We start from the raw sequence: 111,113 nt of genomic DNA on the forward strand, positions 1-111,113 counted from the left end.
GCAGATGGCTGTGTGTGATGGGCTCTCCGGCTCTTCCGGTTGGTCAAAGGGTGCAAGGTAGACATTTTCCTTCGGTGCGACTCAGGGATTCCGGGTGCACTGGAGGTTCCGAAGTGGAGCAAGGGTGGCCTTGTTGCACAGTCAGGTCAAGTACATCAGTCGGCTCCGGCAGCTGGAAAGTGCGTACCGTGTTTCCCGCCTCGGGCGGCCGTCCCCACCCGTTCGCGTCGGCGCGGGTAGGGGTCATCCGAGACAGGCTCGGGGTGGGCGCCGCGCCTCCCGGTAGCCGTGCGCCCGGCCATTGCCGGCCGGGGCGACGTCATTGTCACTCGCCGCTCCGGAGCGCCAGCTGCCTTGTCCTCTGGACTTGCCGAACTGGAGATCGACGTCGCCCTGTTCACTCCGCACGACCCCACCGCCAGGTGGGACACGAGCAGCAGTACCCGGCGGCCTGGGGCGTGTTCACCCATGAAGCTGCCCACGCCGCCCACAGCCGCTGGACCGTACCCCGTACGCCAGTTGGTGATGGCCGACATGCACGGAAGGCTGTCCACCGACCGGTGGAGCGCCGCGACGGCCGCCGCGCTGGTTCTCGCCCGCCGTGACGCCGGGGTCCTGGACCCGGACGAGACGCGGGTTGTGGAGACCGTGGTCACCAGGACGCTGGTTCCTGACGTCATGCAAGCCCTCACCACCATCTGGCAGGGAGACCACGCCACCGCGGCCGACGACGGCGTGGAGATGCTGGTCCACGCGGTCACCCTGGTGCCAGGTCCTCGGCATCAACCCCGCCGCAACGGGTGCACAGCGCGGGAAGCTCGCCGAGGCGATCAGCCAGGTCACCGACCGCATCCGTGACAACGACACCGCCCAGGCCCACCTCGACGCGCAGGTCGAAGCGGCCCGCGCCAGCCGCGCCGAGGCCAGACAGCCGGCGCCGCCCACCACCACGACGCCGCCCGCACCGCCAAGACGGTCTTCGCTCCGGGAACCGGACCTCACACCCCCGTCCCGGCGGTGACCCCCGGCCGCCGCCGGCCGTCACCGGCACCCGGCTGCCCACCCCGCCGAGCACACCGCCGCAGGCCGCCTCGCACGAGCCCTGCGTCCCGCCGCCTACCGCGAACCCATCACCACCCACGAGTCCACGGCTGCCCCACCCGGACGCCTGACCATGCGTCAGGCCCTCACCCGCGACGCCCAGCACGCCGCCGGGGCCACCCCCACCGCAACACCGTGGACCCGCACCACCGCCCCTGCGCGTCGCAATCGCCCTGGACGTCTCCGGCTCCATGCGCACCGCCACCGGACCCACCGCCTCCGCCGCCTGGATGCTCGCCCGCGCCACCGCCCTCACCGACCCCCGCACCGCCGCCATCGCCTTCCGAACCACCCTCACCGCACCCGGCCGCAACCCCCGCCACGTCACCCAACTCAACGCCAGCAGGGGAGAACACCACGCCGAAGCCCTCACCGCCGGACGCTTCCTCGCCATCGCCTCCGACGGCACATACCCACCGCCGGAACGCGAACGCGCCACCACCACGGCTGCCCCGTCCTCCGGCTCGCCTTCGCCCCCAACCCACGCCCCCTCCCCGGAACCACTCTCATCCGCCTCACCACCCCCAGCATCGCCAATGCCACGACACAAGCCGTCCAACAAACAAAGCACCGCCGAACGATCACGGCTGAGCCGGAGTGGGCGTCCCAGTGCTCAAGCGAGTGCTCAGGGGAGCAGGCGCGGCCCAGGTGTGTTGTCCGGGGAGGTGGGTGACGCGGTCGGCTGGTGGTGGGTCCGATTCCGGTGCGGGGTCGGTGGTGGTTGTACCAATGGATTCATCCCTCCCATCCGGCGGAATCCAGTTGTCGATGGTCTAATCGTGACGATGCACCAGGCAGGACGGGAGAGGGGGCTCGGGATGGCCGAGGAATGGCCGTGGTTGAAGGACCGGCCCGTCTTCACCACCCATGGGGAGAAGCACGGCAACGTCACCCGCGTGCCGCACGGTGCCTCTCTCGAACCCCTGGGGCCCGCCTTCGTGCTCCTCGTCGCCGCGCTCGCCGTCAGTACGGGGCTCGCGGTAGCCGGGATCGGGCTCGTCGTCGCCGGCTTCTCGGACGGTCTGGGGCCGGTCTCGTGGTGGTGGCTCGCGCTCGGGGGCCCGGCTGCGGGTCTTGCCGTGTTCTTCCTCGCCGGTGTCTACATCCGGGGCATGGAGCTGATCATGCGCGAGCGCCCCCGCGCCCTGGTCCTGCTGACCGGGTTGTTCGGCGGCGTTGCGCTCGGTCTCGCCGCCCTGGCGGCATGGTGGACCTGGCGCGCGAGCGACCTGCGTCTCGCCCCTGAACTGATCGCGTACGACGGCTGGAATCGGGGGCAGGTCGCGAACGCCACCGTGTTCACGACCGGCGCTCTCGCGGTGGCGGCTGCCGGTGCTCTGGTGGCACCTTTCGCCGTCCGAGGCGTGCGCCGGGCTCGGCGAGATGCGGCCCGGATCCTTCGGCTTCGCGAGACGGGCGTACGGCGGATGGGCATCGTCGCCGCGCTTCCGGACCCCAAGGGCTGGGATCAGGGCGGTGACGTGCCGATCCGGTATCAGGACGACACGGGCGAGCGGACGATCCCGGTGCGCGTGAACACCTGGGCGCATCAGATCCCCGTGCCCGGCACACCTGTGGTCGTCTTCACCGATGGCACCGGCGACCTCCTCGTCGAGCTCGACCCGGACCATCCGCTCGAGTACCACCCCGACAACCGTCCGTACGAGTCCGACTCCAGCGGAGGCGGGACCTGACCGGCCCCGTCGGCGGCGGACGGAGCGTTCGCCCGTCGTTCACCTCCCTAACAGCTCGCCGTGCCAACCTGGCGACACATGGAGAGCAGCGAAGCGATGCCCTTGCCGGTGATCCTCATGATCGCCGGCTTCTTCACGGTGATCGTGATCATCGCCGTCACCGTCGCCACCGTCTCGACGCGCAGCTACCGGCCCATCGCGCAGGAGATGGCGCGCGCTGAGCGCCTCCGGCCGGGTGGACTCCGGATTCAGGGGCGCGTGACGGCCTGGGCCAGGTATCGGGGCGGCACCGAAGAGGCCCCGCGGATGCGGCTGCGCGTGCGGTTCCCGTTTCACGGGTCCACGCACCACGCTGAGTTGGTCGTGTGCATCGACCGCGCGTTCCTCGCCGGTTTCGCCCCTGGTTCGAGCATCCACCTGCTCGTCGACCCCGAGGAGCCCGACCAGGTCGCCGTCGACCGTGAGACGAGCCCCGTCGAACTGCCGCGTTCCTGGTGAGGAGAGTGCTCGCACGGGCAGACCGGCCATCGAAGCCCGAGGACGACGGCGTCTCGGCATCGGAATGGATCATGGCCGCGGTCGCCTCGCGCTGCACCCCCCGTGTCCGCCTCGGTGAGGGTGGCGGCGCACGTTGATCACCTTCCGCGATGACTTCAACTCGTCTCTCCGGACCATCGACAACGGCGGGGGCCTGGTCACGCACCGCGGTGACCGCGCCGCGCCCACCGGCACGGCCTGTCCGGCCACGCCGGACACCGCCGGCCGCGCACTGGCAGCCGCGCAGTAGCAGCCGGCGCCGTCCGTTGCCGAGGGTGCGCACTTTTCGCGGTGGGCCACCCTGCCGCTTGGGGTCTGCCCCCGCGTGGACGGCCCAGCCAGTGGCTGGGGCATCCGGCGGTGCGCGAGCCGGGTGGGTCGCCGGGTGGCGTGCTCCTGGACGTTCCGCGCCACCCTTATCGCCCTCATCGCCGTCACCGCACCCGGCCGCAACCCCCGCCACCTCCCCCAACTCAACGCCGACGGACGGGAACACCACCTCGCCGAAGCCATCCGCACCATCGCCAGAGCCGCGACCCGGGCCGTCCGAAACGCCGGACGAACGTAAGAATCCGGTCCACACGACGCAGGACGCCGGCACCAGTGCACTCGTGCAGGAAACGCACGTGACCGGGTTGCGGGAGTCGTGCCTCAGCGATCTCAGGCCCTTCCGGGCCCAGTGGAGCTGGACGGGGGATACCGGCCGGGTGGTCAGATGCGTGGGCCGAGGAACAGGCCGCCGCTCGCGTCGATGACCTGGCCGGTGATCCAGCGGGCGGCGTCGGAGGCGAGGAAGGCGACCACGTCGGCTACGTCGTCGGGGCCGCCCAGCCGGTCGAGCGCCGTCATGCCGGTGATCTGTTCGGTGAGGCCCGGCACGTCGAAGACGGCTGCGTTGGCCGCCGTCCTGGTGGCTCCGGGGGCGACCGCGTTCACCGTGATCCTGCGGGGGCCGAGCTGGCCGGCGAGGGTTCTGGTCATCGTGTCGATCGCGCCCTTGGTCATGGCGAAGGACGTCTGGGCCGGGTTGGCCATCCGGGTCGCCACCGACGAGAGCGAGATGATCCGGCCGCCCTCGCGCAGCAGTGCCAGCGCGTGCTCGATGATGAAGTACGGCGCCCGCACGTTCACCGCGAACAGGTGGTCGAACTCGGCCCGGGTCGTCGTGCCGAGCGGGCCGGCCGGTGCGGCTGCCGCGTTGTTGACCAGGATGTCGAGCGGCCGGCCGGCCAGGGCGGCCTCGACACCGGCGAACAGGGTCTCGACGTCGCCGTCCACGCCGAGTTCGGCCCGGACGGCGAGGGCGGTCCCGCCGGCGCGTTCTATCGCCTCCACTGTCGCCGCCGCCCCGTTCCCGTCCGTGCCGAAGTGCACGAGGACCAGGGCCCCTCCGGCCGCGAGCCGGGTCGCGACGGCCTGCCCGATGCCGCGCGACGCGCCCGTCACCAGTGCCGTTGTGCCCGTCAGCTCACTCATGCCGTCACCCACTCAAGTGTTAGTCACTAACAGTGCGGTAGTGTCTATCACATGAGTGAGCGACAGCCAACGCTGCGGGAACGACGGCGATCCGAGACACGGCGCCTCATCCAGGCGCACGCGGTGCGCATGTTCACCGACCGCGGCTACGACGCGGTGACGGTGGCGGACGTCGCCGAGGCCGCCGGCGTCTCGGCGATGACCGTGTACCGGCACTTCCCCACCAAGGAGGACCTCGTGCTCATCGACCAGCCCGCCCGGCTCATCGCCGAGCGGGTCGCCGCGTCGTCCGCGACCCTCCCCGTGGTGCACCGCGTCGGCGGCGCGCTCGTCGACGCGGCCACGGCCCTGACCGGCGGCTACGGCGACGGCGACGGTCCGGTGGCGAGCGAGCGGTTCCTGCTGGACTGCCTCCGGCTCATGGTCGCGACACCCGCCCTGCGGGCCCGGCACCTGGACAGCCAGTACGCCCTGCAACAGGCCATCGCCGACGCCCTCGGGGACGGCACGGCCGATCCCGATCCCGACGCCGCGTTCCGCGCTCAGGCGGCGATCAGCGCCTGCCTGGCCGCGATGCACACGGCGCTGACGCGCTGGGCCGAGGAAGACGGGCGGACTCCGCTGCCCGACCTGATCGCGCGGGCGCTCACCGCGTCGTTCGGCGACGCCGTCCCCGCCCCCGGCCGGCAGGACTGAACCGGCCGGCGCCCGCCGCCGGGACAGGGGTGCCGGCGAGCAGCGGTCATCGAGCGCCGAGACCTGCCCAGATCTGCGTCGGGTGCTGTGGAACGTGGGCGTTTGACCGAGGCGGACGGGAATCTTGACCACCCGTGCCGGCGGCAGTGCGACGCCTTTGTCCGCATCCGCTACGCGTGATGGGCTGGCGACTCGTCAGCGGTGCACAGCGTGGCCCCGGGCACCGTGGAGGTCCCGGGAGCACGCGTGCCCGCCCTACGGTTGGCAAGGAGAAGGGACACATGCGCTCAACGCTCATGCGCAGCACGCTCGTCACGGTGGCGGCCGTCTTCGCGGTCGGCGCCGGAGGTCTGGTGACGGCGGGCCCGGCGGTGGCCGCGCCGACGGCGACCGCGGCCGTGGCCGACGAGTCCGTGGTACCGCTCGAGGTGGTCAATCTGGGCCTGACCACCGACGAGGCCAAGCACGTTCAGTGCTGGCTGCGGGATCACTGGGGCTACACGGGTGCCATCGACGGGCTGCTGGGCACCGAAAGCTGGAAGGCGTTCCAGCGCAACCTGGCCGCACACTGGGGCTACACCGGTCCGATCGACGGAATCGTGGGCAGCGGCACGATCAGCGCGTTGCAGCGCGGGCTCCAGGCGAACGAGGGCTACACCGGTCCGATCGACGGGATCGCGGGCCCCGAGACCCTGGCCGCGATCAAGCGGGCCGCCGATGGCTGGACGTACTGCTGAGGTGACCCACCACCGCGCCGGGCGCTGCGCCCGCCGAGGCTCACGGCACACCAGCCGGCGGCCACGCGGGCGCAGCCGGCGCGGCGAAGGACCCTGCCCCGTGTCGCACGGATGACCGTACGTCGGTTCCGGCCGGGTTCCTGGCGGTGCGTGATCATCGCTGCATGGATGACCTGCCGCAGCACGCGCGGATCGGCTATCTGGTGTGGGCGGTCCTCTTCGCCTGCCTGTTCGCCTGGGAAGCCATCGGACTGCTGCATCCGACCGATTCCTTTCCCACCCTCAGTCAGACCCTCAAGGCGGTGATGCGCTACCAGTTCGGCCGGTGGGTGCTCTTCGCCGCCTGGCTCTGGTTCGGGTGGCACGCCTTTGTCCAGGGGTGGCACTTCCTGCTCCGTGGCCCCGTCGCCTAGGCGACGGCATGGCCGACACCCTCGCCTTCGTCACCGTCTGCGTCGTCTATGTGCTGGTGATGATCTACCTCGCGACCGGGCTGTGCATCCTCCGCCGTGCGCCGCGTGCCCGGCCCCAGCCCGTCCGGCCGCATCGGCGTGGGTGGCCCGGACTCATCCTGCAGGTCGTCAGCACCTACCTCGGTGGCTGGCTGCTGCTCATGCTGGTGATCCTCGGCTACTACGGAGGGCTCGCCCGGCACAGCCCCGGCTTCGTGCTGCACGCCATCACCGGGACGCTGCTCCTGATGGGCCTGACCCTTCCTCTTTTCCTCGCCCTGACCTGGCTCGCCACCCGGCCCGCCGCGCGGCGGCGGCGCGGGCGGCGGTCTCCGGGTGGACGGGATGCGGCCCGGCCCTGAGCGAGCGCCCACCGCCCGGTGGGCCGCACCGGGCACCCGGTCGGGGACCGCGGGGCCGCCCCGTCCCTCTCCGACGAGGTGCTGTCCCCGCCATGCCGCCCGCCGTCCTCCTGACAGCCCGAAGGCCGGGCGCAGTGCGCGCCCGGCCTGCCGGGGTGGGGCGGGTGGGACTCGAACCCACGGCCGACGGATTATGAGTCCGTTGCTCTAACCGGCTGAGCTACCGCCCCATGTACGGCGAGCCGCGCACACATGTGCGCGCCGTCTGCCGCAGCATAGCTGCTCATACGATCTCCCGCCCGGCCCGGGGGCGGTTGTACGGAGGCTAGGACAGCGCCCATGGGGTGATCGGTTCCCGGTCCGCGGGCGGTGATGCACAGGAACGCCGAAGGGCCCCTGAACGGGGCCCTTCGAGTGATGCTCCCCCGACTGGACTCGAACCAGTAACCTGCCGGTTAACAGCCGGCTGCTCTGCCAATTGAGCTACAGGGGACTGCGCCGCTCGGGTCTGCTCGCCGGTTTGCTCCGGGGGCGTTCCCTCGCTGCGGGCAATACATTAGCGCATGTGAGGCGGTGCTTCGAAATCGGTTGCCGGGGCGCCCGAAAGTACGACAGACAGTACGTACGAGGAAGGACGCATCCCATGCGCAAGCTCATCTTCGTGGCGGGCGCCGCGGTCGGTTACGTGCTCGGGGCCCGGGCCGGGCGGGAGCGGTACGACCAGATCGCGGACGCCGCACGGCGGTTCCTGGACAAGCCGGCCGTGCGCAACAGTATGGACACCGCCAACCAGACCGGCCGCCAGGCCGCCGCCGCGGCGGCGGGTGCGGTGGTGGACCGGGCCGGTGACCGGCTGCCCGACCCGGTGGTGGAGAAGCTGCGCGAGGTCCGCCGCTCCGGGCGGGCCCAGGCGCTGGAGGAGGATGTGGCCTGACCGGTACCCGCGCGGTACCCGGCCCGGCCGTACCCGTTGGCCGCCTCTTGCCCGGGGCGGGCCCCGCTCGGTAGCGTGCTGTTCGGCATCCCGGCAACTGACCGGCATGCCGAACAGTGAGCGAGCGGAGGCCGCGGTCATGGGGCGTCGCGTACCGGCGGTCAGCCGGGCGTTGGACATATTGGAACTGTTCCTGGAAGGGGACGGCACCCTCTCCGCGCCCGAGATCACCCGCAGACTCCAGCTCCCGCGCACCACCGTGCACGAGCTGGTCACCACGCTCGCGGCACGTTCCTATCTCGTCCCGGTCCCCGAGCAGCCCGGCCGCTACCGGCTCGGCGTGCGGACCTACCAGCTGGGCAGCCGCTACGCCGAGCAGCTCGACCTCGCCGCCGAGGGCCAGCAGGTGGCCCGCGCGGTGGCCGAGACCTGCGGGGAGACCGTCCACGTCGCCGTCCTGGAGGACGCCGACGTCATCTACATCGCCAAGGTCGACAGCACCCACGCCGTACGGATGGTCTCCGCCACCGGCCGCCGGCTGCCCGCGCACTGCACGGCGGTCGGCAAGATGCTGCTCGCCGCCCTGCCGCCGGCGGAGCTGGCCGCCCGGCTGCCCGCCGAGCTGACCGCCATGACCCCCAACTCCCTCACCTCGCCCGAGGCGTTGCGCGCGGAGCTGGCCCGGGTGCGGGAGCGGGGCATCGCGTACGAGCAGCGGGAGTCCAACCCGGACGTGAGCTGTGTGGCCGCCCCGGTACGGGACCGGTCCGGCCGGGTGGTGGCCGCGCTGTCCGTCTCGGTGCCGATGATCCGCTGGAGCGCGGAGCGCCAGGAGGAACTGGCGGGTCTCGCCGTCCGGGGCGCGGCCGATCTCTCGGAGCGGCTGGGCCACCACGGCGCCCGTCAGCAGTAGCAGAGCAGACATCCATCGAGGGAAAGGGTTCGCGTGGCACTCGACGTCGCGATACGCGCCAGGGCCGAGCTGGGGGAGGGGCCGACCTGGGATCCGGCGGCCGGGCGGCTGATCTGGGTGGACATCCTGGGCTCCCGCGTCCATCTCTTCGACCCGGCGACCGGCCGGCGCACCGTGCTGCCCGTCGAGCAGCACGTGGGCGCGGCCAAGCCGCGCGCCGGCGGCGGTCTGGTGCTCAACCTGCGGGACGGGATCGGCCTGTACGAGGCGGACGGCACCGGTTTCCGCTGGCTGCACCGCGAGCCGGTGCCGGGCCGGCGGGGCAATGACGCGGCGGTGGCCCCGGACGGTTCGCTGTGGGCGGGCAGCATGCGCTACGACGAGGCGCCCGGCGGCGGCTCGCTGATCCGGGTGGACACGGACGGCACCGTCCACACCGTGCTGCCGGAGGTCACCATCAGCAACGGCCTGGGCTGGAGCCCGGACGGCGCCCGCGCCTACTACGTGGACACCCCCACCCGGCGGGTGGACGTGCTGACCTTCACCGACAGCGGCGAGGTGCGCCGTGCCCCGCTGGTGGACACCAGCTCGGTGCCGGGCTCGCCGGACGGGCTGACGGTGGACGCGGACGGCTGTGTGTGGGTGGCGTTCTGGGGCGGCGGCGCGGTGCGGCGGTACACCCCGGCGGGCGAGCTGGACCGTACGGTGCGGCTGCGCGTCTCCCAGCCGACCGCCTGCGCCTTCGGCGGCGCCGGGCTGAGCGATCTGTACATCACGACCGCCGCGGTCGGCACCGACCCGGCGGTCGAGCCGCTGGCCGGTTCGGTGCTGGTACTGCCGGACGCGGGACGGGGGCTGCCGCAGCCGGCCTTCGCGGGCTGAGGGAACGGGCGGACGGGCGGACGGCGTCCGCGGGTGCGATGGTGGGTGCGGAAGCCACCGTCGTCCCCGCACCGCTCCTGGAGGTCCGCATGTCCCTGCCCACGACCGGCCGCGCCTGGCATCTGGTGGCGCGCCCCGAGGGGGAGCCCGCCCCGGAGGTCTTCGCGCTGCGCGAGGTGCCGCTGGAGGCCCCCGGGCCCGGCCGGCTGCTGGTCCGCAATCTCTATCTGTCGGTGGACCCCTATATGCGGGGCCGGATGAACGACGTGCCCTCCTACGTGCCGCCCTACGCGCTGGATCAGCCGATGGACGGCGGCGCGGTCGGCGAGGTGCTGGCGGTGGGGGAGGACGTCACCGGGTTCGCGCCGGGTGACCATGTGCTGCACGGTCTTGGCTGGCGTACGCACGCGGTGCTGGACGCCGCCCGGGCCGCCCGGGTGTCGGAGGAGGACGCGCCGCTCAGCGCCTATCTCGGGGTGCTGGGGATGACCGGGCTGACCGCGTACGCGGGCCTGGTGGACGTGGCCCGGCTGGCGGAGGGCGACACGGTGTTCGTCTCGGGCGCGGCCGGCGCGGTGGGCAGTGAGGTGGGCCAGCTGGCGCGGCTGCTGGGCGCGGGCCGGGTGATCGGCAGCGCCGGGTCGGCGGAGAAGGTGCGCTGGCTGACCGAGGAGCTGGGCTTCGACGCGGCGTTCGACTACAAGGAGCCGACGCCGGTCACCGAGCAGCTGGCCGCGGCGGCGCCGGACGGCATCGACGTCTACTTCGACAATGTGGGCGGGGAGCATCTGGAGGCGGCGATCGACGCGTTCAACGTCCATGGCCGGGCGGTGATCTGCGGGATGATCTCGCTCTACAACGCCACCGAGCCGCCGGCCGCGCCGCGCAATCTGAGCCTGGTGATCGGGAAGCGGCTGCGGATCGAGGGGATGCTGGTGGCCGACCACCAGCGGCTGCGGCCCCGGTTCGTCGAGCAGGTGAGCGGCTGGGTGCGCTCGGGTGAGCTGAAGTACGAGGAGACCGTGGTGGACGGGATCGAGAACGCGGTGGACGCGTTCCTCGGCATGCTGCGCGGCGCCAACACCGGGAAGATGCTGGTGCGGTTGTAGCGCGGGGACGGCCGGGCGGCGGTGGCCCGGGGCGGCGGCGGGTACGGCCGTACGTCCCGGGCCACCGCCGTGTGCGGTCCGGCCGCCGGCGGACCCCGTTGACGCCGGCTCCGTCCCGCCATAGATTTTCTTTTTGTTCGAAGCTGCGATCGATGTACGAAATAGCGAACATCATCGAACAACACCGTTCAGTCAGTCAGGGACCCGCATGAGTGCTCAGCAGACCGCCCGCTTCACCCTCGACCCCGCCTTCGCCGTCTCCGAGGTGGACCCGCGGCTCTTCGGCTCCTTCGTGGAGCACCTGGGACGCTGCGTCTACACCGGCATCTACGAACCCGGCCACCCGGCCGCCGACGCCGCCGGCCTGCGCACCGACGTCCTGGACCTGGTGCGGGAGCTGGGCGTCACCGCCATCCGCTACCCCGGCGGCAACTTCGTCTCCGGCTACAAGTGGGAGGACAGCGTCGGCCCCAAGGAGGACCGGCCGCGCCGTCTCGACCTGGCCTGGCGCTCCACCGAGACGAATCAGTTCGGGCTCAGCGAGTTCATCGACTTCGTCCGCAAGGTCGGCGGCACCCCGATGATGGCCGTCAACCTCGGCACCCGCGGCGTCGCCGAGGCCCTGGAACTCCAGGAGTACGCCAACCACCCCGGCGGCACCGCCCTGTCCGACCTGCGCGCCGCGCACGGCGACAAGGACCCGTTCGACATCCGGCTGTGGTGCCTGGGCAACGAGATGGACGGCCCCTGGCAGACCGGCCACAAGACGGCCGAGGAGTACGGCCGGCTCGCCGCCGAGACCGCCCGCGCCATGCGGCAGATCGACCCGGACGTCGAACTCGTCGCCTGCGGCAGCTCCAACTCCGGCATGGACACCTTCGCCGCGTGGGAAGCCACCGTGCTGGAGCACGCCTACGAGCTGGTCGACCACGTCTCCCTGCACGCCTACTACGAGGAGCGGGACGGGGACCGCGACTCGTTCCTGGCCTCCGCGGTGGACACCGAGTCCTTCATCGAGAAGATCGTCGCCACCTGCGACCACGTCGGCGCCAAGCTCAAGTCGGAGAAGCGCATCAACCTCTCCTTCGACGAGTGGAACGTCTGGTACATGAACCCGGAGGCCCCGGCCCACACCGACCCGCCGCAGGAGGACTGGGCCGAGGCGCCCCGGCTGCTGGAGAACCACTACAGCGTGGTGGACGCCGTCGTCTTCGGCTCGCTGCTCATCGCGCTGCTGCGGCACGCGGACCGGGTCAAGGTGGCCTGCCTGGCGCAGCTGGTGAACGTCATCGCCCCGATCCTCGCCGAGCCCGGCGGCCCGGCCTGGCGGCAGACCACCTTCTTCCCGTTCGCCGCCGCCTCGCGCTACGGGCGCGGCACGGTGCTGGACGTGCGGGCCGACTCGCCGACGTACGAGACCAAGCAGTTCGGCACCGTCGACCTGCTGCACACCACGGCGGTGAAGAACGACGAGACCGGCGAGGTCACGATCTTCGCGGTCAACCGCAGCCAGACCGAGGCGCTGCCGCTGGAGGCGGTGCTGCACGGCCTGGACCTGACCCGGGTCGTCGAGCACTCGGTGCTCTCCGACGCGGACCCCGAGGCCCGCAACACCCTGGACGACCCGGAGCGGGTCACCCCGCACGCCGCCACCGGCACCGCGCTGGCGGACGGCACGCTGAAGGCCACCCTGGAGCCGCTGTCCTGGAACGTCATCCGGCTCGCGTAACCGGGCCCATCCGCCGCGCGGCCCCATCCGCCGCGCGGCGCCCGCCGACCGGGACCGCCGCCGCCCGTCCATCCCGGGCGCCGGCGGTCCCGCCCATGCGCGACGGGCGCGGGGCTAACGCTGGGTGCACACCGGGCAGTCCACCTTGCGGCGTCTGCCGTCGTCGTGCACCCAGACCCACCCCTTGCCCGTGCACGCTCCACAGTCAGCCATGCTCCGTCTCCCCTCTCGTGGTGAGGATGTCCGCCACCGCGAAGGCCGGATCATCCAGCCAGACGTACTGCCGCTCCCGGGTGAGCCGCAGGCCCATCCGGTCCGGACCGGGCTCGCCCCGGTCGGTCCATACCGCGTGCACGCGCTCCGCCTCGTCCCACAGGTCGCGCGGTCCGCGCTGGATGACGCGGCCCTCGCGTACCGTCGCCCGCGACCCGGCGGCGTCCAGGACCAGCGTGCCGGTGCGGTCCTCCCACGGCAGGTCGCCGATGAGCACGTCGAACAGCAACTGGAGCCCGGGCGGCGGGTCGAGCAGCGGCGCCGGATCCCGCTCCAGGGCCCGGACCCGGTCGGGGGCCGGGGCGGTCGCGGCGGGCGGAGCCGGAGGGCGCTGGGAGCGGAGCAGCATGAACGCGCAGTCCTCGTGGAAGGTGCCCAGCGCCGTCCCGTCCCCGGCCACCACCAGCCGCAGCAGCCGCATCACGGGCGCGTACGGCAGCACGATCACCCCGCCGGGCCGGGTCTGCTCGATCCAGGCGTACGGGATCTCCCGCACCCCGGCGGTGATGTGCAGCCGGTCGAAGGGAGCGTGCTCCGGCACGCCGTGCGTTCCGTCCCCGACCACCAGCCGGGGTGGCGGCCCGGCGGCGCGCAGGGCCGCGGCGGCGGTCGCCGCCAGCGCGGGGTCTATCTCGACGGTGGTCACCCGCCCGGGGTCGCCGGTGAGGTCGGCGAGCAGGGCGGCCGTCCAGCCGGTGCCGGTGCCGACCTCCAGGATCCGGTCCCCGGGGGCGGGTGCGAGATGCCGCAGAAAGGCGGCGATGAGCAGCGGACTGGACGCGGAGCAGGTGGGCGCGAAGGCGCGTGCCGCGTTGTGCGGGGTCAGTTCGGTGGCGCCGTCGTCGAGTTGGGTGTAGATGACGGTGTCCGTGCACACGGCCCGCCACCAGCGGTCCGGATCGCGGTCCCGGTCGATCCAGTACCCGTCCCCGGCGGCCGGCTCGACCCAGGCGGCGGCCGGGATGAACGCGTGCCGGGGCACCCGGATCAGCGCGTCGGCGATCGGCGGCGGGGCGTGGGCCCGGGGCGGTTCCATGCAAGGCGCTCTACCCGGCCCAAAAGCCGTGCAAGCCGCAGGAGGGAGAGGAAGCCACAGGGCAGGCGGGAACGGGACAAAGGCATATTCAGGCCCGGACACGGGAGCGGACGGCGGGGGTGAGGCGCTCTCGCTCGTGCCGGCGGTGGCGGTGGTGCACCGCCGGGATCTGTGCGTCACCGCCCGCGTGGGGTGAGCACCGTGCGGACGTGACCATTCCGTGGCCCGATCCTCACGGAAGGTGCGCGTGGGGAGGATTGACGGTGGGACAAGCGCTTTCTAGTTTGAGGTGTACAGGTCGGCATCAGTCCCCGGAGAGAGCCCCATGCGTCGTCACAGCAAGCATCGCAGGCCCACCGGGCGCCGCAATCTGGCCGCGTTAGGGGCCGGGGCGCTGGCCGCCGGACTGCTCGTGCTGGCCGGCGGGACGGCCGTCAGCGCCGGTGAGGCCGGCGGCGGGAGCGGCCCCGGGGCCGAGCACGGCGGACAGGTCCAGGCGCCGGGTCGCTGACCGGGTCGGGGCGGGGCGGCGGTGCCGGTGCGGGACCGGGGCCGCCGCCCCTCGGCCGGGCCGCCGGGTGCGGGGCATCCTCCGCCGCTGTTCTTCTGCTCGTGGCATCGATACGGGTTTGTGTTCATCTGCCACTTCCAGAGTGCCTGCGGCAGCTACCCCCGGCGACCACAGGAGCTATCCCATGGGGCACGGACACCACCACCATCACGGCCATGCTCACGACCACGACCACCGGCACGACCACGACCCGGAGACCGGGCCGCTGCCCGCCGCCCTGGACACCGCCGTCCCGGACAGCGAACTGAGCCCCGATCAGCTCTCCCGCCGGACCATGCTGCGCCGGGCCGGTCTGCTGGGCGCCGGGGTGGCCGGCGCGAGCGTGCTGGGCTCCTCCGCCTTCCAGGCCGCCGCCGCGGCCCCCGGGACCCGCCCCACCGGCAACCACGGCAACGGGAACGGCCGCGGCAACCGCCGGATGCTGTGGCTGGCCGGCGACCACCACATCCACACCCAGTACAGCTCCGACGCCCAGTACCGGGTCGCCGACCAGGTGCGCAACGGTGCCCGCTACGGCCTGGACTGGATGGTCATCACCGACCACGGCAGCCTCAACCACTCCCGGATCGGCGTCGAGAAGGTCAACCCCGACATCAAGGCCGCGCGGGAGAGCTTCCCCGACACCCTGGTCTTCCAGGGCCTGGAGTGGAACATCCCGGCCGCCGAGCACGCCACCGTCTTCGTCCACCCCGGCAAGAACGAGGTGGACGTCCTCAAGCGGTTCGAGATCGGTTACGACGGCAGCGTCAACAACGCCTCCGCCGACACCCCCGAGAACGAGGCCCTGGCCATCTCCGGCCTCGACTTCCTCGCCGAGCAGGTGCAGCGCCGGAAGGTCAAGGACGCGCTCATGCTCGCCAACCACCCCTCCCGCAAGGGCATCGACTCCCCGCACGAGATCCGCGCCTGGCGCGACGCGCAGCCCACCATCGCGGTCGGCATGGAGGGCGCCCCCGGCCACCAGGCCGCCGGCATCGCCGAGCCGGGCGGCCCCGGCGGCGGGCGCGGCTACTACGACTCCAGCCCGGGCGCCGGCTCCTTCCCGGCCTACCCGGCCGAGAGCTACCGCACCTGGGGCGGGTTCGACTGGATGACCGCCACCGTCGGCGGCCTGTGGGACAGCCTGCTCGCCGAGGGCAAGCCCTGGTGGATCAGCGCCAACTCCGACTCCCACAGCAACTACGCCGACACCGCCACCCGCCCGGCCGACACCGACTTCGACCGCGACGGCTACCACGGCGACCCGGTCTACTCCGGCGGCCTCAACCTGAACGCCGGCGACTACTGGCCCGGCCAGTACTCCCGCACCCACGTCGGTGCCACCGGCTTCTCCTACGCCGCCGTCATGGAGGGCATCCGTGACGGCCGGGTCTGGGTGGACCACGGCGGGCTGATCTCCGGCCTCGACGCCCAGCTGCGCGGCGGCAACCGCAGCGCCACCCTCGGCGGCACCCTGCAGGTGCGGCGCGGCACCGAGGTGGAGCTGCGGCTGGAGATCGCGCTGGCGAACGGCGCCAACTGGGCGGGCTTCGTGCCCACGCTGGCCCGGGTGGACGTCATCCGGGGCGAGGTCACCGGCGAGGCGCGCGACCGCGACGGCTTCCGCGCCCCGGGTACCAAGGTCGCCAAGTCCTTCGAGGTGAACAGGTCGACCGGCTCCGTCACCCTCACCTACCGGCTGGGCAAGGTGGACCGCCCGCTGTACGTCCGGGTGCGCGGCACCGACGGCAACCGCTCGCAGGTGGGGCTGCACGGCGCGGCCACCGACCCGCACGGCCCGGCGCTGGACGTGGTGGGGGACGCCGACCCGTGGCGCGACCTGTGGTTCTACGCCAACCCGATCTGGGTGCTGCCTTCGTGACGGCCCCGCACGTCATCGGCATCGACGCCGGGCCGCACACCGCGACCCTGCGCGCCGCCGACCAGGTACTGCACCGGCTGGCGGACGTGCTCCCGCTGCCGGCCGGTGCGTTCGCCTGCACCCACCGGGTGCGTCCGCCGGGCGAGCGGCCGGGCCTCGCCCTGTCGCTCGCGGTGCCCGCCGCCGCAGCCGAGGCGATCCTTGACGGCCTCGGCACGGTGGCGGGCCCGGCGGGCCTGCGATTCGGTACGGAGGCGGGCGCGGGCGCCGCGCTGGCCGCCGCCGAGCACACCGGCCGCGACGGCGGCCGGGCGGTGTACTTCCCGGGCGGCGCGGAGCTGCCCGGCCGGCTGACGGTCGGTGAACTCCTCGCCGGCACGGCGATCGACGCCGCCGAGGTGCTGGGCGGCGCCCCGGCCGACCCGGACACGGTGCTCATCACCCGCTCGCACGTCCGCCCCGAATGGGTGGCGGGCCGGCTGCTGCTGCGGCTGATGCCCGCGCTCGGCGGTACGTACGTGCCGTTCGAGACGCCGGACCCGCATCCGTGCTGCGGCGCCGGCCACGACTGAGCCGCGGCGCCCCGCCCGGCCGGCTCCTGGGGTCGGGCGGGGCGCACCGCTCGCCGGTCAGGCGGCGCGGTGGCTGCGCGCCTGGCGGGCGCGCGCGACCGGGGCGGCCAGGGTGAACGCCGCGGTGTAGCCGTCGGCGAGGGAGCGGGTGCTGAGGCGTTCGGGGGCGAGCAGACCGTCGGCGGTGCCGCCGCCCGTGTAGACGATGTCGCGCTCCAGGGTGGTGGGGCCGTCCCCGATGTGCTCGGCGTACGGCTCCAGCGCGTACACCTCGGCCACCATCGTGTCGGGCAGGAACAGCTGCCCGGTGAAGTGGGTGGCCTCCGCCGCGAATCCGCCGCTCTCCGGCCGTGCCCCGAGGTGTACCCGGACGTGCAGGTGCGGCGCGCGCCGGTCGTACCAGCCGGGCACGATCGTGCTGAAGGCCACCCGGCCGTCGGCGTCCGTCACCCGGTAGCCGCGCAGGAACGACTGCGGGTCGGCACCGGAGCGGTCCTCGCGCTCGGCACGCACCTCGCCGCCCGGGCTGGCCTCGGTGTAGCCGGAGTAGTAGCCCCAGGCGTCGCAGTGCCAGACCTCCACGGCGGCCCCGGTGAGCGCCGTGCCGTCGCCGCTGTCACGCACCGTGAGATCGAGGCCGAGCGGCACGCCCTGCTTGCCGTCCGTGATGTCCTGGCGGTTCTGTTCTGCGGTCAGGGAGTACGGTCCGGCGGCGCGGTGCGCGGTGAGTTCGTACCAGGCGGCGGCACCGTCCGCGGCGTCCGTCGCCGGGGGAGCGGCGGGGGCGGCGGGGGTGGCGGCCATCGCGGGGCAGTGGCCGGCCAGCGCCCATCCGGCCGCGCCGGCACCGCCGATGGCCAGCACCCGACGGCGGCTGAGTCTGTTATCCGTCATGAGGATCAAGCTAGGTTCATCCCGGCGGGTTGAGCAGGCTGCCCGGCTGGCCGAACAGATGTCGCCACCGCAATGGCGCACCGGGCCGCCCGCTCCCCGTGGCGGCTAGCTCATCGGCGGCGGCATGCCCTCGCCCTCGGCGCGCTCCCGTGCCTCCTCGTCCGCCTCCCGCGCGACCGTCACCACCAGGTGGTCGCCGCGCGCGTCCGCCGTGAGGGTGTCGCCGGACGCGGCGCGCTCGCCCAGCAGCAGGGTGGCGATCCGGTTGTCCAGCTCGGTCTGGATGGTGCGGCGCAGCGGCCGGGCGCCGTACTCCGGCTGGTGGCCGCGCTCGGCCAGCAGCCGCTTGGCGGCCGGGGTGACCTCCAGCCGCATGCCCTGGGCGCGCACCCGCCGTCTGCTCCGCTCCAGCAGCAGATCCACCACCCGCTCCAGGTCCTCGTCCGCGAGCCGGTGGAAGATGATCGTCTCGTCGATGCGGTTCAGGAACTCGGGCGGGAAGCCGCGCCGCAGCTGGTCCAGCAGCTGGTCGCGGATCTCGTCCACCTCGCCGCCGTGCGAGAGGATGAGGTCGGCGCCGAGGTTGCTGGTCATGATGACCACGGTGTTGCGGAAGTTGACGGTACGGCCCTGGCCGTCGGTCAGCCGGCCGTCGTCGAGCACCTGGAGCAGCAGGTGGAAGACGTCCGGGTGCGCCTTCTCCACCTCGTCGAAGAGCAGCACCCGGTACGGCTGCCGCCGCACCTGCTCGGTGAGCCGGCCCGCCTCCTCGTAGCCGACGTAGCCGGGCGGGGCGCCCACCAGCCGGGAGATGGTGTGGCGTTCCTGGAACTCGCTCATGTCGAACCGGACCATCCGGTTCTCGTCGCCGAACAGCAGCTCCGCCAGTGCCTTGGCCAGCTCCGTCTTGCCGACGCCGGTCGGGCCGAGGAAGAGGAAGGAGCCCACCGGCCGGTCCGGGTCGCCCATGCCGGCCCGGGAGCGGCGTACCGCCTCGGACACCGCCGTGACGGCTTCCTCCTGGCCGACGATCCGCTCGTGCAGCGCGTGTTCGAGCCGCAGCAGCCGGGTGCGTTCGCTCTCGGTCAGCTGGGCGACGGGGATGCCGGTGGCGCGGGAGAGCACCTGGGCGATGTCGTCGGCCGTGACGGTCCGTACGCCGCCGCCCGCCTCGCCGTCGCCGGGTCCTTCCGCCTCGGCCTCGGCGAGGCGGCGTTTGATGTCGGCGGCGCGCTCGTAGTCCTCGACGGCGATGGCCTGGTCCTTCTCCCGGTTGAGGGAGTCGATCAGCTCGCGGCGCCGCTGCCCGTCCGCGCCGCCGCCGGGGCCGCCGCCGAGCCGGACCCGGGCGCCGGCCTGGTCGAGCAGGTCGATGGCCTTGTCGGGCAGGAAGCGGTCGGCGAGATAGCGGTCGGAGAGTTCGGCGGCGGCGGCCAGGGCCTCGTCGGTGAACCGCACCTGGTGGTGGGCCTCGTACGCGTCCCGCAGCCCCTCCAGGATCTGGACGGTCTCGGTGACGGTCGGCTCGGGGATGGTGACGGGCTGGAAGCGGCGCTCCAGCGCGGCGTCCTTCTCGATGTGCCGCCGGTACTCGTCCAGCGTGGTGGCGCCGATGACGTGCAGTTCGCCGCGGGCCAGCGCCGGTTTGAGGATGTTGGCGGCGTCCATGCTGCCCTCGCCGCCGGTGCCGGCGCCGACGACGGTGTGCACCTCGTCGATGAACAGGATGGTGGAGCGTTCGGTGGCCCGTACCTCGTCGATGACGTTCTTCAGCCGCTCCTCGAAGTCGCCCCGGTACTTCGAGCCGGCGAGCAGCGCGGTCATGTCGAGGGCGACGACGCGGTGGCCGCTGAGCGTGGCGGGGACGTCGCCGGAGACGATGCGCTGGGCCAGCCCTTCGACGATGGCGGTCTTGCCGACGCCGGGCTCGCCGATCAGCGCCGGGTTGTTCTTGGTGCGGCGGGAGAGGATCTCCACCGTCTGTTCGATCTCCTCGGCGCGCCCGACCACCGGGTCGAGCCGTCCGCTCCCGGCTTCCTCGGTGAGGTCGCGGCTGTAGAGGTCGAGGGTGGGGGTGGTGCTCTCGCGGTCGCCGGGCGGCCCGGGGCGCGGTCCTGTCCCGGCGTCGGCGGGCCGTCCGGGGCGGGCGGATTCGCGCAGCCGGCCGCTGTCCACCCGGGCGTCGGTGAGCAGCAGCCGGGCGGCGGCCGAGTCCGGGTCGTCCAGCAGCGCGCCGAGGATGTGTTCGGGGCCGATGTAGGAGACGCCGGCCGTGCGGGAGCGGGCGTGTGCGGCGATGAGGGTGCGTTTGGCGGCCGGGGTGAGGTTCAGCGGGGCGCCGGCCCGGGTGCCGGGGTGCGGCAGGGTGTCCTCGACCCGCTCGGCGAGCCGGTCGGGGTCCGCCCCGGCGGCCGTGAGCAGGCCCCGGGACGGCTCGACCTGGGTGGCGGCCCACAGCAGGTGCCCGGTGTCCAGGTCCTCGCTGCCGTCCCGGGTGGCCCGCCCGGAGGCGAGCGAGATCAGCTCGCGCGCGGCGTCGGTGAGCAGCCGCCCGATCGGCACCCGCTGGACGGCGGGGGGCGAGGCGAGCGGCGACATGCCGAAGAAGCGGTTGAGCAGATCGGAGAACGGGTCGGGTGCGGAGGGCGAGGACGACGATCCGAAGGGCACGCTCATGCTTTCCACTACAGCAAGACCCACCAACCCCCGCAATCCGGCACAAACCGGCCCGGGCTCCGGCGTTCAGCCCGCAGTGAAGGTGTGCACCGTGCTGCTGCGGTACGTCTCGCCGGGGCGCAGCACGGTGGAGGGGAACGCGGGCCGGTTCGGCGAGTCCGGGAAGTGCTGGGTCTCCAGGCACACCGCGTCGCCCTGCCGGTAGGCCCGGCCCGAGGAGCCGGTCAGCGAGCCGTCCAGGAAGTTCGCCGTGTACAGCTGGACGCCCGGTTCGGTGGTGGCCAGCTCCATGCCGCGGCCGGAGCCCGGGTCGGTGAGGGTGGCGGCGTACGCGGGGTCCGCCGTCACGCCCGCGTCCAGCACCAGGTTGTGGTCGTAGCCTTGCGCGTACCGCAGCTGCTCGTGGCCGGCCCGCAGCTCCCGGCCCAGCGGCTTGCCCGCCTGCGCGGTGAAGTCGAACGGGGTGCCGGTGACCGGCGCCAGGTCCCCGGTGGGGATGAGGGTGGGGCCGACCGGGGTGTAGCGGGCGGCGGCCAGCCGCAGCACATGGTCCTCGACGGTGCCGCTGCCCTCGCCGGCCAGGTTCCAGTAGATGTGGCTGGTGAGGTTGACGAGGGTGGGGGCGTCGGTTTCCGCCGTGTAGTCGATGCGGAAGGCCCCGCCGTCGGTGAGCGTGTAGTCCACCCGCACCGTGAGCGTGCCCGGGTAGCCCTCCTCGCCCGCCGGGGAGGTGCGGCGCAGGGTGAGCCCGGTGCCCTCGGGGCCGTCGAAGGGGGTGATGTCCCACAGCCGCCGGTCGAAGCCGGTGGTGCCGCCGTGCAGGCTGTGGCCGCCGCTGTTGACGGGCAGGGTGTACGCCTGCCCGTCCAGCGTGAACCGGCCGCCGTCGATGCGGTTGCCGTAGCGGCCGATGAGCGCGCCCAGGTACGGGGAGGCGCCCTCGGCCGCGTACGGCGCCAGGTGGTCGAAGCCGAGCGAGACGTTGGCGGCCCGCCCGTCCCGGTCCGGTACCTCCAGGGACTGGACGATGCCGCCCAGGGAGAGCACCGCGAGCCGCAGCCCGCCGCGCGCCAGCGTCCAGCGGTCGACGCCGGTGCCGTCCGGCAGGGTGCCGAACGGGGTGCGCGCGGGCGGGGCCGCGGCGATGCGGTGCTGCGTGGTACTCATGTCGCTTTCTGTTCCTTCATGTGCGGGCTCGACGCTTGTTCCACACATCGAAGCCCACCGCGGCCAGCAACACCAGCCCCTTGATGATCTGCTGCCAGTCGGGACCGATCCCGACCAGCTGCATGCCGTTGTTCAGCACACCCAGCACCAGGCCGCCGATCACCGCGCCCAGCACCGTGCCGACCCCGCCGCTCATCGACGCGCCGCCGATGAACGCCGCCGCGATCGCCTCCAGTTCGAAGAGCTGCCCGGCGCCCGGCGTACCGGCGTTCAGCCGGCCCGCGAACACACAGCCGGCCAGCGCCGCCAGCACACCCATGTTGATGAACACGGCCATGGTGACCCGCTTGTCCTTCACCCCGGACAGCTGGGCCGCCGCCCGGTTGCCGCCCAGCGCGTACACATGCCGGCCGAGCACCGCGTTGCGCATCACGTAGCCGAGCACGATCAGCAGCCCGGACAGGATCAGCAGCACCACCGGAACACCCCGGTAGCTGGCCAGGGTCAGAGTGAACGCGGCGGTGGCCGCCACGATCGCCAGGCACTTCAGCACGAACAGATTGCGCGGCAGCACCTCCAGCTCGTACTCCCGCTGCTGCTGCCGCTTGCGCCACTCCTGGAACAGCACCACCGACACCACCAGCAGCCCCAGCAACAGCGTGAGGTTGTGGTAGTTGGTGTACGGGCCGACCTCCGGCAGGTACCCCTGGCTCATCTGCTGGAAGCCGCGCGGGAACGGGCCCCGGGACTGACCGTCCAGCAGCAACTGCGTCGCGCCCCGGAACAGCAGCATCCCGGCGAGCGTCACGATGAACGACGGGATGCCGATGTACGCCACCCAGAAGCCCTGCCACGCCCCGGCCGCCGCGCCGATCAGCAGCGACAGGGTGAGCGCCACCGGCCAGGGCACCCCGTGATTGACGATCAGCACGGCTGATGCCGCCCCGGAGAACGCCGCCACCGAGCCGACCGACAGATCGATGTGACCGTTGATGATCACGATCATCATCCCGATCGCCAGGATCAGGATGTAGCCGTTCTGAAGGATGATGTTGGTGACGTTCCCCGGCATCAGCAGATCGCCGCCGGTCCAGATCTGGAACACGATCACCAGCAGCCCGAGCGCGATCAGCATGCCGTACTGCCGCATGTTGGTGCGCATCGAGCGCAGCAGCTCGGAGGCCAGCCGCGCCGGCCCCCCGGACGGGCCGCTGCCGCTGCCGCCGCCCGGCGCGGACGCCGCCTTGTCCAGCGTGGTTCCGGTCCCGCTCATCGTGCCGCCTCCCCGGCCTCGCCGCCGCCGACAGCGCTGTCATAGCCGTCACCGGTACGGGTCATCAGCCGCATCAGGGCCTCCTGGGAGGCCTGCTCGCGCTCCAGTACGCCGGTCAGCCGGCCGGCCGCCATGGTGGCGATCCGGTCGCACAGGCCGAGCAGCTCGGACAGTTCGGACGAGATCAGCACCACGGCCCGCCCCTCGGCGGCCAGTTGGCTGATCACCGTGTAGATCTCCGCCTTGGCACCCACGTCGATGCCGCGCGTCGGCTCGTCCAGGATCAGCACCTTGGGCCCGGTGTTGATCCACTGGCTCAGCACGACCTTCTGCTGATTGCCGCCGCTCAGCCGCCCCACCTGCTCGAAGACGGTGGGGGTCTTGATGTTCATCGAGGCGCGGAACCGCTCGGCCACCCGCGTCTCGGCGTGCTCGTCGACGACACCGCGCCGCGCCATCCCCGGCAGCCCCGCCAGCGAGATGTTGCGGCTGATGGTGTCGATCAGGTTCAGCCCGTACGTCTTGCGGTCCTCGGTGACGTACGCCAGACCGTGGGCCACCGCCTCCGGCACCGTACGGGTGGACACCTCCCGTCCGTCCACGGCCACCGTGCCCCGCTCGTACCGGCCCCAGGACCGGCCGAACAGGCTCATCGCCAGCTCGGTGCGCCCGGCCCCCATCAGCCCCGCGATGCCCAGGATCTCGCCGTGCCGCACCTCGAAGGAGACCGAGTCGACCGACTTGCGCCGCTCGTCGGCGGGGTGGGCCACCGTCCAGTCGCGCACCGCGAGCGCCACCTCACCGGCCCGCTCGCCGGTGTACGGCACCCGGTCCGGGTAGTAGGCGTCCAGCTCGCGGCCCACCATGCCCCGGATGATCCGGTCCTCGGTGAGCCCGCCGTCCACCGGCAGTGTCTCGATGGTGCGTCCGTCGCGCAGGATCGTGACGGAATCCGCGACCGACAGCACCTCCTTCAGCTTGTGCGAGATGAGGATCGCCGAGATGCCCTGGTCGCGCAGCTCCCGGATCAGGTCCAGCAGCTTGCGGCTGTCCTCGTCGTTGAGAGCCGCCGTCGGCTCGTCCAGGATGAGCAGCCTGACCTCCTTGGCCAGCGCCTTGGCGATCTCCACCAGTTGCTGCTTGCCCACGCCCAGCGCCGAGATCTTCGTCTGCGGGCGCTCGCCGGTCAGCCCGACCCGGCGCAGCAGCCGCTCGGTCTCGCGCAGCGTGGTGGACCAGGAGATGAAACCTCCCCTGCCCGAGGTGCGTTCATTGCCGAGGAAGATGTTCTCGGCGATGGACAGCTGCGGGATCAGCGCCAGTTCCTGGTGGATGATGACGATGCCGCGCCGCTCGCTGGCGCGGATGTCGCGGAAGGCGCAGGTCTCGCCGTCGAACTCGATGTCCCCCTCGTAGCTGCCGTGCGGGTGCACCCCGCTGAGCACCTTCATCAGGGTGGACTTGCCGGCTCCGTTCTCCCCGCAGATCGCGTGGATCTCGCCCGGCCGCACCGACATGCTGACCCCGTCCAGGGCGCGTACCCCGGGGAAGGTCTTGGTGATGTCGCGCATCCGCAGGATGTACCCGGGTGTGTCGTCCCCCGGTTCGGATGCCGTTCGCTGTGCACGTGCCATGGGTGTGTGCTCCCGTGCTCCGTGTGTGGTCTTCCCTCCGTCCGGTGGCCGCTCAGCCCAGGTCCGACTCGGCGTAGTAGCCCTCGTCGACGAGGATCTGATAGTTCTCGCCGTCCACGCTCACCGGGTCGAGCAGATAGGCGGGGACGACCTTGACACCGTTGTCATAGCTCTCGGTGTCGTTGACCTCGGCCTCGCCGCCGCTCAGCAGGGCGTCGCTCATCGCGACCGCCTGCCGGGCGAGTTCGCGGGTGTCCTTGTAGACCGTCATGGTCTGCTCGCCCGCGATGATCGACTTGATCGAGGCCAGCTCCGCGTCCTGCCCGGTGATCACCGGGTACGGCTGACTGCCGGAGCCGTAGCCCACGCTCTTGAGCGAGGACAGCACGCCGATGGAGATGCCGTCATAGGGGGAGAGCACCGCGTCCACCCGGTGGCCCGAGTAGTGCGCGGTCAGCAGGTCGTCCATCCGGCTCTGCGCCAGGCCGCCGTCCCAGCGCTGGGTGGTGATCTGGTTGAGGCTGGTCTGCCCGCTGCGCACGACCAGCTGGCCGCCGTCCAGGTAGGGCTGGAGGACGTCGAGGGCGCCCTGGAAGAAGTAGCGGGTGTTGTTGTCGTCGGAGGAGCCGGCGAACAGCTCGATGTTGAACGGGCCTTCCTCGCCGTCGGCCAGGCCCAGCGCGTTCACGATGTACTCGCCCTGGAGCCGGCCGACCCGCTCGTTGTCGAACGAGGCGTAGTACTCGACGTGTTCGCTGCCCATGAGCAGCCGGTCGTAGGAGATGACGGGGATACCGGCGTCGGCGGCCTGCTGGAGCACGTTCGTCATCGCGGTGCCGTCGATGGCGGCGATCACCAGCAGGTCGACCCGCTGGGAGATCATGTTCTCGATCTGGGAGATCTGGTTCTCGGCCCGGTTCTCGCCGTACTGGAGAACCGTGTCGTAGCCGGCTTCCTCGAACTGCCGGACCATGTTGTCGCCGTCCGCGACCCAGCGTTCGGACGACTTGGTGGGCATGGCGATCCCGATGGTGCCGCCTTCGGCCTCGGGGTCCCGGTCGCCACCGCCCCCGCCTCCCCGGTTGGCGTCCTGGCCGCAGGCGGCCAGGAGCAGGGTGAGGGCGAGGGCGGCGCCGGTGGCGGCGGTGGTGCGGCTGGCGGCTCGTGCACGAGACATGACGGGGTCACGTCCTTCCGACTCGGTGGTGCTCGGTTCCTTGTGCCGTGCGGTAGTGCGTCGTGCGAGTCGTGCAGGTGGCGCTGTTCCTGGCGGTGGTCGATGAGGGAAGTTGTTCGGTTGTGAGGGGCTGATTCTCCGTCAGCCGGCCGGCATGGGGAAGCGGTTGAGCGCACCCGGCAGCCGGGCGCCCAGCGGCGACATGGTGTCCTTGCCGGTGTCCCCGGAATCGGCGCCCAGCCGCGCCAGCAGATCGAGGGCGAGCCGGCCGCGCCGTACCCGCTCCCGCGCGGTCTCCAGGGTCAGATCGCGCAGATGCCCGCCGTACGGGTAGATGCCGGGCGCCTTGCTCAGCCCGAACTTCAGATAGATCGGCGCGCCCCGCCGGATCAGCTCGGCGATCTCGTGCATCCGCACATAACCGCCCAGATCGTCGGGCGCCTCCAGATAGAAGTCGAGCGGGACACGGCTCACCCGGCGGATCTCGGTGAGGTGATCCAGCGTCAGATCGGAGGGGATGTTGACGGAGTCCCCGCCCAGACCCTCGTGAACGGCGACGGCCGCCGGGTTCACCGGGCCGATCAGCGCGGACACCTTGAACGTGGTGTCGGCCGGCAGATCGCCGCGCTCGCGCAACCGGTGCAGCACCCACAGCACGCCCTCGTCGGCCACCAGCAGGCAGCGCACGCCGAGCGAGACGGCGCGCAGCGCGTCCTCCACACAGCCGGCCACGGCCGACTGGCCGCGCGCCCGCAGCCCGCCGCCACCCGAGGCGGTACGGGTCCCGGCCCCGATGTCCCAGGTGCCGCGCGGCCCGGTGAACAGGCACAGCTCCACCCCGGCCTGCGCCGTGGCGTCCACCATCTCGGTGATCTCGGCGTCGGTGAGCATCCACACGCCGCTGCCCTGGCTGATGCGGTGGACGGGCACGTCCAGCCGGGCGGCCTCCTTCAGCACCGTGTGCAGCGCCTCGGGGCCCTCCACCGAGGGCACCTCGGTGCGCCAGCGGCCACCGTCGGGGAAGGAGTGCGGGGAGGAGTCGGCGGGATCACCGTCCGGTATGGCGTGGCCGAGCGAGACCAGGGCGGCCTCGCCCGGACGGCGGGGAATGGCGGCGGAATCGGACACGATGCTCCTGGAGGATGTGTTCGCTATGTCGTACAGAGTTCGGGTGGCGGGGCGGACGGTCGCACGGACCTCCCGCCTCGCGGGGCCGGACCGGCCGGACAGGTCCTAGGGCGTCAGCAGCACCTTGCCCACCTCCGGGTCCCCGCTACCGACGAGCGCGACGGCTTCGCCGAAGGACTCCAGTGCGAAACGGTGGGTCACCAGCTCCGCCGGACGCAGCAGCCCGGTGGTCAGGGCGCGCACCGCCGCACTCCAGGCCGCGGGCGTCGCCCCGAACACCGAGGAGACGGTCAGCTGCGCCACCGACAGATGCACCGGATCGATGCCCACCGCCCCGGCCTCCGGCATGCCGGTGAGCACCACCCGCCCGCCGCGCCGCGCCAGCAGCGTGGCGTCCCGGGCGGTGGACGGCGCCCCGGCGGTCTCCACCACCAGGTCGTAGCGGCCGTGCAGCTGTGCCGCCGCGTCCGGGGCGGCCGTGCGGGTGGCGCCGAACCCGGTGGCCCGGGCCAGCGGGCGCGGTCGCGGGTCGACGGCCAGCAGTTCGGCGGGGGAGGAGGCGGCCAGCAGCTGGACGGCGAGCAGGCCGAGCGTGCCGGCGCCCAGCACGGCCACCCGCTCTCCCGGGCGGGGGGCGGCGACCAGTACGGCGGCGGCCACCACGGCGGCCGGCTCCAGCAGCGCGGCGGCGGTCAGATCGGCGTCGTCCGGCAGCGGGTGCAGCAGCCGGGCGGGCACCACCACATGGTCGGCGAAGGCGCCGGGCTGCGTGAACCCGGTCTCCTCGTACCCGGCGGTGCACAGGCTGGTCTGCCCGGTGCGGCACCGCTCGCACACCCCGCAGGCCCGGAAGCCCTCGGCCACCGTCTTGCGGCCGGCCAGGCCCGGGTCGACGCCCTCGCCGACCGCCTCGATCGTGCCGGACCACTCGTGGCCGGGCACGATCGGATAGCGCACATAGCCGGGCGCCCGGGTGCCGTCGTACACCTCGCGGTCGCTGGCGCAGATCCCGGCGGCGTGCACCGCCACCCGTACCTCGCCCGGTCCCGGCTCCGGCACCGGGCCGGTCACCAGCCGGTGCCGCCCCGGTTCCTCGACGAGGACGCCGCGTGTCGTGCCGCGCGTCACTTGCCCGTCCCCTCCCGCTTCTCCCAGCCCTCGGCCCACAGGTCGAACCTGGCCTGCTGCTGCGGGAACTCGGCGGCGGCGTCGGTGTCCAGCTCGACGCCCAGGCCCGGCTCCTCGGAGAGCGTGAAGTAGCCGTCGACGACCTCGGGCGCGCCCTTGACGACCTTCTTGATCTCGGCGTCCGCGAAGTCGTTGAAGTGTTCCAGGATCTTGAAGTTGGGGGTGCAGCCGGCCAGCTGGAGGCTGGCGGCGGTGAGCACCGAGCCGCCGACGTTGTGCGGGGCGATCAGCACGTAGTGGGTCTCGGCGGTGGCGGCCAGCTTGCGCATCTCGGAGATGCCGCCCAGGTGTCCGAGGTCCGGCTGGATGATGTCGGCGGCCTGCGACTCGAACAGCTCGCGGAACTCGATCCGGTCGTGGATGCGTTCACCCGTCGCGATCGGCAGCGTCGTCTTGGCGGCGACCTTGGCCAGCGCCTTCAGGTTCTCCGGCGGCACCGGCTCCTCCAGCCAGGACGGCGCGAACGCCTCCAGCTCCTTCGCCAGCCGGATGGCGGTGGCGGGGGAGAACCGGCCGTGCATCTCCAGCAGCAGTTCGCGCTCGGGCCCGATCGCGTCCCGCACCGCCTCGACCAGGGAGAGCGAGCGGACGGTCTCGGCGTGGTCCAGCTCGAAGTTGCCGGTGCCGAACGGGTCCAGCTTCAGCGCCTGGTACCCGCGCTCCACCACCTTCAGCGCCGCCGCGTGGAACGCCTCCGGGGTGCGCTCGACGGTGTACCAGCCGTTCGCGTACGCCTTGATCCGGTTGTCGGCGGCGTTCGCCCGGCCGCCCAGCAGCTGCCACACCGGCACCCCGAGCGCCTTGCCCTTGATGTCCCAGCAGGCGGTCTCCACACAGGCGATCGCCGACATGACGATCTCGCCGGCCCGCCCGTAGTCGCCGTACTTCATCCGGCGCACCAGGTCCTCGACGGCGAACGGGTCGGAGCCCTTGATGTGGTTGACCTCCGCCTCCCGGAGGTACCCGATGAGGGCGTCGGTGCGGCCCAGCATCCGGGTCTCGCCGACGCCGGTCAGTCCCTCGTCGGTGTGCACCTGCACGTATGTGAGGTTCCGCCAGGGGGTACCGACGACATGCGTACTGATTCCGGTGATGCGCACGGGGACAGCCAACCTCTCGCTTGTTCGGTATTTCGACAGCTGTTCGAAATGCTGGCGTGAACGTAATGAGCCACAAGCCCCTGTGTCAATGGTCCGGTCTACTCCATGGTGATGCGCTCGTGCGCCAGCGCCGCCAGCGCCGCCTGTCCCTGCGCGCTCGGATGGAACCAGTCCCACTTGCTCAGATCGTCCGGCGTGAACGCGTAGTCGAAGACCGCCCCGCCGTCGTACCGGCACAGCACATCCGCCGCGCACACCGACTCCAGCACCGCGTTGTACTCCACCACCCGCTCCCGCACCGAGTCCCGCCGCTCACCCGCCTCCGTGGTGACCGCCACCGGATCGGCCAGCATCGAGGGGCACACCGCCGCCACCCCCCACACCGTGCGGGCCAGCGCCGAACCGCTGCCCTCCGACCACAGCCGCAGCAGATCCGGCACGCTCGCCACATAGAGCTGGGTGTCCGGCAGCGACTCGCGGATGATCTCCACCGCCCGCTCGATGTCCGCCCGGAAGTCCTCCGTCTCGGTCATCAGCGCCACATCCGGCGCGCACGCGTCGTTCGCGCCCACCATGATCGTCACCAGCTCCGGCTCGTGCGCCGTGACCGCCCGCGCCTGGGACGGCAGATCGGACGCCTGCGCGCCCGACTCGGCCAGGTTCCAGGACTCCTCCGCCGCCAGTTGCTGGGCCAGCGACGGCACCTTCGGATCCGTCCCCGTGGCCCACGACACCTCCGGGCAGTCGGACAGCACCGAGCAGGCGTCGAACGCCCGGGTGATCGAATCCCCGATCGCCGCCACCGACGCCGGGCTGGTGTTCCACACCGGCGCGGCCGGGGCACCCCCCTCGTCGGTGGCGCTCGCGGACCCGGGATCGGAACCGTCGGGAGTCGACGTACACCCGGCCAGCAGCGCCAGCGAGGCGGTGGCGGCGAGCATCGAGGCGAGTACGGGGCGGCTGACCGGCATTCAGTTCCCTGCCCTTGGGTCATGGTGCGCTGGCACTGGGGCGGAGCCCGGCGCCACCGCCGCGCGGTAGCTTGGGTCCAGGCAGCTGGACGGCAGGTGGGATCGGGCCCGTCATCCAGCGTAAAAGACATGACCTCATGTCACACGCTGTCCATTTTGCCGAGAAATGATCTACATGGTGTTTACTGATTCGTGCGCGGTACGGGGGGTGCGGGCGCTGGTAGGAAAGACCTGGAGGACCCGATGACCACACGAGGAGTCCTGTACGTACACTCCGCGCCGCGCGCGCTGTGTCCGCACATCGAATGGGCCGTCGCCGGCGTCCTCGGCAGCCGGGTGTCCCTCGACTGGATCCGACAACCCGCGTCCCCCGGCACCTGGCGCGCCGAACTCTCCTGGCTCGGCTCCCCCGGCACCGCCTCCCAGCTCGCCTCCGCGCTGCGCGGCTGGCACCTGCTGCGCTTCGAGGTCACCGCCGACCCCTCCCAGACGGCCGAGGGCGAACGCTACAGCTGCACCCCCGAGCTGGGCATCTACCACGCGGTCACCGGCGTGCACGGCGACATCATGATCCCCGAGGACCGGCTGCGGGCGGCCACCGCGCGCGCCGCGCGCGGCGAGAGCGATCTCCAGGCCGAGATCACCCGGCTGCTCGGCAAGCCCTGGGACGACGAACTCGAACCCTTCCGGTACGCGGGCGAGGGCGCCCCCGTCCGCTGGCTCCACCAGGTGGTGTGACATGGCCCCGGTCGGTGCGGCGGGCGGTTCCCCGGCGGGCGGTGCGGCGGTCGGTTCGGTCGCGGTGCTCGGCACCGGCATCATGGGCACGGCCATGGCCCGCAACCTGTGCCGCGCCGGACTGGACGTACGGGTGTGGAACCGTACCCGCGCCAAGGCCGAACCACTGGCCGCCGACGGCGCCCGGGTCGCCGGAAATCCGGCGGATGCGGTAGCCGGCGCGGACGCCGTGCTGACCATGCTGTACGACGGACCGGCCGCCCTGGACGCGATGCGGGCGGCGGCCCCCTCCCTCGCCCCCGGCACGGTCTGGCTCCAGTCCACGACCGCCGGCACGGACCCGCTGCCGCTGCTGGAGGGCTTCGCGCGCGACCACGGCCTGCTGTTCGTGGACGCCCCCGTGCTCGGCACCCGGGGCCCGGCCGAAGCCGGCGAACTGACGGTCCTGGCCGCCGGCCCCACCACGGCCCGCGACCGGCTCGCCCCCGTCCTGGACGCGGTCGGCTCCCGCACCGTGTGGGTCGGCGAACGCCCCGGCGCCGCCACCCGGCTCAAGCTCGTCTGCAACACCTGGGTGCTCGCCGTCACCCACGGCACCGCCGAGACCCTGGCCCTGGCGGACGGACTCGGCGTCGACTTCGACCACTTCCTCGACGCCATCGCGGGGGGCGGCCTGGACCTGGGCTATCTGCGGGCCAAGTCCGCCGCGCTGCGCGGCCGGACGCTGACCCCGCCCAGCTTCGCCGTGGACACCGCCGAGAAGGACGCCCGGCTGATCGTGGCGGCCGGCGAGGCGGCGGGCGTCCGGCTGGACGCCACGGCGGCCGGCGCCGAACGCTTCCGCCGCGCCGCCGCCCAGGGCCACGCGGCCGAGGACATGGCCGCCTCCTACTTCGCCAGCTTCGAGACCCCCGACCGGTCCTGACCGGACAGGAACGGCCCGTTCCGGGCCCGGAACGGGCCCGTCGTCATCCGTTCCGGCCTTCCTCGGCGCTCCGCACCCGGGTCCGGCCGGTCTGGAGCGCCCCGTTCGTCGCCGGCCCGCACCTGTTCCGGCCCGTCCTCATCCGTCCGCACCCCGGTCCGGCCGGTCAGGAGTGAACCCGCAGGATCTCGGCGGCCAGCTGCCGCATCCGTTCCCTGGCCTCCGGCGGCCCGGTCACGGTCACCGTGGCACCGAACGCCAGCAACCGCCGCACGTCCTCCACGCTCCGGCCCCGCACCGTGATCCGCAGCCGGGCCGGGCGGCGGCCGGGGCCGTCCCCTCCCTGTTCGTCCCCCTCACTCTCCGCACCCTCGATCGTCAGCTGCCGGCCGAGGATGCGCCGGGCCCGGTCCCGCTGGTCGGCGTCGATCAGGGCGTGGATGGGATACGCGTCCGGGTTCTCCCAGCGCTCCGTCAGTTCCGCCGCCACCCCGCGCAGCGTCGCCCCGTCCCGCAGCCGCCGGGCCGCCCGCAGCGGCTCCCAGCCGGCCAGCCGCTCCAGCGCGTACAGCCGGGGCCGGCCCGCCGCGTCCGCCACCAGGTACCAGCGCCCGGCCTTCGCCAGCAGCCCGTACGGATCGACCACCCGCCAGCCGGCCTCCGCGTCCCGCGCGCTGCGGTAGCGGATGCGCAGCCGCACCCCGCGCCGTACGTCCGCCACCAGCGCGGCGGGCGGCTGCCCTTCGGCGTCCCGGAAGAACCACGGCCGGTTGTCCGTCGTGACGACCGCGCTCAGCGGCAGCGCCCCGCTGCCGGGCAGCGGCCCGATCCGCGCCCCCACCTTCCGGTGCGCGCGCCGGCTGCCGCCCGCCGCGCCCAGCTGTTCGCGTTGCGCGTCGTCCAGACCGTAGAGCGCCAGATGGTCGCGCTCCTCGGGCGTGAGCCGGGCGGTGTCGAACGGGCCGCCGGGCAGCAGCGTCACCCCGCCCCACCGGCCGCGCTGGATCAGCAGCGGGAAACCCGCGTCCTCCAGCCACCGCAGATCCCGCAGCACGGTACGGACGGACACACCGAGCTGTGCGGCCAGATCGGGGGTCGTCACGGCCTCCCGGGTCCGCAGGGCCAGCAGCAGGGAGAAGAAGCGATCGGGGGTCACGTGTCCGAGCCTCGCAGAAAACACGACGGAACCGGTCAGGTATGACCTGCATGCTCCGGTCGTTCCACCGCAACGACCCGAGGAAATGAGTGCCATGTCCGAGTCCATCAGCTTCATCGTGTACGTCACCGACGCACCCGCCTCCGCCCGCTTCTACGGGGACCTCCTGGAGAAGGAGCCCAGCTTCGTCACCCCCGGCTACATCTCCTTCGACCTCGGCCCCGGCGCCGACCTCGCCCTGTGGAGCGGACAGCTCGACGGCCAGGACCCGGCCGTCTCGCGGACCGGCGAGGTCTGCGTGTGCCTGCCCGGCGGGCCGGAGGAGATCGACCGCCGGTACGCGACGTGGACGGCGAAGGGCGTCCGGGTGGTCAGCGAGCCGCGCGACGCGGTGTTCGGGCGGACGTTCGTCGTCGCCGACCCGGACGGCAACCTGATCCGCGTCGCCCCCGTCGACTGAACCCGCCCCGGTGCCCGCCGCCCCCGGCCCCACGCCGGGGGCGGCGGCTCGGTCAGGACCGCTCGGTCAGCCTGCCCCGGCGCAGGGTCAGCACCCGGTCGGAGCGGGCGGCCAGCCGCTGCGAGTGGGTGACCACGACCACGCACCGGTCCTGCTCGTGGGCGAGCGCGCGGAAGATGTCGATCACGCCCTCGGCCGTGTCCTCGTCGAGGTTCCCGGTCGGCTCGTCGGCGAACAGGAGATCCACCTCGCACGCCACGGCGCGGGCGACGGCCACCCGCTGCTGCTGCCCGCCGGACAGCCGCAGCACATTGCGGCCGGCCGTCTCCCGGTCCAGCCCCACCTGCTCCAGCACCTCCAGGGCGCGGGCCCGGCGGCTGCCGGTGGCGGGCCTGACCCGGGTGATCTCCATGGCCGCGGTGACATTCTGGAGCGCCGTCATATAGGTGAGCAGGTTGTGCTGCTGGAAGATGGTGGCCGCGTGCCGGTTGCGGTAGCGGCCCAGGCCCAGCTCCGTCAGGTCCCGGCCGGCGAAGCGGACGGTGCCCCGGGTGGGGGAGTCCAGACCGCCGGCGAGGCTGAGCAGGGTCGTCTTGCCGCTGCCGGAGGGCCCCAGGATGCTGTAGAAGACGCCCCGTTCGAAGCTGTGGTCGATGTCCTTGAGCACGGTGGTCCCGCGACGCGGGCCCGGGTAGGTGTGGCTGACGCCGTCGAGACGGAGCAGCGGCGGTCGGGGGCCGGTGCTGGCCGGGCTGCCGGTGGTCTTGGGGGTGGTCATGGGAGTGGTCACGATCCCTTCGTGAGGATGGCGCGGGGGCTGAGGCGGGTGACGGCGGTGGCGGGGACGGCGGTGGCGAGCAGGCCGATGCCGAGGCCGACGCCGCCCACGGTGGCCAGGGCCGCCGGGTCCATGCGGACCTCGATCGCGTCGATCGGGTCGGCGTTCTCCACCGGCCGCTCGCCCGGGTCGCGTCCCTCGTCGATGCCGGTGCTGCCGGGCGGCGGCGGCTCCCACGCGGCCAGCCGGTCCCGGGCCTCGGCCGCCTCACGGCCCAGCAGCGCCTGGCCCGCGCGCTGGGTGAGATCCTCGGCGAACACGGCGCTCAGCCCGATGGCCAGGGCCGCCACCGCCACGATCTCCAGGGCCTGTTGGGCGACGACGGCCCGTTTGCGCTCCCCCAGGGCCAGCAGGACGCCGTACTCGCGGCGCCGCTGCCGCACCGCGAGCAGGGTGAGCAGGGCGAGGACGGCGGCGCCCGCGAGGGCAGTGAGCCACATCGCGACGGTCGCGGTGGTGGTGACGCTCTCCAGCGGGCCGGTCATCTGACGCAGCGCCTTGTCGTTGACCGTGAGGGCGAACCCGTCCAGAGCGTCCCCGGCGATCCGCTCCGCCTCCTCCTCGAACGCCGCCCGGTCACCGGCGTCCGCCAGGAGGAACGTCGCCCCGCCGGCCTGGACCGTGCCGTCACCGGCGCCGTTCAGCCGGGCGAAGCCGCCCACGGACGCGTACAGCAGATGAGCCGGGTTGTCGTAGAACTCCGGGTCCGGCTCGGCGGTCGGGCGCGGGTCGCGGAAGATCCCCGCCACGGTGAACTCGGCGCTGCCCCCGCCCTCGTACGCGCCGACGGTCACGGTGTCGCCGGCGGTGAGGCCGTTGCGTTCCGCCAGCCGTTCCTCGATGAGCAGCAGCCGTTCGTCCCGGTCGGCGGCGCTCAGATGCTCTCCGGACAACAGGGTGAAGTTGCCGCTGCGGAAGTCCGGGAGCAGCGCCGACTCCAGGACACCGGTGACCACCATGCCGCCGGGCACCACGTCCGCCATCCCGTTCTGCGGGCCACCGGGGACGCGCTCGACACCGTCGAGGATGCCGACGTTCCACATCGTGTAGGTGTACGAGCCGACCAGCGGCGACGCGCCGATCGCGTCCAGCACCGTACTGCTGACCTGCGGGGCGACCAGTCCGCCGCCGCCCGCGCCCAGGCTGTCGAAGTCCATCTCCAGGCGCACCTCGGCGCCCACCGCGCGTGTGGCGGCCTCCTTCGCCTTCGCGGTGGCGCCGGTGATCAGCACCCCGGCCAGCACCATCACGGAGACGACGAGGAAGGCGCCCAGGGTGATCAGGGTTCTGGCCTTGCGGGACCACAGGCTGAGCCCGGCCCGTTTGATGACGCTCATGTCGAGGGGTTCTCTCAGTCGGTGTCGAGGAGGAGGGAACGGGGGTGGAGCCGGAGGATCGCGATGCCCGGGACGGCGGTGGCGAGCACCGAGATGCCCAGCGCGATCCCGGACACGGCCACCAGGTCGGCCGTGACGACGCGTGGCACGGCGGTGAGGGAGCCCGCCGCCGCTGCCAGGGGACCGGCGGTGAACCAGCAGGCCACGGTGGCGAGCGCCACGGCCGGGAGGGCGACGGCGGCCACCTCCACGGTGTGCTGGGCGATGAGCTTCGGCTTCGGCTCGCCCAGGGACAGCAGCACCCCCAGCTCGGCGCGCCGCTCCCGGATGCGGAGCAGCACGACGAGCCCGAGGATCACCGTCCCGGCCACCGTGATCACCCGGACGGTCAGCCCGGCGAAGGCGCCCACCCGCTGGAGCGGAAGCACCTGATCCCGGTAGGCGCGGTCGTTGACGCGGACGTCGGACGGGTCCGCGCCCAGCAGCCGCCCGGCCTCGGCGTGCAGGGCCTCCGCCTGGTCCGGTGAACCGATGCGGTACACCGCCGTGACGGGTTCCGCCGTGCCCGCGCCGAGCCGTTCGGCCACGGCGACGGGCACGTACAGCTGGTTCCCGGGCAGTTCGTGCGGTGGCGTCCACACCGCCGGGTCCGGCGTCGTGTCCTGGTGGACGCCGACGACGGTGAGGGGAAGGGTGGGCCCGCCGCCGGCCGGCCGGAGGCGGATGGTGTCGCCGACCTCCAGGCCGTTGCGTTCGGCCAGCCGCCGCTCGATCACCGCGACCTCGGCGTCCGCGTCCTGCGGCGTGATGCCGCGCCCGGACCGGAGCGTGCTCGACCCGTAGGAGAACGGCAGCAGCAGCCCCGAGTCCCGTACCCCGAGCAGCGCGAACGGTGGCTCCGGCTCCGGCACCGCCGCGTCCGGCGAGGGCTCACCGGCGTCCAGCGGCTCGACGCCGGAGCCCTCGGCCCCCACCGGCAGCGACGGCGTGTACCGGTGCACCTGCGGGGCGGCGCCCAGCCGGTCCGCCAGTGCGGCGGTCAGGCCCGGGTCCCGGACCGTCACATCGACGCCGATCTCCCGCCGGGCGTCCGCCTCCTGGCGTTCGGCGGCGGCGCGCAGCACGGAGCCGCCCAGCAGCAGGGCGCAGATGACGGTGAAGAGCGCGGCCAGTGCGGCCGTACCGGCCTTCCTCGCCCACAGGCTGTGCCCGGCGCGTTTGACGAAGTTCATGGTGCAGGACCCAAGCAGGGTGCCCTTTGCAGCGGGATAAGGGCGGGCGTCCTTATCCCGCCGCAATCCCGCGCGGGGTTGGATTGCGGCATGAGGGTTCTGATCGCCGAGGACCACCGCGTACTCGCCCGCACCGTCGCCACCGGACTGCGCCGCCAGGCGATGGCGGTGGACGTCACCGGCTCGGGTGCCGAGGCCGAACGGATGTGCCTGCTCACCGCCTACGACGTGCTGATCCTCGACCGGGACCTGCCGGGCATGACCGGCGACGAGGTCTGCCGGCGGCTGCGCCGGCTCGTGGACCCGCCGCCGATCCTCCTGCTGACGGCGGCCGGCGAGCTGACCGACCGGGTGTACGGGCTCACCGCGCTCGGCGCCGACGACTATCTGGCCAAGCCGTTCGACTTCGCCGAACTCGTCGCCCGGGTCCGCGCGCTGAGCCGCCGCCCCCCGGCCGCCGCCCCCGGCGTGCTGCGCCACGCGGACATCGTGGTGGACCCGGCCCGCCACGAGGCGCGCGCGGCGGGCCGGGTGCTGGAGCTGACGCCCAAGGAGTTCGCGGTGCTGCACCGGCTCACGCAGGCCCGGGGCGCGGCCGTGCCGCACGGCGAACTGGTCCGCACCCTGTGGGACGAACACCTCGACCCCCGCACCGGCGCCGTCCGCGCCGTCGTCAGCCGGCTGCGCCGCAAACTGGGCGACGGCGGCACCATCTCGCCCGACACTGGCGACGGGTACCGGCTGTGCGGCTGATCCGGAACCGGCCGTTCCGCGCCCGGCTGGCGCTGGCCTTCGCCGGGCTGTTCCTGCTGACGGGCACCGGGCTGCTGGCCTTCGTGGTGCTGCTGGCCCGGTACGGAACGGCGGAGCAGGTCAAGGGCATCGAGGTGACCCGGGGCGATTGGGAGGACACCGGAGAGGCGACCCGGGAGGCGACCGGGGAGGCGACGGGCGAACTGCTGCCCACCGGGGTGACGCAGCCCGGCGGCGGGGACGACTTCCTGGCGATCCGTCAGCTGGATCAGACCGTCCAGGCCGTCCAGGAGACGGCGTTGCGGCAGATGGTCCTGTGGTCGGCGGTCGGGCTGCTCCTGATGGCGGTGGTGGCCGGGCTGCTCGGCTGGTGGCTGGCCGGGCGGGCGCTGCGGCCGGTGGCGGCCATGACGGAGGCGACCCGGCGCATGAGCGAGCAGAATCTGCACCAGCGGCTGGCGCTCACCGGGCCGGACGACGAACTCCACCGGCTGGCCGACACCTTCGACGGCATGCTCGACCGGCTGGAGCGGTCCTTCGAGAGCCAGCGGCGGTTCGTCGCCAACGCCTCGCACGAACTGCGCACCCCGCTGGCGGTCCAGCGCGCGAGTCTGGAGGTCGGCCTGGCCGACCCGCTGCCGGACGGTCTCGCCGAGGTGCGCGAGGACCTGCTGACCGCCAACCGGGAGGCCGAGGCGCTGATCACCGCGCTGCTGCTGCTCGCCCGCAGCGACCGGGGCACCGAGGCGACCGAACCGGTGGACCTGGCGCAGGCCGCCCGCCAGGTGACGGCCGAACTGGCGGAGCCGGCCCGGGCGGCGGGTGTGACGGTCACGGTGGACGGCCCGCCGCTGACCGTCGTCGGCGACCCGGTGCTGCTGCGGCACCTGCTGACCAACCTCGTGGACAACGCGATCCGGTACAACCGCCCCGGCGGCCGGGTCCTGGTCGCCGTGGCAGACCGCGCTCTGACCGTCACCAACACCGGACCCACGATCGCGCCCAACCGGATTCCGGACCTCTTCGAACCGTTCCGGCGTCTGGGCCAGGACCGCACCGGCACCACCGGCGCCACCGGACACGGTCTCGGCCTGTCCATCGTCCGCTCGATCGCGGCGGCGCACGGCACCCGGGCCACGGCCGAGCCCGGCCCGGGAGGCGGGCTGACCGTCACGGTCCGCTTCCCCTGAGTGGGGGCGGCACGCGGCGGACGCCCGGCCGCTACCCGGGGCGGCCGGAGAAGATCAGCCACAGCGCCCCGGCCGCCCCGGCCGCCGTGAGCAGGGTCAGCGCGGTCACCACGACGCGCAGGCCCAGCTCTTCGGCGGTGGGCCGCCGTAACTCCCCGGTGCCGTACACGGTCGGCTCCGCCGGGGCGTCGTGGTCGTAGCCGCCGACGTACCGCACCAGCCAGCCGGTGCACGGCTCGCAGGACGAGAACGGGGCGTGCCGGGCGCCGTGGATCACCGGCCCCAGCCAGATGACCGGGACGCCGTCCCGGCGGCACATCACGCACAGGCCGTTCTCCCACCAGCAGGTGAGGACGCCGGTACGGGCGAACAGCTGCGGCCCCTCCGGCAGCATCACCGCACCCGTCGCAGGGGCGGGAAGTGGCGGGTCACCTCGATGGTGTGCAGCTTGCCGAGGACGTAGGTGTTGCCGTCCTCGAAGGTGAGCTTCTTGCGGGACGGGTACACCTCCCGCAACTCCCGGATGCGGTGCGGGATACCGCCGACCGCCACCACGTCCCCGACGCGGATGTCGGTGCCGTTGACGACGATCGTGCGGATCAGGGGATCGAACACGGGCCCTCCCGGAGAGTGAAGATGAGGCTCTTGCCGTTCGCGGTCCGCTCGGTCCGCCAGTGCGCGGCGAGCAGATCGAGGAGTTCGAGACCGCGCCCCGATTCGTCCTGGACGTGCGCCTGTCGCCGCACCGGAACGGCCGGGCACCGGTCGTGCACCTCCACCTGGACGGTGCCGGCGAGCGGTGAGTGACACAGCACGTCGAACGAGTCGCCTGCGGCGTGCAGGACGGCGTTGGTGGCCAGTTCGGAGATGAGCAGTTCGACGGCGTCCCGATCCACGGTGGGGAAGGGCGCGTACGCCTCCACCGCTATCCGCCGGGCACGGCGGACGGACGCCGCGACGCAGGGGTACCGACCGACAGCCAACACGAATCCGCGCTCAAGCATGGGGAGTTCCTTCCGGCCGACCGCGCACGATCAGGGCTCACGCCCAGCGACGGTATGGTGTCGGGGCGTACACAGAAGAGTGTTGGGCATATCCGCGTGAGTATGCAAGACAGTCGCGCGGATTCACCCGTTAGGGGCCGTGGGGCCCAGGTGTGCCGCGCTAGGCTGACGCGTGGCGGGGTTCGACGAAGGCAAGGGGAGAACTGTGTCGACGAGCGTCAACACCAGCGCACTGGCGATTCAGCGGGACGTCGGCGCGGAACTGCGCCGCCTCCGTCTGGAGGCCGGCTTCGCGACGCAGACGGCAGCCGCCAAGCAGTTGAAGTGCTCGCAGAACAAGATCTCGTACGTGGAGAGCGGCAAACGCTGGCCGGACGACGCGCTGCTGAAGCGGATGCTGAAGGTGTACGGCGTCGAGGAGCCCAAGCGCACCGAGATCCTGACGACCATCCGGACGGGCAAGTCGATCGACCGGTCGTGGTGGCAGGAGCCGAAGTATCGGAGTCTGATCACCGGCGGGTTCGGACGGATCTTCCCTCTCGAAGACGCCGCCGATACGCTCTGGGTGCATTCGGGAACTTACGTGCCGGGGCTGCTCCAGACGAAGGGCTACATCGAGGCGCTGGCTGCCTTCGGTCAGAAGGATGAGAGTCGGCAACATCGCGAACTTTTCGTGGAGACACGACTGCGAAGGCAGCAGATCCTGACCCGCAGCCAGCCTGTCACGCTGCAAGCATTGTTCTTGGAGTCAGCGCTGCGCCCGGTGGTCGGAGGACCGGACATCATGCGCGGCCAGCTCCAACACCTGCGCAAGATGGCTGAGCGGCCGAATGTCAGCCTGCGAGTCATCCCTTTCTCCGCCGGAGCGGGGGCGACCGCCGGTGCGCCTTTCAACGTGTTCAGATTTCCCGGAACTCACAACAAGATCGTGGCCATCCATGAGATGCCACGCGGCGATGGTGAGGTTGCAGACCCAGCTGAGGTCAGGCGCATGCGTCGGCGTTTCAGCGACCTGGCTGAAGTGGCACTGAGTACCGCAGAGACAGTTGACCTCATGGAAGAGATTGAGAAGGCGCTATGACCCACCCGAAGTCCGAACTGTACGCAGCCCCGCTTTCCGGCGAGTGGATCAAGTCCAGCCTCAGCTCGCCGAACGCCGACGCCTGCGTCCGCCTGATGAAGATAGACGGCGGTGTCGCCGTGGACGACTCCAAGCGGCCCGACCTCGCTCCGCTCCGCTACACGCGGGCCGAGCTGGCGGCCTTCCTTCAGGCGGCCAAGGCCGGGGAGTTCGATCACCTCCTGGAGGGGTGATCCTCGGACCGCCGAGACGGCGGTGCGCAACTCCCCGACCGGGGCGCAGGCTCAGCCGGGGAGCCGGTAGACCGACACGTGGGAGGGCGACTCGGCGGTGAACTCGCCGCCCGTCCAGTCCGCGTGGCGTGACTCCAGCTCGAAGCCCGCCAGTTCGGCCATGAGGTCGAGTTCGGCCGGCCAGATGTACCGGTGCGGGCTGCGGAACAGGTGGGCTTCCCGCCCCTCCCCGAACCGGAAGTGGTGCGAGACGACGTGCTGGCGCACCGGATCGTAGGTGTCCAGGCCGATGTACCCGCTCTCCGTGTTGCACACCATGGCCTGCTGGCCCGGCGGCAGTTTCCGGAGTTCGGGCACCCACAGTTCGATGACGAACCGTCCGCCGGGTGCGAGGTGGCGGGCGGCGTTGCGGAAGCAGGTGACCTGCTCGGCCTGGGTGAGGAGGTTGGAAATGGTGTTGTCGACCAGGTAGACGAGCCGGAAGGTGCCCGGCACGGTCGTCGTGGCCATGTCGCCCACGGTGACCGGGATGGTGTCCTCGTCCACCTTGGTGCGCAGTTGCTCGATCATCGGACGGGAGAGTTCGATGCCCGTGACCGGTACCCCGCGCTGGGCGAGCGGGACGGCGACCCGTCCCGTACCGATCGCGAACTCCAGTACCGGCCCGCCGTTCGCGAGTGCGGTGAGGCGGCTCACCGTGGGGTCGATGACCTCGGGCGCGAACCTGCCGGTGCCCGGACTGTCGTAGTTGCGTGCCGTTTCCTGGTCCCAGATCTCTTCCTGTGACGGAGGCATGCGGGCCAGGATTCCGGATGCCGGCACCGGTGTCGAAGCGTTTTCCGCCCGCCGGGAACCCCGAAGTGTCCTGCGGGCGCCCCCCGACACCTCCCGGGGGCGTCCGTCAGAACCTGTTCCCGGCCCAGGGTTGTGCCGGAGGTCCTTCTCGCGGTGCAATCACCACATCGGTTGGCGACTGGAGCGTGCCGCGGCGACTCCGGGTGCTCGTGCCGTTGGGTGGTGAAAGGCTCGCATGCTGGACCCGCAGTGGGTGTTTCTCAGCGCGGTGCTCGGCCTGGCGGGGAGCGTCCGGTATGCCTTCGCGACGGTGAGGGGTACGGCGCGTCCGAATGTGGTGACGTGGGCGCTCTGGGCGGCCGTACCGCTGATCGGGTTTTCCGCGCAGCTCGACGCCGGTGTCGGTTTGCCGGCCGTTCAGACGCTGGCGGCGGGTGCCGGGCCGGTCGCGGTCGTGGCGTGTGGGCTGCTGACCCGGCACCTCCTGGTGCGGATCAGTACCTTCGACAAGGTGTGCGCGGTGGTCGCGGCCATCGCGCTCGTGGTGTGGCTGGTGCTGGACCAGGCCCCGTTGGCGGTGGTGTGCGTCGTCGTGGCCGACGCCGTCGCGGCGTTGCCGACGCTCGTGAAAGCCTGGCGCGATCCGTGTTCGGAGAATCTGCTGTTCTATGTCCTGGTCGGCATCGGTGCCGCGGTGACGCTCATGACGATCACTTCGTGGGAGCCCGAGTCCTGGGCGTTCGCGGCCTATGTGTGCGCCCTGTGCACTGTGCTCGGCGGAACGGTGTTCACCCGGCGGCGAGTTCTCCGGCGAGTTCTCCAGCGGCCGGGGCCTGGTCCCGGGCACCACGGATGAGTGTGCTGTTCAGCGGCTGATGCGCCTGGACAGGCAACGGGTGCTCAGCCGCCGAGCGGCCAGCCGTGCAGGGCCATGTCCGCCACGTGCTGCAGTTCCTCGCGGGTGGCCCCGCTCGCCGCCTGGACGGCGAGGCCGTTGGCGAAGGTCATCAGGTAGCGGGCGAGCCGTTCGGGGTCGGCTCCGGGGGGCAGGTCGCCCTCGTCGACGGCCTGCCGGAGCCGGTCGCGCAGCAGGCCGACGCCCCCGTTGCGCCAGTCGGCGAGCGTGTCCCGGGCGGTACGCCCCGTCTCCCCGGCGGCCAGAGCGCCCTGGACGCCGAGGCAGCCGGCGGGGCACCCGGGGCGGGTGGAGAGCTCGACGGCGCCGTTCAGGAAGGCGGTGGCCACACCCAGGGCGGTCGGCTCCCGCAGCGCCCGGGCCACATAGGAGGCGGGGCCCTCGGTGTAGCGGTCCAGGGCCTTGCGGAACAGCTCCTCCTTGTTGCCGAAGGCCGCGTACATGCTGGTGCGGGTGATGCCCATGGCGGCGGTGAGGTCGGTGAGGCTGGCGCCGTCGTAACCCTGCTCCCAGAAGACCCGCATGGCCGCTTCGAGCGCCGCGTCGGCGTCGAATCCGCGCGGCCGGCCGATCGGCCCCTTCGGTCGTGTCTCCCGCGTGTCCCGCGTGTCCATGCGGCCACTCTACCTCTTCCGTACCGATCGGTTCGGATGTGCTACGTTCTCTTTCGGTACCGATCGGTACCGAAATCTATGGAGGGCAGTCGCATGGGGCAGCTTGAGGGCAAGACGGCCGTGATCACCGGTGGTCACACCGGGATCGGCCTGGCCAGTGCCGTACGGCTGGCGGCCGAGGGCGCGCACGTGTTCATCATCGGGAGGCGTGAGCCCGAACTGGCCGCCGCTGTCGGGACCATCGGCGCGGCATCGGTGACGGCCGTACCGGGGGACATCACCGACCCGGCCGACCTGGACCGGCTGTACGCGGCGGTCCGCGCCCGGGGACGCGGTCTCGACGTGGTCTTCGCGAACTCGGCGGCTGCCCTGTTCGCGACGCTGGAAGACACCACCGAGGAGCAGATCGACCGGGTGCTCGGCGTCAACGTACGGGGCACGCTGCTCACCGTGCAGAAGGCGCTGCCGCTGCTCAACGACGGCGCCTCGGTGATCCTCAACGCCTCGACCGCCGCCGACAACGGTACCGAGGCGTTCGGCCTGTACGCGGCGTCCAAGGCCGCCGTCCGGTCCTTCGCCCGGACCTGGGCCAACGAACTGAAGAGCCGGGGCGTCCGGGTCAACGCCATCTCGCCGGGGCCGATCGACACGACCGGGATCACGGAACTGTTCGGAGGCGAGGAGAACGCGGCTGTCGCCCGCGCCCACCTGGCGACGGACACCGCCATCGGCCGGATGGGGCACCCGGAGGAGGTCGCCGGGGTGGTGGCCTTCCTCGCCTCCGAGCAGAGCAGCTTCATGCTCGGCGCCAATGTGTACGTGGACGGGGGCGAGAACCAGATCTGAGCCGTGGGCGGGCGGGAGACGCACGGGGAGGCGGCGGGCGGCGGGCGGCGGGTACCGGCGTGGTGGTGCGGGTGTGTCGCGACGTGTCCGGCTGGCCGTCCGGGTACCGCGCCGTGCCGGGTGGCTACGGCACGGTGCCACCGGACGCCGCGCCGGATTCGAGGAAGTCCAGCACCCGGCGCCAGGTCAGCTCGGCGGCGGCCGGGTCGTGGTCGTCGAGCTGGGCGTCGGTGTAGAAGTGGCCGGCCCCGGGATAGCGGAAGACCTCCAGGGCGACCTCCCGTTCCCGCGAGGCGCGATGGAGCGCGGCCACGCTGTCCGGCGGCACGAAGGCGTCCGGTGCGGCCGCGTGCAGTTGTACCGGCGTGCCCGGGCGTACGGACGCGGGCACCTCGGCCGGGGCGTGCAGCAGCAGCACACCGGCGGTGGCGGTGCGCTCGGGCCAGAGATCGGTGACGACGCCGGTGCCCATGGAGACGCCGGCGAGCACGGTCTCGTCCGGCAGGTTCCGCAGTGCCTGCCGGGCACGGTCGGTCACCGCTGCCCAGCCCACCCGGTCGAGCAGTGCGAACCCCTGGTCAACGGTGGTCGCGGTCTCGCCGCCGAAGAGGTCGGGCGTGACCACCTGGTGCCCGGCGCGCCGCAGTCGTTCGGCGGCGAGGCGTTCCACCGGGCGCAGGCCGAGTACGGAGTGGAACAGCGCGATGTGGGCCATCGCGCCATCCTGCCCCACGGTGATGGCTGCCGCCATGACGGGCCGTCACCGTCGCCGTTGTCCTGCGGTCCTCACGCTCGGCACGGCGGTGCCGGTGCCGGTGCACGCAGCCGGGCGAGCCGGCCGCCGTACGTCCGGTCGCCGCCGCCCGGGGCGACCCGGGAGCCGGCGGGCGAGGGCCGTGCAGAGGGCTCAGGCCGGTTCGGCCGGGACGATCCGCTTCTCGAACCAGTGGTGGGCGTACGGCTCGGTGTTGAAGGCCGGGACCTCCTCGAACCCGCAGGCGTGGTACAGCCGGATGGCTTCCGTCAGCACCTTGTTGGTGTCCAGCCGCAGCAGGTCGTACCCGTGGGCCGCCGCCCGGCGTTCCAGTTCGGCGATCAGCCGGCGGGCCAGGCCCAGGCCACGGGTGGTGGGGGAGACCCACATGCGCTTGATCTCGGCGGGCGCGCCGGACGGGAGCTTCAGCCCGGCGCAGCCGACCGGCGTCCCGTGCAGCCGGGCGACGAGGAAGACGCCGCGCGGCGGACGGAGTTCGCCCGCGTCGGGGAGGAGGCTGCGGGCGGGGTCGAAGCCGGTGTCCAGGCGTTCGCTCAGCTCGGCGAAGAAGGAGCGCAGGCAGTGCTGGGCGTCCGGGTGGTCGGGGTCCACCTCGTCGAGGGAGACGGTTCCGGCGGTCAGCAGTCGTTCGGCCTCGGCCAGGGCGGCGACCAGACGGGTGCGCTGGGCCGGGTTCAGCGGTGCGAGCAGCCCGCCCGCCACCTCGTCGCTGCGCCGGTCCAGGACCGCGCACTCGGCGCGGCCGGCGTCGGTGAGGCGGACGGTGCGCAGCCGCTTGTCCTCCGGGCGCTGCTCCACGGTGATCAGTCCGGCCTTCTCCAGGGAGCGCAGCAGCCGGCTGACGTACCCCGAGTCCAGGCCCAGGCGCTCGCGCAGCCACCGCACGTCCCGTCCGTGCTCGCCGACCTCCCACAGCAGGCGTGCCTCGCCGATGGGGCGGTCACGGCCCAGGTAGTGGTCGTGGAGTACGCCGACGCGTTCGGTGATGGTGCGGTTGAAGCGGCGTACCTGGTCGATCTGTGCGGTGTCCATATCTCTGACTTTAGTCAGAGGGTTCGGCGGGGCGGTAGGCTGCCCCCGTGGCAGAACCGCTGAAGACCTGGGTGGCGGGCAGAGAGGTGGATGTCCCGAACAGCATTCCGGACATCCGGGCCGCCCTGCCCCCGCAGCGCCGGGCCGACTTCGACACGGCCATCAACGAGGCCGGCGTGCACGAGATCCACGCCGTGATGCGGCACTGGATGCTGGAAGCCGTTCCGGACCCGGACGCCGACGCCACGATGGAGCGGCTGGCCCGGGAAGAGGCCGAGCGGCACGGCGCCGGGTGAGGCATCGCATCGCCTACGCGCCGCCGGCCGACGACGGCTTGCGCAAGATGCCGCGCCGGTCGGAGTTCGAGAGCGCCATGGCGACGACGATCGCCCGCGACCCGTACGGTCACGGTTCCACCGAGGTCGGCGGCGACCGGGACCGCCGGGACGCCACGGTGGCGGGGGCCATCGTGCGCTACGTCGTGTCAGCCACGGTCCTGACCGTCACCGTCGTCCGGCTCATCTCCCTCTGATCCCTCTGTTCCCGGCGCGGGCGGCGCGGGCAGCACGGCCAGCGCGAGCCGCCGCAGCCGCGCTGGGTCGGCCAGCACCTCGTACCCGCTGATCAGGCCGTCCCGGACGGTGAAGGTGAGCGCGAGCAGCAGGCGCCCGCGCGGGGCGATGACGGCGCCCACCTGGCCGTCGATCAGGGCGGGTTCGGCCAGGTGCGCGCGCCGGGCCAGGGCGGCCGTCCCGCGCGCCACGGCGTCCGCGCCGCGCAGCTCGCGGGCCGCGCCCGGCGGGAGGGCGGCGGCGTCCGCGCGGCGGACCACGTCGGGCGCCAGCACCCGGAGGACACCCGGCACATCACCGGCGCGCGCGGCGGTCAGGAACGCCGTGACGAGGTGACGGCGGCGGGCGAGTTCGGCCGCCGGGACGGCGGGGGTGCCGCGTACCTTGTGGCGTCCCCGGCTGGCGAGCTTCTTCGCCGTACCCGGTGTGCGGTCGATGAGCGGCGCGATCTCCTGGAACGGTACGGCGAACATGTCGTGCAGGACGAACGCCACCCGCTCGGCCGGGGTCAGGGTGTCCAGCACCGCCAGCAGGGCGTGGCTCACCGCGTCGGCGCGGACGGCGGCGTCCTCGGGCGGGTTGTGCCGGGCGGCTTCCGCCTCGATCACCTCGTCCAGGCCGACTTCGCGCCGCGCGCCGCGCGAGCGGAGGATGTCGAGGCAGATCCGGGTCACCACGGTCCGCAGCCAGCCGGGAAGGTTCTCCACCTCGGCCGGGTCCACCCGGCCCAGCCGGAACCACGCTTCCTGGACCGCGTCCTCGGCCTCCTCCCGGGAGCCGAGCAGCCGGTGGGCGAGGGCCCGCAGCCGGCCGCGCTGTGCCTCGAACCGTTGGGCCAGCCCGTCCCGTCCGTCCCGTCCGTCCTGTCCGTCCACCGGTCACCTTTCTCCGTGCGTCCCCGTCACCTCTGATGACGTATCCGGCGTGGCCGAAGTGACAGGAGAAGAGCCATGACGTCCTTGCTGCATCTGGACTCCAGCGCCGATTGTTCCGGCGGTTCGCTGAGCAGGGAGCTGACCGCGCTGTTCGCGGCGACCTGGCGGGAGCGGCACGAGGGAGGTGAGTACCGCTACCGGGATCTCGTCGCCGATCCGGTGCCGCCGCTGGACAGCGCCTACTGCGCGCTGGGGCGGCGGGTTGAGCGGCACGGCTCGGTGCCGCCGGAGCGGGTCGCGGCCCTGGCCGAAGGGGTGGCGGAGCGGGCCGCGTGGGAGCTGACCCGGCCGCTGATCGCCGAACTGCGCGCGGCGGGGACGGTGGTGATCGGGGCGCCGATGTACAACTTCACGGTCGCGGCGTCGCTGAAGGCGTGGATCGACCGGGTGACGTTCCCGGGGGCCTTCGAGGGGGCCGGGCTGCTGAACGGGAAGCGGGTGGTCGTGATCAGCACCCGCGGTGGCGGGTACGGGCCGGGGACGCCGCAGGAAGCCAACGACTTCGTGACGCCCTATCTGCGGGGGTACTTCGGCCGGCTGGGGGTGACCGGGGACGACCTCCGGTTCGTGTGCGCGGAGCTGACGCTGGCGGAACTCGCCCCGCACCTGGCATCCCTCCGCCCGGCCGCGGCCCGCTCGCGGGAGGCGGCACGGGTGGAGACCACCGCGCTGGCCGCGCTCTGACACGGCGGCGCGCCCGGGGGCGCGCCGGGAGCGCGGGGCCGGGCTGACCGGGGGGTTGCCCGGCCCCGTCCGGGTCCGGCCCGGTACCGCCCGGGCGGTACCGGGCCGGACCACGGTGGCGGCGCGGGCCGTCAGATGCCGTACGAGCGCAGCAGACGGGTGAGCTGACGGCCGGTGGCGAGCAGGGGGGCCTCGGAGCGGGTGACCTGGGCGGTGACCTCGGCGCCCTCCAGGGCGGAGATGACCGTGGTGGCCAGTTCGCGGGCGTCCTCGGGCGGGTACCCGCCGGCCAGCAGCTTGTCGTGGACCAGTCCCTCCCACTGGCTCAGCGCGTCGGCGCACGCCTGCTGGATCTCCGAGTCCGTGCCCAGGGTCTCCAGCGCCGCCGCCGTCACCGGGCAGCCGTCGATCCAGCCCGACTCCCGCAGGCCGGTGGCGAGTTCGCGGGCGCAGGCGGTGACCGCGTCCGCCGGGTGGTCCTCGGCGGCCAGTGCGCGGCGCAGCAGTTCGGCGAACTCCGCGCCGCTGTGCCGGATCGCGGCGACGGCCACCGTCTCCTTGCCGCCCGGGAAGAAGCAGGACCGGCAGGACCGGAAGGACCAGCAGACCGTCACCGTCATCGGACTCGGCCCCATGGGGCAGGCGATGGCGGGGGCCTACCTCGACCGGGGATACGCGGTCACCCTCTGGAACCGCACCGCCTCCCGCGCGGACGCGCTCGTCGCGCACGGCGCCGTCCTCGCCCCGAGCGCGGCGGCGGCGCTGGAGGCGGGCGAGCTGGTGGTGCTCAGTCTCACCGACTACGCCGCCGTGTACGCCGTCCTGGAGCCCGCCGCCGGGGCGCTGAAGGGCCGGACGATCGTCAACCTCAGCTCGGACACCCCGGAGAAGACCCGGGCCGGCGCGGAGTGGTTCGCCGGGCACGGTGCCGTACAGCTCACCGGCGGGGTCACCGTCTCCCCGGCGGGCGTCGGGCAGGAGGAATCGGTGATCCTCTACAGCGGTCCGCGCGCGGTGTTCGACCGGCACCGGGCGGCGCTCGACGTGCTCGCGGGCGTGGCCGACCACCGGGGCGAGGACCCCGGTCTCGCGGCGCTGCTGTACCAGATCAACATGGGTATTTTCTGGACCGCGATGCTGAGTTACTGGCAGGCCATCGCGCTCGCCGAGGCCAACGGGCTGAGCGCGACGGACATCCTGCCGTTCGCGACCGACACCTCCGACTCGCTGGCCGGGTTCTTCACCTTCTACGCCGGGCGGATCGACGCGGGCGACCACACGGGTGACGTGGACCGGCTCGCCATGGGCGCCGCCAGCGTCGACCACGTGCTGCACACCATGGCGGACGCCGGCGTGGACACCACGCTCCCGGCCACGGTCGCCGCGCTGTTCGAGCGCGGGATGGCGGCCGGGTACGGCGCCGACAGCTTCTCGCGGGTGATGGAGCTCATCCGGGCGAGCTGACCCGGCGCCGGTAGTGGCGGGCGGCGCGGGCGCGGTCGGCGCACGAGGGCTTGCACCACTCCTGGCGGCCGTGGCTCTTGACGAAGTAGCGGACGCAGCGCGGCGCGGTGCAGGCGCGCAGCCGCTCGCGTTCGGGGCCGGTCAGGAAGGTGATCGCGGCGCGGGCCAGCGCCGCCACCAGCCGGTCCTGAGGGGTGGCGGCCGAGGGGAGCGCGCCGGCCGCCGGGGCGCCGCCGGCCGGCCAGTGCAACTGCGGTGTGACGGGCTCCAGGGCGGCGGCGGCGTTGAGGCGGGCCAGCGCCTCGTCGTGCGGCAGCAGCCGCTGGGCGTCGGCCGGGCTCGGCGGGCCCGGGCTGACCGCGCGGGCGAACAGGGCGCGGACGGCGGCCCGCAGGCCGGTGATCCGCAGCCGCAGCCGTTCGTCCGCCCGTACCGCCCCGGTGGGCAGTCCGTGTGCCGTGGCCAGCCAGTCCGCGAGGCCGGCGACCGTGGCCAGGTCGTCGGCCACGCCGCCCGCGCCGTCGTGCCGGATGGTGCTCGCCAGGTCCAGGGCGGGCCAGCGCTCCTCCATCGCGTCCCTCTCTCCGCTCACTTGATGACTTCGGCGCGGTCAGTCTATGGTCCTCACGGTAAAACGAGAAATTACCGTGAGAAAGGACCGCGGCCGTGCTGCTGCTTGCCCAGATCAGTGATCTGCACCTGGACGGAACCGAGCGGGCCACCGAACGCGCCACCCGGGTCGTGCGGCACCTGCGCGACCTGCCCCGGCCCGTCGACGCCCTGCTGGTCACCGGCGACATCGCCGACCACGGCACGGCCGAGGAGTACGCCGAGGCGGCCCGGATCCTCCAGCTGCCGCTCCCGGTGCTGACCTGCCCGGGCAACCACGACGTCCGCGCCCCGTACGAGGCGGCGTTCGGACCGCGCAACCAGGTGCACCGCCTCCCCGGCGTCACCGTCCTCATGTGCGACGTCACGATCCCCGGCCGGGACGAGGGCCGGCTGGAGAAGGAGACCCGGGCGTGGCTTGAGGACGTCCTCGCCGACCCGGCCGACCGGGACACCCCCGCGCTCATCGCCTTCCACCAGCCGCCCGTCGCCCTCCACCACCCGCTGCCGGACGCCGGGATGCTCCAGAACCCGGACGACCTGGCCGCCGTACTCGCCGCACACCCCCGGGTCGCCGCCGTCCTCACCGGCCACGCGCACACCGCCGCCGCCTCCGTCTTCGCCGGCCGCCCGCTGCTGGTGGCGCCCGCCGTCACCTGGACGCTGCGGATGCCCTGGGAAGGCGACCGGCCCGCCGACCGCGACCAGCCACCGGCCCTCGCCTACCACCTCCTCGACGACGCCGCCCGGCTCACCACGCACTTCCGCGTCGTCCCGTGACGGGCTTCGCCCTGGCGATCCTGCCGCTGGTCATCACGCCGGGAGCCAGCCTGACGCTGCTCATCCGGCATGTCACCGAAGGCGGACGGCGGCGGGCGCTGCCCGTCGTCCTCGGCATGGCCACCGGCCTGTACACCCATGCCCTGCTCGCCGTCGCCGGGCTCTCCGCCCTCGTCATGCGCTCCGAGACGGCGTTCACCGTGGTCCGGGTGGCCGGGGCCTGCTACCTCATCGGACTCGGCGTGTGGACCTGGCGCTCCGCCGGCCGGGAGCGGAGTGCGTCCGGCCGCCGGCAGCGCTGGCGTTCCCCGTACCCGCAGACGCTGTTCGCCACGGTCCTCAACCCCAAGGCGGCCTCGGTCTACCTCACCCTGGTCCCGCAGTTCCTCACCCCGGGGCGACCGCTCGCCGGGCAGATCCTCGCCCTGGCCACCGTGCAGGCCGTCATGGTCTCGCTGTGGCTCACGGCCTGGGCCCTGCTGCTGCCCCGCACCGCCGCCCGCCCGGGCGGCGAGCGCTTCCGGCGCACGGTCGGCCGGATCGCCGGCGCGATGCTGATCGGGCTCGGCGGGTGGGGCCTGATCAGCTGGTGACGCCGGGCCGGCCCAGGTGCGGGGCAGAGCAGGAGCGGCGATGAGTTTCCGGGTCCGCTCCGGTCTGCCCTTCCATGGAGACACAGCTGGACTTGGAACCGGCCGCGCGGCAGGCAGCGGCACTGCTGGACGGGGTGCGGGAGCGGCACTTCGACGCGCCGACGCCGTGCGCCGTGTACACGGTGCGCGATCTGCTCCGGCATCTGCTGGGGCTGACGGTCGCGTTCCGGGACGCCGCGCGCAAGGACTTCGGCCCCGCGACCCGGACGGACCCGGCGGACCCGGACGCTCCCCGGCCGGAGCCGGCCGGGGACTGGCGGGGGCGGCTGCGCACCCAGCTGGACGAACTGGTGGCAGCCTGGCGCGAACCGGCGGCGTGGCGGGGCGAGACCGAGGCCGGGGGGATCACGCTCCCGGCGCCGGTGGCCGGCGCCGTGGCCCTGAACGAGGTGTTCCTGCACGGCTGGGACCTGGCGCGCGCCACCGGGCAGCCGTACCGGGCGGACGAGGCGACCGCGCGGGCCTCGCTCGCCCTGCTGGCGCAGTCGGCGGACGCGGCGGAGCGGGCGGCCACCGGCTTCGGTCCGGCCGTCCCCGTACCGCCGGACGCCCCGCTGCTGGAGCGGGCGGTGGCGTGCAGCGGGCGGCTGCCGTCCTGGAGCCCGGGCGGCCGGTGATCCCGGTGCCCGGGCCGGTGTCCGCACCCTCCGGCCGGGGGCGTACCGCGCGCCGGGGGGCACGGGCGCGGCCACCGTCTCCCGGTAACGACAAGGCCGCCCCGCCCGGGAGATCCCGGGCGGGGCGGCCTTGTCGTTACCGTGCGGCGTCGCGGCGTCGCGGCGTCCCCGAGGCGGTGCGGGTCAGACCGTGCGCATCGCCAGGACCACGTTGTGGCCGCCGAAGCCGAAGGAGTTGTTCAGCGCGGCGATCCGGCCCGCCGGCAGCTCGCGCGGCGCGCCGCGGACGATGTCCGCGTCCGCCACCTCGGGGTCGATCTCGTCCAGATTCCGGGTGCCCGGGGCCGTCCGGTGGTACAGCGCCAGGACGGTGGCCACCGTCTCCACGCCGCCCGCGCCGCCCAGCAGGTGGCCGGTCATCGACTTGGTGGCGGAGATCGCCACGTGGTCGAGGTCGTCGCCCAGCACCTTGCGCATCGCCTTGATCTCCGCCACGTCGCCCTGCGGCGTCGAGGTGGCGTGCGCGTTGACGTGGACCAGTTCCTTCGGGTCGAAGTCGGTGGTCTCCTGGAGGTGCTCCAGCGCCGCCGCGATGCCCCGGCCGGTCGGCTCGGGCTGCGCGATGTGGTGGCTGTCGGCCGACAGGCCCTGGCCGATCACCTGGCAGTAGACCCGGGCGCCGCGCCGCGCCGCGTGCTCGGCGGACTCCAGTACGACCACGCCGGAGCCCTCGCCCATCACGAAGCCGTCGCGCGCCGTGTCGTAGGGGCGGGAGGCGCCCTGCGGGTCGTCGTTGTTCTTGCTCATCGCCATCATGTTGGCGAACGCCGCGATCGGCAGCGGGTGGAGGCACGCCTCCGTACCGCCCGCGACCACCACGTCGGCGCGGCCACTGCGGATCATCTCCACCGCGTAGCCCAGCGCCTCGGAACCGGACGCGCAGGCGCTGACCGGGGCGTGCACCCCGGCCCTGGCGCCGATCTCCAGGCCGACATTGGCGGCCGGGGCGTTCGGCATGAGCATGGGCACGGTGTGCGGGGAGACCCGCCGCGCGCCCTTCTCCTTCAGTACGTCGTACTGGTCGAGCAGCGTGGTGATGCCGCCGATGCCGGAGGCCACGACCGCGCCCAGCCGCTCCGGGCTCACCTGCGACTCGTCCTCGCCGGCCTTGCCGGTGAAGCCCGCGTCCGCCCACGCCTCACGCGTCGCGATCAGCGCGAACTGCGTGGAACGGTCCAGCTTGCGGGCCAGCGGCCGGGCCAGCACCTCGGTCGGCTCGACCGCGATGCCCGCCGCGAACCGTACGGGCAGCTCGGCCGCCCACTCCTGCTCCAGGGGCCGTGCGCCGGACTTTCCGGCCAGCAGGGCTTCCCAGGTTGACGCGCTGTCGCCACCCAGCGGTGTGGTTGCGCCGATGCCGGTGACAACCACCGTTCGATTGGTCGCGTTCACGGGACTTTCCTATCCGCTCGTCAGGTTTCAGAGGTACAGGGGTACCGCGCCACCACTGGGTGGCGACATGCGTCGGTGCCGACGGTGCGGCGGTTCAGCTCTGGTGCGTGAGGATGTAGTTGGCGGCGTCGCCGACGGTCTTCAGGCCCTTGACGTCGTCGTCCGGGATCTTGACCTCGAAGCGCTCCTCGGCGGCCACGACCACCTCGACCATGGACAGCGAGTCGACGTCCAGGTCGTCGGTGAACGACTTGTCCTCAAGCACATCCTCCGCGGGGATCCCGGCGATCTCGTTCACGATCTCACCGAGACCAGCGATGATCTCTTCCTTGGTGGCAGCCATTGCCGCGCTCCTTCAGTGTGCTGCGGTGGGTACCGCATCTGGGTGATGAAACGGCCCGGCGCTCGCCGTGCCGACTCAGTTGTGCTTAGGGGAGAGTAACGACCGTCGCGGCGTACACGAGCCCCGCCCCGAAGCCGATGACGAGAGCGGTGTCCCCGCTCTTCGCCTGACCGGTCGCCAGCATCCGCTCCATGGCGAGCGGAATGGAGGCGGCCGACGTGTTTCCGGTGGTCTCCACGTCCCGGGCGATGGCGACGTGCTCGGGCAGCTTCAGGGTCTTCACCATCGAGTCGATGATGCGCATGTTGGCCTGGTGCGGGATGAACACATCCAGGTCGGCGGCGGTGATCCCGGCGGCGTCCAGCGCCTGCTGGGCCACCTTCGCCATCTCGAACACCGCCCAGCGGAAGACCGTCTGGCCCTCCTGGCGCAGCGCCGGGAACTTCACCTCGCCGCTGGAGTCCACCGGCAGGTCGGAGACGTCACCGATACGGAACCGGTCCCACGGCACGGTCTGCGCGATGACGTCCGCCTTGTCGCCCTCCGAGCCCCACACGGTGGGGCCCATGGCGGGCTCCTCGGAGGGGCCGAGGACGACCGCGCCCGCGCCGTCGCCGAACAGGAAGGCCGTGGAACGGTCCTCCTTGTCGGTCAGGTCGGACAGCCGCTCCACCCCGATGACCAGGACGTACCGGGCGCTGCCGGAGACGATCAGGCCCTTGCCGACGGCCAGGCCGTAGCCGAAGCCGGCGCAGGCGGCGGAGATGTCGAACGCGGCGGCCTGGCCCGTCCCCAGCTTGTGGGCGATCTCGGTGGCCACCGAGGGGGTCTGCATGAAGTGCGAGACGGTGGCCACCACGACGGCGCCCACCTGGTCGGCGGTGATCCCGGCGTCCGCGATGGCCTTGCCGGCCGCGTCCAGGGACATCGAGGCGACCGTCTCGTCCTCGCCGGCCCAGTGCCGGGTCACGATGCCCGAACGCGAGCGGATCCACTCGTCGGAGGAGTCGATGTGCTTGAGGATCTCCTCGTTCGGTACGACCCGGGCCGGGCGGTAGCCGCCGACCCCGAGGATGCGCGCGTGGGGCGCGCCCGTGCCGGGACTGATGGTGGCGGTCATACTCGATGACTCCTCTTCGCCGTTATTCGCTTGATTCGCCGGCACCCGCGCCGGCGCCGGCCGCGGCGAGCAGCTCGCGGGCCTGGGGCAGCTCCTCCGGGGACTTGATCGCCAGCTGGGCGACCCCCTTCAGATTGCGCTTGGCCAGCCCCGCCAGGGTCCCGCCCGGGCACAGCTCCACCAGCGCGGTCGCCTCCAGGCTACGGAAGGTGTCCATGCACAGGTCCCAGCGCACCGGGTTGGAGACCTGCGAGACCAGGCGGCTCACGATCTCCTTGCCACTGCGGACGACCTCGCCGTCGGCGTTCGACACGTACCGCACCGAGGGGTGCGGGTCGGCGGCGCCGACGTCCCGGACGGCTGCCTCCATGGCGGCCACGGCGGGCGCCATGTGCCGGGTGTGGAAGGCCCCGGCCACCTTGAGTGCGATGACCCGTGCCTTCTCGGGCTTGTCGGCGGCCAGCGCCGCCAACTGCTCCAGGGTACCGGCGGCCACGATCTGGCCGCCGCCGTTGTTGTTGGCCGGGGTCAGGCCGAGCGCGTCGAGCTTCGCCGCGACCTCCTCCGGGTCACCGCCGAGCACGGCCGACATGCCGGTCTCGGTGACCGCCGCGGCCTCGGCCATCGCCAGACCGCGCTTGCGGACCAGCGTCATGGCCTCCTCGTCGCTCAGCACCCCGGCGATGGCCGCCGCGGCCAGCTCACCGACGCTGTGGCCCGCGACGACGCCGGAATACCGGGTGTCCTCGCCGAGCAGCGCCCGGGCGGACAGCAGGGCACCGGCGACCAGCAGCGGCTGGGCCACGGCAGTGTCGCGGATCTCGTCGGCGTCGGCCTCCGTGCCGTAACGGATCAGGTCCAGGCCGATCGCGTCGGACCAGGCGGTCAGCCGGTCACCGGCGCCGGGGACGTCGAGCCAGGGGCGCAGAAAGCCGGGCGCCTGTGCGCCTTGGCCGGGAGCTACGAGTACGAACACCCTCACACTCTCTCTTGGCCAAGGGTCTCCCCGCCGGTGGGGACGGGGACGAAGAACGGCTGATCGAGTTGTGAGGACCTTACAAGGCGAGGGGGGCCGGTGCTCCACCGGGTCACACCCGCTGCTCCCCGTCGGCGAGCCGGCCGAGCATCAGGGCGATGCGCAGCGTAAAGGCCGATCGGACGTCGGACGGCGGCCACCCGGTGACGTCCGTCACACGCCGCAGACGGTAGCGGACGGTGTTGGGGTGCACAAACAGCATCCTGGCGGCACCCTCCAGGGAGCTGGCCTGCTCCAGATAGACACTCAGCGTTTCCAGCAGCGCCGCGCCCGATTGCTGGAGCGGTCTGTAGATCTCCTCCACCAGCAGGGTCCTGGCCACGGGATCACCGGCCATGGCCCGCTCGGGCAGCAGATCGTCCGCGAGGACGGGGCGCGGGGCGTCCGGCCAGGCGGCGCACGCCCGGAGCCCGGCGGCGGCGGCCTGCGCGGAACGGGTGGCGGCCCGCAGGTCCCCGACCACGGGCCCGGCCACCACCGGGCCGGAGGCGAACGGGCCGATCAGCGACTTGGCGGCGGCCAGCGGATCGTCGCTGCCGCCGGTGATCACCACCAGCCGCTTGCCGAGCACCCCGGTGAGCACCTGGAGCTTGGCGTACCGGGCGGCGCGCCGGATCGCCTCGACCGTCAGCTCGCTGTCCCCGTTGGGGGCGCTGCCGAGCAGCACCGTCACATGGTCGGGCGAGGACCAGCCGAGCGCGGCGGCCCGGGAAAGATCACCCTCATCGGCTTCCCCGGACACCACCGCGTTGACGACCAGGGATTCGAGCCGGGCGTCCCACGCGCCGCGCGCCTCGGCCGCCTGCGCGTACACCTGTGCGGTGGCGAAGGCGATCTCGCGGGCGTACACCAGCAGGGCGCTGCGCAGCGCCTCCTCCTGGCCGGGGGCGGCGATCTCGTCGACGGCGGTCTCGACGACCTCGATGGTGGTGCGGACCATCTCGACCGTCTGGCGCAGGGTGATCGCCCGGGTCAGCTCGCGCGGGGCGGTGCCGAACACATCGGTGCTGATGGCCTGCGGGGTCTCGGGGTGCCGGAACCACTCGGTGAACGCCGCGATGCCGGCCTGGGCGACCAGGCCGATCCAGGACCGGTTCTCCGGTGGCATGGCGCGGTACCAGGGGAGTTGCTGGTCCATCCGGGTGATCGCGGCAGCCGCCAGCTTCCCGGACGACTGTTCGAGGCGGCGGACGGTGGCGGCGTGCGGGTGGCTCTGATCGGCATCGGACACGGGTCCAGCCTGCCTCATCCCGCGGGTGCTCATTCCCGGCGGGGGTGTCCGGGCGGGTGGATACGGTGGCCCCATGCTTGACGAACGGGTACGGGTGCAGCGCGGGTCGGACCGGCACCGGGGCGGGGAGCCGGGGGAGGGCATCGACAGCCGGTACGCCTTCTCCTTCGGTGGTCACTACGATCCGGAAAATGTCCGGTTCGGGTCGTTGGTGGCCTGTAACGAGGAGCGGCTGGCGCCGGGCAGCGGCTTCGCCGAGCACCCGCACCGCGATGTCGAACTGATCAGCTGGGTGCTGGCCGGCGAGCTGACGCACCGGGATGCCGCCGGGCGCACCGTCACCCTGCGCCCCGGCGACCTCCAGCACCAGTCGGCGGGGGCGGGCATCCGGCACACCGAGCGCAACGCGGGCGCCGCGCCGCTGCGGTTTCTCCAGCTGTGGCTGGAGCCGGCGACGGCGGGCGGCGAGCCCCGGTACACGGTGGTGCGGTCGGTGGCGGACGGCGAGCCGTACGAGGTGCCGGCGGCGGGCGCCCGGCTGTGGGTGCGGCGCCCGGCGGCCGGGGAGCGGGTCGGGCTGCCGCCCGCGCCGCGCGTCTATCTGCACGTGGCGGCGGGCGCGGTGCGGCTGGGGGAGACGGTGCTGGCGGAGGGGGACGCGGCCCGGATCACGGACCCGGGGCGGGAGCCGCAGCCGGTGGCGGTGGCCGGGGCGGCGGGGACGGAGCTGCTGGTCTGGGAGTTCGACGGCTGACGCGGGCTGGGGGTGGGGACGGGGACGGGGCGGCGGGGGTCCGTGCGCGCGGATCAGCCGGTTGGCCGTACACCGTCACACAGGGGTAATCCGGGGGATATCAGCGGTCCGTACGGGTCGCTTACCGTCCAGCCATGGCCAGAACTTCGGAAGCTCAGGTCCATCCCGTCGACGACGTTCCGCGCCCCACCCGCCTCCTCGCCTTCGGCCTCCAGCACGTCCTCGCCATGTACGCCGGAGCGGTCGCCGTCCCCCTCATCGTCGGCGGCGCGCTCGGCCTCGGCCCGGCCGAGCTGGCGTACCTCATCACCGCCGACCTGCTGATCTGCGGCATCGCCACCCTCATCCAGTGCGTCGGCTGGTGGCGCTTCGGCGCCCGGCTGCCCATCATGCAGGGCTGCACCTTCGCCGCCGTCACCCCCATGGTGCTCATCGGGCAGGACGGCGGGCTGCCCGCCATCTACGGCTCCGTCATCGTGTGCGGGATCGCCATCATGCTGCTCGCCCCGGTCTTCGGACGGCTGCTGCGGTTCTTCCCGCCACTGGTCACCGGCACCGTCATCCTCATCATCGGCCTCAGCCTGCTGCCGGTCGCCGGGAACTGGGCCGCCGGCGGCGCCGGGGCCGACGACTTCGGCGACCCGCGCCACCTCGCCCTGGCCGGCGGCGTCCTGCTGGTGATCCTGCTCGTCCAGCGGTTCGCCCCCGGACTGCTCGGCCGCGTCGCCGTCCTGGCCGGCATCGCCGCCGGCACCGCCGTCTCCGTCCCGCTGGGCCTGACCGACTTCTCCGGCGTCGCGGACGCCGACTGGCTCGGCGTGAGCACCCCCTTCCACTTCGGGGCGCCCGAATTCCAGCTCGCCGCCATCCTGTCCATGCTGGTGGTGGGGCTGGTGTGCATGACCGAGACCACCGGCGACCTGATCGCGGTCGGCGAGCTGACCGGTCGCCGCCCCGACGCCCGCCGGCTCGCCGACGGGCTGCGCGCCGACGGCTTCTCCACCGTGCTCGGCGGCGTCTTCAACACCTTCCCCTACACGGCGTACGCGCAGAACGTCGGCCTGGTCGCGCTCACCCGGGTCCGCAGCCGCTGGGTGGTCGCCGCCGCCGGCGCGCTGCTCGTCCTGCTCGGACTGCTGCCCAAACTCGGCGCCGTCGTCGCCGCCGTCCCGGCACCCGTGCTCGGCGGGGCCGGGCTGGTGATGTTCGGATCGGTCGCCGCCAGCGGGCTGCGCACCCTCGCCACCGTCGACTTCGGCGGCGGCGCCGGCGCCCACCGGCTGACCGTCGTCGCGGTCTCGGTGGCCGTCGGCCTGCTGCCGGTCGGGGTGCCGGGCATCTACGAGCGCTTCCCGCACGGCGCGCAGACGCTCCTGGACAGCGGCATCAGCGCCGGCTGCCTCACCGCCATCGCGCTCAACCTGCTCTTCCACCACCTCCCGCGCCGGAGCGCGGTGTCACCGGACGCGCCGGATGTCCCGGAGGCGGTGTCGGACGGCGGCGCGCCGGTGCGGGGTACGGCGGACGTACGGGAGGCGGCGCGGGCGGCGGATACGGCGGATGTTCCGGCGCACGACGGGCCTCCGGCGCCGGACGTACCGGAGGCGGCGGACGCGCCGCCCCCGCCGCCCGGTGGCAGCGCGCGGGAGCCCCGCGACGCCGCCGCGCCCTGAGCGCCGGCAGTTCAGGCGCCGCGCAGCTCCGCCAGCACCGCGTCCGTGAACGGCGGCCACGCCTGGGCCGCCCACGACCCGAACGCGCGGTCCGTCAGCGCCACACACGCCGCGCCCGCGTCCGGATCGACCCACAGGAACGTGCCGGACTGCCCGAAGTGGCCGAAGGTACGCGGCGAGGAGGCGGCCCCCGTCCAGTGCGGGCTCTTGTGGTCCCGGATCGAGAAACCGAGGCCCCAGTCGTTCGGCTTCTGGTGCCCGTAGCCCGGCAGCACCCCGTTCAGCCCGGGGAAGACCACCGAGGTCGCCTCCGCCACCGTCTCCCGCGCCAGCAGCCGGGGCGCCTGCACCTCGGCGGCGAACGCGAGCAGATCGCGCACCGTCGAGACGCCGTCCTTGGCGGGCGAGCCGGCCAGCTCCGTGGCGCCCATGCCCAGCGGCTCCAGCACCGCCTCCCGCAGATACTCCGCGAACGGTATCCCCGTCGCCTTGGCGATGTGCTCGCCCAGCACCTCGAAACCGGCGTTCGAGTACAGCCGGCGGGTGCCCGGCTCCGCCATCACCCGGTGCTCGTCGAACGCCAGGCCCGAGGTGTGTGCCAGCAGATGCCGCACCGTGGAGCCGGGCGGACCGGCCGGCTCGTCCAGCTCGGTGGCGCCCTCCTCCACCGCCACCAGCGCCGCGTACGCCGCCAGCGGCTTGGTCACCGACGCCAGCGGAAACCGCTGCCCGTCCGGCCCGCGCACCCCGGCCACCCGGCCGTCCGCCAGCACCACGCCCGCCGCCGCGGCCGGCACCGGCCAGCTGTCGATGATCTCCAGACTCCGCATGCCCCCGAGCGTAACGCCCGCCGCCCCACGGCCCTCCGGGGGTGCGGGCGCCGCCGGGCGGGCCGGAAAACACCCCTTGCCTGGAGTGCGCTCCAGCTCCTTAGCGTGGACCCATGACCCTGACCCAGCCGGCACCGACCGCACCGGCACCGGCCCCGGCAGCCGACACCACCGGGGACCCGACCGGGGACGAGGACCTGTGCGCCTCCGTGGACCGCCCGCACCCGCGCCCGCACGGACGGGACCTGTACAGCATCAGCGAGGTCGCCGCCCACACCGGGCTGAGCGTCCACACCCTGCGCTGGTACGAGCGCATCGGCCTCATGCCGCACATCGGCCGCTCCCACACCGGGCAGCGCCGCTACACCAACCGCGACCTCGAATGGCTCGCCTTCGTCGGCAAGCTGCGGCTGACCGGAATGGCGGTGGCGGACATGGTGCGCTACGCCGATCTCGTACGGCAGGGGGACCACACCTATCCGGAACGCCGCGCCCTGCTGGTGGCCACCCGTGAGGATGTGCGCCGCCGCATCGCCGAACTGCACAGCACCCTCTCCGTCCTCGACTTCAAGATCGACCTCTACAGCACCGAGGAGCACCGATCATGAGCACCACCCTCGACCGGGTGCCGCTGGGCACCGGCGGCCCGCTCACCGGCGTCCAGGGCCTGGGCTGCATGGGCATGAGCGCCTTCTACGGCCCCACCGACGCCGACGCCGCCCGCGCCACCCTGGAGCGCGCCCTGGAACTCGGCGTGACGCTCTACGACACGGCTGACATGTACGGGGCGGGCGAGAACGAGAGGTTCCTGGCCCCGTTCGTCCGCGCCCACCGCGACGAGATCACCATCGCCACCAAGTTCGCCCTCCAGCAGGACCCCGCCGACCCGGCGGGCCGGATCATCCGCAACGACCCCGCCTATGTGCGCGAGGCCGTCGAGGGCAGCCTGCGGCGGCTGGACGTCGAGGTCATCGACCTCTACTACATGCACCGCCGCGACCCGGACGTCCCGCTGGAGGAATCGGTCGGCGCCATGGCCGAGCTGGTGACCCAGGGCAAGGTACGGCGCCTGGGTCTCAGCGAGGTCACCGGCGCCGAACTGCGCGCCGCGCACGCCGTGCACCCCATCGCCGCGCTCCAGTCCGAGTGGTCGCTGTTCTCCCGCGACGTGGAGCGCACCGCCGTCCCCGCCGCCGGGGAACTGGGCGTCGCGTTCGTCCCCTACTCACCGCTGGGCCGTGGCTTCCTCTCCGGCGCCTTCACCGACACCGAGACCGACCTGAGCGCCGACGACTTCCGCCGCCGCCAGCCCCGCTACAGCGGCGACAACCTCGCCGCCAACCGCGAACTCCTCAACCCCCTGCGGCGCGTCGCCGAGGCCCACGGCGCCACCATCGGGCAGATCGCCCTCGCCTGGGTGCAGCAGCAGGGCCCGCTGCGCGGCATGACGGTCATCCCCATCCCGGGCACCCGGCACGTCTCCCGGGTCGAGGAGAACACCGCCGCCACCCGCATCGTCCTCACCGACGAGGAACGGGCCGTCCTGGAGCCCCTGGCCTCCCAGGTGGCCGGTGACCGCTACGCCGACATGAACTTCACCTCGGCCGGGCGGGAGCAGCGGGAGTAAGGGCACCCGCCCGCCCGTCACCGACCGGGCGCGCCGGGGCGGTCGTGGCGCCGCGCGAGCCGCCGGAGCACCGCGTACAGCAGGCGGTACGCCAGCGACGCGGCGAGCGGCGTCACCAGCCGCCGTACGCGCCGGGAGCGCAGCAGGGACCGCGCAGCGGAGCTCACGAGTGGTACCGGCGGGCCCATCGGGGTTCCACCTCCATCCATTCCCGGCCCCAGGAGCGGTCGTGGCCGCGCTCGAAGCGTTCCCGCGCCAGATGCCGCGCCAGCAGCAGCGCCGCGCCGACTCCGCCCGCCGCCAGCAGGCCGGAGGCCGAGGACTGCACCGCCCTGGCCACCGGCCCCGGCGGCGCCTCGGTCGGGGCGCCCGAGCTGTCCAGCCACACGGTCACCTCGTCGCCGGGCTCGCCGCCCCGCTCCAGGGGCACCGTCTGCGTACGTTCTGTGCCGTCCGGCTCCTGCCAGCGTACGGTCGCGGTGGTCTCGCCGTTGCTCGGCCGCACCGCAGGGTTCGGGGCGGCCGAGCGGGCGTCGTCCACCACCACCGCCGGGGTGCTGTGCCGGGTCTGCTCCTGCCGGAGAGCGCTCTGCCAGGTGCTGGCGAACGCCAGCGTGCCCACCAGCACGGGCCCGGCCACCAGCAGCACCGACAGCACCAGCAGCACCACGGCCTCCACCACATCGCACCGCCGCCGCAGCGGGGAGCGGTGCCAGCGCCACGTCCGCCTTCTGTCCGCCATCGCAGTCGGTCCTCGGTCCTCGCATGCCGCGTGGCCCCCGTCGTGCCGCATCCGAGTACCCGGGACCGGCCGGGTAACCCTTCCGGGCGCCTCAGACCACGGCGAACGTGTACAGCGAGAACGCCGCCGCCAGCACCCCCGCCAGCGCCCGCCGCCCCGCCGGGACACCCACCCACGGCTGCTCGAAACGCCTGGTCAGCGCCCCGATACCGAGCAGCAGCACCGCGAAGAGCGGCAGCCACAGCAGCCGCAGCGCCACCCAGCCGAGCGTCGCCGGGTCGGCCGTGAGCCCCGCCACCGCCGCGCCGCCGTTCAGCGCCGCCGCCGGGATCGCGGCGGCCAGCATGGCGCTCTGGTGCCAGCACAGGATCGTCATCGCGCTCAGATTGATCACCACCACCGGCGCCCACAGCGCCGGACGCGCCAGCAGCGCCGCCAGCCGCTCCCGCACCAGCACCGCCACCCCCGACTGCGCGGCGGCCAGCGCCAGGACCAGCAGCGACGGCGGGTGGGAGTTCGTCCGCGCCTCGCCCGGCACCCCCACCATCGACGCCGGGTAGCCGAAGACGGTCAGCAGCACCGCGAACAGCACCGCCCCGCCGCCCAGCAGCAGCCACCCGGCCGCCCGCCGCGACAGCCGGCCCACGCCCCACACCAGCCCCAGCTGGTAGCCGAACAGCCAGCCCGGCAGCAGATTCAGCAGCCCCAGCCAGGACGGCATGGCCTCCGCGAACGGCCCGTACCGCAGCGCGTCCACCACCGCGACCGCCGTCAGCAGCGGCAGCGCCGACCACAGCCCGGCGCGCTCGGCGGCGCGCAGCGCGTACGGGGTGAGCGCGGTGATCACCGCGTACACGCCCACGAACCACAGCGGCTGCACCACCAGCACCGACGCCGTCCGCAGCGTGGCGCCCGGCACCCCGGCCAGCGACAGCAGCGGCAGCAGCACCGCCCACCCGGCCGCCACCCCGAGCACCGGGCGGCCCAGCCGCAGCAGCCGGCCGCGCAGCCACGCCCCGGACCCGGTGCCGCGCTCCCGGGCCCGGCGCAGCGACAGGGCCGAGGCGTAGCCGCCGACCAGGAAGAAGATGCCCAGCAGCTGGAAGAACCAGCTGGCCGGGGCCAGCGCCCCGAGCGCGGCGAGCGGGCTGGCGTTGTGCAGCGCCCCCGTCTCGTCCAGGGTGAACCCGCCGACCAGCCAGTGACCGGCCGGGACCGACAGCAGCGCGAGCGCCCGCAGCCCGTCGACGGCGCGGTCCCGGTGGGCGGGGGTGCGGGCCTCGATGGCGGTGACGGCGGCGCGGACATCAAGCGGCAGGGACATCGGAGCACTCCGGAAAGGTCGGGGCGCAGCCGACCAGCTGGTGGGCGCCCAGGATGATGGCGGAGAGGTTGTGCAGCGCGTCGGAGCCGGCGGCCGTGTAGCCGGCGTGGCCGGTCACGTCCTCGGAGGTGAACACCCGGGCCCCGTACGCGGGATCGGTGGGGTCGGTGCCGTGCCCCAGGCCCAGGAACTGGACGTTGGGCACGGCGCTGATCCAGTCGGCGGGCGCGCGCGAGGCCCACACCCGCGCCTCGGTGCCCAGGGCGGCGGCCGAGCCGGACCGGGTGCCGGGGCTGCCCACGAACACCAGGTCGCCGGCGGCGAACGCGGCCCCCGCGTCCCGTGCCGCCACCCCGCACACCACCGAGCCGTAGCTGTGGCACAGCACGGTGGGCGCGGCGGCGGTGGACGTGGTCCGTTCGAGGCCGGCCAGGAACCGGTCCAGGCGCTGCGCCCCGGCGCGCGCCAGCCGGTCGCCGGCCAGCTCCGGGCCGGCGCCCTCGGGGGTGGTGTAGCCGACCCAGGCGATGGTCGCGGCGGGGACGTCCGGCGCGTCGGCGGTCACTTGGGCGAGCAGGTCGCGGGCCCAGGTGGTGGGGGTGCGGTGGCTGTCCAGGTCGTTGTCGGTGCCCGGTACGACGACGGCGACGCGCTCGGCGGCCGGCAGGTCGCCGTACACCTCGGCGAACGTGCCCCGGCCGCGCGGGTCGAAGGACAGGAGCTGCCGGCCGGGCTCCGGCTCGGTGCCGTAAAGCGCCTCCCAGTTGCGGGCGTTGGCCGCGTACCGCAGTTCGACGGGGGCCCCGTCGAGATTGCCGACCGTGAGCGGGTGCCGGGCCGCCAGCTCCGCGCCCTGTGCCTCGCTCAGCCCGGCGAAGAACGCCGCCACCTCGGCGGGTGCCGCCGTGGCCGGATCGGGCAGCGGCACGCCCAGGCTGTCGTCCGCCCGCCAGTCCGCCGCCCCGGGCGGCGGGCCCTCGACGATCGCGGTGTGCGGACCGAAGGTCCACCCCCCGGTCGCGGTGGCGGCGGCCAGTGCCAGGACGGCGGTGGCCAGCGCCCGTGTGAGTCGGCGGCGCGGCATGACATCTCTCCCTCTTCTCCGGACGGGAGGGAGAGTGCGGGGGAGGTGTGCGTCACCGCGTCACACCGGGGAGCCATTCCCGGTGTCATACCGGGGTAGGGGGTACGGCGGTCGGTTGGTCGGGCGGGTGAGCGCGCCGGGCGGGCGGGTGTGCGCGCCGGGTGTCAGTGGTCGCCGGGGGAGACCAGGCCCGACTCGTAGGCGAAGATCACCGCCTGGGCGCGGTCGCGCAGCCCCAGCTTGCCCAGGATGCGGCTGACGTGGGTCTTCACCGTCTGCTCGGCCACGAAGAGGGAGGCGGCGATCTCCTGGTTGGACTGGCCCCTGGCCACCAGCACCAGCACCTCGGACTCGCGCGCGGTGAGGCCCTTCAGCCGCAGCGCCGGCTCCTTGCGGCGCGGACCGGACGGGCGGGCGGCGAAGTCGGCGATCAGCCGGCGGGTGACGGAGGGCGCCAGCAGCGCGTCCCCGGCGGCCACCACCCGCACCGCCGCGATCAGATCGGCCGGCGGCGCGTCCTTCAGCAGAAAGCCGCTGGCCCCGGCGCGCAGCGCCTCGTACACGTAGTCGTCGACGTCGAAGGTGGTCAGCATGAGCACCCGGGGCCGGTGCACGACGCCCGGCGGCGGGTCGAGGAGGCGGCGGGCCGCCTCAAGACCGTCCATCACCGGCATCCGGACGTCCATCAGCACCACGTCGGGGTGCGCGCGGCGGCTCAGCTCCACGCCCTCGGCGCCGTTGACGGCCTCGCCCACCACGTCGATGTCGCTCTGCGCGGCGAGCAGCGCGGCGAACCCGGCCCGTACCATCGCCTGGTCGTCGACGATCGCCACCGTGATCGCGGCGCCGGTGCTGGTCATGCGGTCTCCCCCGGGGTGGTTCCGTCCAGTGGCAGCACGGCCGCCACCCGGAAGCCGCCGTCCGCCGTCCGGCCGGTGTCAAGGGTGCCGCCGACCAGGCGGGTGCGCTCCCGCATCCCGATCAGACCATGCCCGGTGCCGTGCGCCTCCAGCGGTCTGGCGGGTGCGGACGCCGGTCCGTTGACGATCTCCACGCGCAGCGCGCCCCGGTCGGCGTCCACCGCCACCGTGACCGCCGCCTCGGCGCCCGGCGCGTGCCGGACGACGTTGGCCAGCGCCTCCTGAACGATCCGGTACGCGCTCAGCGTCACCGCCTGCGGCAGCTCGCCGTGCTCCCCGCCCACGCCGGAGACCGTCAGCCGGGCGGCCACCCCGGCGCGTACGGCCGACTCGACGAGCGCGTCCAGCTCGCCGAGCCCCGGCTGCGGCGCCAGCTGCGGGTCGCCGCCGCTGCTCTCGCTGCGCAGCACGCCCAGCAGCCGCCGCATCTCGGCCAGCGACTGCCGGGCGGTACCGGCGATCGCCGAGAACTCGGCGCGGGCCGCCTCCGGCACCCCCTCGATGCGGTACGGGGCGCTGTCGGCCTGCACGGTGATCACGGACATGTGGTGCGCGACGACATCGTGCAGTTCGCGGGCGATCCGGGCGCGCTCCTCCAGCAGCGTGCGGCGGGCGCGCTCAACCTCGGTGGTGTGCTGGGCCTCCGACCGTTCCCGGACGGCGCCGCCGAGCAGCAGCACGACCCCGGACAGCACCACGAACAGCACATTGGAACCGGGGGAGCGGCCCGGACTCAGCAGCCCGAGCAGTACGGCGGCGACCACGGTCACCAGCCACACGGCGATCGTGGTGCGGCGGGGACGGCGCAGCGCCAGCGGGAGGCACAGCAGCAGATAGCCGATGATCGCGGGGGGCGGCCAGGGCCACGCCTGGTCGCCGAGGCTGTCCGCCCAGACCAGCAGGGCGAGCGCGGTCAGGACGTTGGCGCAGAAGACGATGTACCAGGCGGCCAGCGGCCGGGCGGCGGCCAGCAGCAGCGGGGCGGCGGAGGCCGCCCCCAGCGGCCCGGCGAGGCCGCCGGGCAGCCCGTAGTCGTTGAGCAGGACGACGACGCCGGTGGGCAGCAGCGCGGCGGCGGCGGCGAACCCGAGCACGTGCGGCAGCAGCCGCACCCACGCCCGCGACGAACGCGCCAGCGGCACCTCACCGGTCTCGGGCACGGCAAGCGCCTCGGACAACAGCACACCCTGCCGCCGCACGGCGGCCCACAGCCGCCCGGCACCCGCCTCGGAGATCCCCACGCCGCACAGCGTACGACTTGCCGTCAGCGGGACCACGGACGGCGGGCGCGGTCGCCGGGGCGGAGCGCCCGGTGCGGGCCGGTCGTCGGAGGACGGCCGGGGAGCTGGGCTCGTGCCGGGCCGTTCCTTCCGGTGCGCCGGCCCGTCATCCCCGGCGTGCCGGGAGAAACGGCCCGGTCCGGAGTGGTCCGCACGCGGGAAGCGTCACAGCTCCGCCAGCAGTTCCTTCTTCTTCTCCGAGAACTCCTCGTCCGTCAGCAGCCCCGCCCCGTGCAGGTCGCCCAGGTGGCGGATGCGGTCGGCGATGTCGGCCGGGTCCGCGCGGTGGTGGTGGGCCTTCGACGGGACCCGGGCCGGTTCCGTGCTGGTGACGGCCGCCAGGACCGCCGCCGCGAGGGGGAGGGATTCGTGCACCAGGCCGTAGCCCAGGCCGAAGCACACCGCCGTCGGGTCCTGGTCCGGCTCGGTCGTCGCGGGTTCCGGTTCGCCGTCGGGGCCGGGGCGCAGCAGGCGCAGGTGGCCGCCGGCGATCTCGGGGGAGCGCCATTCGATGCCGGCCAGCTCGCTGACCTGGAAGAACTGGTCGCCGGCCTTCCACTTCGCCGAGGACGCGCCGGTCGAGAACCAGCGGAAGGACACCACGTCGCCGTCGAAGGCGACCCGTGCGTCGTACGCCTTGAACTGGAGCGGCGCCGCCGGGGCCGCCACCAGGTAGCCGTCCGCCGGCTCGGCGGCGGTCGCGGGGAGGGCTGCCCGCAGCTCGTCCGCGTAGTACTCGGCCAGCGTCTCCCGCTCGGCCGGCAGCAGCAGCCGGTACGGATCGGCGGAGGACTTCAGCTGCCCGGCCGCCGCGTCCAGGAGCGGGTCGGCGCCCGGCCGGGGCACCGCGCGCAGCACCGTCGTTCCCTTGCGCTTTCCCGGGACGAGTTCCACCGAACTCAGCGCCTCGTACGGGATACGGCGCTCGCCGAGTATCTGGAAAAGCTTCGGCGTACGTATGCCCCGTTCGAAGCGGATGAGCACGGAGTCGGTGTCGAACTCCCAGGAGGAATGAATTCCCGCCAGCACATCACCCATGCGGGTTATCGTATGCGCCCGCGCTGACGCTTTCGCCTCTCGCGCCCGAGTGTGTCGAGTGGTCGCCAGCCGGTAGCGCTACGCGCATCACGTCAGCACCGCGCAGGGGTCGGACGGCGCGCAGTACGAGACGCCCGGCGCACACCGGACATCGTCGACCGCGCCGGTCGCCACCAGCGCCAGATTCACCAGGCTCTCGGCCCCCGGCTCGAAGTAGCCGCCGTGCCCCTCCGCGTCCCCGGCGCTGAGCAGCCGGGCCCCGAACTCCGGCTCCGCCGGATCGGCGCCGTGGCCCAGCGGGCCGACCTCCAGGTGCGGCACGGAGCTGATCCAGTCGTCCTCGGCGACCATCGCCCACACCCGGGCCCCGGTGCCCAGCGCCGTGACGTCCGGGGCGCGCATCCCGGGGCTGCCCGCGACCGCGATGTCGGTGACCCGGGCCGGGAGCCGGTCGGCGGCCAGGCCGCAGACCACCGAGCCGTAGGAGTGGCACAGCAGGGCCACCGGCGCCTCGCCCGGCAGCCCGGTCAGGGTGGTCAGCAGCCGGTCAGCGCCCGCCTCGGCCCGGTCGCCGGTGAACGCGGACATCGCGATGCCGGTGGGCGCGTCGTAGTCGGCCCAGGCGATGACCGCCGTGTTCAGGTCGGGCTCCAGGTCCCGTTCCTCGCGGTAGAGGGCCTGCGCCATGCCGACCGGCGCCGTGTACTTGCCGAAGGTCTTCTGAAAGCCCAGCAGATCGCTGTCCACGCCCGGCACGATCAGCGCGACGCGGTCGGCGCTCTCCAGGTCGCCCAGCACCTCGGCCACCTTGCCCCGGCCGCTCGGGTCGAAGGCGAGGATCTGCCGATCCGGGGACGCCAGCGTCTCGAAGCGGTTGAGCCGGCGCTGCGCCTCGTGCGCCCCGGCGGGGGAGAACCCGCCGATGGCGATGCGCTCGCGTTCGGCCTCGGCGGCGTCGGCGAGCGCCACCCGGTTGGCTTCGTACCGCAGGGTGAGCGGGGCGCCGGCCAGATTGCCGACGACGAGGGGGTAGGTGAGGGCGAGGGTGTCCGCCTCGGCGTCGGTGAGGCCGGCGAAGAAGGCGGAGATCTCGGCGGCGGGCCGGTCGGGGCCGGGCAGCGGCGCGCCGTGCAGGGTGTCCCGGGACCAGGCGTCGTGTTCGCGGGTGTAGGCGCTGGGCGGCGGCGTGTCGCCCCTGGCCATCCAGCCGGCGGTGGCCAGCACGGCGAACACCACCGCCAGCGGGAGCAGTACGCGCCGGGCGGTGGCTTTCCACGGGGGGCGGTCCTGGCGGAGCGCGGCGACAGTCAGCACTATGCGCGCATCATATGAGCCCTCAGGACGCAAATCGGACAGGCCCCGCCGTGGCGTGTGACACACCTCGATGGGGCCTGACCAGCCTTTATGTGCTACTTACGCGTCGCCGCCCTCCGGTCCCGGGTCGGCGGCGGCCACGTCCAGCAGCTGGTAGCGGTCGATCGCGGTGCGCAAAACCGAACGGTTGAGCTTGCCGTCCCGCACCAGTTCGGTCAGCACCCCGAGCACGATCGAGGGCGCGTCGATGTGGAAGAACCGCCGGGCCGCGCCCCGCGTGTCGGCGAAGCCGAACCCGTCGGCGCCCAGCGACTGGTACGTGCCGGGCACCCAGCGCGCGATCTGGTCGGGGACCGCCCGCATCCAGTCGGAGACCGCGAGCACCGGCCCATGGGCGTCCCGCAGCGCGCGGGTCACGTACGGGACGCGCGGCTCCTCCTCCGGGTTCAGCAGGTGGTGTTCCTCGGCCGCCAGCGCCTCGCGCCGCAGTTCCGTCCAGGACGTCGCGGACCACACGTCCGCCCGGACGTCCCACTCCTCGGCGAGGATCCGCTGGGCCTCCACCGCCCACGGCACCGCCACGCCCGAGGCGAGGATCTGCGCCGCGACCGTGCCGCCGGTGCCCGCTCGGTAGCGGTACAGGCCCTTGAGCAGCCCTTCGGTGTCCAGCCCCGCCGGCTCGGCCGGGTGCTGGATCGGCTCGTTGTAGACCGTCAGGTAGTAGAAGACGTCCTCGGCGTCGGGGCCGTACATCCGGCGCAGCCCGTCCCGCACGATGTGGGCGATCTCGAAGCCGAACGCCGGGTCGTAGGCGACGCACGCCGGGTTGGTGGAGGCCAGCAGCTGGGAGTGGCCGTCCGCGTGCTGGGTCCCCTCGCCGGTCAGGGTCGTGCGCCCGGCGGTCGCGCCCAGGACGAAGCCACGCGCCAGCTGATCACCCATCTGCCAGAACTGATCGCCGGTGCGCTGGAAGCCGAACATCGAGTAGAAGACGTACACCGGGATCAGCGGTTCGCCGTGCGTCGCGTACGACGAACCCGCCGCGATCAGCGACGCGGTGCACCCCGCTTCCGTAATCCCGTCGTGCAGCAGCTGCCCGGTCGGCGACTCCTTGTACGACAGCAGCAGCTCCCGGTCCACCGACTCGTACATCTGCCCGAGCGGGTTGTAGATCTTCGCGGACGGGAACAGCGAGTCCATGCCGAAGGTGCGGTACTCGTCCGGGGCGATCGGCACGAACCGCTTCCCGATCTCCTTGTCCCGCATCAGGTCCTTCAACAGCCGCACGAACGCCATCGTGGTCGCGATCGACTGCTGCCCGCTGCCCTTGCGCAGCGCCCCGTACGCCTCCTCGCCCGGCAGCGTCAGCGGACGCGCCCGCACCACCCGGGTGGGCACGTAGCCGCCCAGCTCCCGGCGCCGGTCGTGCATGTACTGGATCTCCGGCGACTCGCGGCCCGGGTGGTAGTACGGCGGCAGGCCCTCCTCCAGGTCCCGGTCGGGGATCGGCAGCCGCAGCCGGTCCCGGAAGCCCTTCAGATCGGCCACCGTGAGCTTCTTCATCTGGTGGGTGGCGTTGCGGCCCTCGAAGTTCGGCCCGAGCGTCCAGCCCTTGACCGTCTGCGCCAGGATCACCGTCGGCTGCCCCCGGTGCTCCTTGGCCGCCCGGTACGCCGCGTAGATCTTGCGGTGGTCGTGCCCGCCGCGCCCCAGGTGCAGGATCTGGTCGTCCGTCATGTGCTCGACCATGGCCCGCAGCCGCTGGTCACCGCCGAAGAAGTGGTCGCGGATGTAGCCGCCGGACTCGGTGGCGTACGTCTGGAACTGCCCGTCCGGGGTGGTGTTGAGCTTGTTGACCAGCGCCCCGTCCCGGTCCTGCGCGAGCAGCGGGTCCCAGGAGCGGTCCCACACCAGCTTGATGACGTTCCAGCCCGCGCCCCGGAAGACCGACTCCAGCTCCTGGATGATCTTGCCGTTGCCGCGGACCGGCCCGTCCAGCCGCTGGAGGTTGCAGTTGATGACGAAGGTGAGGTTGTCCAGGCTCTCCCGCGCCGCGATCGTCAGCTGGCCCAGCGACTCCGGCTCGTCCATCTCGCCGTCGCCCAGGAACGCCCACACGTGCGAGCGGGAGGTGTCGGCGATGCCGCGCGCCTGGAGGTAGCGGTTCATCCGCGCCTGGTAGATCGCGCCGATCGGGCCCAGGCCCATGGAGACGGTCGGGAACTCCCAGAAGTCCGGCATCATCCGCGGGTGCGGGTAGCTGGAGAGGCCGTAGGGCGCCTTGGAACGCTCCTGCCGGAAGCCGTCCAGATGGCGCTCGCCCAGCCGGTCGAGCAGGAACGCGCGGGCGTAGATGCCGGGGGAGGCGTGGCCCTGGAAGAAGATCTGGTCGCCGCCGTCGCCGCCGTCCTTGCCCCGGAAGAAGTGGTTGAAGCCCACGTCGTAGAGGGAGGCGGAGGAGGCGAAGGTGGCGATGTGCCCGCCCACCCCGATGCCGGGGCGCTGGGCGCGCGAGACGGTGACGGCCGCGTTCCACCGGGTGGCGTTGAGGATCTTGCGTTCGATCTCCTCGTCACCGGGGAAGTACGGCTCGTCCCTGGTCGCGATCGTGTTCACGTAGTCGGTGCTGCTCATCTCCGGCACGGCGACCCGCTTCTCGCGGGCGCGTTCGATCAGCCGGAGCATGAGATAGCGAGCCCTGTCCCGGCCGCGCTCGTCGACGGCCGCGTCGAGCGAGTCGAGCCATTCCCGGGTCTCCTCGGGGTCGAAATCCGGGACCTGGCTGGGCAGGCCGCCAATGATGATCGGGTTGCGATCGGATCCGGAAGCCACGCTGTTCCTTCACGTCCTTCGCTGGGAGGTGGGGGTGGTGTGGGGAGCTGTGGGGTGTTGTGCGGGGATTTGGCGCCGCCCCCATCGTGTACCGGGCGGCGGCGGGAAATCATCTCTACCGGGCGGTATTCCTCACTCCGGTGGACACCGCCGGCATACCGCCATCCGGCCGCTCCTGAGGGCCTGACACCGGGGTGCCGCTCACTGCGCGGGCGGCGTCTGAAACTATGACGCAGATCACGCAACCATGGCCGACACGGGCCACGGGCGTCAACGACGGGCCGGGTTCACAGGCCGGGTACTTGCGCGATTCGCCCGGCCCGTGTGGACTACGGCCCAAGCCGCGCGTCATTGCGCGGACCCGACCCGTACTGACTGAGACAGGACAGGAGCAATCCGTGAGCGCGACCGCGGACCACGCGGAGACCAACCTTGCCGTGAGGCTGGGTTTCCAGCCCGACATGGTGGTCCAGGAGATCGGCTACGACGAGGACGCCGAGGAGGAACTCCGCGAGGTCATCGAGGCCACCACGGGCCAGGAACTCGTCGACGAGGACTACGACGACGTGGCCGACGCCGTGCTGCTGTGGTTCCGCGAGGACGACGGCGATCTGACCGACGCCCTGGTGGACGCCCTGTCACTCCTCGACGAGGGCGGGCAGATCGTTCTGCTGACCCCCAAGCCCGGCCGTGACGGGTACGTCGAGCCGAGCGAGATCGGGGAAGCGGCGAAGACCGCCGGACTCTCCCAGACGAAGAACGTCAACGCGGGCAAGGACTGGACGGGCAGCCGGCTGGTCAGCCCCAAGGCGGCGGGCCGGAAGTAGAGCCGCGAGCGGTCCCCGGCGCCGTCCCGGTGGCCGGGGGCCGCAACGTAGGCTGGGCGCGACAGATGCAACCGACACCGGAACGGATGTCCGCCCATGGCGATTGAGCCCGGTACCAAGGCGCCCGACTTCACCCTCAAGAACCAGCACGGCCAGTCGGTCACCCTTTCGTCCTTCCGTGGCGAGAAGAACGTCGTGCTGCTGTTCTACCCCTTCGCGTTCACCGGCGTGTGCACCGGCGAGCTGTGCGCCCTGCGCGACGAACTGCCCACGTTCGTCAACGACGACGTCCAGCTGCTGGCCGTCTCCAACGACTCCCCGTTCTCGCTGCGCGTGTTCGCCGAGCAGGAGGGCCTGGAGTACCCGCTGCTGTCCGACTTCTGGCCGCACGGCGACACCTCCCGCGCCTACGGCGTGTTCGACGAGGAGAAGGGCTGCGCGGTGCGCGGCACCTTCATCATCGACAAGGAGGGCGTGGTCCGCTGGACGGTCGTCAACGGCCTGCCGGACGCCCGGGACATCGAGAGTTACGTCACCGCCCTCAAGGCGCTGTAACCCGGATCACCGCTCAACGCGTCGTAATGACATATTGGGGGCGGTTCGTGCGCCCCCGCACGCACCGCACCCGCACCACAACGGACTGGAGGACACCGTGGGAGTCAGCCTCACCAAGGGCGGCAACGTCTCGCTCACCAAGGAGGCCCCGAACCTGACGGCGGTGACCGTGGGCCTGGGCTGGCAGGCACGCACCACCACCGGTGCCGACTTCGACCTGGACGCCTCGGCCCTGCTGACCAACTCGCTGGGCAAGGTCATCAGCGACCAGCACTTCATTTTCTTCAACAACCTCAAGAGCCCCGACGGTTCCGTCGAGCACATGGGCGACGAGCTGGTCGGCGGCGCCGGTGACCAGGGCGGCGACGAGGAGGAGATCAAGGTCGACCTGGCGAACATCGCCCCCGACGTCGACAAGATCGTCTTCCCGGTGTCGATCTACGACGCCGACTCCCGCCAGCAGAACTTCGGCCAGGTCTTCGGCGCGTACATCCGCATCGTGAACCAGGCGGACGGCCGCGAACTGGCCCGCTACGACCTGACCGAGGACGCCTCGACCGAGACCGCGATGGTCTTCGGCGAGCTGTACCGGCACGGCGGCGAGTGGAAGTTCCGGGCCATCGGCCAGGGCTACGCTTCGGGGCTGCGGGGCATCGCACTCGACTACGGCGTCAACGTCTGACCCGTGACACGACGCCGTGACGCCCGGCGTGGGAGACAGGACTTCTCGTGATACTGAAAACCTTCGGCTGGTCCTTCGGGGTCACCGCCATGGGATTGGCGGCAGCGTTCTACTTCTGGGGGTGGGAGGGCTTCGCCGTCGTCGCGATCCTCTCCGTCCTGGAAATCTCCCTCTCCTTCGACAACGCGGTGGTCAACGCCGGTGTGCTGAAGAAGATGAACGCTTTCTGGCAGCGCATCTTCCTCACCATCGGCATCCTCATCGCGGTGTTCGGCATGCGACTGGTCTTCCCAGTCGCCATCGTCAGCGTCACGGCGGGTGTCGGCCCCATCGACGCGGTCCAGCTCGCGCTGGACGACCCCGATCAGTACGAGCAGATGGTCACGGACGCCCATCCGTCCATCGCCGCCTTCGGTGGCATGTTCCTGCTGATGATCTTCCTCAACTTCATATTCCAGGAACGGGACGTCCACTGGCTGGGCCCGCTGGAGCGCCCGCTGGCCAGGCTCGGGCGGATCGACGCCTTCTCGGTCGGTGTCGCGCTGGCCGCGCTGCTGCTGACCGCGAGCACGGTCGCCACGCACGCGTACCAGCACGGCGGCACCTACAGCGACGAGTCCAGCACCGTCCTGCTCTCCGGCATCGCCGGCCTGCTCACCTACCTGGTGGTCGGCGGGCTCTCCGGCTTCTTCGAGAACAAGCTGGAGGAGGACGAGGAGCGCGAGGAGGCCAAGGCCGAGGAGGCAGCCGAGGAGGCCAGGGCGGCCGGGCAGCAGCCCACCGTCGTCGGACTCGCCGGCCGGGCCGCGTTCTTCCTCTTCCTCTACCTCGAAGTCCTCGACGCCTCCTTCTCCTTCGACGGAGTCATCGGCGCCTTCGCCATCACCAACCACATCTTCTGGATGGCACTCGGCCTGGGCATAGGGGCCATGTACGTGCGGTCGATCACCATCTACCTGGTGCGCGAAGGCACCCTGGACGACTACCGCTACCTGGAGCACGGCGCCCACTACGCCATCGGCGCGCTGGCCACCATGCTCCTGGTCAGCATCCGCTGGCACCTGCCCGAGTGGGTCACCGGCGGGGTCGGGGTCGCGCTGATCGGCCTGTCGTTCTGGTCCTCGGTACGCGCCAACCGCGCGGACGCGGCAGCACGGCGCGAGGACGATTCCTCCGATGAATCCGCCATACCCTCCGGGGTGTGAGCGGCACAGGATTGCGGAAACCTAACAGGCGGGGCGCCGCTGGGCCACGTACCCAGGGCGCCCCGCCACGTGTTGGATGCGAGGGTTGGTGGAGTAGGTCATGGCGTCCCTGTGGAGTTACCTCAAGCGCGGCCGTGAGCCCTCGCAGAAGTTCGACACGGTGGGCGGCGCGACCAGCTACGCGTACGAACTCACCAAGCGGTACCCGAACTTCTCCCTCACCCGGCGCGGCGCCGACACCGGCACCCTGCGGGTCGACCTCTCCTGGCGGATGCGCACCGACATGGGCGGCTCCAGCCACCGCAAGCTGAACGCCTGGCGGCACCCGCTGGAGCTGTTCAAACCGGCCGAGATCCAGGGACACACCCAGGGGCTCGCCAACGTCGACTTCGACCTCGGCTGCCTCTACGAACTCAAGGACGGCACCAAGGGCGTGGTGCAGCCGCTGGGCGGGCTGACCGGCGAGTTCGGCGACCCGCCGTACATCAAGCTCAGCGGCGACGACCGGTTCGGCACCGCCTCCGGCGAGCAGATGTACATCAACCTGGACAACAAGGAGGAGATCAAGCGGCTGCTGATCTTCGTCTACATCTACGACGGAGTGGCCGCCTTCTCCCGGGCCGACGTGGTCGTCACCCTCATCACCAGCGACGGCAAGCACGTCGAGATCGGCCTCATCGACCCGCCGGACCAGGCCCACTCGTGCGCCGTGGTGCTCATCGAACACGACGAGAAGGGCCACCTGGTGGCGCGCCGCCAGGTCAAGTACACCTACGGCTTCCAGTCCGAGATCGACCACCTCTTCGGCTGGGGCATGTCCTGGGCCCGGGGCCGCAAGGCCGGCCGCGCCTGACGGCCGGACGGGCGGATGGGCGGCTCCGGGGATCTGAGTATCCGTACTCATGTCCGCCGGGGCACCGCCCTGATAGCTTCCCTCTGCCGAACGGGTGATGCGGGGAGCTGACGTTGTCGAACGGCCTGGAAGTCGATCCGAGCGAGTTGCGCGGCATCTCCGTCAACTCCGGGGTGGTCGCCGCCAATCTGGATGTGCTGCTGCGGCTGCTGCGCAACGCCGAAGGCGACGGCGCCGCCCCCGGCGGCGGCCTCGACGTGGTGGCCCGGCTCCGGGAGGTCCGTACCGGCTGGGAGGAACGGCTGGCCACCGTACGCGACGAAGCCGCCGACCTCGAACACCGACTGGACGCCGCCGCGGGCGACTTCACGGCCGCCGAGGACGGGAACCGGGCCGAGCTGGCCGCCGTCGGCGCCCGGCTGGAGCGGGGAGCCGCCGCCCCGTGATCACCGTCTCGCAGCTGAACGCGGCCCGCCCCGCCGACTTCGCCTCCGAAGCCGGCAACTGGTCGCAGTTCGCCACCTGGGCCGGCACGGCGAAGGAGTTCGTCGACCAGGAGATGGCCGACCTGCTGCGCGAGCGCTCCGGCGAGACCGTCACCGCCGCCCTCGGCCGGGTCACCGTCCTCGCCGACAACTGCGAGTACGCCCGCCTCCAGTCCGGCCTGGTGGCCGCCGCCCTGGACGGACTCGCCGAAGAACTCGGCGACGCCCAGCGGCGGTTGCGCGCCGCCCTGGCGGAAGCCGCCGAACACGGCTACCCGGTGGGCGAGGACGGTTCCGTCACCTTCCCCGAGGTCCCCGGAGCCGACGGCGGCACCGGCTGGCCCGGCGGCACCGCCCACCAGGGCGGCAACGGACCCGTGGGCGACTACCTGGACTCGGTACGCGCCCTCATCGGCGGCCCGCACGCCATCACCGCGCACGGCCTCGCCCAGCGGCTCGGCCGGGCCCTGCGGCAGGCCGAGGAGATCGACGAACGGTACGCCCGTACGCTGGCCGCCCTCGTCGTCGAACCCGGCCTGCGCATCACCTCGGCGATGTGGGCCGACGCCGGCGAGGACCTGCGCACCGTGGGCGCCGCGCTCACCGGCCTGCTGTCGGCCGCCGACATCCCGGCCGGCGCGACCCCGGCCGAGAACGCCGCCTGGTGGAACGGGCTGAGCGAGCGCGAACAGGACACCTACCTCGCGCTGTTCCCCGCCGCCGTCGGCGCCCTGGACGGGCTGCCCGCGACCGTACGCGACCGCGCCAACCGGGGCGTGCTGGAGATCGAGTACGCCCGCGTCAGCACCGAACTGGCGGAGGTGCGGGCCCGGGAACCCGCCGCCGGTGACCCCGGGCACGGCGACTGGCAGCGCGAACACGACCGGCTCGCGGGCCAGGTGCGCGGCATGGAGTCCATCCAGCGGCGCCTGGAGGCCGGCGGCAGCGGCGGGCTCCCCGAAACGTTCCTGCTCGCCTTCGCCACCGAGGGCAACGGCCGCGCCGTCGTCGCCGTCGGCAACCCCGACCTGGCCGACCACACCGCCGTCTACGTGCCCGGCACCGGGGCCCGGCTGGAGAACGTGGAGGGCGACCTGGTCCGCGCCACCCGGCTGTGGCGCGAGAGCACGGTCGCCGCCATGGGCGAGAGCGTGTCCACCATCATGTGGCTCGGCTACGACGCCCCCCAGAACGCCATGCCCTTCGAACAGGGCGAGATCATCCCCTCGGCCACCTCCCGCGGCTACGCCCTGGACGCCGCCCCGGCGCTGCGCGACTTCGCCGCCGGGCTGGAAACGGCCGCCGGCGGCCCCGACGCGGGGCACACCACGGTCATCGGCCACAGCTACGGCAGCACGGTGGTCGGCGCGGCGGCCAAGGACGGCGGCGGGCTCGCCACCGACGACATCGTGGCGGTGGGCAGCCCCGGCATGCTGGTGCCGTACGCCAAGGACCTGGGCGTGGGCGACGGCCACGTGTGGTCGATGGCGGCGGGCACCCTGGACGACATCGTGCCCAACGCGGGCCGGATGTTCCTGGGCGAGAACGACGCCGGGATCGGGATCGGCCGGTACGGCATCCCGTATCTGAAGACCGACTTGGTGCCCAACGTGCCCTCCGACGAGCAGTTCGGCGCGCATATCATGGCGAACGACTCCACCGGCCACAGCGCCTACTGGGACGAGAACTCCCAGAGCCTGCGCAACCAGTCGCGGGTGATCGCCGGCCGGTACGACGACGTGGAACTGGGATGAGCGCGGCGGCGCGGTGGTGGCCGGTGACCCGGGCGGCGGCCGTCCGGGCGGCGCTCACCGCGCGGGCGGCCCTGGCGGCCCTGGCGGCTTTGACGGCACTGACAACGGGATGCGGCGCGAGCATGACGAAGGACGCGAACGAGGCGCACGGCGCGCCCGGCGACGACGGCGACGGCACCGGCGACGGCACGCACGACGGCACCGGCACCGGTACCGGCCCGGTGGCCGAGAAGCCGGTCGAGATGGCGCGGGAGGAGCTGCGGGCCCTCTCCGACCAGCTGCTGGAGCTGGCCGCTCCCGCCGACGGCGCGACGGTCACCGACCCCGGCCCCGGCGTCGATGTGTGCGCCGATGACCCGGACCGCGAGCGGCTGTTCACGCTGTACCACGCCTGGGGCGTCCACCGGCTGCCGCGCGCCGATCTGGAGCGGGCGATGGACCGGCTGCGGCAGCACCTCCCGGCCGAGGGCTGGCTCGTCACCGAGGACGGCGTCCTCAACAACGCCAACCGCTCCCCGCGCCTGCTGCTGGAGCACCCAGGACTGCACACCGCCGCCGACATCACCCTGGCCGGGCGGGGCGACGACTCCCAGCTGCGCGTCACCCTCCAGACCGCCTGCTTCAGCACCCCGGAGGGCGAGAGCCCGGCGGGGGAGTACTGAGGGCAGGGGCGCGGCGCCCGGGTCAGGGCGCCGGTGGCAGGAACTGCGGGCCCTGCGGCGGCAGGACGACATCGGGCGCGGGCGGCGCCACGGGCGCGGCACCGGCCGGCGGGTAGCCGTACCCCGGGCCGCGCCGCGGATCGGGCGGCGGGTCGGCGGACGGCTGCGGCAGGGCGGACGGTGGCGGGGCGGCGGCCGTCACCCCGAACTCGGCCGCCAGCGCGACCAGACCGCCCCGGAACCCGAGCCCGGAGGCCCGGAAGTGCCAGCCGTCGCCCGACCGGTACAGCTCGCCGCAGATCACCGCCGTCTCGCCGGGCCCCGGCTCGGGCGCGAACCGGGCCAGCGGCTCGGTGGCGAGCGCCCCGTACAGCAGCAGATGCGGGTGGCTGCGGGCCGCGTCGAACCCCCGCTCCGCCGAGGCGGCCAGCACCACCCGGCCCACCGCCGGGTCCAGCCGGGCCAGTTCCGCCTCCACCGTGTCCAGCAGCCCGTGCCCGTCCCGCTGCTTGGGCAGCCGCCGCACCAGACCGGTGGGATGGCGCGGCTGGTTGTAGAAGACGAAGTCCCCCGGTGAGCGCACCCGGCCCGTACCGCCCAGCAGCAGCGCCGACAGGTCCAGGTCCGCGCCGCCGGGACCGCGCGGCGACCAGCGCAGCACCGCCCGCACCGAGGTGACCGGCAGCCGAACGGTGGCCCCCTTGTCCAGCGCATGCGTCATGGAGAAATCCTGCCTGCCGCCACACTGGCGAAACAACGGCGCGCTTACGATGGCCGAGATCCGGTGCTGCCGACGGGGTGCCCGGGAAACATCGACCGTCCGGGGTGAAATATGCGGCATTATGGGCACCTATCGGCTGCGCAACGTCGCGTCCTGTTCCATCAGGAGCCGGCCGAATTCAGCCTCAGCTCCTCCGTGCGCACCCTCGGCATGGCCCTGGGCGCCACCCTCTACAGCCCGGCCACCCGGCCCCGGCTCGCCGCCGACATCCGCAAACAGCAGGCCGCCGGGGTGGTCTCGATGGTCCTGTGTCTTGAGGACTCCATCAGCGACGCCGAAGTTCCCGGTGCCGAGGAGAACCTGGTGCGCCAGTTCGCCAGGCTGGAACGCGAAGGCGCCGACGACCGGCTGCCGTTGCTGTTCATCCGGGTCCGCACACCCGAACAGATCACCGACCTCACCAGCCGGCTCGGCACGGCGGTACGGCTGCTGGCCGGCTTCGTCCTGCCCAAGTTCACGGCGGACGCTGGCCCCGCCTTCCTGGAGGCCCTCACCGGCGCCGAGGTGATGAGCGGCCGGCGGCTGCTCGCCATGCCCATCCTGGAATCCCCCGAACTGCTCCACCTCGAATCCCGCGCCGAGCGCCTGGCCGCCGCCGCCCGGGTCCTGGACAAGTACCGGGAGCGGATACCCGCCGTCCGGCTCGGCGTCACCGACTTCTGCTCCGCCTACGGCCTGCGCCGCACCCCGGACATGACCGCGTACGACGTGCACCTGGTCGCCTCCGTCATCGCGGACGTCGTCAACGTCTTCGGCCGTGCCGACGGCACCGGCTTCACCGTCTCCGGCCCGGTGTGGGAGTACTTCCGCGCCCAGGAGCGCATGTTCAAACCGCAGCTGCGCCGCAGCCCGTTCAGCGGGCGTGCCGAGGGGCTGCGCGCCTCGCTCATCGAGCACAACATGGACGGTCTGCTCCAGGAGATCGAACTCGACCAGGCCAACGGCCTGCTGGGCAAGACCTGCATCCACCCCTCCCACGTCGCCCCGGTGCACGCGCTGTCCGTTGTCACGCACGAGGAGTTCAGCGACGCGGCCGACATCCTGCGCACCGGGCCGCACGGCGGCGGCGTGCTGCGCTCCGCCTACACCAACAAGATGAACGAGGTGAAGCCGCACCGCGCCTGGGCGGAGCGGACGATCCGCCGCGCCGAGGTGTTCGGCGTGGCCCGGGACGGCGTCGACTTCGTCGATCTGCTGGCCGCCGGCATGGAGGGGGAACACACGGAATGAACGACACGGTCTGGAACGGCGACTGGGTGACCCGGCGGCTCGGTGTCACCCTGCGCGGCGACACGGCGCGCGAGCACCTGGGGCTCGCCGTGCGGCGCAACCCCAAGCGGGCGCACCTGCTGGTCTCCGGCATCCTCGGCAAGCATGTGCCGCAGCGGCCCGGCGTGGTGTACGGCGCGGGGTACGAACTGGGCCGCCGGGTACGGCAGGTGCTGGGCGCGGACGAGCCGGTGGCCGTGGTGCTGGGCTACGCGGAGACCGCCACCGGGCTCGGCCACTGCGTCGCCGACGGCATCGGCGGCGAGGCGGACGGCGTGACCTGTCTGCACTCCACGCGGCGGGCCGTCCCGGGGGTCGGGCAGGTGGCGTTCGAGGAGGAGCACAGCCACCACACCGGCCATCTGGTGCTGCCCGCCGATCCGGCGCTGCTGTCGGCCGACGGCGCGCTGGTGCTGGTGGACGACGAACTCTCCACCGGCCGCACCGTGCGCAACACCATCACCGCGCTGCACCGGCTGCGGCCCCGCACCCGGTACGTGGTGGCCGCGCTGGCCGATCTGCGCACCGAGGACGACCGGGCCGCGCTGGAGAAGTTCGCCGCCTCGCTGGGCGCCACGGTCGAGGTCGTCGCCCTCGCGGCGGGGGAGGTGGTCCTCCCGGCGGACGTGCTGGAACGCGGCCGGGCCCTGGTCGCCGCACTGGACGGACCGGACGCGCCGGGACCGGACGCGCCGCAGCCCGCCGCCGTACCCGCCGCGCCGGACGCCGTACCCGCCGCCGTATCCGGCCCCGCGCCCGCCCCCGGCACCGTCCACCGCGCGCCGCTGGACTGGCCCGCCGCCCTCCCCGAAGGCGGCCGGCACGGCTTCACCCCGGCCCACCGCGCCCGGCTCGACGCCGCCCTGCCCGGCCTCGCCCGGCAGCTGGCCGCCGCCCTCCCGGCCGGCGCCCGGCGCGTCCTGGTGCTCGGCACCGAGGAGTTCCTGTACGTCCCGCTGCGGCTGGCCGCCGCCCTGGAGACGGAGACCGCCGCCGGGGACGGGCCGGAGGTGCGGTTCTCCTCCACCACCCGCTCGCCCGTCCTGGCCGTCGACGACCCCGGGTACGCGATCCGCTCCCGCCTCGTCTTCCCTGCCCACGACGACCCCGCCGACGGCCCCGGACCGCGCTACGCCTACAACATCGGCGGCCCCGGTACCTGGGACGCCGTCGTCGTCATCACCGACACCCCCGCCGACCGGCCCGCCCTGCACGCGCCCGGCGGCCTCCTCGCCCGCCTCGCCGAGCGCACCCCGCACGTCGTGCTGGCCACCGTCCCGGCCGCCGCCCCGCCGCTGCGCGGACCGGCCTTCTCCTCCTACGCGCCCGAGGAGGTCGCCTGGCTGCTGAAGGACCTCACCGACGTCCCGCTGGAGGCACCCACCGAGGAGCGCGAGGAGGCCATCCAGAGCGGCGGCGCGCACTACGCCGAATCGCTCCCCGTCGAGTACCAGCCCAGCGACGCCTACCAGCGGCTCTTCCACACCGCGCTGGACGCCTCCGCCCGCCGCATCGCCGCCGCCGTCGGCACCGTCACCGAACTGGTCCTGGCCGGCCGGCCCCGCCCCGTCCTGGTCTCGCTCGCCCGCGCCGGCACCCCCGTCGGCATCCTCATGCGCCGCTGGGCCCAGCACGCCCACGGCCTCCCACTGCCGCACTACGCCGTGTCCATCGTGCGCGGCCGGGGCATCGACACCACGGCCCTGCGCTGGCTCGCCGCCCATCACGACCCGGCCGACGTGGTGTTCGTCGACGCCTGGACCGGCAAGGGCGCCATCACCCGCGAACTCGAAGCGGCCCTCGCCCCGTTCCCCGGCTTCGACCCCTCCCTCGCCGTCCTCGCCGACCCCGGCGGCTGCGTGTCCGTCTACGGCACCCGCGAGGACTTCCTCATCCCCTCCGCCTGCCTCAACTCCACCGTCTCCGGCCTCATATCCCGCACCGTGCTGCGCGCCGACCTGATCGGCCCGCACGACTTCCACGGCGCCAAGCACTACGCCGAACTCGCCCACGCCGACCAGTCCGCCCGCTTCCTCGACACCGTCGCCGCCCACTTCCCGGCGGTGGGCGCGGAGGTGGCCGCCGCCGTCCCCGCGCTGCTCGCCGCCGACCGCACCCCCACCTGGGACGGCTGGCGGGCCGTGGAACGCCTCAGCGACGCGTACGGCATCGGCGACGTCAACCTCGTCAAGCCGGGCGTCGGCGAGACCACCCGCGTCCTGCTGCGCCGCGTCCCCTGGCGCGTCCTGACCCGGCGCGGCGTCGGCGCCGACCTCGACCACATCCGGCTGCTCGCCGAGCAGCGCGGCGTCCCCGTCGAGGAGCGGGACGACCTCCCCTACAGTTGCGTCGGACTGATCCACCCCCGGTACACCAAGGGCGCCACCGGCGCCGACGGAAGGGCAGCACGTTGACCGCCTCGGCACCCGTCCTCGTCGCCAGCGACCTCGACCGGACACTCATCTACTCGGCCGCCGCCCTCGCCCTCGGGCTGCCCGACGCCAAAGCCCCGCGGCTGCTGTGCGTCGAGGTGCACGAGGGGAAGCCGCAGTCGTTCCTCACCGAGACCGCCGCCGGGATCCTCGCCGGCCTGGCCGGCTCCCCGCACGCCGTCTTCGTCCCCACCACCACCCGTACCCGCAAGCAGTACCGGCGCATCAACCTGCCCGGACCGCCCGCTCGGTACGCGATCTGCGCCAACGGCGGCCATCTCCTCGTGGACGGCGAGACCGACCGCGACTGGCACGCCTCCGTGCGGCGCACCCTCGCCGCCGAGTGCGCCCCGATGGCCGAGATCCAGGACCATCTGCGGCGCACCGCCGACCCGCGCTGGCTGCTGAAGGTGCGGGACGCGGAAGACCTGTTCACCTATCTCGTCGTCGAACGCGCCCTCCTGCCCGATACCTGGACCAAGGAACTCGCCGACTGGGCCGAGCCGCGCGGCTGGACGGTCTCCCTCCAGGGCCGCAAGCTGTACGCGGTGCCGCGTCCGCTGACCAAGTCGGCGGCGGTCGCCGAGATCGCCCGCCGCACCGGGGCCGGTACGGTCCTGGCCGCCGGCGACTCCCTGCTGGACGCCGATCTGCTGCTCGCGGCGGACCGGGGCTGGCGCCCGGGGCACGGCGAACTCGCCGACACCGGCTGGAGCGCCCCGCACATCACGGCGCTCGCGGAGCGGGGCGTCAGCTGCGGGGAGGAGATCCTGCGCGCGTTCGCGGCGCACGCGCGTCCTCACTGACCCGCGCGCGGCGGGCGGCGGCCTCGTGCCGGCGATCCTCCTCGGCGGCCTGCTCGGGGTGGCGGGCCCGCCAGTACGGGTTGTCGTGCGGCAGCCGGCCGCTGACCCGCCCGTACATGCCGAAGCACATCAGGATCAGCCCCACCACGAAGCTGAAGAGGACGTTCTGGATCCGGAACGCCAGGAAGTTGGCGCCGGTTTCCAGGACGGCCAGGTTGTAGAAGCCGCTCAGCACGAACAGCACGCCCACCGTCAGATTGAGGGAGGACGCGAAGTTGCCGCCCTTGATCATGCCGGCGAAGAGCAGCAGGCCCACCACGATGGACAGCCAGCTGAGAGCGCCGTTGCTGTTGAGGCCGGCGACCGTGTTGTCGCCGGTGGAGAAGAATCCGAGGCGCTGGATGACGCCGAACACACCGAAGACGATCAGCGCGACGCCCATCAGTCCGGCGCCGATCCGGTAGACGATGCTCAGCCGGTGATCGGTGGGCAGGTGTTCGTCGAGCCGGGCCCGCTGGAAAAGGCCCCGCAGACCGACTTCGGGTATCCGATCGCGTGAATGCGTATGGATGGCCATATCACCAGCATGGCCCCCATAACCGGACGGATCAACCGCAGCAGCCGCCCCCGCAGCAGCCTCCGCCGCCCCCGCCGCCGGCGGGCTGCGGCGCGGGCGCCGCCCCCCGGGAACCGGCGCCGCCGCCCACCGCCACCGTCGACAGCAGCTTCACGGAATCCTCGTGCCCGGCCGGGCAGCGGGCCGGATCGGCCGACTGCGCCATCGGCCGGCTCAGCTCGAACTGGTCGCCACAGCTGCGGCAGCGGTACTCATAACGCGGCATGGGCCCAGGGTAGCCGGGCCCGCCGGTCAGGGCCTCCCCTGCCGGATGTCCTCCACGACGGCCGCGACCATGCCCCGTACCGCCTCCGTCTCGGTCAGGAACAGCCAGTAGTCGGGGTTGCGGCCCCCCGCCTCCAGCGCGGCGACCGCCCGGTCCAGCCGCTCCACCGCCGCGTCCAGCGGCCCGGCGTGGCGTGGATCGGGGATCTGCCGGCCGCTCATCGCCAGCCGCTGCCCGTCCCGGATGGCGAACCGGGCCCGGTCCGCCTCCTTCGACGGGTCGAACGACACCTCGTTCAGCCGCCGCAGCCGCTCGCCGGCCGCCGACACCGCCTCGTCCGTGCGCCCCAGCAGCGTCTGCACCTCCGCGAGACGGGCCGTCGCGTCGTCCCAGCGCTGCTCGTCACGCGCCCGCCGCGCCTCGCCCAGCGCGCTCTCCGCCTGCCGCACCGAGGCCGCCGCCTGCTCGGGCACCCGCTGGAGGTCCTGCCAGCAGGCCGCGCTGAACCGGCGGCGCAGCTCGCTGAGCACCGGCTCCACCTGCCCGGCCCGGGTGGTGATCGCCTGCGCCCGGGTGCGCAGCGACGACAGCCGCTTGTCGATCCCGGCCGCCCGGCGCGGCAGCTGCTCGGCCTCGGCGGTGATCGCCTCGGCCCGCCGCCGTACGTCCTCGGCCCGCCGGACGGTCGGCTGGATGCCGTGCTGGGCCGGACCCTCGTTCAGCAGCCGCAGCTCGGGCCCGAGCGCGGCCAGCGCGGCGGCGAGCTGATCGGCGGCGAGCCGGGCCTCGCGTACCGCGTCCAGCGCGGTGGTGGCCTCCAGCAGCGCACGCTTGGCGCTCTCCACGGCCGGGGCGACCTGCCGCAGCTGGTTCTCGGCGCGCTCCAGCAGCGGGGCCAGGCTCTGCCCGAAGGTGTCCAGATCGGTCTTGGCGCGCCGCAGCTCGTCCCTGACCCGCACGAAGTCGTGCCGGGCGCGGGAGGCGGCGCCGGCGTCCAGGTTCTCGCTGTCCAGGTCGTGGACGTCGACGGTGCGGATGTACTCGTGGCTGACCTGGTCGATGCGCTCACCGAAGGCCGCGAAGTCGTGCGCCACCCGGCCCGCCTGCCGGGAGTCGTCGGCGGCGGCGGTGATCGTCTCGACGGTGATGCGCAGTTCGCGCTGGGCGGTGTCGAGTTCGTAGAACGCGGCGGCCGTCTCGTCCTGGGCGGCCTGGGCCTCGGCCCGCAGATCCTCCACCCGGCCCCGGCCCCAGCGCCGTACCCCGCCGCCGGAGAACGCCCCGGGGAGGGCGAGCGCGACGGCGGGCAGCAGCGCGAGGGGCAGCAGCGCGATCCCGGCAAGCTCCTTGGCGGTGCGCGTCGCCCTCACTGTGCACTCTCCCCACTCCACGACTGGTGGTCATTCTTTCACCAGGAGCCGGGCGGGAACATGGCCAGGTCAGTCGGAGCCGTAGACGGAGATGCCACCGTTGCGGGTGCTGACCGAGATCAGCGCCTCGGCCGCCGCGTCCTGCGGGACATCCACGTCGACGGTCCCGTTGCCGGTGTCGGTGTCGACGCGGTACGCGCCGTCGGCGGGGACGGTCAGCCGGACGCCGCCGTTGCGCGAGGTGACCTCGACCCGCTCGGGGACGGTGGCCAGGCCCAGGGTGACACCGCCGTTGTGGGTGTCGGCGCTGACCCGGGGGGTGTCGAGACCGGTGGCGGTGATCTTGCCGTTGTGCGAGGAGAGCCGCAGCTCGCCGGTGCCGCTGTCTTCGACGGTGATGTTCCCGTTGTGCGAGGACAGATCGAGCGGGGCGGTGAACCCGGCCGCCTCGATGTGCCCGTTGGTGCCGCGCACGGTGACGGCGAGGTCGGCCGGCACCACGATCTCGTGCGGGGCGTCGCAGGAGGTGATGAACCCCGAACACACCACCCGCAGGGTGAGGGTGTCGCCGGCCATCTCCCACCCGATGTCGGTACTGCCGAACACCTTCCCGGCGGTGAACCACCGGGTCACCGAGATCTCCCCGTCCAGCCCAGGATCCGGCACCAGCGTGACGTCGGCGCCGCCGGACTCGACGGTGAGGGTGTCGCCGGTGACCCCGAAGGTGGCCTGCTCGGCCGCCCCGTCATGCGTCTGCGTGGAACACCCGCTCAGCCCGGCGGCCAGGACGACGGCCGCGGCGGTGAGAACGGCGGAACGGACAAAGGTACGGCGCACGGCGGAGCCCCCGGTGGATGGTACGGATCGACAACACCCACCACGGTAGGAACGCGGCCCCCACCAGGTAATCCGGCTGGCTGGCGGGCGCGGGGTAGGGCTGGCCCCACCCGGCGGGGCATGTACGCTGTTGCAGGTCTCGCGGGTGCATAGCTCAGCGGTAGAGCGCCGCCCTTACAAGGCGGATGTCGGCGGTTCGAACCCGTCTGCACCCACTTCTCGTACACCGATCGTGCCCTGTCCCCCCGCCGTGGGGACAGGGCTTCGCCGTGAGTGGGGGCGCCATGGGTTAGGGGGACTCTTCAGCGTGCTGTGGGGGCTGGGCGCGGGCCTGCTGGGCTGGGTCCTGGCGGCAGACTACCGGGGCTCGGCGGAGCGGTTCGTGCTGATCTCGGAGCGGACGGTGACCCTCGGCTCCCGGAACCACCAGCCGGTCATGGGAACACGCGGAGTGCGGCTGGTCGGCGGCGGGTTCGCGCTGGCCGGTCCGGTGGTGGCGGTGGTGGGCCTGGTCGAACTGGTCGGCTCCGACGGCGCCCAGACGTCGTTCACCGTGCAACCGCCGCTGCCGTTCCTGCTGTTCGCGGCGGTGGCCTGCATCGTGGGCGAGTGGCTGCTGTGGCGGCCGGGCGGCCCGCTGCGGGACGAATGGGCCGCGGGCGGCCCCGTACGCCGGTCGGCACTCGTCGCCCTGACCTCGGCGGCTCCCCTGACGCTGGGCACGATGGCCCTCGGCTGGGACGTGGTACCGGTGGGCCTGCTCATCGCCGCGGTGGCGATGGCGGTGATCCTCCCGGAGCCGTACGAACCGATCGACGACGGCGGCCCGTCAGTCCCCTGAGGCGAAGAGCGTCGCCCCCACAGGGTCAAGGGCAGTGGGGGAGTCCACTGGTTCCCGTCGCAGCGGACCCGTGCCGGAGCCGGAGGTACAGAGCTGCGGCGGCGAGGTGGAGGGTGGCGATGGCCAGCAGGAGGGGCGGGGCGGGCAGGGCGGCGGCCGTCAGGCCGGTGAGGGCGGCGCCGGCCGAGGCCGCGGTGATCTTGAGGCCGGCGGCCAGGGTGAAGACATGGGTGCGCAGCCGGTCGGGGGCGTGGTCGGCGCGGATGCGGCAGGTGGCGCTGAGCAGCGGGCCGTCGCAGATCCCGGCCAGGGTGTAGAGGAGCAGGCAGAGCGGGACGGAGGGGGCGAGCGCGGCGGCGGCCAGGGCGGCGCCGGTGCCGGTCAGGGCGGCGGTGACCAGCCGGGGGGCCGGGATGGGGCGGCGCAGCCGGGCGGTGGCCAGCGCGCCGGTGAGGGCGCCGAGGGCGAAGAGCGTTACCGGGGCGCTGCCGCCTCCCGGGAGGGACCGGTCCTCGGCGAGCAGCACGGAGGTGGTGGTCAGGCCGCCCACGCCGAGGAAGGCGAGCGTGGTGGCCGCGGTGACGGCCCGCAGTTCCCGTACCCGCCACACCACGGCGAGTCCGGCGGCCAGTTCGGCCCGCAGGGCGGCCCCGCGCGTGGGCCCGGCCGGAGCGGACGCCTCGGCGGTGTGCTCCCGGGGCGCGGGCGGTACGGCGGTCGGGGGTGCCGGTACGGCGCGGCGTCCGGGCAGTGCCGTGGCGAGCAGGGCGGCCGTGCCGGCCGAGGCGGCCAGGGCCAGCGCCGCGCCGCCGGGTGAGGCGAGTGCGGCCAGGGCGCCGACGGTGGCCGGGGCGGCGACGGACGCCGCGTTGTAGACGGCCGCGTCCAGGCCGTAGGCGCGGCTGCGGTGTTCGCCCGGGGCGGTGAGCGTGGCGACGAGGCCGGAGAGCCCGCCGGCCACCACGGGGCCGCAACTGCCGCCCGCCACCGCGATGGCGACGGTGAGCGGCAGGGGCGCGCGGCCCACCGTCAGGGCCAGGGCGGCGATGGCCGCCGCGAAGACGGCCAGCGCCGCCCCGTACCAGCGGGCGGGCAGCGCGCCCACCAGCGGCGCGGCCAGGACGTGCGGCGCCATCCAGGCGGTGAGGACGAACGCGCCCTCGGCGGGGCTTCCGGTGCGGTGCAGCGCCAGCAGGGCCAGCGACACTCCCATGCCCTCCTCCGCCAGCCGGGCGAGGAAGGCCGTCGTCAGATAGTGCGGCACTGCGGCCCTTCCGTGTCGTGGCGGTGGTGCGCGGCACCCGGGCCCCCCGCTGTAACGCCTTATCGGAGAAAGACGTTACACTGCCGTCCATGGCCATGGTCAAGCAGGGATTCCGGCCCGCCCGGCGGGCGATCGATCTCGCCAACGCCGTCCGCTCCACTCCCGGCATCTCCCGCGACGCGCTCGCCGCGCTGCTCGTGGAGCACGGCGAGCGGCCCGCCGACGTCGCGCCCGGGGCGTTCGGGGAGGCCGACGCCGCTGAACTCCGGGAGGCCGTGCGGCGGGTCACCGACGAGGTGCTCACCGAGACCGGCACCGACGCCGCCGCCGAAGCCCTCAACCGGCTGCTCGCCGACTGCGGCGCCCGCCCCCGGCTCTCCCGGCACGACGGCCACGCCTGGCATCTGCACACCGACCGGGGCGACGACGCGGGCTGGGGGGACTGGTTCCTCGCCGGTACGGCCCTCGCCCTGGCCCAACTGCTCACCGAGCACGGCCGGATCGCCTGGGGCGGGTGCGCCGCGTCCCGCTGCGGCACGCTCTTCCTCGGCACCGGGCCCGGCAGCCCCCGTCGTTACTGCTCCCCGGCCTGCGCCTCGCGCGAGCGGGTCGCCGCGCACCGGCGGCGCGTCCGGTGAACCTTCGCGTTTCCTTCGAATGGCCCGCAAACTCCTGGGCGCAAGCGCCGTTAGTCTGCTCGGAGTTGACCGACAAGCAAGGGGAGTGAGGAACCGGAGTGTCCCAGCTCAACGACGAGAGCGGCGGTCCGATCGATCTCCGTACCGACCAACCGCACGCGGCTCGGATGTACGACTATCTGCTGGGCGGCAAGGATCACTACACCGTGGACGGCGAAGCCGCCGAGAAGGCGCTGACCGCCTTCCCGCTGCTGCGCACCGCCGCCCGCGAGAACCGGAAGTTCCTCGGCCGCGCCGTCCAGTACCTGGTGCGCGAGACGGGCATACGGCAGTTCATCGATCTCGGCTCCGGGCTGCCCACCGCCGAGAACGTGCACCAGGTCGCCCAGCGGCACGACCCGACCACCCACGTCGTCTACGTCGACAACGACCCGATCGTCCTCGTCTACGGCAGCGCCATGCTGGCGCAGGACCGGCGCACCGCCGTCATCCAGGGCGACGTCCGCGACCCGGGGGCCGTGCTCGACCACCCGCGCACCCGCGAACTGATCGACTTCACCGAGCCGGTGGGCGTCCTCGCGGTGGCCGTGCTGCACTTCGTCGGCGACGAGGAGAAGCCGGAGTCCATCGTCCGCACGCTGCGCGACGCCGTCCCGCCCGGCAGCCACTTCATCCTGTCGCACGCCACCGCCGACATCGCCCCCGAGGCCGCCATGGGGGTCCAGCGCGCCTACCGCGCCCAGGGCGTGCCGCTGACCCTGCGCGACAAGGCCCGGTTCACCGAGTTCTTCGACGGTCTCGACCTCATCGAGCCCGGCGTGCAGGTCGTCTCCGAGTGGCGCTCGGACGTCCCCGAGGCGGAGCGCCCCGACCACGCGGACGTGTCCTGGTACGGGGGAGTGGGACGGCTGGCCTGAGCCTCAGGCCGCCGCCGGGGCGGGCGCCGGGCGCAGCAGGCGGACGGCGACCGCCCCGGCCACCACCAGGGCGAGCAGGGACAGGCCGGTGCTGAACCAGCTCGCGCCCAGGATCTGGCCGCCGATGTAGCCCACGCCGACGCTGTAGCAGGTCCACACCACGGCGGCCAGCGCCGACCACGGCAGGAAGTCCTTGGGACGGCGCCGGGTGGCTCCCGCGCCGATCGAGACGACCGCCCGTCCGGCCGGGGCGAACCGGGCCAGCACCACCAGCGGCCCGCCGCCCCTGGCCAGCGCGGAACCGAGCCGCTGCTGGGCGGTGGAGAGCCGGCGGGAGCGCGCGATGGCGGTGTCGAAGCGCCGCCCGCCGTGCATGGCCAGCCGGTAGGCGCACAGGTCGCCGAGGAACGAGGCGGTGGCGGCGCAGAGCATCAGCAACGCCAGCTGCGGCAGATGGGCGCCGGCGTTGGGCGCGGGCAGCCCGGCCACGTCGATGGCCGCGCCGCCGGCGATGGTGGCGGCCGTGACGACGACGGCGCCGCTGGGCAGCACCGGGACGAACACGTCGAGCAGGATGAACAGCACCACGACCAGGTAGATCCACGGGGCGTAGAGCAGCACCCCCAAGGTCTCCGACACGTGTTCCCCGCTCCCCGAGCAGCCGCTGGGGCCGCGTCAGCCGTCCGCCGATGTTCCCGATAGTGACGCAATCCTGTGCACGGTCGTTCCCCATGGCGTGCGTACACGTACCGCCGTACAGCGTACGCCCGCGTCATCCGGCCGGTGCACGCGGGTGCGTACGGCGCGACCGGGGTCCGCGGTGGGGGCATCGTGTGGAAACGCCCCAGGTGAGGGGCTCTGTGCAGCGGCGTGAGGAGAGCGGAGATGGGTGTGCGGAACACCGGGAACGGTGCCGGGCGCGGGCGGTTTGGCCGGCGGGCGGCGGCGCGGGTCCTGGCCCCGGCGATGGCCGTGGTGCTGGCGGGAACGGGCGTCGCGCACGCGCTGGGCGGGGTGGAGAGCGCGCACTGGCTGCGCGCGTGGGGGTACGCGGTGCCACCCGGCCACCCGGCGCCCGGCGACGCGCTGACCTACGACGAGGAACTGGTGCCCGCCGGCGCCAGGATCCAGGTCGTCCAGCGGGTGAGCGGCGGGGCGATGACGGTCGAACTGGAGGTGCGCGGCGTCCTGCCCGGCCACGCCTTCGGCGCGCACGTCCACCAACTGCCCTGCGGGGACGACCCGGCCGACTCCGGGCCGCACTACCAGCACGACCCCGAGGCGGAGCCGGAACCGGCGAACCCGCACAACGAGGTGTGGCTGGACTTCACCGCCGACTCGGCCGGGCGCGGTACGGCGCTCTCCCGCCAGCCGTGGGTGTTCCGGCCCGGCGAGGCCAACTCCCTGGTGATCCACGAGCACGCCACCGGGCACGGCGGCGACGCGGGCGGCCGGGTGGCGTGCCTCACGGTCGGGTTCACCGACTGACGGTGTCGCGTACAGTGGTGGTGTCTGAAGGGGAGTAGCTCTTCGCCGGACCGTCGACATACTGGCCCCTCGCGGGGCCCGGCGCCCGGAGCGGACGCGTGAGCGTCCGCCAGCGAGACCTTCGGCCAGCAGTGTCCAGGACGCTGCCGGGCCGAAGTGTGCGCTCCTCCCGCGGATTCCTCGGCACGGCCGGTCCAGTCCGTCCCTTTCCATCACGAGGAATACCGTGTTCAGTCTCTCCACCGCCGCCGTGGTCTTCGGCGTCATCTTCCTGGCCGAACTGCCGGACAAGACCGCGCTCGCCGGTCTCCTGCTCGGCACCCGCTTCCGAGCCTCGTACGTCTTCGCCGGGGTCGCCGCCGCCTTCGCCCTGCACGTGGTGCTGGCGGTCGCGGCCGGCTCCGTCCTCACCCTGCTGCCGCAGCGCCCGCTCCAGGCCGTGGTGGGCGCCCTGTTCCTGGGCGGCGCGATCTATCTGCTGCGCAGCAAGGCGGAGGAGGACGAGGAGATCAAGGAGCCGGCGAGCGCGTCCTTCTGGAAGGTCGCCGGCTCCGGCTTCACACTCATCCTGGTCGCCGAGTTCGGCGATCTGACCCAGATCATGACCGCCAACCTGGCCGCCCGGTACGACGACTGGCTGTCGGTCGGTGTCGGCGCGTTCGCGGCGCTGTGCGCGGTGGCCGGAATCGGCATCCTGGGCGGCCGGGCGCTGCTGAAGCGGGTGCCGATGCGGCTGATCACGCGGATCGCGGCCTGCGTGATGCTGGTGCTGGCGGCGTGGAGTTTCTACGAGGCCATCGTCGGCTGAGTGCCCTTGCCGGCCGCGTCGTCGGCCCGGCCCCGGCTCTGGTCCCGGCCCGGCTCGCCGGACGCCTCCGGGTGCAGGGTCAGGGTCAGGCCGGCGCCGTCGGCCGCCGGGGCGACCGTCACGTGCTCCAGGGTGGGGACGGCGACGGTCGGCCCGAGGGCGGCGGCGCGGGGGCCGACCCCGACCACCCGCATCCCGGCGGCGAGCGCGGCGGTGATGCCGGCCGCCGAGTCCTCGAAGGCCACGCAGTCGGCGGGCTCCAGGCCCAGCGCGGCGGCGCCCTTGAGGAACCCCTCCGGGTCGGGCTTGCTGGCGCCGACCGACTCGGCGGTGATCCGGATGTCCGGCAGCCGCAGCCCGGCGGCCGTCATCCGGGCGGTGGCCAGCGCCAGATCGGCCGAGGTGACCAGGGCGTACGGCAGGGCGCCGGTCTCCAGCGCGGTCAGGAAGCGGTGCGCGCCCGGGATGGCCACGACGCCGTCCACGTCCCGGGTCTCCTCGGCCAGCATCCGGGCGTTGTCGGCGTGGTTCTGCTCCATCGGCCGCTCGGGCAGCAGCTCCGCCATGGTGGCGTAGCCCTGCCGGCCGTGGACGACCGCGAGCACCCGCTCGGCGGGCACGCCGTGCGCCTCGCCCCAGGCCCGCCACAGCCGTTCCACCACCGCGTCCGAGTCGACCAGGGTGCCGTCCATGTCGAGCAGCAGGCCACGGGTGGTCAGTACGGTGGGCATGGCGGTGGCTCCAGGGGGCAGGGCGGGGCGCCGGAAAGCGGGCAGCGCGAAGTGGGCAGCACAAAACCAGTGGCCCCGCCCGCAAGGTCGGGGAGCGGGCGGAACCACTTTGTTCTCCTACGATACAAAACGGGGGGCGGTCCCCGCCAGCCCCGTCCGGACGCCCGTCACCGGTGTTCATCTCCCGGCCAGTCGCCGTTCGCCGCCCCCAGGTCGGCGGACAGCTCCCGCACCAGCTCGTCCAGGTCGTGCGGCCGGCCCGGCGCCCACCAGTCGCCCAGCAGCGACGCCAGTTCCTCCTCCTGCGCCCGCACCAGCAACCGCGTGGTGGCCTGCCCGCGCGCGGTGGCGTACAGTGTCAGCCCCTCCCGTTCCGCCTGGCCGCGCTCCTCCAGGGTGCGCGCCGCCCGGGAGATCACCTCCACCGGGACCCCGTGCCGGTCGGCCAGCAGCGCCGGCCGCGCCGCGCCGTCGCGGTGGATGCGCAGCAGCAGCCAGCAGGCCGCCGGCTCAAGACCGACATCGGCCCGCCGGGCCACGTGCTCGTACACCTCCCGCTTGCCCGCGTAACTGCCCAGCCGGGACAGCGCGCGGGCGCACTCGTCGCGCGAGGAGCGCGCCACCGGCGTGGGCGGCACCGTCTGCGCCGCGTCCGGCGCCTGCACGCTGCGCCGCAGCGGCTCCTCGCGCAGCAGCAGGGCGAGCACGAAGCCGATCGCGATCACCGGCACCCCGTACAGGAAGACGCTGGTGATGGCGGAGGAGTACGAGTGCAGGACGTTCTCGCGCAGCGGGCCCGGGAGCAGCGCGATGCCGCGCGGATCGTGCAGCAGGGAGTCCTCGCTGACGCCGGGCGGCAGCGGGACGCCGCGCAGATCGGCGGCGAGCTTGTCGGCGAGCAGCCGGGTGAAGATGGTTCCGAAGACGGCCACGCCGAACGCGGCGCCGATCGAGCGGAAGAAGGTCACGCCGGAGGTGCCCACGCCGAGGTTCTCGTACCCCACGGCGTTCTGCACCGCCAGCACGATCACCTGGAGCACGCCGCCGATGCCCATCCCGAACACCAGGAAGTACAGGCTCATCTGCCAGGTGCCGCTGACCGGGCTGAGGCTGTGCAGCAGCACCAGCCCGAGCGCGGTGACCGCCGTGCCGATCACCGGGTAGATCTTCCAGTGGCCGGTGTGGCTGATCAGCTGCCCGGACAGGGTGGAGGTGAACAGCAGCCCCAGCACCATCGGCAGCAGATGCACCCCGGAGAGGGTCGGCGAGATGCCGTGCACCACCTGGAGGAAGGTGGGCAGATAGGTGATCGCCCCGAACATCGCGAAGCCGACGATGAACGCGATCCCGCAGCACAGCGAGAAGGTGCGCAGGGAGAAGAGGGACAGCGGCAGTACGGGCTCGGCGGCGCGCCGTTCGACGCGCACGAACAGGATCAGGCACCCGACGCCGAGCACCGCGACCGCCGCGATCTCCCAGGACAGCCAGGCCCAGGTGGAGCCGCCGAGCGAGGCGATCAGCACCAGGCAGGTGGCGACGGCGGCGATCAGGGCGGTGCCCGCGTAGTCGATGGTGTGCCGCCGGCGCCGGGCCGGGATGTGCAGCACGGCGGCGATCACGCCGAGGGCGACCGCGCCGATGGGCACGTTGATGTAGAAGACCCAGCGCCAGGAGAGATGGTCCACGAACAGCCCGCCCAGCAGCGGCCCCAGCACGCTGGTGGCCCCGAAGACCGCGCCGAACAGACCCTGGTAGCGGCCCCGGTCCCGGGGCGGGACGAGATCGCCGACGATCGCCATCGACAAGGCGATCAGCCCGCCGCCGCCCAGGCCCTGGAGGAAGCGGAAGGCGATGAGTTCACCCATGTTCTGGGCGAGGCCGCACAGCGCCGAGCCGATGAGGAAGATGACGATGGCCAGCTGGAAGAGCTTCTTGCGGCCCCACTGGTCGCCGAGCTTGCCCCACAGCGGGGTGCCGGCGGTGGAGGCCAGGAGGTAGGCGGTCACCACCCAGGAGAGGTGGTTGAGCCCGCCGAGGTCGCTGACGATGGTGGGCAGCGCGGTGGCGACGATCGTCTGGTCGAGGGCGGCCAGGAACAGGCCGAGCATCAGGGTGCCGAGCGAGAGCCACAGGGCCGCGCGCGAGTGCGCGCCCGGTGCGGGCGAGGGCGGCGGCTGGGGCGGGGTCGCGGGCTGCGCCGTCATACGGGGCGTCGCCTCCTGGGGTCCGGTTTTGGGCACGGACATATGCCTGTGGGTCACGGACAGCTACGATGTTCGATTCGTTCTGCACCATCTTGTCCGGTAATGCGGGTGCTGGCTTGTTGAGCGAGAGCCGGGCATCACTCGTTCGGGTGGTGCATAATCGCTGCCAATCGACCGGGGAAGGGTGGCGCGATGTCCCAGGACGCCGACTGCCTGATATGCGGACGCCCGGCGGAGCCCAGCGGGGAGCCCGCCTGTACCTGTCTCACGCACTCGCTGTCACGTCCCGTACCGCCCTCCGCCACCGGTCCCGATCCGGCCGACGTGGCGCTGTTTTCGGCCGACTCGCCGCCCCGGACCCACCGGCAACTGCTCCGGGTGCCCCTCCAGGCGACCCCCGAGACCCGTACCGGCCAGCACCGCAAACCCAAACAGCGCACCCGGGTGGCCGCGGCGGCCGGCGGCGCCATGGCGGCGGCCGTGGTGGGCTGCACGGCACTCGCCGCCTCCCTGATGGGCGGTCAGGGCCGCACCAACGAGGTCCTGGACAAGAGCCTGGACAGCCCGACCATCTCCCTCCCGGACGGCGACCCGCTCCCGGACGGCGGCAGCGTCCTGCCGGACGGCGGCGACCGGCCCGAGTACGGGCCCCGCCCCGACCCCTCGCCCGCGGCCCGGGACGAGGACACCGGCACGGAGGCGTCCGGCGGCGCGGAGAGCCCCCCGGAGCCGGAACCGGACGACGACGCCGTACCCGTGACCCAGCCCCCACCGCCGCCCCCGGCCGAACCGAGCACCCCGCCGCCCGCCGAACCGTCCCCGCCCCCGGCCGAGGAGGACCCGGAGGACCCCGGCGAGACCACCCCCACCGAGCCCCTGCCGTCCCCCGACCCGCCCGGCGGCATCCTGCGCGAGGGCGACAGCGGCCCGGGGGTCACCGAACTCCAGCAGCGGCTGCTCCAACTGGGCTGGGTCTACGACGGCACGGCCCACGGCACGTTCGACGAACGCACCCGGGACGCGGTGGCCCGCTTCCAGGTGGCGTACGGGGTGCAGGGTGATGAGTGGGGTGTGTACGGGGTGAACACGCGGCTGGCGCTGGAGCAGTACACGCGGCTGTAGGGGCGGGGTGGGGTGGGGTTCCGGCCGGGCCGGGCACGGCCGGACCGGGGGTGTCCGTCGTCAGTGGCGCACCGCCGGTCGGCAGGGGCCCGCCGGGGTGCCGGGCCCGGACGGTTCCGCCGTTCCGGTCAGGCGGCGCCGGACGCGTCGTCCCGGCGGCGTCGCCGGTTGTGCCACAGCGCGGCCACCGCCAGCAGCGCCACCGCCGACAGCGTCGCGATCGTCGGCAGGAACGAGGCGCCGTCGTCGGCCGCCTCGTCCTCCTCCTCGGCGGCGGCCACCGGCTCGCCGCAGCCGGTGGCCGGGTAGTCACTGATGCCGCACAGCAGCCCGTCCGAGCCGTAGCGCAGCGGCTCGGCCACCTCCGCGAGCGCGGCGGCGGCCGTGGAGCCCGCCGCCCCGGCGGCGCAGGCCGTCCGGGCGGCCGGGGCGCCGTCCGCCGTGCCGAAGTCGATGACGACCGCCACCCCGTCCGGCGCGTCCGGGCAGATCCCGGCGTGCTCCGTCGTGCCGCGCGGCGCCTGCGGTGGGGCCGTCGCGCTCTCGCTCGTCGTGAAGTGGAAGCCCACCACGTCGCCGCCGGACACCCGCGCCGTCCCCGGGCCCTGCGTCGCGTACCCCCAGGCGCCGGACTCCGCGTTCAGCTGCCAGAACGACCAGTACGTGTAGCTTGCCGCCCACGCCTGTGTCGCGGGGACGCACAGCAGCAGGACCGCCCCGAGCAGCGCCAGCGCCCGGCGCACCTTACTCGTCCGCCTTGCCGGAGCCGGTGCCGGTGCCGGAGTCAGTGCCGGTGTCCGTGCCCGTGCCGGTCTCGGAGCCCGTGCCGGAGCCCGCCGCGCCGTCCCGAGGCTGCGCCTTGCGGCGCACGCTCAGGACCACGCCGATGCCGATCCCGACGACCAGCCCGATGAGGATCACCCACACCAGCGACCCCGACCCGCTCTCCTCCGAGGACGAAGCCGACTCGGTGGCCGGCCCCACGCCCTCCGGGGCCGGGCCGAGCAGCGACAGTTCGCTGATCAGATCCGTGCCGCCGAAGCCCTCCGGCGCCGCGCCGACCGCGTGCGCGGCCAGCACCAGGGTGCCCACCGCCGCCGGGTTGGCCGCGTAGTCCGGCCAGTCGCCGTGGTGGTCGCGCAGCCAGCCCAGTACCGCCTCGGCCGTCTCCTGCTCACCGGCCGCCGCCAGCGCGATCACCGTACGGGCGGTCGAGCCGAAGTCCGGCTGCTCCTCCGCGCCGGCGAACCCGGTGACCAGGTGCTGCTCGCCCGCCTCCAGCCGGGCCGTGAGGTAGGCCGCGCCGGCCGCACCCGTGCTCTGCGGGGTGACGACCCCGACCGGCTGGTCGCCGTCGCACTCCAGCGCGCCCGGCAGCGTCTGCGCATCCTCCTCGCGCTCCTCGTCCTGGCCCTGCTCCGCGTCGTCGTCCGCGTTCGCGCCGTCGGTCCCGTCCGCCCCGGCGGCGTCCGGGGTCACCAGCAGGCCCGCGCCCTGGAGCGCCAGCACCACGTCCACCGTCGCCGCGTCGTTGACGAACAGCTCGCCCGACTCCGGGTCCGGCTGCCACGCGAACCCGCCGCGCTCGGCCGCCGGCGCCGTGCAGCCCAACTGGAGCCCGGTCAGCGCGTCATAGGGGCCCGACCCGTCCCGGGTGACCTCCGCCGGGTCCGTACCCGCCGCCACCAGCGCGCCGATCACCACCGCCGTGGAACTGGCGTCGCTCGCCCCGCCCGGGTTGTAGCTCCAGCCGCCGTCCGCGTTCTGCACCCCGGCCAGCCAGCCCACCGCGTCGCCGACCACCTCGTCGTGCCCGCCGAGCGCGGCCAGCGCCTGCACGGCGACCGCCGTCGCGTTCGAGTCGGACAGCGTCACATCCGCGCACGCCGTCTCCTCCGGCTCGGCGCGGTACGCCTGGAACGAGCCGTCCGCGCACTGCTGCCCCGCCAGCCACTCGACGGCCTCGGGCGCCGGCGTGTAGCCCGCCGCGTTCTGCGCGAGCAGCGCGATCGACTGCCGCCACACCCCGTCGTAACTCGGGTCGGCCGCGCCGAACAGCGCCTCCGGCAGGGCGTCGTCCGGCGAACCGGGCGCCGCCACGGCACCCACCGGCGTGGCGAAGACGATCGCGGCGGCGCCGGCCAGAGCCAGGGCGCCACGGCGTGGGCGCGTCAGATGCATGTGCGGGATGCCTTTCTGCGTACGGTCGGCCCACTCTATCCGCCCGGTTTCCGCCGCTTTCCCGCCCGTCCACGCCCCACTCACCGGCCCCCACGTGGCGTTCATCACCTTCCCCGGCACCCGCCCGCCCGGGCGGGGCAAGCTATCTTCTTTCGGAACCTGCTGACTTACCCATGGGTAGCCGCTTGACCGAGGGGGCCGGGCGTGACCACCGCTGAGGCCGGCGTCGCCGGCACCGACCGCCCACTGAACATCGCGCTGCTCACCTACAAGGGCAACCCGTTCTGCGGCGGCCAGGGCGTGTACGTACGGCACCTCTCCCGCGAACTCGCCGCCCTCGGCCACCGGGTGGAGGTCATGGGCGCCCAGCCCTACCCCGTACTCGACGCGCTCGGCGACGGCGTCACCTTCACCCCGCTGCCCAGCCTCGACCTGTACCGGGAACCCGACCCGTTCCGCACCCCGCGCCGCGACGAGTACCGCGACTGGGTCGACCGCCTCGAATACGCCACCATGCGCACCGGCGGCTTCCCCGAACCGCTCACCTTCTCGCTGCGCGCCCGCCGGGTACTCGCCGCCCGCCGCGCCGAGTTCGACGTCGTGCACGACAACCAGACGCTCGGCTACGGGCTGCTCGGCCTGCCGGAGCGCACCGGGCTGCCGCTGGTCACCACCGTCCACCACCCCATCACCGTGGACCGCCGCCTGGAACTCGCCGCCGCCCCCACCCGGGCCCGGCGGCTGTCGCTGCGCCGCTGGTACGCGTTCACGCGCATGCAGAAACGGGTCGCCCGCCGGCTGCCGTCCATCCTCACCGTCTCCGGGTCCTCCCGGCAGCAGATCATCGACGACCTCGGGGTACGCCCGGACCGGGTGCGGGTCGTGCCCATCGGCGCCGACACCCGCGTCTTCCACCCCGACCCGGCCGTCCCGGTCGTCCCCGGCCGGATCGTCACCACCTCCAGCGCGGACGTCCCGCTCAAGGGCCTGATCCACCTCGTCGAGGCGCTGGCCAAGGTCCGCACCGAACACCCCGCCGCCCACCTCGTCGTGGTCGGCTCCCGCCCGCAGCCCGGCAGCCCGGTCGCGGACGCCCTGGACCGCTTCGGCCTCGGGGAGGGCTCCGGCGCCGTGGAGTTCGTCAAGGGCATCAGCGACACCGAACTCGGCGACCTGCTGCGCGGCGCCGAGATCGCCGCCGTGCCCTCGCTGTACGAGGGGTTCTCGCTGCCCGCCGCCGAGGCCATGGCCACCGGTACCCCGCTGGTGGCCACCACCGGCGGCGCCATCCCGGAGGTGGCGGGCCCGGACGGCGAGACCTGCCTGGCGGTACCGCCGGGCGACGCCGGGGCGCTGGCCGCCGCGCTCGGCCGGCTGCTGGCCGACGACGCGCTGCGCGCCCGCATCGGCGCGGCCGGCAGGGAACGGGTGCTGGCCCGCTTCACCTGGCGGCAGGCCGCCATCGGCACGGTCGAGCGCTACCGCGCCGCGCTCGACGCCCGTTCCTGAGCCGGGTTCACCCGCCGCCGGGCCGGTACGGACCGGGCGCCCCGCGACCGCCGGCCACCCCGGGACACACAACCGCAGCACAACCGCACCACCGTACGGAACAACAACAGAAGGAGCCACCCGGTGCTGACCGTGGACTTCACCCGCTTTCCGCTCGCCCCCGGGGACCGGGTCCTGGATCTGGGCTGCGGCGCGGGACGGCACGCCTTCGAGTGTTACCGGCGCGGCGCCCACGTCGTCGCGCTCGACCGCGACGGCGAGGAGGTCCGTACGGTCGCCGGCTGGCTGGCCGCGATGCGCGAGGCGGGCGAGGCCCCGGCCGGCGCCGCCGCCGTGGCCGTCGAGGGCGACGCGTTCGCGCTGCCGTTCCCCGACGAGACGTTCGACGCCGTCATCATCTCCGAGGTCATGGAGCACATCCCCGACGACAAGGGCGTCCTCGCCGAACTCGTCCGGGTCCTCAAGCCCGGCGGACGGATCGCCGTCACCGTCCCCCGGTACGGCCCCGAGCGGGTCTGCTGGGCACTCAGCGACGCCTACCACCAGGTCGAGGGCGGCCACATCCGCATCTACCGGCCGCGCCAGCTGCTCGCCCGCATCCGCGAGGCCGGCCTGCGCCCGTACGGCAGCCACTGGGCGCACGCGCTGCACTCGCCGTACTGGTGGCTCAAGTGCGCCTTCGGCGTCGACAACGACAAGGCGCTGCCGGTGCGCGCGTACCACAAGCTGCTGGTCTGGGACATCATGAAGAAGCCGATGGCGACCCGGATCGCCGAGGACGTGCTGAACCCGCTGATCGGCAAGAGCTTCGTGGTGTACGCGACCAAGCCCCGCCGCCCTGCGCAGGTGCGCGCGTGACGGGCCGGGAGCCGGACACCGAACGCGAACCGGGCACCGGACGGCTCGCGCTGCCCGGGGTGCTCACCGCCGGGCAGGCCGCCCGCACCGCCGCCGCCATCGCCGGTCTCCAGCGCGCCGACGGCGCCATACCGTGGTTCCGGGGGCACCACCTGGACCCCTGGGACCACATCGAGGCCGCCATGGCCCTGGACGCGGCGGGCGAGCACGGACGGGCCGCCGCCGCGTACGACTGGCTGGCCCGCCACCAGCTGCCGGACGGCTCCTGGTACGCCGGTTACGCGGACGGCGACGCCGCCCGGCCCACCGACCGGGGCAAGGAGACCAACTTCTGCGCCTATGTGGCGGTCGGCGTCCTGCACCACTATCTCGCCACCGGGGACGAGGAGTTCCGGGACCGGATGTGGCCGGTGGTGTACGCGGCGGTCGAGTTCGTCCTGGCCCTCCAGCACCCGGGCGGCGCGATCGGCTGGCGGCGGGACGCGGACGGCACCCCCGCCGCGGGGGCGCTGCTCACCGGCTGCTCCTCCATCCACCAGGCGCTGCGCTGCGCGCTGGCCCTGGCCGAACGGCGCGAGGACCCGCAGCCGGACTGGGAACTGGCCACCGGACGGCTCGGGCACGCGCTGCGCCACCACCCGGCGCACTTCCTCGACAAGTCCGCCTACTCGATGGACTGGTACTACCCGGTGCTCGCCGGGGCGCTGCGCGGGCCGCGGGCGCTGGCGCATCTGGACGCGCGCTGGGCGGAGTTCGTGGTGGACGGACTCGGGGTGCGGTGCGTGTCCACCAACCCGTGGGTGACGGGCGGCGAGAGCGCGGAACTGGCGCTCGCCCTGTGGGCGGCGGGCGACAGCGAGCGGGCGGCCCGGGTGCTGCGCTGGATCGGCCATCTGCGGGCGCCGGACGGGCTGTACTGGACGGGGTACGTGTACGCGGACCGGACGATCTGGCCGCGGGAGCGGACCGCCTGGACGGCCGGGTCGGTGCTGCTGGCGGTGGCCGCGCTGACCGGCGAGCCGGCGACGGAGGCGGTCTTCGGCGGGGCTGGGCTGCCCCGGGGGCTGGAGAGCGGGGAGTGCTGCGAGCGGGCCTGAACGGCGGCGCGGGCGCGCGGGGGACAGGCGCGGGGCGGGACGGCGGGCGCGCGGGCGCGGAAACGAGTCCGCGCGCCGGGGGACGGCGGGGAACAGCGGGCCGGGTGTCCGGGTGTCCGGGTGCGGGAACGACGGAGGGCGGCGGGCCGTACGGCCCGCCGCCCTCAGCTGTCACGTCTGCCAGACCGGTTCACCCGGGGCCGACTCAGCCGCGCTGGATCCCGGAGGTGTCCTGGAGCACGCCGCGGCGGCCGTCCTGGGTCTGGGCGACCAGCGCCTGACCGCGCTGCTCGACCGCCAGGTACCAGGTGCCGGGGGCCAGTTCGGCGACCGGGGTCGGCGCACCGTTCTCGTCGTACAGCGGGCGGGCGGCGGGCACCGCGAACCAGAACGGCTGGAAGTTCGGGTCCGGGGTGGGCTGCGGGGCGGCCGGCTGCTCCACGCCGCTCACACCGGGCTGCGGGGCACCGTAGACGGGCTGCTGCTGGGAGCCCGGGCCGGGGTAGCCGTAACCGGGCTGCGGCTGGCCGGGCTGGCCGGGCTGCGCGCCGTAGGGCTGCGGGTGGCCGTAGGCCGGCTGCGGGGCCGCCGGGCCGCCGGCCGGCATGAGCGGGGCCTTGAACGCGGGCACCAGCTGGCCCAGGATCGCACCGGCGGCCATGGCCAGACCGGCGATCAGGGAGATGATCGCGCCCGGACCCATGTCGAGCAGTTCCTTGTAGCCCACCGGGTTGGCGAAGATCACCCAGAGCGCGGACCAGCCGGCGAAGACGGCGAGCGCGGTGCCCCACTGGTCGAGACGGAGGCCGGCGACCTCCTTGTCCTTGAACTGCGGGGCGAAGCGGGCCGCCGCGATCAGGCCGGCCGCGACGAAGCCGGCCAGGAAGACGGAGGGCAGCACGGGGAACCAGAAGTTCGACCAGCCGCTCCGGCCGCTGCCGGCGCCTCCCTTGGGCGTCCAGTAATCGAGGAACGAGGCGATGAAGAGCAGGACCGCTGCTCCGAAAATTACTGCATCGCCTCGGGTGAGCGAGCGGTTGTTCACGTCAGATCCTTCGTCGGTCTTGTCGGTCTCGTCGTCATGGTCTGGTCAGACACTGAGCGGGCCCATCGTACGGATGAACCCTGCCGCCGGTCCGAGGGGTGAGCTGATCTGTTTCCCAGACGGCACGCTTGTGATGTTGTCGTGACTTTCCCCACAGCGTCCGTCCGGAACATCCTTCTCCCTGGTCAGACGCGGTCGGAAAGGGTCCGCCGCAGCACCCGCAGCGACCGGTGTTCCGAGACCTCCGCGAAGGCCCCCGAGTCCACCGCCCGCCGCCAGATCCGGAACGGTGCCCGGCCGCCGTCCGCCGGATCGGGGAACACGTCGTGGATGACCAGCAGTCCGCCCACCGCCAGCTGCGGCACCCAGCTCTCGTAGTCCTCCGCCGCCTGGGCCTCGGAGTGCCCGCCGTCGATGAACACCAGGCCGAACCGCCCGCCGCCGCCCCCGCCCAGCGCCCGGGCCGCGCGGCCGGAGCCGCCCACGACCGCGACGACGTACTCCTCCACCCCGGCCTCGGCCAGGGTGCGGCGGAACAGCGGCAGGGTGTCCATCCGGCCCGGCGCGGCCGGGTCGGCGGTCGCCGGGTCGTGGTACTCCTCGCCCGGTTGCTGCTCCTCGCTGCCCCGGTGGTGGTCGACGGTCACCGCGACCGTGCCGGCCGCGCGGGCGGCGTCGGCCAGCAGCAGCGTGGAACGGCCGCAGTAGCTGCCGATCTCCAGCAGCGGCAGCCCGGTCTCCCGGGCGGCCTCCAGGGCGGCGCCGTGCAGCGCGCGGCCCTCGTCCGGCGGCATGAAGCCCCTGGCCCGCCCGAAGTGGTCAAAGATGTCCGTGGCGTCGGCCACATCATCCCCCTACGGTCCCCGTCGCCCGCCCCCGCGAGCTTCCGTGGGCACCATGCTGCCCTATCGCGCCGACAGCCGTGCCCCGGGGTCGGGGTCCGGGGGAGCGGACGGGGTACGGGGGCGGACGACGAGGCCGCCCCGGTCAGTCGGTGCGGGCCAGCGGGGAGTGGTGCAGGGGAACGGGCTTGGTCACCGCGGGCGGCGACGGCGCGGGGGACGGGGCGGCCGGCGGCATGGCGCCCGGCCCGGTCACCGGCCCGGCCGGGCCGCCCTCGCCGCCGCCCGCGCCGCCCGCGTCCGCACCGTCCACCGGCAGCGCCGCCTCCGGCGCCGGCCGCAGCGGCTGCGGCTCGGGCACCGGCACGGCCACCCGCGCCAGCCCCCACGGCAACTCCTCGGTCGCGTACGGCAGCAGCAGCTCACCGCCCGCCGTCCACCGCCCGACCCCGGCCAGCCAGCCCTCCGGAGCCGCTATCGGCTGCACCTCGCGCTGCTGCGCCCGCCACACCGCGACCCATCCCGCGCCGACCTCGGGCGCCGACAGCCACAGCGCCACCGCGCACGCCTCGGGCGTCAGCATCTGCCCCGGCTGCACCGCGAACGGCTTTATCGTCACCCCGTCCGGATGCAGCGCCTCCGGGAACCGCACCGGCAGCCGGCTGCCCAGCACGCCCCAGCCCAGCCGGTCCTCGCCCGGCGCGTCCGACACCACCAGCAGCAGACCGCTGTCCGTATCGGCCATCAGCAGCCGGTCGTTGCTGTGCTCGGTGATCCGCAGCAGCTCACTGGGCGGCCCGCCCGCCTCCACGTCCACCGTCACCGTCCGGGTGTGCCCGGTGGCCGGATCGGTGCGGTCCAGCGCCAGCAGCCGCCCGCCCGCGTCCAGCCAGGCGCCGCCCGCGCAGTGGCCCGGCACCCGGGTCACCAGCTCCGGGCCGAACGCCCCGCCGCACACCAGCCACACCGCCGTCTCGCCGGCCGCGTCGTCCGGCACCAGCGCGTACACCCGCGCCCCGTCGGGGGCCGGCGGCAGCAGCCGCAGCGGTACCGGTGACTCCAGGGCGCCCAGGGGCAGTTCGCCGGTCTCCGGGCCCGAGGGGTAGAGCAGCGCCAGGTGGTACCGGCCGTCCGCGTACCGGGCGATCAGCACCCGGCCGTCCGCGAGCGGCTGCACCGGGCTGTCCGGTTCCTCCGGCTGGCCCGCGGGCAGGGGTACGGCGTACGGTTCGGGTCCGTCCAGGGTCCAGCGCTCCGCGTACCAGGCGTCCCCGGCCGTGCCGGGAGCCCGTACCAGCCGGGCGGCGTACGAACCGTCCGCCGCGATCGACAACATGAAATCGCTCACCTCCAGGCCAGGACGGTAGATTTCGCGCGCCGACCGAACAACCCGCCGTGCTCCGCTTCACGCATAAGGGTGACGCAGTGGGGAATCCAAGATCAACCCGGCCCCGGGTGTGCAAGAGGCCGGAGCACACCCGAATCCGGGCGGGCGCGGGTCCGGGTAGCCTGAGCGCGTGCCGCCCGTACTCTCCGATGTCATCGCCGCGCTCGACGCCCTGTGGCCGCCCGCACTCGCCGAGGACTGGGACGCCACGGGCCTGGTCTGCGGCGACCCGCACGCGCCCGTGAGCCGGGTGCTGTTCGCCGTCGACCCGGTGCGGGAGATCGCCGAGGAGGCGATCGAAACCGGCGCCCAGCTGCTGATCACCCACCACCCGCTGTATCTGCGCGGCACCACCACGGTGGCCGCCGACACCTTCAAGGGCCGGGTGGTGCACGAGCTGATCAAGCACGACGTGGCCCTGTTCGTCGCCCACACCAACGCCGACCGCGCCGACCCCGGCGTCTCCGACGCGCTCGCCGCCGCCCTCGGGCTGCGGGTCACCGGCCCGCTCGTCCCCGACCCCACCGACCCGGCCGGGCGGCGCGGACTCGGCCGGATCTGCGCCCTCGACCGGCCGCTCGGCCCCGAGGAGTTCGCCCGCCACGCCGCCCAGCGGCTGCCCGCGACCGCGCAGGGCATCCGGCTCGCCACCGATCCGGCCGCGCCGCAGGGCCCGATCCGTACCGTCGCGGTGTGCGGCGGCAGCGGCGACAGCCTGTTCGGCGCGGCCCGGGCGGCCGGCGTCGACGCGTACCTCACCGCCGACCTGCGGCACCACCCGGCCTCCGAGGCGCGCGAACACACCGGGCTGACCCTCGTGGACGCCGCCCACTGGGCCACCGAGTGGCCCTGGTGCGAGCAGGCCGCCGCCCAACTCGACGCGGTCGCGCAGCGGCACGGCTGGGAGCTGCGCACGCACGTCTCGCGCCGCGTCACCGACCCCTGGACCGTGCAGGCACCGTCCGTCACCACCGACACCACCCCGGGAGCCCCCAACTGAAAGCCTCGCCCGTCGATCAGATCCGGCTGCTGGACGTCCAGGCCCTGGACGTCCGGCTGACGCAGCTCGCCCACCAGCGCAAGAACCTGCCCGAGCACGCGGAGATCCGCGCCCTGGAGGGCGAACTCACCCAGGTGCGCTCGCTGCTGGTGGCCGCCCGCACCGAGAGCAGCGACACCGCCCGCGAGCAGGCCAAGGCCGAGGCCGACGTGGACCAGGTGCGCAAGCGCGCCGCCCGCGACCAGGAACGGCTCGACTCCGGCCTGGTCACCAACCCCAAGGACCTTTCCAACCTCCAGAGCGAGATCGCCTCCCTCGCCCGCCGCCAGGACGACCTGGAGACCGTCGTCCTGGAGGTCATGGAACGGCAGGAGGCCGCCGAGGCCCGCGCCGCCGAACTCACCGCCTCCGTCACCGCCCTGGAGACGAAGGAAGCGGAACTCACCGGGCGCCGCGACGCCTCGCTGGCCGACATCGGCACCGAGGAGGACGGCATCCGCAAGCAGCGCGAGCAGATCGCGGCCGACGTACCCGCCGACCTGCTCAAGCTGTACGACAAGCTGCGCGAGCAGCAGGGCGGCATCGGCGCGGCCCGCCTCTACCAGCGCCGCTGCGAGGGCTGCCGGCTCGAACTGAACATCACCGAGGTGAACGAGGTGCGGGCCGCCGCCGCCGACGAGGTCGTGCGGTGCGAGAACTGCCGCCGCATCCTGGTCCGTACGCCCGAGTCCGGCCTGTGAGCCGCCGGTTCGTCGTCGAGGCCGACGGCGGCTCCCGGGGCAACCCGGGGCCGGCCGGCTACGGGGCGGTGGTACGGGACGCGGCCAGCGGCGAAGTCCTCGCCGAGACCGCCGAGTCGATCGGGAAGGCCACCAACAACGTCGCCGAGTACCAGGGACTCATCGCCGGACTGCGCGCCGCCCACGCCCTCGACCCGGACGCCACCGTGCTGGTGCGGATGGACTCCAAGCTGGTCGTGGAGCAGATGTCGGGCCGCTGGAAGATCAAGCACCCCGACATGCGCCCGCTGGCCATGACCGCGCGGGACATCTTCCCGGCCGGCGCCGTGCGCTACGAGTGGATGCCGCGCGAGCGCAACAAGCACGCCGACCGGCTGGCGAACGAGGCGATGGACGCGGCGGCGGAGGGCCGCACCTGGCAGCCCGAACAGTCCCGCGCGCTGGACGCCGAACCCTCCGTGCGCACCGGCCCCGAGCCCACCACCGCCCCGGTGGTCGGCTGGGGCGAGCAGAGCGGCGGCACCACCTTCGTCCTGCTGCGGCACGGCGAGACGGCGCTGACCCGCGAGAAGCGGTTCAGCGGCAGCGGCAGCACCGGCGACGACGACCCGGAGCTGGCCCCCGCCGGGGTACGGCAGGCCGAGGCGGCGGCGCTCGCGCTGGAGAAGGCCCCGGACGGCCGCCGGATCGACGCCGTCGTCGCCTCCCCGCTGCGCCGCTGCCGGCAGACGGCGCAGGCCGTCGCCGACCGGCTCGGCCTGGACGTCCGCATCGAGGCGGGGCTGCGCGAGACGGACTTCGCGCAGTGGGAGGGACTGACCTTCGGCGAGGTGCGCGAGCGGTACCCGCAGGACCTGACGCAGTGGATGTCCTCGGCGCAGGCCCAACCCACCGGCGGCGGCGAGAGCTTCACCGCCGTGGCACGCCGGGCGGCGCTGGCCCGCGACAAGATCATCGCCCGGTACGCGGGGAAGACCGTGCTGATCGTCTCGCACGTCACGCCGATCAAGTCGCTGCTGCGGCTGGCCCTGGGGGCGCCGACCGAGGCGATGTTCCGGATGGAACTGTCCCCGGCCGCGCTGTCCGTGGTGACGTACTACAACGACGGCAACGCCTCGGTGCGGCTGTTCAACGACACCGGCCACCTGCGCGCCGCCGCGGCGGACGGCGCGGCCGGCCCGTACTCGGGGGCCCCGGCCTGGCGGTGAGCCGCGTCAGACCTGATCCACCACGATGTCGAGCTGCCGGTCGTTTCCGTCCGGCCGCTCCACCGTGTAGCCGAGGTCGCGCAGCGCGCCGGTCAGCCCGGGAAGGGTGGCGGGCAGCTCGCCGGCGGTGAGCAGGTCGCGCACCAGGCGGCCCTTGGTGGCCTTGTTGAAGTGGCTGACGACGGTCCGGGACGGGCCGTGCAGCACCCGTACCGTCACAGTGCGCTCGGCGAGTTCGCCGGTGGGCTTCCACAGGGCGCGGTAGGCGGCCGACCGCAGATCCAGCAGCGGGCCGCCGTCCGCCGCCGCCTCGGCGGGCAGGACGGCGGCGAGCGGGCGGCGCCAGTACGCGGCGAGGCCGCCGAGCGCGGGCAGCCGGACGCCGGCGGAGCAGCGGTAGGCGGGCACCCGGTCGGTGACGCGCAGCGCGCCCCACAGCCCGGAGAAGATCAGCAGCGACGCCTCCGCCCGGCGCCGGGCGGCCGGGTCCAGCGTGCCGAGGCCGAGCGCGTCGTACAGCACGCCGGTGTACACGGCGCCGGCCGGGGCGGCGGGCGCGGTGCGCAGGGCGGCGTTCCTGGTGACCTCGCCGGCCAGCCGGACACCGAGCCCCAGCACCTCGCGGGCCTTGTCGGGGTCACCGGCGCACAGGTCGGTCAGTTCCGCCAGCACCGTCTCGCGGGCCGCCGTCAGCCCGGGCAGCGACAGCGCCTCCAGCCGCACCGGGGCACCGTCCCCGGCCCCGGCGGCCTTGCCCTCGGACGGTGGCAGCAGTACGAGCACGGGGCTCTCCTTCTCGTGAACGGTGGGACGCAGAGCAGCAGGGTACGCCGGGTAAGGTGGACCGTGCGGCAGACGAGTCGCGCGGGCGGTCGCGTTGGTGTCCGGTTC

The 111,113-nt window shown here is 73.4% G+C and carries 113 protein-coding genes, 3 tRNA genes, 1 other RNA gene and 1 pseudogene (1 of these 118 only partly in view); 60 read left to right on the top strand and 58 right to left on the bottom strand.

The genetic code is table 11. The annotated features are described in order from the left end of the window. The first annotated feature begins 525 nt into the window (after nt 1–525). The 3 genes from BM385_RS08365 (at nt 526) to BM385_RS08375 (ending at nt 3,293) form a co-directional block, all read left to right on the top strand. Nucleotides 526–858 (top strand): hypothetical protein, encoded by a 333-nt coding sequence (locus BM385_RS08365; protein WP_093842665.1) that lies wholly within the window; start codon nt 526–528, stop codon nt 856–858. Between the two features lie 1,022 nt (nt 859–1,880). Further along, entirely contained in the window at nt 1,881–2,795 is a 915-nt protein-coding gene (locus BM385_RS08370) for a hypothetical protein (protein WP_139275151.1), read from the top strand. 78 nt (nt 2,796–2,873) lie between these two features. Next, complete coding sequence (locus BM385_RS08375; protein WP_139275152.1) at nt 2,874–3,293, top strand: hypothetical protein; 420 nt, start codon at nt 2,874–2,876, stop codon at nt 3,291–3,293. A gap of 750 nt (nt 3,294–4,043) precedes the next feature. On the opposite strand, the gene BM385_RS08380 is transcribed toward BM385_RS08375, so the two are convergent. After that, nucleotides 4,044–4,808 carry an SDR family oxidoreductase gene (locus BM385_RS08380; RefSeq protein WP_093842668.1) on the bottom strand — a complete coding sequence of 255 codons (765 nt, stop codon included), beginning with the start codon at nt 4,806–4,808 and terminating at the stop codon, nt 4,044–4,046. Between the two features lie 51 nt (nt 4,809–4,859). Here BM385_RS08380 and BM385_RS08385 point away from each other — a divergent pair, with 51 nt between their 5' ends. From BM385_RS08385 to BM385_RS08400, 4 genes are all read left to right on the top strand, one after another. Continuing rightward, nucleotides 4,860–5,504 (top strand): TetR/AcrR family transcriptional regulator, encoded by a 645-nt coding sequence (locus tag BM385_RS08385; RefSeq protein ID WP_093842669.1) that lies wholly within the window; start codon nt 4,860–4,862, stop codon nt 5,502–5,504. 281 nt (nt 5,505–5,785) lie between these two features. After that, complete coding sequence (locus BM385_RS08390) at nt 5,786–6,241, top strand: peptidoglycan-binding domain-containing protein (RefSeq protein ID WP_093842670.1); 456 nt, start codon at nt 5,786–5,788, stop codon at nt 6,239–6,241. A gap of 164 nt (nt 6,242–6,405) precedes the next feature. Next, entirely contained in the window at nt 6,406–6,654 is a 249-nt protein-coding gene (locus BM385_RS08395; protein WP_093842671.1) for a DUF6186 family protein, read from the top strand. A gap of 8 nt (nt 6,655–6,662) precedes the next feature. Then, nucleotides 6,663–7,055 (top strand): DUF6256 family protein, encoded by a 393-nt coding sequence (locus BM385_RS08400; RefSeq protein WP_093842672.1) that lies wholly within the window; start codon nt 6,663–6,665, stop codon nt 7,053–7,055. A 156-nt stretch (nt 7,056–7,211) separates the two neighbouring features. On the opposite strand, the gene BM385_RS08405 is transcribed toward BM385_RS08400, so the two are convergent. Together BM385_RS08405 and BM385_RS08410 are read right to left on the bottom strand one after the other, a co-directional pair. Then, nucleotides 7,212–7,285 (bottom strand) — tRNA-Ile (locus BM385_RS08405). 190 nt (nt 7,286–7,475) lie between these two features. After that, a tRNA-Asn gene (locus BM385_RS08410) sits at nt 7,476–7,548 on the bottom strand. Nucleotides 7,549–7,698: 150 nt separating this feature from the next. Between BM385_RS08410 and BM385_RS08415 the strand changes: the two genes are divergently transcribed. The 5 genes from BM385_RS08415 to arfA all read left to right on the top strand — a co-directional run bounded on the left by BM385_RS08415 (nt 7,699) and on the right by arfA (nt 12,622). Beyond that, nucleotides 7,699–7,989, top strand: a complete 291-nt coding sequence (locus BM385_RS08415) for a hypothetical protein (protein WP_019435622.1) — start codon at nt 7,699–7,701, stop codon at nt 7,987–7,989. 139 nt (nt 7,990–8,128) lie between these two features. Continuing rightward, nucleotides 8,129–8,902 carry an IclR family transcriptional regulator gene (locus tag BM385_RS08420; RefSeq protein WP_093842673.1) on the top strand — a complete coding sequence of 258 codons (774 nt, stop codon included), beginning with the start codon at nt 8,129–8,131 and terminating at the stop codon, nt 8,900–8,902. A gap of 33 nt (nt 8,903–8,935) precedes the next feature. Next, entirely contained in the window at nt 8,936–9,784 is an 849-nt protein-coding gene (locus BM385_RS08425; RefSeq protein WP_093842674.1) for an SMP-30/gluconolactonase/LRE family protein, read from the top strand. A gap of 89 nt (nt 9,785–9,873) precedes the next feature. Further along, nucleotides 9,874–10,893 carry an NADP-dependent oxidoreductase gene (locus BM385_RS08430; protein WP_037756550.1) on the top strand — a complete coding sequence of 340 codons (1,020 nt, stop codon included), beginning with the start codon at nt 9,874–9,876 and terminating at the stop codon, nt 10,891–10,893. Nucleotides 10,894–11,101: 208 nt separating this feature from the next. Continuing rightward, complete coding sequence (gene arfA / locus BM385_RS08435) at nt 11,102–12,622, top strand: arabinosylfuranosidase ArfA (protein WP_019435626.1); 1,521 nt, start codon at nt 11,102–11,104, stop codon at nt 12,620–12,622. Nucleotides 12,623–12,827: 205 nt separating this feature from the next. Here the strand turns inward: arfA and BM385_RS08440 are convergent, their stop codons facing one another. Continuing rightward, complete coding sequence (locus tag BM385_RS08440) at nt 12,828–13,931, bottom strand: protein-L-isoaspartate O-methyltransferase family protein (protein ID WP_093842675.1); 1,104 nt, start codon at nt 13,929–13,931, stop codon at nt 12,828–12,830. A gap of 325 nt (nt 13,932–14,256) precedes the next feature. On the opposite strand from BM385_RS08440, the gene BM385_RS26725 reads away from it, so the two are divergent. The 3 genes from BM385_RS26725 (at nt 14,257) to BM385_RS08455 (ending at nt 16,935) form a co-directional block, all read left to right on the top strand. Next, nucleotides 14,257–14,442 carry a hypothetical protein gene (locus BM385_RS26725; RefSeq protein ID WP_019435628.1) on the top strand — a complete coding sequence of 62 codons (186 nt, stop codon included), beginning with the start codon at nt 14,257–14,259 and terminating at the stop codon, nt 14,440–14,442. 184 nt (nt 14,443–14,626) lie between these two features. After that, a complete protein-coding gene (locus BM385_RS08450; RefSeq protein WP_093842677.1) occupies nt 14,627–16,363 on the top strand; it encodes a PHP domain-containing protein in 1,737 nt (578 codons plus the stop codon). Next, nucleotides 16,360–16,935: a hypothetical protein gene (locus BM385_RS08455; RefSeq protein WP_019435630.1), complete on the top strand. Its 576-nt coding sequence runs from the start codon at nt 16,360–16,362 to the stop codon at nt 16,933–16,935. The genes BM385_RS08450 and BM385_RS08455 overlap by 4 nt, the downstream gene beginning before the upstream one ends. A 57-nt stretch (nt 16,936–16,992) precedes the next feature. Here the strand turns inward: BM385_RS08455 and BM385_RS08460 are convergent, their stop codons facing one another. From BM385_RS08460 to BM385_RS08505, 10 genes are all read right to left on the bottom strand, one after another. Continuing rightward, complete coding sequence (locus BM385_RS08460) at nt 16,993–17,829, bottom strand: intradiol ring-cleavage dioxygenase (protein WP_078576383.1); 837 nt, start codon at nt 17,827–17,829, stop codon at nt 16,993–16,995. Nucleotides 17,830–17,934: 105 nt separating this feature from the next. Beyond that, a complete protein-coding gene (locus tag BM385_RS08465) occupies nt 17,935–20,505 on the bottom strand; it encodes an ATP-dependent Clp protease ATP-binding subunit (RefSeq protein ID WP_093842678.1) in 2,571 nt (856 codons plus the stop codon). 66 nt (nt 20,506–20,571) lie between these two features. Continuing rightward, nucleotides 20,572–21,672 carry an aldose epimerase family protein gene (locus BM385_RS08470; RefSeq protein WP_093842679.1) on the bottom strand — a complete coding sequence of 367 codons (1,101 nt, stop codon included), beginning with the start codon at nt 21,670–21,672 and terminating at the stop codon, nt 20,572–20,574. A gap of 16 nt (nt 21,673–21,688) precedes the next feature. Continuing rightward, nucleotides 21,689–22,945, bottom strand: a complete 1,257-nt coding sequence (mmsB, locus tag BM385_RS08475; RefSeq protein ID WP_175542949.1) for a multiple monosaccharide ABC transporter permease — start codon at nt 22,943–22,945, stop codon at nt 21,689–21,691. Further along, nucleotides 22,942–24,579 (bottom strand): multiple monosaccharide ABC transporter ATP-binding protein, encoded by a 1,638-nt coding sequence (gene mmsA, locus BM385_RS08480; protein WP_051131088.1) that lies wholly within the window; start codon nt 24,577–24,579, stop codon nt 22,942–22,944. Before mmsA ends, mmsB begins: the two co-directional genes overlap by 4 nt. 52 nt (nt 24,580–24,631) lie before the next feature. Beyond that, complete coding sequence (gene chvE, locus BM385_RS08485; RefSeq protein ID WP_093842680.1) at nt 24,632–25,756, bottom strand: multiple monosaccharide ABC transporter substrate-binding protein; 1,125 nt, start codon at nt 25,754–25,756, stop codon at nt 24,632–24,634. 141 nt (nt 25,757–25,897) lie between these two features. After that, nucleotides 25,898–26,884 (bottom strand): hypothetical protein, encoded by a 987-nt coding sequence (locus BM385_RS08490; protein ID WP_380979802.1) that lies wholly within the window; start codon nt 26,882–26,884, stop codon nt 25,898–25,900. A 105-nt stretch (nt 26,885–26,989) separates the two neighbouring features. After that, entirely contained in the window at nt 26,990–28,012 is a 1,023-nt protein-coding gene (locus BM385_RS08495) for a zinc-dependent alcohol dehydrogenase (protein WP_093842682.1), read from the bottom strand. Then, the gene (locus BM385_RS08500) at nt 28,009–29,172 is read right to left on the bottom strand and encodes a mandelate racemase/muconate lactonizing enzyme family protein (RefSeq protein ID WP_019433147.1); all 1,164 of its coding nucleotides are present in this window, start codon (nt 29,170–29,172) and stop codon (nt 28,009–28,011) included. Before BM385_RS08500 ends, BM385_RS08495 begins: the two co-directional genes overlap by 4 nt. Before the next feature lie 98 nt (nt 29,173–29,270). Next, nucleotides 29,271–30,143, bottom strand: coding sequence for a GDSL-type esterase/lipase family protein (locus BM385_RS08505; RefSeq protein ID WP_019433146.1), 873 nt, complete (start codon nt 30,141–30,143; stop codon nt 29,271–29,273). A 243-nt stretch (nt 30,144–30,386) separates the two neighbouring features. Between BM385_RS08505 and BM385_RS08510 the strand changes: the two genes are divergently transcribed. After that, complete coding sequence (locus BM385_RS08510) at nt 30,387–30,881, top strand: DUF3145 domain-containing protein (protein WP_019433145.1); 495 nt, start codon at nt 30,387–30,389, stop codon at nt 30,879–30,881. A gap of 1 nt (nt 30,882) precedes the next feature. Then, entirely contained in the window at nt 30,883–31,806 is a 924-nt protein-coding gene (locus BM385_RS08515) for an NAD(P)-dependent oxidoreductase (protein ID WP_093842683.1), read from the top strand. A 166-nt stretch (nt 31,807–31,972) separates the two neighbouring features. On the opposite strand, the gene BM385_RS08520 is transcribed toward BM385_RS08515, so the two are convergent. Next, nucleotides 31,973–32,962 carry a helix-turn-helix transcriptional regulator gene (locus BM385_RS08520; protein WP_019433143.1) on the bottom strand — a complete coding sequence of 330 codons (990 nt, stop codon included), beginning with the start codon at nt 32,960–32,962 and terminating at the stop codon, nt 31,973–31,975. Nucleotides 32,963–33,056: 94 nt separating this feature from the next. Here BM385_RS08520 and BM385_RS08525 point away from each other — a divergent pair, with 94 nt between their 5' ends. Continuing rightward, entirely contained in the window at nt 33,057–33,422 is a 366-nt protein-coding gene (locus BM385_RS08525) for a VOC family protein (protein ID WP_019433142.1), read from the top strand. A gap of 52 nt (nt 33,423–33,474) precedes the next feature. Here BM385_RS08525 and BM385_RS08530 read toward each other — a convergent pair whose 3' ends face one another. Genes BM385_RS08530 through BM385_RS08540 form a run of 3 tightly spaced genes read right to left on the bottom strand, consistent with a single transcriptional unit; the run spans nt 33,475 to nt 36,829 of the window. Then, nucleotides 33,475–34,212 carry an ABC transporter ATP-binding protein gene (locus tag BM385_RS08530; protein WP_237751270.1) on the bottom strand — a complete coding sequence of 246 codons (738 nt, stop codon included), beginning with the start codon at nt 34,210–34,212 and terminating at the stop codon, nt 33,475–33,477. Further along, entirely contained in the window at nt 34,209–35,597 is a 1,389-nt protein-coding gene (locus BM385_RS08535; protein ID WP_019433140.1) for an FtsX-like permease family protein, read from the bottom strand. The genes BM385_RS08530 and BM385_RS08535 overlap by 4 nt, the downstream gene beginning before the upstream one ends. A 14-nt stretch (nt 35,598–35,611) precedes the next feature. Beyond that, on the bottom strand, nt 35,612–36,829 hold the full coding sequence (locus tag BM385_RS08540; protein ID WP_019433139.1) for an ABC transporter permease: 1,218 nt from the start codon (nt 36,827–36,829) through the stop codon (nt 35,612–35,614). A gap of 90 nt (nt 36,830–36,919) precedes the next feature. Between BM385_RS08540 and BM385_RS08545 the strand changes: the two genes are divergently transcribed. After that, nucleotides 36,920–37,582, top strand: coding sequence for a response regulator transcription factor (locus BM385_RS08545; RefSeq protein WP_019433138.1), 663 nt, complete (start codon nt 36,920–36,922; stop codon nt 37,580–37,582). Further along, nucleotides 37,573–38,772, top strand: a complete 1,200-nt coding sequence (locus BM385_RS08550; protein ID WP_019433137.1) for a sensor histidine kinase — start codon at nt 37,573–37,575, stop codon at nt 38,770–38,772. The genes BM385_RS08545 and BM385_RS08550 overlap by 10 nt, the downstream gene beginning before the upstream one ends. A 31-nt stretch (nt 38,773–38,803) precedes the next feature. Here BM385_RS08550 and BM385_RS08555 read toward each other — a convergent pair whose 3' ends face one another. Genes BM385_RS08555 through BM385_RS08565 form a run of 3 tightly spaced genes read right to left on the bottom strand, consistent with a single transcriptional unit; the run spans nt 38,804 to nt 39,776 of the window. Then, entirely contained in the window at nt 38,804–39,166 is a 363-nt protein-coding gene (locus BM385_RS08555; RefSeq protein ID WP_019433136.1) for a hypothetical protein, read from the bottom strand. Continuing rightward, nucleotides 39,166–39,387 (bottom strand): hypothetical protein, encoded by a 222-nt coding sequence (locus BM385_RS08560; RefSeq protein WP_019433135.1) that lies wholly within the window; start codon nt 39,385–39,387, stop codon nt 39,166–39,168. Before BM385_RS08560 ends, BM385_RS08555 begins: the two co-directional genes overlap by 1 nt. After that, nucleotides 39,372–39,776 (bottom strand): ATP-binding protein, encoded by a 405-nt coding sequence (locus BM385_RS08565; protein WP_026047316.1) that lies wholly within the window; start codon nt 39,774–39,776, stop codon nt 39,372–39,374. The genes BM385_RS08560 and BM385_RS08565 overlap by 16 nt, the downstream gene beginning before the upstream one ends. 172 nt (nt 39,777–39,948) lie before the next feature. Here BM385_RS08565 and BM385_RS08570 point away from each other — a divergent pair, with 172 nt between their 5' ends. After that, a complete protein-coding gene (locus BM385_RS08570; RefSeq protein ID WP_237751269.1) occupies nt 39,949–40,857 on the top strand; it encodes a helix-turn-helix domain-containing protein in 909 nt (302 codons plus the stop codon). After that, entirely contained in the window at nt 40,854–41,090 is a 237-nt protein-coding gene (locus BM385_RS08575; RefSeq protein WP_019433132.1) for a DUF397 domain-containing protein, read from the top strand. The genes BM385_RS08570 and BM385_RS08575 overlap by 4 nt, the downstream gene beginning before the upstream one ends. Before the next feature lie 51 nt (nt 41,091–41,141). Here BM385_RS08575 and BM385_RS08580 read toward each other — a convergent pair whose 3' ends face one another. Further along, nucleotides 41,142–41,885 (bottom strand): class I SAM-dependent DNA methyltransferase, encoded by a 744-nt coding sequence (locus BM385_RS08580; RefSeq protein ID WP_093842684.1) that lies wholly within the window; start codon nt 41,883–41,885, stop codon nt 41,142–41,144. 235 nt (nt 41,886–42,120) lie between these two features. Between BM385_RS08580 and BM385_RS08585 the strand changes: the two genes are divergently transcribed. Then, nucleotides 42,121–42,741, top strand: coding sequence for a hypothetical protein (locus BM385_RS08585; RefSeq protein ID WP_093842685.1), 621 nt, complete (start codon nt 42,121–42,123; stop codon nt 42,739–42,741). A gap of 44 nt (nt 42,742–42,785) precedes the next feature. Here the strand turns inward: BM385_RS08585 and BM385_RS08590 are convergent, their stop codons facing one another. After that, on the bottom strand, nt 42,786–43,415 hold the full coding sequence (locus tag BM385_RS08590; RefSeq protein WP_093842686.1) for a TetR/AcrR family transcriptional regulator: 630 nt from the start codon (nt 43,413–43,415) through the stop codon (nt 42,786–42,788). 93 nt (nt 43,416–43,508) lie between these two features. Here BM385_RS08590 and BM385_RS08595 point away from each other — a divergent pair, with 93 nt between their 5' ends. Then, the gene (locus tag BM385_RS08595; RefSeq protein WP_093842687.1) at nt 43,509–44,261 is read left to right on the top strand and encodes an SDR family NAD(P)-dependent oxidoreductase; all 753 of its coding nucleotides are present in this window, start codon (nt 43,509–43,511) and stop codon (nt 44,259–44,261) included. Nucleotides 44,262–44,385: 124 nt separating this feature from the next. On the opposite strand, the gene BM385_RS08600 is transcribed toward BM385_RS08595, so the two are convergent. Beyond that, nucleotides 44,386–45,012 (bottom strand): dienelactone hydrolase family protein, encoded by a 627-nt coding sequence (locus BM385_RS08600; RefSeq protein WP_254791487.1) that lies wholly within the window; start codon nt 45,010–45,012, stop codon nt 44,386–44,388. A gap of 156 nt (nt 45,013–45,168) precedes the next feature. Then, on the bottom strand, nt 45,169–46,068 hold the full coding sequence (locus BM385_RS08605) for a bifunctional helix-turn-helix transcriptional regulator/GNAT family N-acetyltransferase (protein ID WP_019433126.1): 900 nt from the start codon (nt 46,066–46,068) through the stop codon (nt 45,169–45,171). Between the two features lie 47 nt (nt 46,069–46,115). Here BM385_RS08605 and BM385_RS08610 point away from each other — a divergent pair, with 47 nt between their 5' ends. Next, nucleotides 46,116–46,364: a hypothetical protein gene (locus BM385_RS08610; RefSeq protein WP_019433125.1), complete on the top strand. Its 249-nt coding sequence runs from the start codon at nt 46,116–46,118 to the stop codon at nt 46,362–46,364. Continuing rightward, complete coding sequence (locus BM385_RS08615) at nt 46,361–46,600, top strand: hypothetical protein (protein ID WP_019433124.1); 240 nt, start codon at nt 46,361–46,363, stop codon at nt 46,598–46,600. Before BM385_RS08610 ends, BM385_RS08615 begins: the two co-directional genes overlap by 4 nt. Here BM385_RS08615 and BM385_RS08620 read toward each other — a convergent pair. Then, on the bottom strand, nt 46,553–47,515 hold the full coding sequence (locus BM385_RS08620) for a sigma-70 family RNA polymerase sigma factor (RefSeq protein WP_093842689.1): 963 nt from the start codon (nt 47,513–47,515) through the stop codon (nt 46,553–46,555). The two genes, BM385_RS08615 and BM385_RS08620, sit on opposite strands and share 48 nt — an antisense overlap. A gap of 75 nt (nt 47,516–47,590) precedes the next feature. Here BM385_RS08620 and BM385_RS08625 point away from each other — a divergent pair, with 75 nt between their 5' ends. Continuing rightward, nucleotides 47,591–48,259 (top strand): FMN-dependent NADH-azoreductase, encoded by a 669-nt coding sequence (locus tag BM385_RS08625; protein ID WP_093842690.1) that lies wholly within the window; start codon nt 47,591–47,593, stop codon nt 48,257–48,259. Between the two features lie 131 nt (nt 48,260–48,390). On the opposite strand, the pseudogene BM385_RS08630 reads toward BM385_RS08625, so the two are convergent. After that, nucleotides 48,391–48,834: pseudogene (locus BM385_RS08630) on the bottom strand (LmrA/YxaF family transcription factor); the annotation flags it as partial. Between BM385_RS08630 and BM385_RS08635 the strand changes: the two are divergent. After that, complete coding sequence (locus tag BM385_RS08635) at nt 48,818–49,723, top strand: NAD(P)-dependent oxidoreductase (protein ID WP_093842944.1); 906 nt, start codon at nt 48,818–48,820, stop codon at nt 49,721–49,723. The pseudogene BM385_RS08630 and the gene BM385_RS08635 overlap by 17 nt on opposite strands. On the opposite strand, the gene BM385_RS08640 is transcribed toward BM385_RS08635, so the two are convergent. Next, the gene (locus BM385_RS08640; protein WP_093842691.1) at nt 49,707–50,294 is read right to left on the bottom strand and encodes an ABATE domain-containing protein; all 588 of its coding nucleotides are present in this window, start codon (nt 50,292–50,294) and stop codon (nt 49,707–49,709) included. The genes BM385_RS08635 and BM385_RS08640 overlap by 17 nt on opposite strands. A gap of 98 nt (nt 50,295–50,392) precedes the next feature. Here BM385_RS08640 and BM385_RS08645 point away from each other — a divergent pair, with 98 nt between their 5' ends. The 3 genes from BM385_RS08645 to BM385_RS08655 all read left to right on the top strand — a co-directional run bounded on the left by BM385_RS08645 (nt 50,393) and on the right by BM385_RS08655 (nt 52,382). Then, complete coding sequence (locus tag BM385_RS08645; protein WP_175542967.1) at nt 50,393–51,112, top strand: metallophosphoesterase; 720 nt, start codon at nt 50,393–50,395, stop codon at nt 51,110–51,112. Beyond that, complete coding sequence (locus BM385_RS08650; RefSeq protein WP_019433117.1) at nt 51,109–51,705, top strand: LysE family translocator; 597 nt, start codon at nt 51,109–51,111, stop codon at nt 51,703–51,705. Before BM385_RS08645 ends, BM385_RS08650 begins: the two co-directional genes overlap by 4 nt. A gap of 74 nt (nt 51,706–51,779) precedes the next feature. Next, nucleotides 51,780–52,382 (top strand): TIGR03086 family metal-binding protein, encoded by a 603-nt coding sequence (locus BM385_RS08655; protein WP_093842692.1) that lies wholly within the window; start codon nt 51,780–51,782, stop codon nt 52,380–52,382. Between the two features lie 183 nt (nt 52,383–52,565). Here the strand turns inward: BM385_RS08655 and BM385_RS08660 are convergent, their stop codons facing one another. The 5 genes from BM385_RS08660 to BM385_RS08680 form a co-directional block, all read right to left on the bottom strand. Next, nucleotides 52,566–53,834, bottom strand: a complete 1,269-nt coding sequence (locus BM385_RS08660; RefSeq protein ID WP_026047314.1) for a beta-ketoacyl-[acyl-carrier-protein] synthase family protein — start codon at nt 53,832–53,834, stop codon at nt 52,566–52,568. Nucleotides 53,835–53,928: 94 nt separating this feature from the next. After that, entirely contained in the window at nt 53,929–54,177 is a 249-nt protein-coding gene (locus BM385_RS08665) for an acyl carrier protein (RefSeq protein ID WP_019433114.1), read from the bottom strand. A gap of 85 nt (nt 54,178–54,262) precedes the next feature. Continuing rightward, entirely contained in the window at nt 54,263–55,297 is a 1,035-nt protein-coding gene (locus BM385_RS08670) for a ketoacyl-ACP synthase III (RefSeq protein ID WP_019433113.1), read from the bottom strand. Between the two features lie 22 nt (nt 55,298–55,319). Further along, complete coding sequence (locus tag BM385_RS08675; RefSeq protein ID WP_093842693.1) at nt 55,320–56,273, bottom strand: ACP S-malonyltransferase; 954 nt, start codon at nt 56,271–56,273, stop codon at nt 55,320–55,322. A 112-nt stretch (nt 56,274–56,385) separates the two neighbouring features. Next, nucleotides 56,386–57,582, bottom strand: a complete 1,197-nt coding sequence (locus BM385_RS08680) for a PucR family transcriptional regulator (protein ID WP_037755739.1) — start codon at nt 57,580–57,582, stop codon at nt 56,386–56,388. Nucleotides 57,583–57,637: 55 nt separating this feature from the next. Here BM385_RS08680 and BM385_RS08685 point away from each other — a divergent pair, with 55 nt between their 5' ends. Next, a complete protein-coding gene (locus tag BM385_RS08685) occupies nt 57,638–58,318 on the top strand; it encodes a pirin family protein (RefSeq protein ID WP_093842694.1) in 681 nt (226 codons plus the stop codon). A gap of 134 nt (nt 58,319–58,452) precedes the next feature. Next, complete coding sequence (locus tag BM385_RS08690) at nt 58,453–59,991, top strand: nucleobase:cation symporter-2 family protein (protein ID WP_093842695.1); 1,539 nt, start codon at nt 58,453–58,455, stop codon at nt 59,989–59,991. An 11-nt stretch (nt 59,992–60,002) separates the two neighbouring features. On the opposite strand, the gene BM385_RS08695 is transcribed toward BM385_RS08690, so the two are convergent. Further along, entirely contained in the window at nt 60,003–60,821 is an 819-nt protein-coding gene (locus BM385_RS08695) for a serine hydrolase domain-containing protein (protein ID WP_093842696.1), read from the bottom strand. 113 nt (nt 60,822–60,934) lie between these two features. On the opposite strand from BM385_RS08695, the gene BM385_RS08700 reads away from it, so the two are divergent. Next, on the top strand, nt 60,935–61,429 hold the full coding sequence (locus BM385_RS08700) for a MerR family transcriptional regulator (protein ID WP_254791489.1): 495 nt from the start codon (nt 60,935–60,937) through the stop codon (nt 61,427–61,429). Beyond that, the gene (locus BM385_RS08705; RefSeq protein ID WP_019433106.1) at nt 61,426–62,448 is read left to right on the top strand and encodes an aldo/keto reductase; all 1,023 of its coding nucleotides are present in this window, start codon (nt 61,426–61,428) and stop codon (nt 62,446–62,448) included. The genes BM385_RS08700 and BM385_RS08705 overlap by 4 nt, the downstream gene beginning before the upstream one ends. Before the next feature lie 17 nt (nt 62,449–62,465). Here the strand turns inward: BM385_RS08705 and BM385_RS27075 are convergent, their stop codons facing one another. The 9 genes from BM385_RS27075 to aceE all read right to left on the bottom strand — a co-directional run bounded on the left by BM385_RS27075 (nt 62,466) and on the right by aceE (nt 72,982). Beyond that, on the bottom strand, nt 62,466–62,615 hold the full coding sequence (locus BM385_RS27075) for a hypothetical protein (RefSeq protein ID WP_175542950.1): 150 nt from the start codon (nt 62,613–62,615) through the stop codon (nt 62,466–62,468). Beyond that, complete coding sequence (locus BM385_RS08710; RefSeq protein ID WP_093842697.1) at nt 62,612–63,190, bottom strand: Rv1733c family protein; 579 nt, start codon at nt 63,188–63,190, stop codon at nt 62,612–62,614. Before BM385_RS08710 ends, BM385_RS27075 begins: the two co-directional genes overlap by 4 nt. A 91-nt stretch (nt 63,191–63,281) precedes the next feature. Continuing rightward, nucleotides 63,282–64,514, bottom strand: a complete 1,233-nt coding sequence (locus BM385_RS08715) for an acyltransferase family protein (protein WP_093842698.1) — start codon at nt 64,512–64,514, stop codon at nt 63,282–63,284. Beyond that, nucleotides 64,498–65,598, bottom strand: a complete 1,101-nt coding sequence (locus BM385_RS08720) for an alpha/beta hydrolase (RefSeq protein ID WP_093842699.1) — start codon at nt 65,596–65,598, stop codon at nt 64,498–64,500. The genes BM385_RS08715 and BM385_RS08720 overlap by 17 nt, the downstream gene beginning before the upstream one ends. 164 nt (nt 65,599–65,762) lie before the next feature. Next, nucleotides 65,763–66,458, bottom strand: a complete 696-nt coding sequence (locus tag BM385_RS08725) for a response regulator (protein WP_019433101.1) — start codon at nt 66,456–66,458, stop codon at nt 65,763–65,765. Further along, entirely contained in the window at nt 66,455–67,759 is a 1,305-nt protein-coding gene (locus tag BM385_RS08730; RefSeq protein ID WP_093842700.1) for a sensor histidine kinase, read from the bottom strand. The genes BM385_RS08725 and BM385_RS08730 overlap by 4 nt, the downstream gene beginning before the upstream one ends. Nucleotides 67,760–67,963: 204 nt before the next feature. Continuing rightward, complete coding sequence (locus BM385_RS08735; protein WP_175542951.1) at nt 67,964–68,836, bottom strand: DUF4429 domain-containing protein; 873 nt, start codon at nt 68,834–68,836, stop codon at nt 67,964–67,966. 87 nt (nt 68,837–68,923) lie between these two features. Next, a complete protein-coding gene (locus BM385_RS08740) occupies nt 68,924–70,150 on the bottom strand; it encodes an alpha/beta hydrolase (RefSeq protein WP_093842702.1) in 1,227 nt (408 codons plus the stop codon). 99 nt (nt 70,151–70,249) lie between these two features. Then, a complete protein-coding gene (gene aceE, locus BM385_RS08745) occupies nt 70,250–72,982 on the bottom strand; it encodes a pyruvate dehydrogenase (acetyl-transferring), homodimeric type (protein WP_019433097.1) in 2,733 nt (910 codons plus the stop codon). Nucleotides 72,983–73,380: 398 nt separating this feature from the next. Between aceE and BM385_RS08750 the strand changes: the two genes are divergently transcribed. The 8 genes from BM385_RS08750 (at nt 73,381) to BM385_RS08785 (ending at nt 80,005) form a co-directional block, all read left to right on the top strand. Then, on the top strand, nt 73,381–73,809 hold the full coding sequence (locus tag BM385_RS08750; protein ID WP_019433096.1) for a DUF3052 domain-containing protein: 429 nt from the start codon (nt 73,381–73,383) through the stop codon (nt 73,807–73,809). Between the two features lie 96 nt (nt 73,810–73,905). After that, nucleotides 73,906–74,364 carry a peroxiredoxin gene (locus tag BM385_RS08755; protein WP_019433095.1) on the top strand — a complete coding sequence of 153 codons (459 nt, stop codon included), beginning with the start codon at nt 73,906–73,908 and terminating at the stop codon, nt 74,362–74,364. A gap of 97 nt (nt 74,365–74,461) precedes the next feature. Beyond that, the gene (locus BM385_RS08760) at nt 74,462–75,046 is read left to right on the top strand and encodes a TerD family protein (protein ID WP_019433094.1); all 585 of its coding nucleotides are present in this window, start codon (nt 74,462–74,464) and stop codon (nt 75,044–75,046) included. Between the two features lie 47 nt (nt 75,047–75,093). After that, a complete protein-coding gene (locus BM385_RS08765; protein ID WP_019433093.1) occupies nt 75,094–76,251 on the top strand; it encodes a DUF475 domain-containing protein in 1,158 nt (385 codons plus the stop codon). A 100-nt stretch (nt 76,252–76,351) separates the two neighbouring features. Continuing rightward, complete coding sequence (locus tag BM385_RS08770) at nt 76,352–77,104, top strand: hypothetical protein (protein ID WP_019433092.1); 753 nt, start codon at nt 76,352–76,354, stop codon at nt 77,102–77,104. A gap of 113 nt (nt 77,105–77,217) precedes the next feature. Further along, nucleotides 77,218–77,550: a hypothetical protein gene (locus BM385_RS08775; protein WP_019433091.1), complete on the top strand. Its 333-nt coding sequence runs from the start codon at nt 77,218–77,220 to the stop codon at nt 77,548–77,550. After that, on the top strand, nt 77,547–79,343 hold the full coding sequence (locus tag BM385_RS08780) for an alpha/beta hydrolase (RefSeq protein WP_093842703.1): 1,797 nt from the start codon (nt 77,547–77,549) through the stop codon (nt 79,341–79,343). The genes BM385_RS08775 and BM385_RS08780 overlap by 4 nt, the downstream gene beginning before the upstream one ends. A gap of 122 nt (nt 79,344–79,465) precedes the next feature. Then, nucleotides 79,466–80,005 (top strand): hypothetical protein, encoded by a 540-nt coding sequence (locus tag BM385_RS08785; RefSeq protein ID WP_139275153.1) that lies wholly within the window; start codon nt 79,466–79,468, stop codon nt 80,003–80,005. Nucleotides 80,006–80,027: 22 nt separating this feature from the next. Here BM385_RS08785 and BM385_RS08790 read toward each other — a convergent pair whose 3' ends face one another. Further along, nucleotides 80,028–80,726 carry a TerD family protein gene (locus tag BM385_RS08790; protein ID WP_093842705.1) on the bottom strand — a complete coding sequence of 233 codons (699 nt, stop codon included), beginning with the start codon at nt 80,724–80,726 and terminating at the stop codon, nt 80,028–80,030. Nucleotides 80,727–80,837: 111 nt separating this feature from the next. Between BM385_RS08790 and BM385_RS08795 the strand changes: the two genes are divergently transcribed. The 3 genes from BM385_RS08795 to BM385_RS08805 are packed head-to-tail and all read left to right on the top strand — an operon-like array spanning nt 80,838 to nt 85,293. Further along, complete coding sequence (locus BM385_RS08795; RefSeq protein ID WP_093842706.1) at nt 80,838–82,016, top strand: HpcH/HpaI aldolase/citrate lyase family protein; 1,179 nt, start codon at nt 80,838–80,840, stop codon at nt 82,014–82,016. After that, complete coding sequence (locus tag BM385_RS08800; RefSeq protein WP_093842707.1) at nt 82,013–84,469, top strand: phosphoribosyltransferase; 2,457 nt, start codon at nt 82,013–82,015, stop codon at nt 84,467–84,469. Before BM385_RS08795 ends, BM385_RS08800 begins: the two co-directional genes overlap by 4 nt. Next, nucleotides 84,466–85,293, top strand: a complete 828-nt coding sequence (locus BM385_RS08805) for an HAD family hydrolase (RefSeq protein ID WP_019433085.1) — start codon at nt 84,466–84,468, stop codon at nt 85,291–85,293. Before BM385_RS08800 ends, BM385_RS08805 begins: the two co-directional genes overlap by 4 nt. Here BM385_RS08805 and BM385_RS08810 read toward each other — a convergent pair. The 4 genes from BM385_RS08810 to BM385_RS08825 form a co-directional block, all read right to left on the bottom strand. Further along, entirely contained in the window at nt 85,238–85,870 is a 633-nt protein-coding gene (locus tag BM385_RS08810; protein WP_019433084.1) for a DUF4383 domain-containing protein, read from the bottom strand. The two genes, BM385_RS08805 and BM385_RS08810, sit on opposite strands and share 56 nt — an antisense overlap. A gap of 31 nt (nt 85,871–85,901) precedes the next feature. Beyond that, nucleotides 85,902–86,135 carry an FmdB family zinc ribbon protein gene (locus BM385_RS08815; RefSeq protein WP_093842708.1) on the bottom strand — a complete coding sequence of 78 codons (234 nt, stop codon included), beginning with the start codon at nt 86,133–86,135 and terminating at the stop codon, nt 85,902–85,904. 26 nt (nt 86,136–86,161) lie between these two features. Then, on the bottom strand, nt 86,162–87,505 hold the full coding sequence (locus BM385_RS08820) for a coiled-coil domain-containing protein (RefSeq protein ID WP_019433082.1): 1,344 nt from the start codon (nt 87,503–87,505) through the stop codon (nt 86,162–86,164). A 69-nt stretch (nt 87,506–87,574) separates the two neighbouring features. Beyond that, the gene (locus BM385_RS08825) at nt 87,575–88,342 is read right to left on the bottom strand and encodes a DUF4097 family beta strand repeat-containing protein (RefSeq protein ID WP_093842709.1); all 768 of its coding nucleotides are present in this window, start codon (nt 88,340–88,342) and stop codon (nt 87,575–87,577) included. Nucleotides 88,343–88,485: 143 nt separating this feature from the next. Between BM385_RS08825 and BM385_RS08830 the strand changes: the two genes are divergently transcribed. Both BM385_RS08830 and BM385_RS08835 read left to right on the top strand, forming a co-directional pair. Then, nucleotides 88,486–88,557, top strand: a tRNA-Val gene (locus BM385_RS08830). 92 nt (nt 88,558–88,649) lie between these two features. Then, entirely contained in the window at nt 88,650–89,183 is a 534-nt protein-coding gene (locus BM385_RS08835; protein ID WP_093842710.1) for a hypothetical protein, read from the top strand. 25 nt (nt 89,184–89,208) lie between these two features. Here BM385_RS08835 and BM385_RS28165 read toward each other — a convergent pair whose 3' ends face one another. Continuing rightward, the gene (locus BM385_RS28165; protein ID WP_093842711.1) at nt 89,209–90,447 is read right to left on the bottom strand and encodes an MFS transporter; all 1,239 of its coding nucleotides are present in this window, start codon (nt 90,445–90,447) and stop codon (nt 89,209–89,211) included. An 89-nt stretch (nt 90,448–90,536) separates the two neighbouring features. Here BM385_RS28165 and BM385_RS08845 point away from each other — a divergent pair, with 89 nt between their 5' ends. Both BM385_RS08845 and BM385_RS08850 read left to right on the top strand, forming a co-directional pair. Further along, nucleotides 90,537–91,085: a CGNR zinc finger domain-containing protein gene (locus BM385_RS08845; protein WP_019433075.1), complete on the top strand. Its 549-nt coding sequence runs from the start codon at nt 90,537–90,539 to the stop codon at nt 91,083–91,085. Between the two features lie 98 nt (nt 91,086–91,183). After that, a complete protein-coding gene (locus tag BM385_RS08850; protein WP_019433074.1) occupies nt 91,184–92,002 on the top strand; it encodes an SAM-dependent methyltransferase in 819 nt (272 codons plus the stop codon). 3 nt (nt 92,003–92,005) lie between these two features. On the opposite strand, the gene BM385_RS08855 is transcribed toward BM385_RS08850, so the two are convergent. After that, nucleotides 92,006–92,641, bottom strand: a complete 636-nt coding sequence (locus tag BM385_RS08855) for a DedA family protein (RefSeq protein ID WP_019433073.1) — start codon at nt 92,639–92,641, stop codon at nt 92,006–92,008. A gap of 246 nt (nt 92,642–92,887) precedes the next feature. Here BM385_RS08855 and BM385_RS08860 point away from each other — a divergent pair, with 246 nt between their 5' ends. Together BM385_RS08860 and BM385_RS08865 are read left to right on the top strand one after the other, a co-directional pair. After that, the gene (locus BM385_RS08860) at nt 92,888–93,490 is read left to right on the top strand and encodes a superoxide dismutase family protein (RefSeq protein WP_019433072.1); all 603 of its coding nucleotides are present in this window, start codon (nt 92,888–92,890) and stop codon (nt 93,488–93,490) included. Between the two features lie 226 nt (nt 93,491–93,716). Continuing rightward, a complete protein-coding gene (locus tag BM385_RS08865; protein ID WP_019433071.1) occupies nt 93,717–94,298 on the top strand; it encodes a TMEM165/GDT1 family protein in 582 nt (193 codons plus the stop codon). Here BM385_RS08865 and BM385_RS08870 read toward each other — a convergent pair. Beyond that, nucleotides 94,277–95,029: an HAD-IA family hydrolase gene (locus tag BM385_RS08870; RefSeq protein ID WP_093842712.1), complete on the bottom strand. Its 753-nt coding sequence runs from the start codon at nt 95,027–95,029 to the stop codon at nt 94,277–94,279. The genes BM385_RS08865 and BM385_RS08870 overlap by 22 nt on opposite strands. 167 nt (nt 95,030–95,196) lie before the next feature. Next, nucleotides 95,197–97,233 carry an MDR family MFS transporter gene (locus BM385_RS08875; protein ID WP_093842713.1) on the bottom strand — a complete coding sequence of 679 codons (2,037 nt, stop codon included), beginning with the start codon at nt 97,231–97,233 and terminating at the stop codon, nt 95,197–95,199. A gap of 324 nt (nt 97,234–97,557) precedes the next feature. Between BM385_RS08875 and BM385_RS08880 the strand changes: the two genes are divergently transcribed. Further along, the gene (locus tag BM385_RS08880; protein WP_139275154.1) at nt 97,558–98,355 is read left to right on the top strand and encodes a peptidoglycan-binding domain-containing protein; all 798 of its coding nucleotides are present in this window, start codon (nt 97,558–97,560) and stop codon (nt 98,353–98,355) included. Between the two features lie 128 nt (nt 98,356–98,483). On the opposite strand, the gene BM385_RS08885 is transcribed toward BM385_RS08880, so the two are convergent. Together BM385_RS08885 and BM385_RS08890 are read right to left on the bottom strand one after the other, a co-directional pair. Next, nucleotides 98,484–99,098 carry an SCO2322 family protein gene (locus BM385_RS08885; protein ID WP_093842715.1) on the bottom strand — a complete coding sequence of 205 codons (615 nt, stop codon included), beginning with the start codon at nt 99,096–99,098 and terminating at the stop codon, nt 98,484–98,486. Nucleotide 99,099: 1 nt separating this feature from the next. Continuing rightward, complete coding sequence (locus BM385_RS08890; protein WP_093842716.1) at nt 99,100–100,536, bottom strand: SCO2321 family membrane protein; 1,437 nt, start codon at nt 100,534–100,536, stop codon at nt 99,100–99,102. Between the two features lie 204 nt (nt 100,537–100,740). Here BM385_RS08890 and BM385_RS08895 point away from each other — a divergent pair, with 204 nt between their 5' ends. The 3 genes from BM385_RS08895 to BM385_RS08905 all read left to right on the top strand — a co-directional run bounded on the left by BM385_RS08895 (nt 100,741) and on the right by BM385_RS08905 (nt 104,000). Beyond that, on the top strand, nt 100,741–102,045 hold the full coding sequence (locus tag BM385_RS08895) for a glycosyltransferase family 4 protein (protein ID WP_093842717.1): 1,305 nt from the start codon (nt 100,741–100,743) through the stop codon (nt 102,043–102,045). 123 nt (nt 102,046–102,168) lie between these two features. Next, nucleotides 102,169–102,903, top strand: a complete 735-nt coding sequence (locus tag BM385_RS08900) for a class I SAM-dependent methyltransferase (protein ID WP_019433064.1) — start codon at nt 102,169–102,171, stop codon at nt 102,901–102,903. A gap of 59 nt (nt 102,904–102,962) precedes the next feature. Further along, a complete protein-coding gene (locus tag BM385_RS08905; protein WP_093842945.1) occupies nt 102,963–104,000 on the top strand; it encodes a prenyltransferase/squalene oxidase repeat-containing protein in 1,038 nt (345 codons plus the stop codon). 205 nt (nt 104,001–104,205) lie between these two features. On the opposite strand, the gene BM385_RS08910 is transcribed toward BM385_RS08905, so the two are convergent. The 3 genes from BM385_RS08910 to BM385_RS08920 form a co-directional block, all read right to left on the bottom strand. Continuing rightward, on the bottom strand, nt 104,206–105,045 hold the full coding sequence (locus BM385_RS08910) for a DUF5336 domain-containing protein (protein ID WP_019433062.1): 840 nt from the start codon (nt 105,043–105,045) through the stop codon (nt 104,206–104,208). A gap of 185 nt (nt 105,046–105,230) precedes the next feature. After that, nucleotides 105,231–105,839, bottom strand: a complete 609-nt coding sequence (locus BM385_RS08915) for a class I SAM-dependent methyltransferase (RefSeq protein WP_078575945.1) — start codon at nt 105,837–105,839, stop codon at nt 105,231–105,233. A gap of 193 nt (nt 105,840–106,032) precedes the next feature. Then, nucleotides 106,033–107,223: a hypothetical protein gene (locus BM385_RS08920; RefSeq protein WP_093842718.1), complete on the bottom strand. Its 1,191-nt coding sequence runs from the start codon at nt 107,221–107,223 to the stop codon at nt 106,033–106,035. A 181-nt stretch (nt 107,224–107,404) separates the two neighbouring features. Here BM385_RS08920 and BM385_RS08925 point away from each other — a divergent pair, with 181 nt between their 5' ends. Genes BM385_RS08925 through BM385_RS08935 form a run of 3 tightly spaced genes read left to right on the top strand, consistent with a single transcriptional unit; the run spans nt 107,405 to nt 110,222 of the window. Beyond that, nucleotides 107,405–108,274, top strand: a complete 870-nt coding sequence (locus tag BM385_RS08925; RefSeq protein ID WP_019433059.1) for a Nif3-like dinuclear metal center hexameric protein — start codon at nt 107,405–107,407, stop codon at nt 108,272–108,274. Beyond that, entirely contained in the window at nt 108,271–109,014 is a 744-nt protein-coding gene (locus BM385_RS08930; protein WP_026047308.1) for a zinc ribbon domain-containing protein, read from the top strand. The genes BM385_RS08925 and BM385_RS08930 overlap by 4 nt, the downstream gene beginning before the upstream one ends. Beyond that, entirely contained in the window at nt 109,011–110,222 is a 1,212-nt protein-coding gene (locus tag BM385_RS08935) for a bifunctional RNase H/acid phosphatase (protein ID WP_093842719.1), read from the top strand. The genes BM385_RS08930 and BM385_RS08935 overlap by 4 nt, the downstream gene beginning before the upstream one ends. A 6-nt stretch (nt 110,223–110,228) precedes the next feature. On the opposite strand, the gene yaaA is transcribed toward BM385_RS08935, so the two are convergent. Further along, complete coding sequence (gene yaaA / locus BM385_RS08940) at nt 110,229–111,005, bottom strand: peroxide stress protein YaaA (RefSeq protein ID WP_019433056.1); 777 nt, start codon at nt 111,003–111,005, stop codon at nt 110,229–110,231. Nucleotides 111,006–111,078: 73 nt separating this feature from the next. Between yaaA and rnpB the strand changes: the two genes are divergently transcribed. Further along, nucleotides 111,079–111,113, top strand: an RNA gene (rnpB, locus tag BM385_RS08945) — RNase P RNA component class A (it continues 374 nt past the right edge of the window).

Origin of the sequence: Streptomyces harbinensis (assembly GCF_900116145.1) — a bacterium.
Taxonomy (GTDB): domain Bacteria; phylum Actinomycetota; class Actinomycetes; order Streptomycetales; family Streptomycetaceae; genus Streptomyces; species Streptomyces carpaticus.

Excerpts from the sequence above, each read along its gene's own strand:
- BM385_RS08395 (WP_093842671.1), top strand. The coding sequence starts at position 6,406 with ATGGATGACCTGCCGCAGCACGCGCGGATCGGCTATCTGGTGTGGGCG.
- BM385_RS08450 (WP_093842677.1), top strand. The coding sequence starts at position 14,627 with ATGGGGCACGGACACCACCACCATCACGGCCATGCTCACGACCACGAC.
- BM385_RS08545 (WP_019433138.1), top strand. The coding sequence starts at position 36,920 with ATGAGGGTTCTGATCGCCGAGGACCACCGCGTACTCGCCCGCACCGTC.
- BM385_RS08605 (WP_019433126.1), bottom strand. The coding sequence starts at position 46,068 with ATGGACACCGCACAGATCGACCAGGTACGCCGCTTCAACCGCACCATC.
- BM385_RS08770 (WP_019433092.1), top strand. The coding sequence starts at position 76,352 with ATGGCGTCCCTGTGGAGTTACCTCAAGCGCGGCCGTGAGCCCTCGCAG.
- BM385_RS08375 (WP_139275152.1), top strand. The coding sequence starts at position 2,874 with ATGGAGAGCAGCGAAGCGATGCCCTTGCCGGTGATCCTCATGATCGCC.
- BM385_RS08795 (WP_093842706.1), top strand. The coding sequence starts at position 80,838 with ATGCGGCATTATGGGCACCTATCGGCTGCGCAACGTCGCGTCCTGTTC.
- mmsB (WP_175542949.1), bottom strand. The coding sequence starts at position 22,945 with ATGAGCGGGACCGGAACCACGCTGGACAAGGCGGCGTCCGCGCCGGGC.
- BM385_RS08720 (WP_093842699.1), bottom strand. The coding sequence starts at position 65,598 with ATGCCGCGCCGCCGACTCACACGGGCGCTGGCCACCGCCGTCCTGGCA.
- BM385_RS08700 (WP_254791489.1), top strand. The coding sequence starts at position 60,935 with ATGACCCTGACCCAGCCGGCACCGACCGCACCGGCACCGGCCCCGGCA.
- BM385_RS08470 (WP_093842679.1), bottom strand. The coding sequence starts at position 21,672 with ATGAGTACCACGCAGCACCGCATCGCCGCGGCCCCGCCCGCGCGCACC.
- mmsA (WP_051131088.1), bottom strand. The coding sequence starts at position 24,579 with ATGGCACGTGCACAGCGAACGGCATCCGAACCGGGGGACGACACACCC.
- BM385_RS08710 (WP_093842697.1), bottom strand. The coding sequence starts at position 63,190 with ATGGCGGACAGAAGGCGGACGTGGCGCTGGCACCGCTCCCCGCTGCGG.
- BM385_RS08845 (WP_019433075.1), top strand. The coding sequence starts at position 90,537 with ATGGCCATGGTCAAGCAGGGATTCCGGCCCGCCCGGCGGGCGATCGAT.
- BM385_RS08565 (WP_026047316.1), bottom strand. The coding sequence starts at position 39,776 with ATGCTTGAGCGCGGATTCGTGTTGGCTGTCGGTCGGTACCCCTGCGTC.
- BM385_RS08875 (WP_093842713.1), bottom strand. The coding sequence starts at position 97,233 with ATGACGGCGCAGCCCGCGACCCCGCCCCAGCCGCCGCCCTCGCCCGCA.
- BM385_RS08785 (WP_139275153.1), top strand. The coding sequence starts at position 79,466 with ATGACGAAGGACGCGAACGAGGCGCACGGCGCGCCCGGCGACGACGGC.
- BM385_RS08870 (WP_093842712.1), bottom strand. The coding sequence starts at position 95,029 with ATGCCCACCGTACTGACCACCCGTGGCCTGCTGCTCGACATGGACGGC.
- BM385_RS08755 (WP_019433095.1), top strand. The coding sequence starts at position 73,906 with ATGGCGATTGAGCCCGGTACCAAGGCGCCCGACTTCACCCTCAAGAAC.
- BM385_RS08585 (WP_093842685.1), top strand. The coding sequence starts at position 42,121 with ATGCTGGACCCGCAGTGGGTGTTTCTCAGCGCGGTGCTCGGCCTGGCG.
- BM385_RS08595 (WP_093842687.1), top strand. The coding sequence starts at position 43,509 with ATGGGGCAGCTTGAGGGCAAGACGGCCGTGATCACCGGTGGTCACACC.
- chvE (WP_093842680.1), bottom strand. The coding sequence starts at position 25,756 with ATGTCTCGTGCACGAGCCGCCAGCCGCACCACCGCCGCCACCGGCGCC.
- BM385_RS08705 (WP_019433106.1), top strand. The coding sequence starts at position 61,426 with ATGAGCACCACCCTCGACCGGGTGCCGCTGGGCACCGGCGGCCCGCTC.
- BM385_RS08400 (WP_093842672.1), top strand. The coding sequence starts at position 6,663 with ATGGCCGACACCCTCGCCTTCGTCACCGTCTGCGTCGTCTATGTGCTG.
- BM385_RS08540 (WP_019433139.1), bottom strand. The coding sequence starts at position 36,829 with ATGAACTTCGTCAAACGCGCCGGGCACAGCCTGTGGGCGAGGAAGGCC.
- arfA (WP_019435626.1), top strand. The coding sequence starts at position 11,102 with ATGAGTGCTCAGCAGACCGCCCGCTTCACCCTCGACCCCGCCTTCGCC.
- BM385_RS08385 (WP_093842669.1), top strand. The coding sequence starts at position 4,860 with ATGAGTGAGCGACAGCCAACGCTGCGGGAACGACGGCGATCCGAGACA.
- BM385_RS08890 (WP_093842716.1), bottom strand. The coding sequence starts at position 100,536 with ATGCATCTGACGCGCCCACGCCGTGGCGCCCTGGCTCTGGCCGGCGCC.
- BM385_RS08390 (WP_093842670.1), top strand. The coding sequence starts at position 5,786 with ATGCGCTCAACGCTCATGCGCAGCACGCTCGTCACGGTGGCGGCCGTC.
- BM385_RS08600 (WP_254791487.1), bottom strand. The coding sequence starts at position 45,012 with ATGGCGGCAGCCATCACCGTGGGGCAGGATGGCGCGATGGCCCACATC.
- BM385_RS08685 (WP_093842694.1), top strand. The coding sequence starts at position 57,638 with ATGCTTGACGAACGGGTACGGGTGCAGCGCGGGTCGGACCGGCACCGG.
- BM385_RS08505 (WP_019433146.1), bottom strand. The coding sequence starts at position 30,143 with ATGCCGGTCAGCCGCCCCGTACTCGCCTCGATGCTCGCCGCCACCGCC.
- BM385_RS08380 (WP_093842668.1), bottom strand. The coding sequence starts at position 4,808 with ATGAGTGAGCTGACGGGCACAACGGCACTGGTGACGGGCGCGTCGCGC.
- BM385_RS08800 (WP_093842707.1), top strand. The coding sequence starts at position 82,013 with ATGAACGACACGGTCTGGAACGGCGACTGGGTGACCCGGCGGCTCGGT.
- BM385_RS08515 (WP_093842683.1), top strand. The coding sequence starts at position 30,883 with ATGGCCCCGGTCGGTGCGGCGGGCGGTTCCCCGGCGGGCGGTGCGGCG.
- BM385_RS08860 (WP_019433072.1), top strand. The coding sequence starts at position 92,888 with ATGGGTGTGCGGAACACCGGGAACGGTGCCGGGCGCGGGCGGTTTGGC.
- BM385_RS08525 (WP_019433142.1), top strand. The coding sequence starts at position 33,057 with ATGTCCGAGTCCATCAGCTTCATCGTGTACGTCACCGACGCACCCGCC.
- BM385_RS08555 (WP_019433136.1), bottom strand. The coding sequence starts at position 39,166 with ATGCTGCCGGAGGGGCCGCAGCTGTTCGCCCGTACCGGCGTCCTCACC.
- BM385_RS08690 (WP_093842695.1), top strand. The coding sequence starts at position 58,453 with ATGGCCAGAACTTCGGAAGCTCAGGTCCATCCCGTCGACGACGTTCCG.
- BM385_RS08575 (WP_019433132.1), top strand. The coding sequence starts at position 40,854 with ATGACCCACCCGAAGTCCGAACTGTACGCAGCCCCGCTTTCCGGCGAG.
- BM385_RS08655 (WP_093842692.1), top strand. The coding sequence starts at position 51,780 with ATGGAGACACAGCTGGACTTGGAACCGGCCGCGCGGCAGGCAGCGGCA.
- BM385_RS08535 (WP_019433140.1), bottom strand. The coding sequence starts at position 35,597 with ATGAGCGTCATCAAACGGGCCGGGCTCAGCCTGTGGTCCCGCAAGGCC.
- BM385_RS08590 (WP_093842686.1), bottom strand. The coding sequence starts at position 43,415 with ATGGACACGCGGGACACGCGGGAGACACGACCGAAGGGGCCGATCGGC.
- BM385_RS08510 (WP_019433145.1), top strand. The coding sequence starts at position 30,387 with ATGACCACACGAGGAGTCCTGTACGTACACTCCGCGCCGCGCGCGCTG.
- BM385_RS08665 (WP_019433114.1), bottom strand. The coding sequence starts at position 54,177 with ATGGCTGCCACCAAGGAAGAGATCATCGCTGGTCTCGGTGAGATCGTG.
- BM385_RS08440 (WP_093842675.1), bottom strand. The coding sequence starts at position 13,931 with ATGGAACCGCCCCGGGCCCACGCCCCGCCGCCGATCGCCGACGCGCTG.
- BM385_RS26725 (WP_019435628.1), top strand. The coding sequence starts at position 14,257 with ATGCGTCGTCACAGCAAGCATCGCAGGCCCACCGGGCGCCGCAATCTG.
- BM385_RS08915 (WP_078575945.1), bottom strand. The coding sequence starts at position 105,839 with ATGCCGCCGGACGAGGGCCGCGCGCTGCACGGCGCCGCCCTGGAGGCC.
- BM385_RS08695 (WP_093842696.1), bottom strand. The coding sequence starts at position 60,821 with ATGCGGAGTCTGGAGATCATCGACAGCTGGCCGGTGCCGGCCGCGGCG.
- BM385_RS08640 (WP_093842691.1), bottom strand. The coding sequence starts at position 50,294 with ATGGAGGAGCGCTGGCCCGCCCTGGACCTGGCGAGCACCATCCGGCAC.
- BM385_RS08415 (WP_019435622.1), top strand. The coding sequence starts at position 7,699 with ATGCGCAAGCTCATCTTCGTGGCGGGCGCCGCGGTCGGTTACGTGCTC.
- BM385_RS08365 (WP_093842665.1), top strand. The coding sequence starts at position 526 with ATGGCCGACATGCACGGAAGGCTGTCCACCGACCGGTGGAGCGCCGCG.
- BM385_RS08460 (WP_078576383.1), bottom strand. The coding sequence starts at position 17,829 with ATGACGGATAACAGACTCAGCCGCCGTCGGGTGCTGGCCATCGGCGGT.
- BM385_RS08625 (WP_093842690.1), top strand. The coding sequence starts at position 47,591 with ATGACGTCCTTGCTGCATCTGGACTCCAGCGCCGATTGTTCCGGCGGT.
- BM385_RS08735 (WP_175542951.1), bottom strand. The coding sequence starts at position 68,836 with ATGGGTGATGTGCTGGCGGGAATTCATTCCTCCTGGGAGTTCGACACC.
- BM385_RS08790 (WP_093842705.1), bottom strand. The coding sequence starts at position 80,726 with ATGACGCATGCGCTGGACAAGGGGGCCACCGTTCGGCTGCCGGTCACC.
- BM385_RS08580 (WP_093842684.1), bottom strand. The coding sequence starts at position 41,885 with ATGCCTCCGTCACAGGAAGAGATCTGGGACCAGGAAACGGCACGCAAC.
- BM385_RS08670 (WP_019433113.1), bottom strand. The coding sequence starts at position 55,297 with ATGACCGCCACCATCAGTCCCGGCACGGGCGCGCCCCACGCGCGCATC.
- BM385_RS08715 (WP_093842698.1), bottom strand. The coding sequence starts at position 64,514 with ATGTCCCTGCCGCTTGATGTCCGCGCCGCCGTCACCGCCATCGAGGCC.
- BM385_RS08680 (WP_037755739.1), bottom strand. The coding sequence starts at position 57,582 with ATGAGGCAGGCTGGACCCGTGTCCGATGCCGATCAGAGCCACCCGCAC.
- BM385_RS08430 (WP_037756550.1), top strand. The coding sequence starts at position 9,874 with ATGTCCCTGCCCACGACCGGCCGCGCCTGGCATCTGGTGGCGCGCCCC.
- BM385_RS08920 (WP_093842718.1), bottom strand. The coding sequence starts at position 107,223 with ATGTTGTCGATCGCGGCGGACGGTTCGTACGCCGCCCGGCTGGTACGG.
- BM385_RS08815 (WP_093842708.1), bottom strand. The coding sequence starts at position 86,135 with ATGCCGCGTTATGAGTACCGCTGCCGCAGCTGTGGCGACCAGTTCGAG.
- BM385_RS08465 (WP_093842678.1), bottom strand. The coding sequence starts at position 20,505 with ATGAGCGTGCCCTTCGGATCGTCGTCCTCGCCCTCCGCACCCGACCCG.
- BM385_RS08420 (WP_093842673.1), top strand. The coding sequence starts at position 8,129 with ATGGGGCGTCGCGTACCGGCGGTCAGCCGGGCGTTGGACATATTGGAA.
- BM385_RS08810 (WP_019433084.1), bottom strand. The coding sequence starts at position 85,870 with ATGGCCATCCATACGCATTCACGCGATCGGATACCCGAAGTCGGTCTG.
- BM385_RS08725 (WP_019433101.1), bottom strand. The coding sequence starts at position 66,458 with ATGACCAGCACCGGCGCCGCGATCACGGTGGCGATCGTCGACGACCAG.